102 protein-coding genes, 7 tRNA genes and 3 pseudogenes (1 of these 112 only partly in view) are annotated in these 111893 nt (G+C 71.8%); 36 read left to right on the forward strand and 76 right to left on the reverse strand.

The genetic code is table 11. From position 1 onward, the window contains the following. A protein-coding gene (locus ACWD1U_RS18575; RefSeq protein ID WP_451108725.1) for a phosphatidylinositol mannoside acyltransferase crosses the window boundary here: on the reverse strand, positions 1-716 show its 5' portion. Its footprint begins 193 nt before the window's first position; the window shows 716 of its 909 coding nt (coding positions 1-716); its start codon is at positions 714-716; its stop codon lies off the left edge, out of view. Beyond that, on the reverse strand, positions 713-1471 hold the full coding sequence (pgsA, locus tag ACWD1U_RS18580) for a phosphatidylinositol phosphate synthase (protein ID WP_451108970.1): 759 nt from the start codon (positions 1469-1471) through the stop codon (positions 713-715). Before pgsA ends, ACWD1U_RS18575 begins: the two co-directional genes overlap by 4 nt. 245 nt (positions 1472-1716) lie before the next feature. On the opposite strand from pgsA, the gene ACWD1U_RS18585 reads away from it, so the two are divergent. After that, a complete protein-coding gene (locus ACWD1U_RS18585) occupies positions 1717-3915 on the forward strand; it encodes an elongation factor G-like protein EF-G2 (protein WP_451108727.1) in 2199 nt (732 codons plus the stop codon). 171 nt (positions 3916-4086) lie between these two features. After that, on the forward strand, positions 4087-5754 hold the full coding sequence (locus ACWD1U_RS18590) for a hypothetical protein (protein WP_451108729.1): 1668 nt from the start codon (positions 4087-4089) through the stop codon (positions 5752-5754). 136 nt (positions 5755-5890) lie between these two features. Here the strand turns inward: ACWD1U_RS18590 and ACWD1U_RS18595 are convergent, their stop codons facing one another. The 4 genes from ACWD1U_RS18595 to ACWD1U_RS18610 all read right to left on the reverse strand — a co-directional run bounded on the left by ACWD1U_RS18595 (position 5891) and on the right by ACWD1U_RS18610 (position 10384). Then, positions 5891-6451, reverse strand: a complete 561-nt coding sequence (locus ACWD1U_RS18595; protein WP_451108730.1) for an HIT family protein — start codon at positions 6449-6451, stop codon at positions 5891-5893. 66 nt (positions 6452-6517) lie between these two features. Continuing rightward, on the reverse strand, positions 6518-8494 hold the full coding sequence (gene thrS, locus ACWD1U_RS18600; RefSeq protein ID WP_451108732.1) for a threonine--tRNA ligase: 1977 nt from the start codon (positions 8492-8494) through the stop codon (positions 6518-6520). Positions 8495-8585: 91 nt separating this feature from the next. Continuing rightward, a complete protein-coding gene (locus tag ACWD1U_RS18605; RefSeq protein ID WP_451108734.1) occupies positions 8586-9821 on the reverse strand; it encodes a hypothetical protein in 1236 nt (411 codons plus the stop codon). Then, on the reverse strand, positions 9818-10384 hold the full coding sequence (locus ACWD1U_RS18610) for a DUF4365 domain-containing protein (protein ID WP_451108736.1): 567 nt from the start codon (positions 10382-10384) through the stop codon (positions 9818-9820). The genes ACWD1U_RS18605 and ACWD1U_RS18610 overlap by 4 nt, the downstream gene beginning before the upstream one ends. A gap of 169 nt (positions 10385-10553) precedes the next feature. On the opposite strand from ACWD1U_RS18610, the gene ACWD1U_RS18615 reads away from it, so the two are divergent. Continuing rightward, positions 10554-11282 carry an exonuclease domain-containing protein gene (locus ACWD1U_RS18615; RefSeq protein ID WP_451108972.1) on the forward strand — a complete coding sequence of 243 codons (729 nt, stop codon included), beginning with the start codon at positions 10554-10556 and terminating at the stop codon, positions 11280-11282. Between the two features lie 69 nt (positions 11283-11351). Here the strand turns inward: ACWD1U_RS18615 and ACWD1U_RS18620 are convergent. Both ACWD1U_RS18620 and ACWD1U_RS18625 read right to left on the reverse strand, forming a co-directional pair. Further along, positions 11352-11423, reverse strand: a tRNA-Val gene (locus ACWD1U_RS18620). Positions 11424-11462: 39 nt separating this feature from the next. Then, positions 11463-11909: an SRPBCC family protein gene (locus ACWD1U_RS18625; RefSeq protein WP_451108738.1), complete on the reverse strand. Its 447-nt coding sequence runs from the start codon at positions 11907-11909 to the stop codon at positions 11463-11465. A 62-nt stretch (positions 11910-11971) separates the two neighbouring features. On the opposite strand from ACWD1U_RS18625, the gene ACWD1U_RS18630 reads away from it, so the two are divergent. Beyond that, positions 11972-14398 (forward strand): SCO7613 C-terminal domain-containing membrane protein, encoded by a 2427-nt coding sequence (locus ACWD1U_RS18630; protein WP_451108740.1) that lies wholly within the window; start codon positions 11972-11974, stop codon positions 14396-14398. A 95-nt stretch (positions 14399-14493) separates the two neighbouring features. After that, complete coding sequence (locus tag ACWD1U_RS18635) at positions 14494-14877, forward strand: VOC family protein (RefSeq protein WP_451108974.1); 384 nt, start codon at positions 14494-14496, stop codon at positions 14875-14877. 209 nt (positions 14878-15086) lie between these two features. Here the strand turns inward: ACWD1U_RS18635 and ACWD1U_RS18640 are convergent, their stop codons facing one another. The 7 genes from ACWD1U_RS18640 to ACWD1U_RS18670 form a co-directional block, all read right to left on the reverse strand. After that, complete coding sequence (locus tag ACWD1U_RS18640; protein ID WP_451108742.1) at positions 15087-17822, reverse strand: exo-rhamnogalacturonan lyase family protein; 2736 nt, start codon at positions 17820-17822, stop codon at positions 15087-15089. A 104-nt stretch (positions 17823-17926) separates the two neighbouring features. Continuing rightward, a complete protein-coding gene (locus ACWD1U_RS18645; protein ID WP_451108744.1) occupies positions 17927-18556 on the reverse strand; it encodes a hypothetical protein in 630 nt (209 codons plus the stop codon). Positions 18557-18563: 7 nt separating this feature from the next. Next, positions 18564-19451 carry a carbohydrate ABC transporter permease gene (locus ACWD1U_RS18650; protein WP_451108745.1) on the reverse strand — a complete coding sequence of 296 codons (888 nt, stop codon included), beginning with the start codon at positions 19449-19451 and terminating at the stop codon, positions 18564-18566. Then, positions 19448-20449: a carbohydrate ABC transporter permease gene (locus ACWD1U_RS18655; RefSeq protein WP_451108747.1), complete on the reverse strand. Its 1002-nt coding sequence runs from the start codon at positions 20447-20449 to the stop codon at positions 19448-19450. Before ACWD1U_RS18655 ends, ACWD1U_RS18650 begins: the two co-directional genes overlap by 4 nt. Continuing rightward, on the reverse strand, positions 20449-21738 hold the full coding sequence (locus tag ACWD1U_RS18660) for an ABC transporter substrate-binding protein (protein WP_451108749.1): 1290 nt from the start codon (positions 21736-21738) through the stop codon (positions 20449-20451). The genes ACWD1U_RS18655 and ACWD1U_RS18660 overlap by 1 nt, the downstream gene beginning before the upstream one ends. 1222 nt (positions 21739-22960) lie before the next feature. After that, a tRNA-Val gene (locus ACWD1U_RS18665) sits at positions 22961-23032 on the reverse strand. Positions 23033-23120: 88 nt separating this feature from the next. Further along, on the reverse strand, positions 23121-23579 hold the full coding sequence (locus ACWD1U_RS18670; protein ID WP_451108976.1) for a TIGR02611 family protein: 459 nt from the start codon (positions 23577-23579) through the stop codon (positions 23121-23123). 191 nt (positions 23580-23770) lie between these two features. On the opposite strand from ACWD1U_RS18670, the gene ACWD1U_RS18675 reads away from it, so the two are divergent. Together ACWD1U_RS18675 and ACWD1U_RS18680 are read left to right on the forward strand one after the other, a co-directional pair. Continuing rightward, positions 23771-24184, forward strand: coding sequence for an SsgA family sporulation/cell division regulator (locus ACWD1U_RS18675; RefSeq protein ID WP_004002642.1), 414 nt, complete (start codon positions 23771-23773; stop codon positions 24182-24184). A 293-nt stretch (positions 24185-24477) separates the two neighbouring features. Then, on the forward strand, positions 24478-25038 hold the full coding sequence (locus ACWD1U_RS18680; protein ID WP_451108751.1) for a CGNR zinc finger domain-containing protein: 561 nt from the start codon (positions 24478-24480) through the stop codon (positions 25036-25038). 69 nt (positions 25039-25107) lie between these two features. Here the strand turns inward: ACWD1U_RS18680 and ACWD1U_RS18685 are convergent, their stop codons facing one another. Then, on the reverse strand, positions 25108-25305 hold the full coding sequence (locus tag ACWD1U_RS18685) for a hypothetical protein (protein WP_451108753.1): 198 nt from the start codon (positions 25303-25305) through the stop codon (positions 25108-25110). A gap of 154 nt (positions 25306-25459) precedes the next feature. Beyond that, positions 25460-25900, reverse strand: coding sequence for a hypothetical protein (locus tag ACWD1U_RS18690; protein WP_451108755.1), 441 nt, complete (start codon positions 25898-25900; stop codon positions 25460-25462). A gap of 384 nt (positions 25901-26284) precedes the next feature. Here ACWD1U_RS18690 and ACWD1U_RS18695 point away from each other — a divergent pair, with 384 nt between their 5' ends. After that, the gene (locus ACWD1U_RS18695; protein WP_451108757.1) at positions 26285-26797 is read left to right on the forward strand and encodes a DsbA family protein; all 513 of its coding nucleotides are present in this window, start codon (positions 26285-26287) and stop codon (positions 26795-26797) included. A 24-nt stretch (positions 26798-26821) separates the two neighbouring features. On the opposite strand, the gene ACWD1U_RS18700 is transcribed toward ACWD1U_RS18695, so the two are convergent. From ACWD1U_RS18700 to ACWD1U_RS18710, 3 genes are read right to left on the reverse strand one after another with little or no spacing between them, the layout of a single operon-like run. After that, on the reverse strand, positions 26822-27646 hold the full coding sequence (locus ACWD1U_RS18700; RefSeq protein WP_451108759.1) for a GNAT family N-acetyltransferase: 825 nt from the start codon (positions 27644-27646) through the stop codon (positions 26822-26824). A 54-nt stretch (positions 27647-27700) separates the two neighbouring features. Continuing rightward, positions 27701-28522: an aminotransferase class IV gene (locus ACWD1U_RS18705; protein WP_451108761.1), complete on the reverse strand. Its 822-nt coding sequence runs from the start codon at positions 28520-28522 to the stop codon at positions 27701-27703. Beyond that, the gene (locus ACWD1U_RS18710; protein WP_451108763.1) at positions 28519-29562 is read right to left on the reverse strand and encodes a chorismate-binding protein; all 1044 of its coding nucleotides are present in this window, start codon (positions 29560-29562) and stop codon (positions 28519-28521) included. Before ACWD1U_RS18710 ends, ACWD1U_RS18705 begins: the two co-directional genes overlap by 4 nt. 178 nt (positions 29563-29740) lie before the next feature. Here ACWD1U_RS18710 and ACWD1U_RS18715 point away from each other — a divergent pair. The 5 genes from ACWD1U_RS18715 (at position 29741) to ACWD1U_RS18735 (ending at position 30206) form a co-directional block, all read left to right on the forward strand. After that, a tRNA-Gly gene (locus tag ACWD1U_RS18715) sits at positions 29741-29813 on the forward strand. A 37-nt stretch (positions 29814-29850) separates the two neighbouring features. Then, positions 29851-29924: transfer RNA gene (locus ACWD1U_RS18720), tRNA-Cys, on the forward strand. Between the two features lies 1 nt (position 29925). After that, a tRNA-Val gene (locus ACWD1U_RS18725) sits at positions 29926-29997 on the forward strand. Positions 29998-30019: 22 nt separating this feature from the next. After that, positions 30020-30091 (forward strand) — tRNA-Val (locus ACWD1U_RS18730). 43 nt (positions 30092-30134) lie between these two features. Then, positions 30135-30206: transfer RNA gene (locus ACWD1U_RS18735), tRNA-Val, on the forward strand. A gap of 65 nt (positions 30207-30271) precedes the next feature. Here ACWD1U_RS18735 and ACWD1U_RS18740 read toward each other — a convergent pair. The 4 genes and pseudogenes from ACWD1U_RS18740 to ACWD1U_RS18755 all read right to left on the reverse strand — a co-directional run. Further along, entirely contained in the window at positions 30272-30553 is a 282-nt protein-coding gene (locus ACWD1U_RS18740; RefSeq protein ID WP_451108765.1) for a TFIIB-type zinc ribbon-containing protein, read from the reverse strand. A gap of 80 nt (positions 30554-30633) precedes the next feature. After that, complete coding sequence (locus ACWD1U_RS18745; protein ID WP_451108767.1) at positions 30634-31575, reverse strand: phosphotransferase family protein; 942 nt, start codon at positions 31573-31575, stop codon at positions 30634-30636. Positions 31576-31927: 352 nt separating this feature from the next. Then, complete coding sequence (locus ACWD1U_RS18750; RefSeq protein ID WP_451108768.1) at positions 31928-32137, reverse strand: hypothetical protein; 210 nt, start codon at positions 32135-32137, stop codon at positions 31928-31930. 202 nt (positions 32138-32339) lie between these two features. Beyond that, positions 32340-32589, reverse strand: a pseudogene (locus ACWD1U_RS18755) (hypothetical protein); the annotation flags it as partial. Positions 32590-32805: 216 nt separating this feature from the next. Here ACWD1U_RS18755 and ACWD1U_RS18760 point away from each other — a divergent pair. Beyond that, the gene (locus ACWD1U_RS18760) at positions 32806-34227 is read left to right on the forward strand and encodes a protein kinase domain-containing protein (protein ID WP_451108770.1); all 1422 of its coding nucleotides are present in this window, start codon (positions 32806-32808) and stop codon (positions 34225-34227) included. 73 nt (positions 34228-34300) lie between these two features. Here ACWD1U_RS18760 and ACWD1U_RS18765 read toward each other — a convergent pair whose 3' ends face one another. The 10 genes from ACWD1U_RS18765 to ACWD1U_RS18810 form a co-directional block, all read right to left on the reverse strand. Then, complete coding sequence (locus ACWD1U_RS18765) at positions 34301-34693, reverse strand: NUDIX domain-containing protein (RefSeq protein ID WP_451108772.1); 393 nt, start codon at positions 34691-34693, stop codon at positions 34301-34303. A 2-nt stretch (positions 34694-34695) separates the two neighbouring features. Beyond that, positions 34696-35514, reverse strand: coding sequence for a TrmH family RNA methyltransferase (locus ACWD1U_RS18770; RefSeq protein WP_451108774.1), 819 nt, complete (start codon positions 35512-35514; stop codon positions 34696-34698). A gap of 64 nt (positions 35515-35578) precedes the next feature. Beyond that, the gene (cobA, locus tag ACWD1U_RS18775; protein WP_451108775.1) at positions 35579-36820 is read right to left on the reverse strand and encodes a uroporphyrinogen-III C-methyltransferase; all 1242 of its coding nucleotides are present in this window, start codon (positions 36818-36820) and stop codon (positions 35579-35581) included. 142 nt (positions 36821-36962) lie between these two features. After that, entirely contained in the window at positions 36963-41018 is a 4056-nt protein-coding gene (cobT, locus tag ACWD1U_RS18780; RefSeq protein WP_451108777.1) for a nicotinate-nucleotide--dimethylbenzimidazole phosphoribosyltransferase, read from the reverse strand. A gap of 367 nt (positions 41019-41385) precedes the next feature. Next, positions 41386-42606: a precorrin-6y C5,15-methyltransferase (decarboxylating) subunit CbiE gene (gene cbiE / locus ACWD1U_RS18785; protein WP_451108779.1), complete on the reverse strand. Its 1221-nt coding sequence runs from the start codon at positions 42604-42606 to the stop codon at positions 41386-41388. 144 nt (positions 42607-42750) lie between these two features. Next, complete coding sequence (locus tag ACWD1U_RS18790; RefSeq protein ID WP_451108781.1) at positions 42751-43383, reverse strand: GNAT family N-acetyltransferase; 633 nt, start codon at positions 43381-43383, stop codon at positions 42751-42753. A 139-nt stretch (positions 43384-43522) separates the two neighbouring features. After that, on the reverse strand, positions 43523-44347 hold the full coding sequence (locus ACWD1U_RS18795; RefSeq protein WP_451108783.1) for a MetQ/NlpA family ABC transporter substrate-binding protein: 825 nt from the start codon (positions 44345-44347) through the stop codon (positions 43523-43525). A 117-nt stretch (positions 44348-44464) separates the two neighbouring features. After that, on the reverse strand, positions 44465-45172 hold the full coding sequence (locus tag ACWD1U_RS18800) for a methionine ABC transporter permease (protein WP_451108785.1): 708 nt from the start codon (positions 45170-45172) through the stop codon (positions 44465-44467). Next, complete coding sequence (locus ACWD1U_RS18805) at positions 45169-46203, reverse strand: methionine ABC transporter ATP-binding protein (RefSeq protein ID WP_451108787.1); 1035 nt, start codon at positions 46201-46203, stop codon at positions 45169-45171. The genes ACWD1U_RS18800 and ACWD1U_RS18805 overlap by 4 nt, the downstream gene beginning before the upstream one ends. A 374-nt stretch (positions 46204-46577) precedes the next feature. Then, positions 46578-47228 (reverse strand): HAD family hydrolase, encoded by a 651-nt coding sequence (locus ACWD1U_RS18810; protein ID WP_451108789.1) that lies wholly within the window; start codon positions 47226-47228, stop codon positions 46578-46580. 69 nt (positions 47229-47297) lie between these two features. On the opposite strand from ACWD1U_RS18810, the gene ACWD1U_RS18815 reads away from it, so the two are divergent. Continuing rightward, positions 47298-47657 (forward strand): hypothetical protein, encoded by a 360-nt coding sequence (locus tag ACWD1U_RS18815; protein WP_451108791.1) that lies wholly within the window; start codon positions 47298-47300, stop codon positions 47655-47657. Continuing rightward, the gene (locus ACWD1U_RS18820) at positions 47638-48069 is read left to right on the forward strand and encodes a hypothetical protein (RefSeq protein WP_451108793.1); all 432 of its coding nucleotides are present in this window, start codon (positions 47638-47640) and stop codon (positions 48067-48069) included. Before ACWD1U_RS18815 ends, ACWD1U_RS18820 begins: the two co-directional genes overlap by 20 nt. Positions 48070-48159: 90 nt before the next feature. Here the strand turns inward: ACWD1U_RS18820 and ACWD1U_RS18825 are convergent, their stop codons facing one another. From ACWD1U_RS18825 to ACWD1U_RS18835, 3 genes are all read right to left on the reverse strand, one after another. Continuing rightward, positions 48160-48657: a GNAT family N-acetyltransferase gene (locus tag ACWD1U_RS18825; protein WP_451108978.1), complete on the reverse strand. Its 498-nt coding sequence runs from the start codon at positions 48655-48657 to the stop codon at positions 48160-48162. Positions 48658-48714: 57 nt separating this feature from the next. Then, a complete protein-coding gene (locus ACWD1U_RS18830; protein ID WP_451108795.1) occupies positions 48715-49209 on the reverse strand; it encodes an RNA polymerase sigma factor in 495 nt (164 codons plus the stop codon). A gap of 90 nt (positions 49210-49299) precedes the next feature. Further along, on the reverse strand, positions 49300-50466 hold the full coding sequence (locus ACWD1U_RS18835) for a glycerophosphodiester phosphodiesterase (protein ID WP_451108796.1): 1167 nt from the start codon (positions 50464-50466) through the stop codon (positions 49300-49302). A gap of 385 nt (positions 50467-50851) precedes the next feature. Here ACWD1U_RS18835 and ACWD1U_RS18840 point away from each other — a divergent pair, with 385 nt between their 5' ends. Further along, complete coding sequence (locus ACWD1U_RS18840) at positions 50852-51526, forward strand: lysophospholipid acyltransferase family protein (RefSeq protein ID WP_384157567.1); 675 nt, start codon at positions 50852-50854, stop codon at positions 51524-51526. 104 nt (positions 51527-51630) lie between these two features. Here the strand turns inward: ACWD1U_RS18840 and ACWD1U_RS18845 are convergent, their stop codons facing one another. The 4 genes from ACWD1U_RS18845 to argH all read right to left on the reverse strand — a co-directional run bounded on the left by ACWD1U_RS18845 (position 51631) and on the right by argH (position 56392). Then, on the reverse strand, positions 51631-53139 hold the full coding sequence (locus tag ACWD1U_RS18845; protein WP_451108981.1) for an MFS transporter: 1509 nt from the start codon (positions 53137-53139) through the stop codon (positions 51631-51633). A gap of 62 nt (positions 53140-53201) precedes the next feature. Beyond that, complete coding sequence (locus ACWD1U_RS18850) at positions 53202-53768, reverse strand: TetR/AcrR family transcriptional regulator (protein ID WP_451108798.1); 567 nt, start codon at positions 53766-53768, stop codon at positions 53202-53204. A gap of 86 nt (positions 53769-53854) precedes the next feature. After that, positions 53855-54826 (reverse strand): aldo/keto reductase, encoded by a 972-nt coding sequence (locus ACWD1U_RS18855; protein WP_451108800.1) that lies wholly within the window; start codon positions 54824-54826, stop codon positions 53855-53857. 132 nt (positions 54827-54958) lie between these two features. Next, entirely contained in the window at positions 54959-56392 is a 1434-nt protein-coding gene (gene argH / locus ACWD1U_RS18860; RefSeq protein WP_451108801.1) for an argininosuccinate lyase, read from the reverse strand. 291 nt (positions 56393-56683) lie between these two features. On the opposite strand from argH, the gene ACWD1U_RS18865 reads away from it, so the two are divergent. From ACWD1U_RS18865 to ACWD1U_RS18890, 6 genes are all read left to right on the forward strand, one after another. Next, complete coding sequence (locus ACWD1U_RS18865) at positions 56684-57526, forward strand: hypothetical protein (protein ID WP_451108803.1); 843 nt, start codon at positions 56684-56686, stop codon at positions 57524-57526. Positions 57527-57668: 142 nt separating this feature from the next. Beyond that, a complete protein-coding gene (locus ACWD1U_RS18870; RefSeq protein WP_451108805.1) occupies positions 57669-58256 on the forward strand; it encodes a pyridoxamine 5'-phosphate oxidase family protein in 588 nt (195 codons plus the stop codon). 3 nt (positions 58257-58259) lie between these two features. Further along, positions 58260-58958 (forward strand): L,D-transpeptidase family protein, encoded by a 699-nt coding sequence (locus tag ACWD1U_RS18875; RefSeq protein WP_451108807.1) that lies wholly within the window; start codon positions 58260-58262, stop codon positions 58956-58958. A gap of 135 nt (positions 58959-59093) precedes the next feature. Continuing rightward, positions 59094-60476, forward strand: a complete 1383-nt coding sequence (locus ACWD1U_RS18880) for a ferredoxin reductase family protein (protein WP_451108809.1) — start codon at positions 59094-59096, stop codon at positions 60474-60476. Between the two features lie 38 nt (positions 60477-60514). Further along, on the forward strand, positions 60515-61576 hold the full coding sequence (locus tag ACWD1U_RS18885; protein ID WP_451108811.1) for an FMN-binding protein: 1062 nt from the start codon (positions 60515-60517) through the stop codon (positions 61574-61576). After that, positions 61569-62372, forward strand: coding sequence for an FAD:protein FMN transferase (locus ACWD1U_RS18890; protein ID WP_451108812.1), 804 nt, complete (start codon positions 61569-61571; stop codon positions 62370-62372). The genes ACWD1U_RS18885 and ACWD1U_RS18890 overlap by 8 nt, the downstream gene beginning before the upstream one ends. A gap of 96 nt (positions 62373-62468) precedes the next feature. Here ACWD1U_RS18890 and ACWD1U_RS18895 read toward each other — a convergent pair whose 3' ends face one another. From ACWD1U_RS18895 to ACWD1U_RS18920, 6 genes are all read right to left on the reverse strand, one after another. After that, positions 62469-63014 carry an arginine repressor gene (locus ACWD1U_RS18895; RefSeq protein ID WP_451108814.1) on the reverse strand — a complete coding sequence of 182 codons (546 nt, stop codon included), beginning with the start codon at positions 63012-63014 and terminating at the stop codon, positions 62469-62471. A gap of 7 nt (positions 63015-63021) precedes the next feature. Further along, positions 63022-64221 carry an acetylornithine transaminase gene (locus ACWD1U_RS18900; protein WP_451108816.1) on the reverse strand — a complete coding sequence of 400 codons (1200 nt, stop codon included), beginning with the start codon at positions 64219-64221 and terminating at the stop codon, positions 63022-63024. Then, positions 64218-65126, reverse strand: a complete 909-nt coding sequence (gene argB, locus ACWD1U_RS18905) for an acetylglutamate kinase (protein WP_451108818.1) — start codon at positions 65124-65126, stop codon at positions 64218-64220. Before argB ends, ACWD1U_RS18900 begins: the two co-directional genes overlap by 4 nt. After that, positions 65123-66274 carry a bifunctional glutamate N-acetyltransferase/amino-acid acetyltransferase ArgJ gene (gene argJ / locus ACWD1U_RS18910; RefSeq protein WP_451108820.1) on the reverse strand — a complete coding sequence of 384 codons (1152 nt, stop codon included), beginning with the start codon at positions 66272-66274 and terminating at the stop codon, positions 65123-65125. The genes argB and argJ overlap by 4 nt, the downstream gene beginning before the upstream one ends. Beyond that, the gene (gene argC, locus ACWD1U_RS18915) at positions 66271-67299 is read right to left on the reverse strand and encodes an N-acetyl-gamma-glutamyl-phosphate reductase (RefSeq protein WP_451108822.1); all 1029 of its coding nucleotides are present in this window, start codon (positions 67297-67299) and stop codon (positions 66271-66273) included. Before argC ends, argJ begins: the two co-directional genes overlap by 4 nt. A gap of 103 nt (positions 67300-67402) precedes the next feature. Further along, positions 67403-67930: an AAA family ATPase gene (locus ACWD1U_RS18920; RefSeq protein WP_451108824.1), complete on the reverse strand. Its 528-nt coding sequence runs from the start codon at positions 67928-67930 to the stop codon at positions 67403-67405. Between the two features lie 168 nt (positions 67931-68098). On the opposite strand from ACWD1U_RS18920, the gene ACWD1U_RS18925 reads away from it, so the two are divergent. Further along, on the forward strand, positions 68099-68788 hold the full coding sequence (locus tag ACWD1U_RS18925) for a DUF6215 domain-containing protein (protein ID WP_451108826.1): 690 nt from the start codon (positions 68099-68101) through the stop codon (positions 68786-68788). Positions 68789-68809: 21 nt separating this feature from the next. Here ACWD1U_RS18925 and ACWD1U_RS18930 read toward each other — a convergent pair whose 3' ends face one another. Then, the gene (locus ACWD1U_RS18930; RefSeq protein WP_451108827.1) at positions 68810-71293 is read right to left on the reverse strand and encodes an alpha-L-arabinofuranosidase C-terminal domain-containing protein; all 2484 of its coding nucleotides are present in this window, start codon (positions 71291-71293) and stop codon (positions 68810-68812) included. Positions 71294-71425: 132 nt separating this feature from the next. Here ACWD1U_RS18930 and ACWD1U_RS18935 point away from each other — a divergent pair, with 132 nt between their 5' ends. Then, positions 71426-71866, forward strand: a complete 441-nt coding sequence (locus tag ACWD1U_RS18935; protein WP_451108829.1) for a DUF6314 family protein — start codon at positions 71426-71428, stop codon at positions 71864-71866. Between the two features lie 45 nt (positions 71867-71911). Here the strand turns inward: ACWD1U_RS18935 and ACWD1U_RS18940 are convergent, their stop codons facing one another. Next, positions 71912-72352 carry a GNAT family N-acetyltransferase gene (locus tag ACWD1U_RS18940; RefSeq protein WP_451108831.1) on the reverse strand — a complete coding sequence of 147 codons (441 nt, stop codon included), beginning with the start codon at positions 72350-72352 and terminating at the stop codon, positions 71912-71914. Continuing rightward, positions 72349-73830, reverse strand: a complete 1482-nt coding sequence (locus tag ACWD1U_RS18945) for an aminotransferase-like domain-containing protein (RefSeq protein WP_451108833.1) — start codon at positions 73828-73830, stop codon at positions 72349-72351. The genes ACWD1U_RS18940 and ACWD1U_RS18945 overlap by 4 nt, the downstream gene beginning before the upstream one ends. On the opposite strand from ACWD1U_RS18945, the gene ACWD1U_RS18950 reads away from it, so the two are divergent. Both ACWD1U_RS18950 and ACWD1U_RS18955 read left to right on the forward strand, forming a co-directional pair. Continuing rightward, positions 73829-74749 (forward strand): DMT family transporter, encoded by a 921-nt coding sequence (locus tag ACWD1U_RS18950; protein ID WP_451108835.1) that lies wholly within the window; start codon positions 73829-73831, stop codon positions 74747-74749. The genes ACWD1U_RS18945 and ACWD1U_RS18950 overlap by 2 nt on opposite strands. 90 nt (positions 74750-74839) lie before the next feature. Next, positions 74840-75040, forward strand: a complete 201-nt coding sequence (locus tag ACWD1U_RS18955) for a DUF1918 domain-containing protein (RefSeq protein ID WP_382833508.1) — start codon at positions 74840-74842, stop codon at positions 75038-75040. A 1-nt stretch (position 75041) separates the two neighbouring features. Here the strand turns inward: ACWD1U_RS18955 and ACWD1U_RS18960 are convergent, their stop codons facing one another. Beyond that, on the reverse strand, positions 75042-76271 hold the full coding sequence (locus ACWD1U_RS18960; RefSeq protein WP_451108836.1) for a glycoside hydrolase family 10 protein: 1230 nt from the start codon (positions 76269-76271) through the stop codon (positions 75042-75044). Positions 76272-76451: 180 nt separating this feature from the next. On the opposite strand from ACWD1U_RS18960, the gene ACWD1U_RS18965 reads away from it, so the two are divergent. Then, positions 76452-77327 carry a 3-hydroxybutyryl-CoA dehydrogenase gene (locus tag ACWD1U_RS18965; RefSeq protein ID WP_451108837.1) on the forward strand — a complete coding sequence of 292 codons (876 nt, stop codon included), beginning with the start codon at positions 76452-76454 and terminating at the stop codon, positions 77325-77327. On the opposite strand, the gene ACWD1U_RS18970 is transcribed toward ACWD1U_RS18965, so the two are convergent. Next, positions 77312-77524 carry a hypothetical protein gene (locus ACWD1U_RS18970; protein ID WP_451108839.1) on the reverse strand — a complete coding sequence of 71 codons (213 nt, stop codon included), beginning with the start codon at positions 77522-77524 and terminating at the stop codon, positions 77312-77314. The genes ACWD1U_RS18965 and ACWD1U_RS18970 overlap by 16 nt on opposite strands. A gap of 220 nt (positions 77525-77744) precedes the next feature. Between ACWD1U_RS18970 and ACWD1U_RS18975 the strand changes: the two genes are divergently transcribed. Further along, a complete protein-coding gene (locus ACWD1U_RS18975) occupies positions 77745-78002 on the forward strand; it encodes a hypothetical protein (protein WP_451108841.1) in 258 nt (85 codons plus the stop codon). 1 nt (position 78003) lies between these two features. Here the strand turns inward: ACWD1U_RS18975 and ACWD1U_RS18980 are convergent, their stop codons facing one another. From ACWD1U_RS18980 to infC, 10 genes are all read right to left on the reverse strand, one after another. After that, positions 78004-78549, reverse strand: coding sequence for an NUDIX hydrolase (locus ACWD1U_RS18980; protein WP_451108842.1), 546 nt, complete (start codon positions 78547-78549; stop codon positions 78004-78006). A 107-nt stretch (positions 78550-78656) separates the two neighbouring features. After that, positions 78657-79997: a transcriptional regulator gene (locus tag ACWD1U_RS18985; protein WP_451108844.1), complete on the reverse strand. Its 1341-nt coding sequence runs from the start codon at positions 79995-79997 to the stop codon at positions 78657-78659. A gap of 260 nt (positions 79998-80257) precedes the next feature. Next, positions 80258-81292 carry a PP2C family protein-serine/threonine phosphatase gene (locus tag ACWD1U_RS18990; RefSeq protein ID WP_451108846.1) on the reverse strand — a complete coding sequence of 345 codons (1035 nt, stop codon included), beginning with the start codon at positions 81290-81292 and terminating at the stop codon, positions 80258-80260. A 153-nt stretch (positions 81293-81445) separates the two neighbouring features. After that, complete coding sequence (pheT, locus tag ACWD1U_RS18995) at positions 81446-83959, reverse strand: phenylalanine--tRNA ligase subunit beta (RefSeq protein ID WP_451108848.1); 2514 nt, start codon at positions 83957-83959, stop codon at positions 81446-81448. Beyond that, positions 83959-85086 (reverse strand): phenylalanine--tRNA ligase subunit alpha, encoded by a 1128-nt coding sequence (gene pheS / locus ACWD1U_RS19000; RefSeq protein ID WP_451108850.1) that lies wholly within the window; start codon positions 85084-85086, stop codon positions 83959-83961. Before pheS ends, pheT begins: the two co-directional genes overlap by 1 nt. Positions 85087-85213: 127 nt before the next feature. Next, positions 85214-86365, reverse strand: a complete 1152-nt coding sequence (locus tag ACWD1U_RS19005; RefSeq protein ID WP_451108852.1) for an ATP-binding protein — start codon at positions 86363-86365, stop codon at positions 85214-85216. 54 nt (positions 86366-86419) lie between these two features. Then, on the reverse strand, positions 86420-87280 hold the full coding sequence (locus ACWD1U_RS19010) for a TrmH family RNA methyltransferase (RefSeq protein ID WP_451108853.1): 861 nt from the start codon (positions 87278-87280) through the stop codon (positions 86420-86422). Between the two features lie 88 nt (positions 87281-87368). After that, positions 87369-87752, reverse strand: a complete 384-nt coding sequence (gene rplT, locus ACWD1U_RS19015; RefSeq protein WP_003989074.1) for a 50S ribosomal protein L20 — start codon at positions 87750-87752, stop codon at positions 87369-87371. A 94-nt stretch (positions 87753-87846) separates the two neighbouring features. Beyond that, positions 87847-88041 carry a 50S ribosomal protein L35 gene (rpmI, locus tag ACWD1U_RS19020; protein ID WP_003977225.1) on the reverse strand — a complete coding sequence of 65 codons (195 nt, stop codon included), beginning with the start codon at positions 88039-88041 and terminating at the stop codon, positions 87847-87849. A 109-nt stretch (positions 88042-88150) separates the two neighbouring features. Continuing rightward, entirely contained in the window at positions 88151-88801 is a 651-nt protein-coding gene (gene infC / locus ACWD1U_RS19025; RefSeq protein ID WP_451108983.1) for a translation initiation factor IF-3, read from the reverse strand. A gap of 397 nt (positions 88802-89198) precedes the next feature. Here infC and ACWD1U_RS19030 point away from each other — a divergent pair, with 397 nt between their 5' ends. Continuing rightward, a complete protein-coding gene (locus ACWD1U_RS19030; protein WP_062925865.1) occupies positions 89199-89555 on the forward strand; it encodes a DUF1844 domain-containing protein in 357 nt (118 codons plus the stop codon). An 8-nt stretch (positions 89556-89563) separates the two neighbouring features. On the opposite strand, the gene ACWD1U_RS19035 is transcribed toward ACWD1U_RS19030, so the two are convergent. The 3 genes from ACWD1U_RS19035 to ACWD1U_RS19045 are packed head-to-tail and all read right to left on the reverse strand — an operon-like array spanning position 89564 to position 92522. Continuing rightward, positions 89564-90292 (reverse strand): SseB family protein, encoded by a 729-nt coding sequence (locus tag ACWD1U_RS19035; protein ID WP_451108855.1) that lies wholly within the window; start codon positions 90290-90292, stop codon positions 89564-89566. A 44-nt stretch (positions 90293-90336) separates the two neighbouring features. Further along, positions 90337-91533 carry a type VII secretion-associated serine protease mycosin gene (mycP, locus tag ACWD1U_RS19040; protein ID WP_451108857.1) on the reverse strand — a complete coding sequence of 399 codons (1197 nt, stop codon included), beginning with the start codon at positions 91531-91533 and terminating at the stop codon, positions 90337-90339. Beyond that, positions 91530-92522, reverse strand: coding sequence for a hypothetical protein (locus ACWD1U_RS19045; RefSeq protein ID WP_451108859.1), 993 nt, complete (start codon positions 92520-92522; stop codon positions 91530-91532). The genes mycP and ACWD1U_RS19045 overlap by 4 nt, the downstream gene beginning before the upstream one ends. A 1522-nt stretch (positions 92523-94044) precedes the next feature. Here ACWD1U_RS19045 and ACWD1U_RS19050 point away from each other — a divergent pair. Continuing rightward, on the forward strand, positions 94045-95247 hold the full coding sequence (locus ACWD1U_RS19050; RefSeq protein WP_451108861.1) for an amino acid deaminase/aldolase: 1203 nt from the start codon (positions 94045-94047) through the stop codon (positions 95245-95247). A 12-nt stretch (positions 95248-95259) separates the two neighbouring features. On the opposite strand, the pseudogene ACWD1U_RS19055 reads toward ACWD1U_RS19050, so the two are convergent. From ACWD1U_RS19055 to ACWD1U_RS19070, 4 genes and pseudogenes are all read right to left on the reverse strand, one after another. After that, a pseudogene (locus ACWD1U_RS19055) lies at positions 95260-95571 on the reverse strand (hypothetical protein); the annotation flags it as partial. A 1-nt stretch (position 95572) separates the two neighbouring features. Then, the gene (locus ACWD1U_RS19060; protein ID WP_451108863.1) at positions 95573-96358 is read right to left on the reverse strand and encodes a 3-oxoacyl-ACP reductase; all 786 of its coding nucleotides are present in this window, start codon (positions 96356-96358) and stop codon (positions 95573-95575) included. After that, positions 96355-97728 carry an aldehyde dehydrogenase family protein gene (locus ACWD1U_RS19065; protein WP_451108865.1) on the reverse strand — a complete coding sequence of 458 codons (1374 nt, stop codon included), beginning with the start codon at positions 97726-97728 and terminating at the stop codon, positions 96355-96357. Before ACWD1U_RS19065 ends, ACWD1U_RS19060 begins: the two co-directional genes overlap by 4 nt. Positions 97729-97736: 8 nt before the next feature. Continuing rightward, positions 97737-99101 (reverse strand): glutamine synthetase family protein, encoded by a 1365-nt coding sequence (locus ACWD1U_RS19070; protein ID WP_451108867.1) that lies wholly within the window; start codon positions 99099-99101, stop codon positions 97737-97739. A gap of 84 nt (positions 99102-99185) precedes the next feature. Between ACWD1U_RS19070 and ACWD1U_RS19075 the strand changes: the two genes are divergently transcribed. The 3 genes from ACWD1U_RS19075 (at position 99186) to ACWD1U_RS19085 (ending at position 102254) form a co-directional block, all read left to right on the forward strand. Beyond that, positions 99186-99923: a FadR/GntR family transcriptional regulator gene (locus ACWD1U_RS19075; RefSeq protein ID WP_451108869.1), complete on the forward strand. Its 738-nt coding sequence runs from the start codon at positions 99186-99188 to the stop codon at positions 99921-99923. A gap of 171 nt (positions 99924-100094) precedes the next feature. Next, a complete protein-coding gene (eat, locus tag ACWD1U_RS19080) occupies positions 100095-101537 on the forward strand; it encodes an ethanolamine permease (protein ID WP_451108870.1) in 1443 nt (480 codons plus the stop codon). 42 nt (positions 101538-101579) lie between these two features. Further along, on the forward strand, positions 101580-102254 hold the full coding sequence (locus tag ACWD1U_RS19085) for a gamma-glutamyl-gamma-aminobutyrate hydrolase family protein (protein WP_451108985.1): 675 nt from the start codon (positions 101580-101582) through the stop codon (positions 102252-102254). A gap of 237 nt (positions 102255-102491) precedes the next feature. Here ACWD1U_RS19085 and ACWD1U_RS19090 read toward each other — a convergent pair whose 3' ends face one another. The 6 genes from ACWD1U_RS19090 to ACWD1U_RS19115 form a co-directional block, all read right to left on the reverse strand. After that, positions 102492-103421, reverse strand: coding sequence for a LysR family transcriptional regulator (locus ACWD1U_RS19090; protein WP_451108871.1), 930 nt, complete (start codon positions 103419-103421; stop codon positions 102492-102494). A 75-nt stretch (positions 103422-103496) separates the two neighbouring features. Then, entirely contained in the window at positions 103497-103841 is a 345-nt protein-coding gene (locus ACWD1U_RS19095) for a hypothetical protein (RefSeq protein WP_451108873.1), read from the reverse strand. A 29-nt stretch (positions 103842-103870) separates the two neighbouring features. Further along, positions 103871-104590 (reverse strand): helical backbone metal receptor, encoded by a 720-nt coding sequence (locus ACWD1U_RS19100; protein ID WP_451108875.1) that lies wholly within the window; start codon positions 104588-104590, stop codon positions 103871-103873. Beyond that, positions 104587-105150 (reverse strand): helix-turn-helix domain-containing protein, encoded by a 564-nt coding sequence (locus ACWD1U_RS19105; protein ID WP_451108877.1) that lies wholly within the window; start codon positions 105148-105150, stop codon positions 104587-104589. The genes ACWD1U_RS19100 and ACWD1U_RS19105 overlap by 4 nt, the downstream gene beginning before the upstream one ends. Positions 105151-105479: 329 nt before the next feature. Continuing rightward, positions 105480-108098 (reverse strand): ABC transporter permease/substrate binding protein, encoded by a 2619-nt coding sequence (locus tag ACWD1U_RS19110; RefSeq protein WP_451108879.1) that lies wholly within the window; start codon positions 108096-108098, stop codon positions 105480-105482. Next, a complete protein-coding gene (locus ACWD1U_RS19115) occupies positions 108091-109182 on the reverse strand; it encodes a quaternary amine ABC transporter ATP-binding protein (protein WP_451108881.1) in 1092 nt (363 codons plus the stop codon). Before ACWD1U_RS19115 ends, ACWD1U_RS19110 begins: the two co-directional genes overlap by 8 nt. A 221-nt stretch (positions 109183-109403) precedes the next feature. On the opposite strand from ACWD1U_RS19115, the gene ACWD1U_RS19120 reads away from it, so the two are divergent. Both ACWD1U_RS19120 and ACWD1U_RS19125 read left to right on the forward strand, forming a co-directional pair. Continuing rightward, entirely contained in the window at positions 109404-110309 is a 906-nt protein-coding gene (locus ACWD1U_RS19120; RefSeq protein ID WP_451108987.1) for a 5'-3' exonuclease, read from the forward strand. Between the two features lie 154 nt (positions 110310-110463). After that, on the forward strand, positions 110464-111306 hold the full coding sequence (locus ACWD1U_RS19125; protein ID WP_451108883.1) for a siderophore-interacting protein: 843 nt from the start codon (positions 110464-110466) through the stop codon (positions 111304-111306). A gap of 116 nt (positions 111307-111422) precedes the next feature. Here the strand turns inward: ACWD1U_RS19125 and ACWD1U_RS19130 are convergent. After that, positions 111423-111838: pseudogene (locus ACWD1U_RS19130) on the reverse strand (GNAT family N-acetyltransferase). Positions 111839-111893: the final 55 nt, after the last annotated feature.

Here is a 111893-nt window from a genome sequence, read left to right on the forward strand (position 1 = left end):
GAGTCGTCGTACCAGAGGGTGGCGGGCAGCAGCAGGGCGCCCGTCTGCTGGGCGAGCAGCGCGGGGCCGGCGGGCATCCGGGCCGTGTCGCCGAAGAAGCCGACCTCGACGCCGGAGGCGGACAGGTCGCGGTCGGCGACCAGGCAGACCAGGCCGCCGTCGCGCAGCCGCCGGGCGAGGGTGCCGAAGGCGGTGCCGCCGCTGTGCGGCAGGACCTCCATGCCGAGGCCCTCGCGGTAGGCGACGAACCGGTCGTACAGCGTCTCGGGCTTCAGCCGCTCGGCTACCGTCGTGAAGGGGATGCCGAGCTTGGTGGTGACCCAGGCGCCGGCGAGGTCCCAGTTGGCCAGGTGGGGCAGGGCGAGGATGACGCCCTTGCCCGCGGCCATGCCCTCGGTCAGGTAGTGCAGGTCCTTGACGTCGACGCCCGCCCTGATGCGCTCGGGGCTCCAGGCGGGGAGCCGGAACGACTCCATCCAGTAGCGCAGGTACGACCGCATGCCCGCCCGCGACAGCTCGGCCAGCCGCTCGGGGCTCGCGCCGGGCAGCACGCGCGCGTAGTTGCTCTCCAGCCGCTGTACGCCCTTGCCGCGCTGCTTCCAGGCGAGGTCGGCGATGGTGTCGCCCAGCCGTACGGCGACCGGCTCGGGGAGTTTCTTGACCGTGCTCCAGCCGAGGCCGTACAGCGCGTCCGTCAGCCGGTCCTGTGCGCTCACGTGGCCGCCTCGCTCCCGTGGGAGGCGTTCTGCTGCTTGCCCTCATTGTCGTCCTGCGCGGCCGCCTCGGCCTCGGCCTCGGCGGACTCCCGGCGGACGGTGACGACCCGCTGGATGAGCGTGACGAGGCTGCCCACGGCGACGATCCACAACGCGACGGGCAGCAGGTACTGGATGCCCGGCACACCGAACGCGTGCAGGCCCGCGAGCCCGGCCGCGACCAGGGAGATCACCAGCCGCTCGGCGCGCTCGACGAGCCCGTTGACGGCGACCGGCAGCCCGATCGACTCGCCCCGGGCCTTGGTGTACGACACCACCTGGCCGCTGGCCAGGCAGAAGATCGAGACGGCGCACAGGACGAGGTCGTCGCCCCCGCCGGCGTACCAGAGGATGAAGCCGCCGAAGATCGCGCCGTCGGCGACCCGGTCGAGCGTGGAGTCCAGGAAGGCGCCCCAGCGGCTGGAGCGGCCGAGCTGGCGGGCCATGTTGCCGTCGACGAGGTCGGAGAACACGAACAGCGTGATCACGACCGTGCCCCAGAAGAACTCGCCCCTGGGGTAGAAGACCAGCGCGCCCGCGACCACACCGGCGGTGCCGATGAGTGTGACCGTGTCGGGGCTGACGCCCCGCCGGATCAGAAACGCGGCGAACGGAGTGAGGACACGCGTGAAGAATGCACGCGCGTACTTGTTCAGCATGGCCTTCCCGAGGGTCGGTGTCGCCGTCTGGCCCCTGCTGGCCACCGGCTGGCCCATCGTAGCCAGGCGGGCGTGCGGGTGAGGGGCGGGCACCCGGACCCCTTTTGGGGGAACCCGCGAGGTGCCGGTGGGCGGCGCGATCACGTCGTTCGTATGGACGCACCGTGACGGGAGTGGAAAGCTCGAATAACCGCGGGCGTCGCCGGAGCCGCCATCGCTGGGGGGTACCCCCGGACGGAGTCGGGGGAGGATCCCGCGTGTCCGCGCCCACAGTGACCTCACCGTGCACGGGAGGCAGAATCATGGGCGACAAGGTACAGACACACCCTGGGGCCGCCGGCAGGGCACAGGCGGCCGACCACCCTCAGTCCGTACGGAATGTGGTGCTGGTCGGCCACTCCGGATCGGGCAAGACCACGCTGGTGGAAGCCCTCGCACTCACGGCGGGGGCGGTGAACCGGGCGGGCCGTGTGGAGGACGGCGGCACCGTCTCCGACTACGACGAGATCGAGCACCGGCAGCAGCGCTCGGTGCAGCTCTCCCTGGTGCCCGTCGAGTGGGACGGCATCAAGGTCAATCTTCTCGACACCCCCGGATACGCCGACTTCGTCGGGGAGCTCAGGGCCGGTCTGCGCGCGGCGGACGCGGCCCTTTTCGTGGTGTCGGCCTCGGACGGCGTGGACGGCTCGACCCGCATGGTGTGGGAGGAGTGTGCGGCGGTCGGGATGCCCCGGGCCATCGTCGTCACGCACCTGGAGGCGGCGCGCGCCGACTTCGAGGGGATGACCCGGATCTGCGCGGAGGCCTTCGGCGCGGACGACCCCGACGCGGTCCTGCCGCTCTACCTGCCGCTGCACGGCCCTCAGGCACCGGACGGGCATGCTCCCGTGACCGGGCTGACAGGGCTGCTGTCGCAGAAGCTGTTCGACTACTCGACCGGCGAGCGCAAGGAGTCGGAGCCGGGAGAGGACGAGCTGCCGCGGATCGAGGAGGCCCGCAACCGGCTGATCGAGGGGATCATCTCGGAGAGCGAGGACGAGACCCTCATGGACCGCTACCTCGGCGGGGAACCGGTCGATGTCAAAACCCTGATCGAGGACCTGGAGCGGGCCGTCGCACGCGGGGTCTTCTTCCCCGTCCTGGCCGCCGCCCCCGCGGCCGAGGGCTCCCGGCAGGGACTCGGCACGGTGGAGCTGCTGGAGCTGATCACCCGCGGTTTCCCGACCCCCCTGGAGCACGAGACGGTGCGGGTGACGACGATCGACGGCAAGCCGCGCGAACTCACGCTATGCGACCCGGACGCGCCGCTGGTCGCGGAGGTCGTGAAGACGTCCTCGGACCCGTACGTCGGCCGGCTGTCGCTGATCCGTGTGTTCTCCGGCACCCTGCGTGCCGACCAGACGGTCCACGTCTCCGGGCACGGCCTTGCCGACCGGGGCCATGAGGACCACGACGTCGACGAGCGGATCGGCGCCCTGTCCACGCCGTTCGGCAAACAGCAGCGCCCGGTGTCGCACGTCATCGCGGGCGATCTGGCGTGCGTGGCCAAGCTCAGCCGCGCCGAGACCGGTGACACCTTGTCCGCCAAGGACGACCCGCTGCTCATGGAGCCGTGGCAGATGCCCGACCCGCTGCTGCCGCTGGCCATCCAGGCGCACAGCAAACCGGACGAGGACAAGCTGTCGCAGGGCCTGGCCCGGCTGGTGGCGGAGGACCCGACGATGCGGCTCGAGCAGAACCAGGACACCCACCAGGTGGTTCTGTGGTGCCTGGGCGAGGCGCACGCGGACGTCGCGCTGGAGCGGCTGCGCAGCCGGTACGGCGTCCAGGTCGATGTCGTACCGCACCGGGTGTCCCTGCGGGAGACCTTCGCGAACAAGTCGGCCGGACGCGGCCGGCATGTCAAGCAGTCCGGCGGGCACGGCCAGTTCGCCATCTGCGAGGTCGAGGTCGAGCCGCTGCCGGGCGGTTCCGGCATCGAGTTCGTGGACAAGGTCGTCGGCGGCGCCGTGCCCCGGCAGTTCATCCCCTCGGTGGAGAAGGGCGTACGCGCCCAGGCCGCCAAGGGAGTCGCCGCCGGGCATCCGCTCATCGACGTGCGCGTGACCCTGCTGGACGGCAAGGCGCACTCGGTGGACTCCTCCGACGCCGCGTTCCAGACGGCCGGGGCGCTCGCGCTGCGGGAGGCTGCGGCCGGCGCGAAGATCCATCTGCTGGAGCCGGTGGCCGAGGTGTCGGTGCTGGTCGGCGACGACTTCGTGGGCGCCGTGATGAGCGACCTGTCGGGGCGGCGCGGCCGGGTGCTCGGCACCGAGCAGACACCCGGCGGGCGCACCCTCATCCGGGCCGAGGTGCCCGAGATCGAGATCGGCCGGTACGCGATCGACCTGCGGTCGATGACGCACGGCACGGCCCGCTTCAGCCGCCACTACGTGCGGCACGAACCGATGCCGGCGCAGGTCGCGGAAAGGGTGCGTGAAGAGGCGCGCAAGGCGTCGTAGTCGGCGCCTGGCGCCTCCAAGTGCCCCCGTGAGGGCTTCCCTCCGCGTCGGCGGGCGGCTTGACAGGCCGCCCGCCGACGTTCGCCGGTGCGGACGGATACGCTGATGACCTGATCAACAGGTGTGCGAAGCGCGGAAGTCGGGAAGGCCGCAGATGCGGATGCGGCAGCGATGGGGGCGGCAGTGACGGACGGATTCGACTTCGGTCCCGGGGCCCAGGTGCCTTTGGCGGGTGCGAGCGGCCAGACGGCGGCGACCTACGCGCTGGCCGCGGCGGCGTACCGGGACGACGAGGTCACCAAGATCCTGAACGCCGACAACGAGTGGCATCAGTCGAAGGTGACCCCGCCGCGCTCCTGGGCGAAGATCTTCCGCCCCAAGTTGGGCGAGGCCTTCTCCCGCGCGGTGATCGACCGGATGCTGGGCGCCGGGCGCAAACCGGTCATCCAGTCGTTCGGCATCGAGCCCCAGGTGGTCGTCGAGCACTGCATGGCGGCCCACCGCATCCGCCGCGACCGTGACAACTGGCTCTCCGCGATCACGGTGATCTGCGGGGTCCTCTTCCTGCCCGGCTTCCTGGTGTGGCTGCTGGTGTTCACGCTGCGCACCACCATGGCCAAGCGCGAGGACAAGCGCGCCGGCGCCCTCGCCACGACCCTGCTGGTCGCGGTGGGGGCGCTGGCCGTGCTGTTCCTGATCCGCATGCCGTTCGAGGGATTCTGGGCCCTGTACGGGCGCGCGGCGGTCGTCATGCCGGTGGTCGGCTGGTTCTGGGCCAAACAGATCTGCGAGCGGACGGCCCGTGACCTGCGCGAGCGCTGGTCGAGCCTGCTCGCTGGCGGTGGCGTGGGCGCCAAGATCCCCGAGGCGGTCCCGGGCAACCCGGGCGACGCGGCCGAGCAGGTCCGCAAGGAGCTGGCCCGCCTCGCCGCCGAGCAGCGCTCCAACTCGGTCTTCTACGCGGGCCCCAAGGGCATACTCGGCATGGGCACGCGGTGGGGCAGTTGGCAGCTGGCCGAGGAGTTGGTCTCCGCCGATCCGGGCAAGGAGTTCCACCCGTTCCGCAGCTGGGACGTCATCGTGGCGATCCAGGGCGGTCTGGGCATGCTGGAGCGCACGTCCATCAACACCGGCGGCTTCCCCAAGCCGTCCATCACGCACTGGATCGTCACGCCGATCGGCGAGAAGGCGACGGAGGTGTCCAGGCCGAGCGGCACGGACGTCGACGCGTACACGGTCCGGACGCACGCCATACAGGACATCTGCAACAAACAGCAGTTCGGCAGCGGCGACCGGCACTATCTGGGCGTGCAGTGGACCCTGTGGGACGGCCATCTGGTGATCACGATGCTGATCACGGTGACGGTGCTCCACGACACCCTGCGCATCGAGGTCACCGGGCATGCCCTGGGGCCGGTCAACCCGCTGTTCAACGAGAAGCCCGCGGTCAGGGAGAAGACGGTGCAGAAGGCTCTCCGCTTCTGGGAGACCCGCACCGTGAAACTCCCCCTGATCGACGCCGACGAGGTGGTACGGCTGGCCGCGCGCGCCCCGCTGTCCTGGTACCCGCCGCTGCTGAACTGGCTCGGCGGCAGCCTCACGCTGCCGGAGCCGTTCGGGCTGCGGCACGCGTGGGCGGATCAGCCGTGGCGGCACCGGTTCATGGCGGACGACGCGCTGCGGGCGGCTACGCCGGTGCTGCGGGTGGTGCACTCGGCGGCGCTGAAGGTGCTGCGGGAGAACGGGGTGGACGTGGAGAAGTTCGGGGCGCGTTCGGCGGCGCTCAGCGGGGCGGTGCAGGAGGCTTCGCCGAAGAAGGCCGATGTGTACGACGCGTAGGCCTGCGGCGGTCACGCCGTTCACCTCTGCGGACAGGTGTGGCTGGTCTCCCTGGGGGCTGCGCCCCGGACCCCCGTCGGCCTGAACGGCCTCGTCCTCGAGCGCCGGACGGGCGGGAGAGACCACCCGCGTCAGTTCAGCCGGCCGGCCAGGCGTCCGCCAGCATCTTGCGGGTGTCGGCCAGCAGTTGCGGCAGCACCCGTGTGTGTCCCACCACCGGCATGAAGTTCGTGTCCCCGCCCCACCGCGGCACGATGTGCTGGTGCAGGTGCGCCGCGATGCCCGCGCCGGCGACCGAGCCCTGGTTCATGCCGATGTTGAAGCCGTGCGCGCCGGACGCCGTGCGCAGGGCCGTCATCGCCTGCTTGGTGAGTTCGCCGAGCTCGGCGGTCTCCACGGCCGTGAGGTCGGTGTAGTCGGCGACGTGGCGGTAGGGCACGGTCATCAGGTGCCCGCCGTTGTACGGGTAGAGGTTGAGCACCGCGTAGACCTGCTCGCCGCGGCGGACGACGAGCCCGTCCTCGTCGGACTTGGCCGGGATCGAGCAGAAGGGGCAGCCGTCGCCGGCGCCCGGGCCGGTCGGCTTGTTCTCCCCCTGGATGTAGGCCATCCGGTGGGGCGTCCACAGACGCTGGAACGCGTCCTGCGTCCCGACTCCCAGCTGCTGCTCCGGCTCACTCGTCATGCACCGCAGCATATGGCGTCGTGCTGGGGGGACGGCAAAGGCCCCCGAGGTCTCCCCGGGGGCCGGGACGCCGTGTGATCAGACCTGCGTCCGCTCCTCGACGACCTTGAGGATCTTCGCGATGGCCTCGTCGAAGGGGATGCCGTTCTCCTGCGAGCCGTCGCGGTAGCGGAAGGACACCGACCCGTGGGACATGTCCTCGTCGCCCGCGATGACCATGAAGGGCACCTTCTGCTTCTGGGCGTTGCGGATCTTCTTCTGCATCCGGTCCGAGGAGGAGTCCACCTCGACGCGCAGGCCCTTCTTCTTGGCCGCCGCCGCGAATTTCTCCAGGTACTCGACGTGCGCGTCGCCGATCGGAATGCCGACCGCCTGGACCGGGGCGAGCCACGCCGGGAAGGCGCCCGCGTAGTGCTCCAGCAGCACCGCGAAGAAGCGCTCGATCGAGCCGAACAGGGCGCGGTGGATCATGACCGGGCGGGTCTTGGAACCGTCCGCGGCCGTGTACTCCAGGTCGAAGCGCTCCGGCAGGTTGAAGTCGAGCTGGATGGTCGACATCTGCCAGGTGCGGCCGATGGCGTCCTTGGTCTGGACGGAGATCTTCGGGCCGTAGAAGGCGGCACCGCCCGGGTCCGGGACCAGCGGCAGGCCCTGCTTCTCGGCGACCTGGCGCAGCGTCTCCGTCGCCTCTTCCCAGGCCTCGTCCGAGCCGACGAACTTCTCCGGGTCCTTGGTGGACAGCTCCAGGTAGAAGTCGGTCAGGCCGTAGTCGCGCAACAGGCCGAGGACGAAGGTGAGCGTCTTGTCGAGCTCCTCCGACATCTGCTCGCGGGTGCAGTAGATGTGCGCGTCGTCCTGGGTGAAGCCGCGGGCCCGGGTCAGGCCGTGCACGACACCCGACTTCTCGTACCGGTACACCGTCCCGAACTCGAACATGCGCAGCGGCAGTTCACGGTAGGAACGCCCGCGCGCGTCGAAGATCAGGTTGTGCATCGGGCAGTTCATGGGCTTGAGGTAGTAGTCCACGCCCTCGTCGAGCTGCATGGGCGGGTACATGCCGTCGGCGTACCAGTCCAGGTGGCCCGAGGTCTCGAAGAGCTTCCCCTTGGTGGCGTGCGGGGTGTAGACGAACTCGTAGCCCTCCTCCTCGTGGCGGCGCCGCGAGTAGTCCTCCATGACCCGGCGGATGATGCCGCCCTTGGGGTGGAAGACGGCGAGGCCGGAGCCGATCTCCTCCGGGACGGAGAACAGGTCGAGCTCGCTGCCCAGCTTGCGGTGGTCGCGCTTCTCGGCCTCGGCGAGGAACTCGAGGTGCGCCTTCAGCTCGTCCTTGGTGGGCCAGGCGGTGCCGTAGATCCGCTGGAGCATGGGGTTCTTCTCGCTGCCGCGCCAGTAGGCGGCCGCGTTGCGCATCAGCTTGAAGGCCGGGATGTTCCGGGTGGAGGGCAGGTGGGGGCCGCGGCAGAGGTCCTTCCAGCACAGCTCGCCGGTCTTGGCGTCCAGGTTGTCGTAGATCGTCAGCTCGCCGGAGCCGACCTCGACGTCCGCGCCGTCGTCGCTGGAGGCGGAGCCCTTGAGGCCGATCAGCTCCAGCTTGTACGGCTCGTCGGCCAGCTCCTCGCGGGCGGCATCGTCGCTGACCACGCGGCGGGCGAACTTCTGCCCGCGCTTCTGGATCTCCTGCATCTTCTTCTCGATGGCCTTGAGATCCTCGGGCGTGAACGGCTTCTCGACGTCGAAGTCGTAGTAGAAGCCGTCCTTGACGGGCGGGCCGATGCCCAGCTTGGCCTCGGGGAAGAGCTCCTGCACGGCCTGCGCCATGACGTGGGCGGTGGAGTGGCGCAGGATGTTCAGGCCGTCCTCGGAGGAGATCTCGACGCCCTCGACCTCATCGCCGTCAGACAGGGCGTACGACAGGTCCTTGAGCTCGCCGGCCACGCGCGCGGCGATGACCGAGCGCTCGCCGGCGAAGAGCTCGGCGGCCGTAGTGCCCGTCGTCACCACGCGTTCTTCCCGCTCGGAATCCCGCTGGATGATCACACGGACGTCTGACACCGGTCTCTCCTGACTGAAGGGGGCTGCGGCGCCATACCGGAGCGCGCGCACGGGTAAGGATCGTACCGATTCGGGACCGCCCTCCGCGAAATCAGTCCCGGCGGTCCCCTCCGCAGGCCTCTTCGAAGAAGGCCGAGACGCCGGCGTTCTCCTGGAGCGACTTCATCAGCCGGTCCTGCTCGGCCTCGTCGACCTGCACCGGGACGACGCCGTGGGCACCGGTCAGACGCCGGAACCCACCCCGGCTCTCCAGTCGCCCCTGCACCCGCACCGGCAGTCCGACGAGGTGGGCGTGCCCGGCGATCCGGTACGCCTCCTCGTCCAGGGTGATCCGGACGTGGGGCACGTCGGCCCCGGCCAGCACGCGCAGCCGGACGGTGCCGTCGCCGCGCGGCCCCGATCTGCGCATGCGGGTGATCGCCCCGGTGATCCGCACGGGCACGGCCGGTTCCTCGCGCAGGTAGCGGGCGCCCGCCTCGCGCAGTACGGGGAGGTCGCCCGGTGAGAACTCGACGGGCTCGGCGGAGGGGGCGCAGCCCGCGGGCACGCCGGCCGCCGGAGCCCACGCGACGCTGATCCGGGCGCCTTCGGTGCCCCGGACGAGGGCGACCAGGGCCTCGGTGAGCTCATGACTCACTCCCGCCTCGACAGCCCCGTCGAAGGCGTCCATGCCGCCGGTGGCGCGCTGGTAGTCGATGGCCTCGCGGGCGGCGTACAGGGCCTGGTGGAGGCGTACGGCCAGGGGGCGGCCGCCGTCGACGGGGACGAAGGCGGTGAGCCGGCCGTCGGTCGCGGAGCCGACGAGGACGTGCTCCAGGGAGGCGGCGGCGGAGCGCCGGTGGCGGGCTCCGTGGTAGCCGGCCCGGGCGCGGGTGGCGAGGGCGGCCGCGAGGAGTGTCCGGCGGGCGGCGGTGCGCAGCCGGTCCTCCACGGTCCAGGGCGCCGCGCCGGCGGGCCCGGCGGGGACGTCGTGCCACCAGCGGATCTCGTCACTGGGCACGGCGAGGGAGACGAGGACCTCACGAGCGGAGGGCGAGCCGCTGCGGGAAAGGGCGAGCAGGGCCTCGCCGAGCAGATCGTCGCTGTCGGGGAAGGCGCGGCTCACGGGCACCAGCAGGCTGGTGCCACTGCCGCCGGGGCCGGGCGGGGTCCAGCGGCCGAAGCGCCCCGGGGCACCGCCGCGCCGGTGCCAGCCGTGCCGGCGCAGCAGGGCCCCGAGGACGGCCGGGTCGACCTGCCCGGGCTCGGGCGGAGGGCCGCTCCAGGCGGTGTCGGCGGGGTGGGGCCGCGTGGGCCTCGAGGGTTCCTCGACCGGGCGGTGCGTCACGGTCTTCCTCCCGTCCCGACCCGCGTCATGATCTCGCACAGCGCACGGTCGTCGAAGATGCGTGATGTCGGTATGCGCACGGTGGTGCGGCGGCGGCCGGTGATCGGCTGGCCGGCGAGGTTGGTCCAGTAGCAGCAGTGCCTCAGGTCCAGCCGGTCGTGGCCGGCGCGCAGCCAGTCGTCCTGGGCGCGCGGCACCAGCATCACCACCAGGATCTTGTGCACGGACACGGGGGTGCGGGCGAGCTTCGCCAGGTGGTCGTTGTCGAGGGTGAAGGAGAAGGTGCGCCCCGGCGGGTGGGGCGGCACCTGGTACGTGGCCTTGAGCTGGACCTTGATGGTGACCTCGTCGTCGACCGTGTGGCCGGGGGCGCTGTGGCTGACGTGCCAGTCGATGCCGTTGTCGGGAAAGGGCTGCGACAGCGAGCAGCCTGCAGCCGCCGCGACGGCGTGCAGATAGCCGACCTGCAGCGTCTCCATGCAGGCGGTGGTGGCGAGAGTGCCGCGAGAGGGAGCCGTGCGCTCGGGCAGCAGCCCGCCCCGTTCGGGCTGCGCAATGGCCATGGCCAACAGCCTTCCAGAACAAGTGAGTCCCCGCTGCGGGCCGCTGAACTGCAGCAACCCGTACTCCTGTTGTCTCCTTCCGGCGTACGGCGCAAACAGCCCGGGTATCACCGGATCGGGCAGCGGACGATGCGTCAACTGCCGAAGGTGAACGAGGGGTTGTGTGGCTATGACGACGTGCTGGTACGAAGGGCCGTTGGCCGCCTTCGACACGGAGACGACGGGTGTGGACGTCGAGACCGACCGGATCGTGTCGGCCGCCGTCGTCGTGCAGGACGCCCCGGGCCTACGGCCGCGGGTCAGCCGCTGGCTGGTGAACCCGGGAGTGCCGGTGCCCGCCGGGGCGACGGCGGTGCACGGGCTGACGGAGGAACACCTGCAGCGCAACGGCCGGTGGCCGGCGCCGGTGATGTACGAGATAGCGGAGGCGCTGGCCGAGCAGGCCCACGTCGGCCGCCCGGTCGTGGTGATGAACGCGCCGTTCGATCTGACCCTGCTGGACCGGGAGTTGCGCCGCCATCGGGCCTCGGCCCTGGGCCGCTGGTTCGAGTCGGCGCCGCTGCTGGTACTCGATCCGAGGGTCCTGGACAAACACCTGGACCGCTACCGCAAGGGCCGCCGGACCCTGACCGACCTGTGCGCGCACTACGGCGTCGCCCTGGAGGGCGCGCACGACGCCGCGGCCGACGCCGTGGCGGCGCTGGAGGTCACCCGGGCGGTCGGCCGCCGGTTCGCGTCCCGGCTGGAACGGCTCGCCCCCGGTGAGCTGCACACGCTGCAGGCGGTGTGGCACGCGGCGCAGGCCCGGGGGCTGCAGGCGTGGTTCGCGCGCAGCGGCGTGGACGAGGTGGTGGACCCGGCCTGGCCCCTGCGTCCGGATCTGCCGGCGGCGGCCTGAGAGGCTGGTCCGGCCCTGGTGGAGAGCATGAAAAAACCGGTCCGTCTGTGACGGACCGGCTGTTTCCGGTGGGCGATACTGGGTTCGAACCAGTGACCTCTTCGGTGTGAACGAAGCGCTCTCCCACTGAGCTAATCGCCCGGGAACGCACTGAACAATACAGGCCCCGGCACGCTTCCTTCAAACCGCTTGGAGGTGCCGCAGCAGTCCGCGCCGCCCGGAGCGCATCATCAGCGCGTGGTTGGCGCGGAAGACGGGCCGCCCCGGTACGGCGAACCGCCTCAGCAGCGGCTTGGCCACACTCACGACCTGGTCGTACCGCGCGAGACTGCCCGCGCCGTCGGGCGTGACCGTCCAGCGCGCCCAGCCCTCGATGTCCCCGGACAGGGCGCTCTCCAGCACTCCGGCCGCGGGATCGCGCCGCGTCTCCCGCGCCGTGAAGGTCATGTCGTACGGCAGGACGGAGCGGATGCGGATCACGCCGCTGACGCCGTCGAGCCGGTTCACCTCCCTGACCTGGCGCCACCAGTCGGGGTAGTCCTCGGGGCGCTCCAGCACCTCGTACACGGTGGCGGGTGGTGCGGGCAGGGGCCACAGGCTGCGGAAGCGGTAGTGGTTCCAGTCCATGACCGCAGTCTGCCCCACTCACGACGGGCCCTGTCTGAGTACGCGCGTGAGTATCCGCACTCATGCCGTGCCGGGTGAGGCGGGTCACACTGCGGTGCATGACGCACCTACCGCCCCCGGCCGAGGAATTGCGGCTCCTCGATGCCGAGCTCTGGCAACTGGACGCCCGGCGCGCCCAGTTGCTGGCCCGTCGCGCCTGGCTGGTCGCGGCCCTGCACCAGCCGCAGCAGCAGGCGCGGTCCCAGGCCGCGACGCGGCCACCCACCGCACCGTTCAAACCGGAGACCGCCGCGCCCAGCGTGCAGAACGTGCTCCTGGTGCTCGGCGGGGTCCTGCTCACCCTTGCGGCCGCGGTGTTCACACTGGTCAGCTGGGGACACATGGGCATCACCGGGCGGGCGCTGGTGCTCGGGGCGGTCACGCTGGCCGCGCTCGCCGCGCCCGTGCCGCTGCTGAGGCGGGGACTGCGGTCGACGGCGGAGTCCGTGGCGGGCCTCGGGCTCGCCCTGACCGTCCTCGACGCCTACGCGCTGCACGAGGCCGCCCTCGGCGGAACGGACGGCACGGGGTACGCCGCGGCCGCCTCGGCGGTGCTGTCGGTGAGTTGGGCGGCGTACGGTCTGCTCCCGGCCGCGGCCGCGCTGCGGCTGCCTCTCCCCTGCGCCCTGGCGGCGACACAGTTCCCCCTGCTGCTGTGGGCCGTGGCCGCGGACGCCGGTCCGTACGTGATCACGGCAGCGCTGCTGGTGACGGCCGGGCTCGACGCGGCAGTGACGCCGCGGATGTCGGCCGCTTCCGTACGGATCTGCGCGGTCGTCGGCGCGTACGGCATGGGCGGCTCGGGCGCCCTGGGGGCCGGCTGGCTGTCCTTGACGGCCGACGGCCCGGGCGCTGCCGCCCGTGCCGCAGCGCTGCTGATGCTCGCGGCGGCGATCGCGCTGGGAGCGGCTTGGCGGGTCTCGGGCGCGGGCGTGCGGCACGCCCTCGGCCTCGCGGCCGCCTCGGGGTTGCTGACCGTGGGTGCCCTCGGCGGGGTGACGCGCACCGGTGTGCCCTCGGAGTGGGTGGTTCCGGCTCATCTGGTCTTCGGGGTCGCGCTGCTGGCGGCGCTGCCGGCCGGGCGGCTGCTGCCGGGCGCGGTGCGGCACGGTTTCGCCTGGGCCTCCGCCGCCGTACAGGCACTGGCCCTGCTGTGGGCGCTGCCCGTGCTCGCCCTGGCGGTGCTGGGCCCGGCCGGCTGGATGGGCCGGGTGTGGAGCGGTGCTCCGTCGGACGCCCGGGCCGCGGTCGCCGTCGAGGCGCCCTGGCCGCCGGACGCGGAGACGGCTCCCGTGGTGCTGCTGGCGGTGGCGGCCGTACTCGCCCTGGTGGTCCGCGCGGAGCAGTGGCGCCCGCGAGCCCGGATCGGTGCGCTGGGCCTGCTGTGGGCCACGGCGCTGCTGCTTCCGGCGATCCTCGGGGTTCCCTACCTGGCGGGGATGTCCGTCCTGGGAGTCATGACAGCGGCCGCGCTGTACCTGGGCCGGATCACGAAGCCCGAGGCGCAGCCCATCGCCCTCGTCCTGGCCCTGGTCACGGCCGTCGACCTCACCCTGGTCTCGCTGGCCTCCCAGACGGCGACGCTGGTCGTGCTGTCCGTCCTGACGGCCCTGTTCGCCGCGGCCTCGTGGCGGGCGGGCCTCGCGCCCTTCACGGCTCCGGCCGCGCTCGTGTACGGCGCCGCACTGGCCTCGGCGACGGGCGCCGCCGCGGACTGGCCGCCGGCCCGCACCGCCCTGCTGATCCTGGCCGTCCCCGTGGCCGCCGCCCTGCTCGCGAGCCGTCTCGGCGCGTCCCGGGCGACGGTGCCCGTCGAGCTCACGGGAGCCGCCACCGGTCTGCTCGCCGTGGGCCTCGCCGTCACCGACCCGCCGATGCTCGCACTGGTCCTGGCCCTGTGCGGGGTGATCGCCGCGGGCACCGCGCTGCGCCCCGGCCGCCGTCCCGTCGGCTACCCGGCCACGGCCCTGTTCGTGCTGGCGGCCTGGGTGCGCCTGGCCGCCTGGGACGTCGGTACGCCCGAGGCGTACACGCTCCCGGTGACCGTCCCGGCACTGCTCGTGGGGGCCCTGCGCCGGCGCCGCGACCCTCAGGCCTCGTCCTGGACGGCGTACGGCCCCGGGCTCGCCGCGACCCTGGTGCCGAGCCTGGTCGCGGTCTGGACCGACCCGCACTGGACCCGCCCCCTGCTGCTGGGCACGGCGGCTCTCGTGGTCACCCTGCTGGGTGCCCGGCACCACCTCCAGGCACCGCTGGTGCTCGGCGGTTCGGTGCTGACCCTGGTCACCCTGCACGAACTCGCCCCGTACGTGGTGCAGGTGACCGGTGCACTCCCCCGCTGGGCGCCACCCGCCCTCGCCGGACTCCTGCTGCTCGCACTCGGGGCGACGTACGAGCAGCGGATCAGGGACGTCCGGCGGGTGCGGGCCGTGCTGGGGAGGATGAACTAGCCGTGCGAAAGCGCTGCCGAGACCCTGAGACGTGTGCGTGAGGAACGAGCGGAACTCGGTGGCGTCCGGCGTGGAGTTCGGGAAGGCTCGTGCGCATGGTCTCGGTTGTACAGAACGTGGCGATCGACTGTGCGGATGCCTACGGGCTTGCGCGGTTCTGGAGCAGAGTGACGGGCCGTCCGCTGGATCCGGAGGACGGACCGGGCGCCCAGGAGGCTCAAGTGCTGCTGGCACAGGGCCCGGTGCTGCACTTCAACCAGGTTCCCGAGGGCAAGACGATCAAGAACCGGATCCATCTGTGTCTGCGCCCTGAGACCTCGCGCGATCAGGAGGTGGACCGGCTGCTGGGTCTCGGTGCCACCTTTGTCGCCGATCACCGCAATCCCGATGGTTCAGGGTGGGTGATCCTCGCCGATCCCGAGGGCAACGAATTCTGCGTTCTGCGCAGTGAGTCCGACCGAGCCGCCATGAGTTCCTGAGCTCACGCGCCGTCCTGGCCGGTTTCCCCTGCCCGTCCCCGGGAGGCGGGGGACATGGGCCTTCCGGCCCGGTTCGACGGCGAGAGGCGGCACAGAGGGGGTTGCAGAAGGAGCCGCCCGGCGGTGTCCAGGCGGAGCCGGCTTTCGATGCACGCCTGGACGAGCGGATCCCGATGCGTCGCCACGGGATCCGCTCGTCCAGTCCCCCGCTACGGCATCCTGTCCCCGAGCAGGGCCAGGTTCTCGATGGCGGCGAGTCCGTAGAGCGCGGTGTCATTGGTGGACACCCAGGTTGCCTCACTGCCCGCGACCAGGGCGGCGGGGCCGCTCAGCCGCTCCGTCTTCCAGGGGGCCGACTCCTTGTAGCCGTCGGAGTTGTAGAACTTGTCCCAGGCGCGCTTGGCGAGCTTCTCGTCGCCGGTCCGGACGGCGGCGAAGGCGTCGAGGCGCGAGTGGCCCTGGAAGAGGATCAGCGAGCCGAAGTTGCTGCCGTAGCGTGCCGCCTGCTCGGCCTTGGTGGCGTTGAAGTAGCGGCAGTAGTCGAAGTAGGCCTCGTTGAACTTCGGCATGTCGACGAGGTCGACGAGCTCGGCGCACAGCTCGTTGAGGCCGAAGACGGCCGACAGGTGCGAGACCTCGACCTTGGGCTTGTCGGCGACGGCGAACTTGCCGGTGTCCAGGTTGTACAGGCCGCTGCCCTGCACGAACCCGTTGGGCTGCGCGGCGATCGTCTCCATGGTCGACAGCACGCGGGCCTTGGCCTTCTCCCACTTGGGGCCTTTGCGCTCCCACTCGGTCAGCCAGGCCGAGACCAGGCCGCTCCAGTCGGTGCCGAAGCCGATCGACAGGGCGTGCCGGTCGGGCGTGTACGGCTCGGTGCGGATCTTGCGGAGCGGGTCGAGGGCGAGGAACGTCTCGTCGGAGTCGACGTTGGCGTGCATGAGGTCGCCGACGCGTTCGTCCGCCGTGAGGAAGTAGTAGTAGCGCCGGTAGGTGGTGTTGGCGATGCGCTGCTGCTTGGCGCTGTCGGCGAAGTGCTGCACACCGTGCCGGGTGCCGAGGCCCGCCCATTTGCCCAGGTGGTAGACGTCGACCTCGCCGGTGTGCCGGGTCATGGCCTCGGCGAAGCGGAAGATGTCCGATCGGCCGCTTCTCAGGTACGCGTACCAGAGCCACAGGTCCGGCGACAGCTCGGAGTTGTCCCAGGCGTAGCCGCCGACGTCGTAGCGCCACTGGTGCCGGACGGTGTCGTAGGTGTGCATGATGTCGCCGTAGTCCCAGAAGCCGTACCACCGGCGCATCTCCACCTGGTCCTTGTAGTAGGTGAAGAGGAAGTCGAGGTGGTCCTCGATCTTGGCCTTGGCGGGCGTGGAGCGGTCGGGTTCGGCGTACAGGCCCTTGCCGAAGACGCCCGCCCTGATCAACTGCTGGGGCGGGGCGGCGAGCTGCGGGAGCACCCGGACGGCCTCGACCTGCTCGGCGAGCTGCTCGGCGCTCGGGGTGGACTCGTTGGCCCAGAACAGCAGCTCGGAGGTGCGGGCGATGCCGTAGGGGGTGCCGAACTCGGGCTCGTAGTCCTCGTAGGTGATGTTGAGGCCCTCGATCTGCTTGGGGAAGGTGTCCTGGCCCATGCCGTCGTGGTAGAAGCGCATGTCCATGGGCTGTGCCTCGGGGGACCAGAGCCAGAGGGTCACCTCGGCCTCGTCCGTGTGGGCGTCCCGGATGTCGAGCTGGGCGGGGAACTTCTCCCAGAAGTCCCGCAGGCCGAAGGAGAGTCCGCCGCTCACCCCGCCGACGTACCCGAAGCCGGAGGCGCGCCGGCCTCCGCCCGCGCCGATCCAGCCGTAGCCCTTCTTGGTGCGCTTGCGCAGGGTGAAGCCGTCGGCGGACAGCTGGGAGAGGGTGTAGTCGCCCCACTCGGGGATGTACTGGAGCCGGGTGGTGACCCGCTGGTCCCAGGTGGCCGGGTCGGGCAGCTTCTTGCCTGCGTACTGCGCCGCCTGCACGGCCGCGCCCGGGTCGCGGCGCAGGCCGGTGATGCCCTTGACGGCCTCACGCAGCAGGCCGGTGCCCTCGCCGCCGATGCGGATGTGGCGGTCGTAGGACTCGTCCCGCATCGGCACGGTGAAGCGGACGCCGAGCCCGCGCACGAAGTCGCCGGACGCCTTGCCCGGCTTCTGGGTGCCGTCGTAGGTGATGGTGTGCACCATGCGGAAGGAGTCGGCTCCCGCGAAGAAGTACAGGCGGATGGAGAACGGCAGCCAGCTCCGGTCGCCCTTGCGGTGCTTGCCGTCGATGCGGACCACGGCACGCACCGGGCCCTCCTGCTCGACCTTAACCTGCGAGATGGCGCCGTCGAAGCGCTCGGTCTTCACCGTGCCCTGGTCGCCGTCCTCGAACTCCGGCTGGCGGATCAGCACGAGCCGGCCGTTCTTCGCGATCTCCGTGGAGCCCCGGGTGACCGACTTGACGATCGTGGAACCGGACTTGCCGATCCTCGCGGTGATGACGCCCGTCGAGATGTCGATGGTGCCGCCGCGCTTGTCGACGGTGACCTTCTTCTCCGGTGCGGCGGGCGTCCCGGCCTTGAGGGTGAGCTTGCCGTTGCCCGAGGCGACGGCGTGCGCGGTCCACTTGAGGGAGCCGTCGGGCCAGTAGGCGATCGGCCAGGACTGCACGGGTACGGCCTTGCCGTCCGCGTCCGTGAGCGCGAAGGTCTGGTCCTCCTGGTACGCGCCCTTCGGCCAGGGCACGCCGACGGTGGAGCCGGGTGCCGCGCCGAGGCCGCCGTCCTCCAGCCAGTCCAGGGTCACCGGGTCGGCGTCGGCGGGTCCGGCTCCGGGGGCCGCCTGGGCGTCCTGCGCTCCAAGCGCCCAGCTGAACTGGGCGGCGGCTCCGGCGACGGCGGCCGCCTTGAGGAGGGATCTGCGGGGGATGGGAGACATCAGGGTTACTGCCTTTCCTTGTCCGTGCGGGAAGAATTTCCGTTCATGGTCAGGGGCATGACAGAGAGAGATGCGGCGGCGCCGGCCTGGGAAGGCACCGCCGGTCAGCGGCGCCGGTACCGCTCCTCCACGGCGACGGCCGCCGCCGCGACGGCCCCGAGGACGGGGGCCGCCAGCGGCGCGGCGAACCAGGCGGACAGGGGCACCACGGTCAGTCCGCCGACGATCAGGAAGGACCCGGCCGGGTCGAGCACCGTACGCCGCCCGGCCTGCGCGAGGAGCGTCCGCCAGCGGGCCTCCGGCTCCCACACCGCCGCCGCCCGCAATCCGGTCACGACGAGCCCGATCAGCGCGACGACTCCGACGGCGCCGACCAGCGGCCCGCCGGGAATCCCCGCCCGGGCCGCCTGCACGTCCACCCAGACCGCGGCCACCGCCGCCCACCCGGCGACGCCTGCGATCCACCCACCACGCAGGGCCGCTCGGAAGTCCGCGACGAACTCCCGTCGGCCACCGCCCTCATGGGCGGTGAAGCGCCGCAGGTGCCGCGCCCCGGCGGCGAAGGCCGCGGGATACGTCACGACCCCCAGCGAGGCCACCGCGATCCACACACCGGTCAGCAGACACTCGGCGAACACCGCGAACCTTCCCCGGGCTCCCGACTCCGCTCGGGCAGGGGACGCCCCACGGGCGACCAGCGACTCACCCCGTGCCTTCACCCGGGTCCCGGCCATGCTCACCTCAGCCCTTCAGACCCGACGTGGCCATGCCGTCGATCAGATAGCGCTGGAAGGCGAGGAAGAAGGCGAGGACCGGCAGCAGCGCGACCAGCGACATGGCGATCATGCCGCCGTAGTTGGCCAGCCCTTCCTGGTCGACGAACATCTTCAGGCCGAGCGAGACGGTGTACTTGTCGGGCTCGTTGAGGTAGATCAGCGGGCCCATGAAGTCGTTCCAGGAGTTGATGAAGGTGAAGATCGCACTGGTGATCAGGGCGGGCCGGCTGAGCGGCAGCACGATCGACCAGTAGATCCGCAAGTGCCCGCAGCCGTCGAGGCGGGCCGCCTCGTCCAGCTCCCTGGGCATGTTGCGCATGAACTGCACCATCAGGAAGACGAAGAACGCCTCGGTGGCCAGGTACTTACCCAGCAGCAGCGGCGTGTAGGTGTTGATCATCTCCATGTTGCGGAACAGCACGTACTGCGGGATCAGCAGCACGTGGTACGGCAGCAGGAGTGTGCCGATCATCAGCGTGAAGAGCAGATTGCGGCCCGCGAACCGGATCCTCGCGAAGGCGTAGGCCGTCAGCGAGCAGGACACCAGGATCCCGATCACGGAACCGACCGCGAGGAAGAGCGAGTTGAGGAAGAACGTGGAGATCGAGATGTCGGCGATGCCGTCGGAGAGGCTCGTGTAGTTGCCGATGATCGGGTCGCCCGGGAAGAGGTCCAGGCTGCCGACGATGTCCTCGCTCTTCTTGAACGACCCGCCGACGACCCAGATCACCGGGTAGAGGATCACGGCGAGGATCAGCAGGGATCCGATGTGCCAGGCCAGGGAGCCGGGCAGCCTCTGCCGGAGCGCCCCGGCTCCGGTGGCGGGCTTGATGTCGGTGGCCGGGGCAGTCATCGGGCGCCCTCCTCGTAGTGCACCCAGCGCTTCTGGGACCAGAACAGCACCGCCGTCACCAGGGCGACCGCGACGAGCAGCAGCCAGGCCATCGCGGAGGCCAGGCCCATCCGGCTGTTCTCGAAGCCCTGGACGTAGAGATAACAGGTATAGACCATGGATCCGTCCGCGGGACCGCAGGCGTTGCTTCCGGCGCCGCCGCCGACGATGTACGCCGAGCTGAAGATCTGGAACGAGTGGATCGTCTCCAGCAGGACGTTGAAGAAGAGCACCGGGGAGATCATCGGCAGGGTGATGTTCCAGAACCGGCGGAACGTGCCCGCCCCGTCGACCTCGGCCGCCTCGTACAGCTCGCGCGGGACCTGCTTGAGTCCGGCCAGGAAGATGACCATGGGCGCGCCGAACTGCCAGACGGTGAGCGCCACCAGGCTATAGATGATCATGTCTGGGTCGCCGGTCCAGCCGCCGACGTCGATCCCGAAGATCTTCTGCGTCCGGTCGACGATCGCGTCGTCCGAGAAAATCGCCTTCCACACGATCGCCACGGAGACGCTCGCGCCGATCAGCGACGGCGCGTAGAAGGCGGCCCGGTAGAAGGCCTGCCCGCGCCGGCTCTGGGCGAGGAGCAGCGCCACGCCGAGGGCCGCGAGCAGCTTGAGCGGTGTACCGACGGCGACGTACCAGAGCGTCACCCGCACCGAGTGGCGCCAGCGCGGATCGCCGAACATCTCCGAGAAGTTGTCGAGACCGACCCACTTGGGCGCGTCGAACAGGTTGTAGTCGGTGAACGCGAAGTACAGCGAGGCGATCATCGGTCCCGCTGTCAGCAGCAGGAACCCGGCGATCCAGGGAGACATGAAGAGATAGCCGGCCAGGTTCTCCCGGCGCCGCCGCCGCTTGAGGGCGGCGGGGCGCTCGGGCTTCACCGGACCGTGCCGCGGCTCGGAGTCCTGGGACAGGCCCTCCATCGCAGGGGCGTGTGTCACGGTGGTTCCCATCAGGTGCCGAGAGCCGTCTTCGACTCGGTGAAGAACTGCTTGACGGCCTCGTCCACGGACCTCTTGCCCAGGGCCATCTCCTCGGCGATGCGCAGGAACGCCGACTCGCAGATGTCCGCGCCGTTCGGATGCGGGGTGATGGACTCCAGGACGCCGGCCTTGACGAGGGACTCCTCGTAGGCGGCTATCGCCTGGTTGACCGGGTCGGTCGGCTTGTACGCGTCGAACTGGGCCTGCGTCGCCGGAACACCGCGGTCATAGCCCATGATCTTGGCGACCTCGGGGTCGTGCACCATGAAGTCGATGAACTGGGCGACTTCCTTGGGGTGCCGGGTGCGCTTGGAGGCGCTCAGCATGAGGGAGCCGAGGTACTGGCCGGTCTTCTTGCCGTCCGTCGTCGGGATGGGCGCCAGGCCGTACTCGCTCTTGCCCTCGGAGGTGTAGCGGACGGTGAAGTTGTCCCAGGTGAACTCGCCGCCCGAGAGCTCCCCCGCGAGCGCCGACTTGGGCTTGATCTGGGCGGCCTTCTTGGGGTCGGAGTACAGACCGTCCTCGACGCCCTTCTTGGCCCGCCCCCACCAGTCCGTCAGATCCGCCTCGCTGAAGCCGAGTCCGTCCTCGGTGAAGAACGCCTTGCCGTTCTGACGCAGGTAAAGGTCGTAGAGGTACATGGTGCCGTACATACCGCTGTCGCCGGCGCGCCCGGTCTTGTCCCGGATCTTCTTCATGCCCGCTTCGAAGTCGTCCCACGTCCAGCCCTGCTCCGGCTTCACACCGGCCCGGGTGTAGACGGGCTTGTCGATGACCAGAGCCATCGAGTTCGAACCGACCGGAACGCCGAGGAGCTTGCCGTCGAGCTCACCGAACTTCTCCAGGCCCGCGCGGAATCCCTCCATCCGGAGGTTGCCGGCCTTGACCTGCTCGCTGAGATCGAGCAACACGTTCTTCGCGTCGTATTTGCGGAGGAAGCCGATCGCATTCTGGAACACGTCCGGCGGGTTTCCGCCGGAGGCCTGGGTGTTGAACTTCTTCCAGAAGTCGAGATAAGGCTGGAAGTCCGTTTTCACCTTGATCTTCGGGTACTTCTTCTCGAAGAGCGCGATGGTCTTGTTGATTCTCTGGGCACGGTCCTCCGCACCCCACCACGCGTAACGGATCGTCACCGTCCCGTCCGCGGAGGTGCCTCCGTCCCCGCCGCAACCGGTCGTCGCGGCCAGCCCCAGCGTGGCTGCCGTGGCCCCGGCCGCCTTCAGAACCGTACGCCTCTCAACATTCCTGCCGTTCCCCACGGTTGGACCTCCCCGCACGTCGTCCCGCTCGCATGAATCGTTTCAAGTAAGCGCTTGCTGGCACAAGTTACGGAGAGGGTGAGAGTGCGTCAATGATTCGGACAGAGATTTCTCACCGCGGGGGCGGGCGGTGGGGCCCGGCGGAGAAGCAGGGCCGGGAGCCGGGTCGGGTGACGTCGCTGGTGAGGCGGGTTCGGTCGGGGAGCCGGACAGAACGTGGTCGATCACGAGGATTTCGGCCGCGACCGAAAGACGGCGGTGGGGTGGAGCGGGGGGAAGCGACGGGGTGGGTCCGGTTTCGGCCAGGAGGGTGGCTGGGTGAGGGCGGTCGAGATGGTGGATCTTGGGCGTCGCGGGTGGCAGTGGCGACTCTGGGCGACGGGGGCTGGGGTGGTGGTTCGGGGGAGGCCGACTCCCGGTCCCCGGGCATACGGCCGGGCGCGCCTGCGAGGGAGCTTGGAGCGACGAGGGGTTCGCGTGGCGGGGTTCCACTTCGGATTGGAGTCCGGCGGGCGGTATGAGCCTCGGGCAAGGGGGCGCGGGGTGGTGGTCCGGCGGGCGGGAGGCCAGGCCAGGCACACACGTGATCCGGTCTCGGATCCGGGGAGGGAGGGTCGGCTGCTCGCAGGGGGCCGATGGGTGGATCTCCGGGCCGGGCGGAGACGAGCGGAATCGCCGGCCGCACACGGCGGCACGGGCGGTCCGACGACCCGGGGGCGGCGCGAACACCAGCTGACTGCTCGCTGCAGCGCGAGTGATCCGGCACCCAGGTAGGGCGACGCACCGCTCGCTGCTCACGGTAGAGCGAGCGGCCCTGCACCCGAGGCAGGGCGACGCGCGGCTCGCTGCTCACGGCAGAGCGGGTTGCCGGGCACCCGAGGCAGGGCGACGCACCGCCAGGTGGCAGGGCTCGGCGGCACCGGCGCTCCCCAGCGCGTCACGGCAGCCCGAAGGCGGCGCCGGTGGGGCACCGTGGCAGCCCAGGCGGCTCCCGGTACTGGCTTGCGACCACGCCGCCTGGTCGACCGGGGACGGATGCGGCGAGCGGCACGGAGGCCCGTCGGCGGACTCGGCAGCGTCGGCGGCGTGGCGTCGGCCAGTCCGGCCGAGGGCCTCGGTCGAGCGGCGAGGCCTGCGGGTTTCCGGCCACCCGACCGGTCGGTCAGGGCCGTACAACAGCGACGGCCCACCTGCGCATTCGCAGGCGGGCCGTCGATCCGGGTGGGCGATACTGGGTTCGAACCAGTGACCTCTTCGGTGTGAACGAAGCGCTCTCCCACTGAGCTAATCGCCCGGACGCAGGAAGAACATTACCCCATGTCAGGGGGTGCCCATGACCGGTGCCGACCCACACCGGCAGGCACCGGCACCCCCGGCACGGCTCACTGGTTCTTGATCTTCCAGGGCATGGCGATGCCGAATTTCCACACGTAGATACCGACCAGTACGGCCACGATCACGAGCCCGACGCTCGTCAGGATGATGTTGCGGCGCCGCACCTTGGGATCGAGGGCCCGCTGTGCCGCCTCGGTGACCTTGCGTTTGGTCCAGCGGAGCACCAGCTGCGCCCACACGAATTCCGTCGCCCAGATCGCCATGCCGCCGAAAATCACGACCCACCCCGGCCCGGGCAGGGGCAGCATGATGATGCCGGTCACGACGACGGCAAGCCCGATGATGAAGACGCCGACCTGCCAGCTCACGTGCAGCACACGACGTGCCTTGATGAATTCCGGCGCCCGCGAGCCGAGTCCCCGATCCGGCTCGCTCTGCACCTCGCCCGTACCCGTCTCGTCCGACGCCACGGCCACCTCGCCTGGATCGTCACTCCCCGTATTCATACGGGCAAACACTACCCGAGCGAAACCAGTCACCGGAATGGACGCAGGACGCGAACGATCTCTCGGCCGGAAGAGTTACGTAAAGGCACGCAAAACCCTCAGAGGGGTTTACAACGGCACCGTAGGTGGCATGTCGATTTCGCCGACGTGCGAATCCCCGAGCGCACACTGAGCGAAAGGCCTTGGCGCTTATGAACACCACGGTCAGCTGCGAGCTGCACCTGCGCCTCGTTGTGTCGAGCGAGTCCTCCCTGCCTGTCCCCGCAGGCCTGCGGTACGACACGGCCGACCCCTACGCCGTGCACGCCACCTTCCACACCGGAGCCGAGGAGACCGTCGAGTGGGTGTTCGCCCGTGACCTCCTCGCCGAGGGGCTTCACCGCCCCACGGGCACCGGCGACGTCCGCGTCTGGCCGTCGCGCAGCCACGGTCAGGGCGTCGTGTGCATCGCCCTGAGCTCACCGGAGGGCGAAGCCCTGCTCGAAGCCCCCGCACGGGCCCTGGAATCCTTCCTGAAGCGGACCGACGCCGCCGTGCCTCCCGGCACGGAGCACCGGCATTTCGATCTCGATCAGGAGCTTTCGCACATCCTGGCGGAAAGCTAGGTCGAGGAGGCCCTCACACAAAGCCGCCCGGCGCCGTCCACTCGGGGAGACGGCTCGGGCCAGGACAGCCGCACACGGGATACACCGGCGCCGACTCCGCGGCTCACGCGGAGTCGGCGCCGGTCTGCGTTTGCCCTGGGGGCCCGGGAAGGCGGGGTGGGAACCTCGGTGAGCCCGGCGGCGTTGTATTCGAAGCCATGTGCGGGCATGAGGGCGGTCCGGCGGTGGTGGAGCCGTTACCATCGGCCAGCATCGGCGGGCGCCCGCCCGACCCCCAGGCCAGGGAGCGAATCGTGCTGATCACCCACGACACCCGGTGCGCCCTCGACACCGTGGTCGATCTGGTGAATACCGCACCGGATGACGACACGGCGGCGGACGGGCTGCCGGACGTGGCGACCCTCGCGGACTTCGTACGGAACCACGAGATCAGCGACGTCGGGGTGCTCACGGAGTTCGACCTCTCCGCGGTGCGCAAGATCCGCGGACGGTTCGCCGCCGTCTTCGCCGCTTCGGACCCCCGGACCGCCGCCGGCCTGATCAACGAACTGGTGGCGGCCGCCGGCACCACGCCCCGGCTCACTGACCACGACGGCTACGACTGGCACGTCCACTACTTCGCACCCGGCGCCTCCGTCGCCGACCACCTGGCCGCCGACTGCGGGATGGCCCTGGCGTTCTTCGTGGTCGCCGGGGAGCATGAGCGGCTGCGCCGCTGCGAGGCGCCCGACTGCCGGCGCGCCTTCGTCGATCTGTCCCGGAACCGCTCCCGGCGCTACTGCGACAGCCGCACCTGCGGAAACCGGCTGCACGTGGCCGCGTACCGGGCGCGCCGCAAGGAAGCGGCGGGCTGAGAGCCGCCAGGACGGGTGATCGATGCCGACGCGGCCCCGGCGGGTGGCGCCGGGTACCGCGGGTACGGCTCACAGCAACAGCAGATCGTGCAACGAGGCCATGAGCAGCAGACACCCGATCACCGCAAGAAAGATCATCAGCGGTGGCTGGGAAAGGGCGAAGAGACAACCACGTGGCCCGTCCCGTGGGGAACGCGGCTCGTCCCGCGGGGGACGTGACTCCTCCCGCGGCGGCGCGGGGTCGCTCTGACTCGTCGTGTCCAGCATCTCGCGGCGATGATGACGCAGTCGCCCGGCAGGAAGCGATCAGCGGCCGGGTTCCGTGCGGGAGTGCCCCGATTGCGCGAGGTCCGGTTCGGGTTGTGATCACTTCCGCGCGCCCCCGGACCCACTGTGACGATTCAGCCCGACACGCGGGGCGTCATATGCCGTGCTTCTTGAGGATGGCCTCGATGTCACTGAAGTCGTCATCCCCACGGGGCGCCGCCGCGGGCCGGGCCGCCGGGCGGGAGCCCTGGGCCAGGGAGGGGGCGGAGGCCGCCGGGGCCACCGCCTCGGGCCGGTCCGCCGCACGGGCCGCCGCCCTGCGCTCCTTGCGGGTGCCGCCGCGGCGGCGTTCCACCACCCGGGTGGTCGTGAACAGCACCCACGCGACGCCGAGCACGCCGAGGCCCGCCCAGGCAGTCGGGCTGAACGCCGTGTCGGCCAGCCACTCCACGACACCCGTCATCACCAGGCCGATGGGCACGAGCGAGTAGGCCGCGATACGGGCCGCCGCGAGGAAACGCTTGCGGTACGCCGTGATGGCCGCGATGCCCAGGCCTGCCACGGACACGGCGGAGCAGACGGTCTCGGCAATCATCCGGTCCTCCAGGCGTGCGCGGTCGAGCGGGGGCGGTTCGTCCTTCCATCCTGCACCCGTCGCACCCCGGCGGGCCATGCCCCGGCCGGACATCAGGGGTATCTCCGGGTCGCCTCCTCCGCAGGTGCCGGTGCGGGCGCCGCCCCTCAGGGTCTGTCGTCACATTCCCGTCGTCGCCCGGAAAGGGCCCCGGCGGCGTCAGGTGCGTGCTGTCGGCGTGCCGGGCGGAAGTCCTCGCACGGGGCGCTCGAGCTTTTCGCCCGGTGCGGCGGGTGGTCCCCTGCTCGGAGAGCTCGGGGAGCGTGCACGACGTCTGGGGACGGGCGGGAAGGGGACGACAGGGTCTGGGCCCCGGCAGTACGCGGTGGCTGGGAGACTGTTCCCATGAGTGACTCCTCCCCCGCCCCCGTCCTCGAGGTCTGGTGCGACCTCCAGTGCCCGGACTGCCGCACGGCGCTGGACGATGTCCATGCCCTGCGCGCCCGCTACGGCGACCGTCTCGAGCTGCGGCTGCGGCACTTCCCCCTGGAGAAGAACAAGCACGCCTTCGCCGCCGCCCAGGCCGCGGAGGAGGCGTGGGAGCAGGGCCAGGGATGGCCGTACGTGGAGGCCCTGCTGGGCCGGGTGGAGGAGCTGGGCCGTAAGGGGGAACCCTTCCTGGTCGAGGTGGCCCGCGAACTGGGTCTGGACGACGAGGAGGTCGACACAGCACTGGTCGACGGCCGGCACATCCTGATCGTGGACGCCGACCAGGCCGAGGGCAAGGCGATCGGCGTGACCGGCACCCCGACCTACGTCATCGGCGGTGAGCGGCTCGACGGCGGCAAGAGCCAGCAGGGGCTGCGCGAGCGGATCGAGGAGATCGCGGACCGGCTGCTGGCGGGCCAGGAGCACTGACCCGCCCTCGCCCGGCTCGCCGCGCTACAGCAGCGGTTTGTACATGGCGTACAGCGTCGTCTCGTAGCCGAGTGAGGCGTAGAGCCGTTCGGCCGGAGTGTTGCCGGCGAAGACGTTGAGGCCGAGGGTGCGCCTGCCCTCGGCGATCGTCTGGGCCTCGGCCAGCAGCATGAGAGTGCGGCCGTGCCCCTTCCCCCGGTGGGCGGCGTCGGCCTCGACGTCGAAGACGAAGGCGCTGTCCTCGCGCACCGCCAGCCACAGCGTGCCCACCGGTGTGCCCAGATGTTCGAGGACGCTGATGAGCATGCCTGGAGTGGCGAGCCCGTCGGGCAGAAGGGTGGCGTGGTCACGCTCCGACTTGGCCCGGGCCTCGGCCTCCGGGACGCCCCGCTCGATCCAGCTTCGCGCGTAGTCCTCACGGCCCTTTTCCAGCCACGGGCCGAACTCCGCCTCGGTCATGGGCCGGGCGCGGCTGCCTTCCGGCATGACCGGCGGGGTGTCGCCGAGCGCCTTCTCCATGCCGCGGTTGCGGACGACGTAGCCGAGCGCGGTGGCGAGCCGGAACCCGGCCTCCGACGAGGCCGGCACCGCAGCCTCGATGCGGCGGCACCCCCAGCCGCGCGCCACCTCCTCCGCGGCGAGGGCGGCCACGGTGCCCCGGCCCCGACCGCGGTCCGGCTCCTCGATGCGCAGTTCCGTGATCCGGGCCACCGCGTCACCGAACACGGGATGCGTGCCGAGGTGTATCGCCCCTACGGGACGGCTGTTCACGCACACCTGGTAGCGGCGTGAACGCGTCCCGTCGGCGTTCTGCTGAAGCGGCTCGGTCGGCCGCAGGGTCGTGGTCATCACCGGTGTTCTACCCGCAACCACGGCCCTGGTCAGCCGAATATGCGGCGGCGGTCAGGGGTCGAGGTCGTCCCCTGACCGCTCCTCGAAGATCCGCATGGCCTTGGCGGTCACCGGCCCCGGTGCGCCGGGCAGCTCGCGGTCGTCGACCCGGTGCACGGCCTGCACGTCCCGCAGGGTGGACGTCAGGAAGATCTCGTCGGCCCGCTCCAGGACGTCCAGCGGCAGGTCGGTCTCCGCGGCGCCGGTCCATTCGACCGCCAGAGCGCGCGTGATGCCTGCGAGGCAGCCCGAGGCGAGCGGCGGCGTGTGGATCTCGCCGTCGAGGACGACGAAGACGTTCGATCCGGTGCCCTCGCACAGCCGTCCCACCGTGTTGCCGAACAGGGCCTCGGAGGCGCCCTGTTCGCGGGCGCGGGCGAGGGCCACCACGTTCTCGGCGTAGGAGGTGGTCTTCAGGCCGGTCAGCGCGCCGCGCTCGTTGCGGGTCCAGGGCACCGTGATCACGGCGGTGGAGTCGGGACGGCGGGTCGTCTCGCCGAGTGCGACGACGAGGGTCGGGCCGTGCTCGCCGCGGTCGGAGCCGAGCGGGCCGTGACCGCCGGTGTAGGTGATGCGCAGGCGGCCGAGCGGCACGGGGTCGGCCTCGAGGACGGCGGCACAGGCGCGCCGCACCTCGTCGTGGTCCGGATCGGGCAGGCCGAGGCCGCGCGCGGAGAGGGTCAGGCGGTCGAGGTGCCGGGTGAGCGCGAACGCCCGGCCGTCCACGGCCTTCACCGTCTCGAAGATGCCGTCGCCCACGGTCAGCCCGTGGTCGAAGACGGAGACGCGGGCGGACTCGGTGTCCTGCAGCCCGCCGTCGAGCCAGATCTTCACGTCAGGTCCTCTCCACTCGCCTCGTACCCTCCCGACGCTATCGCGAGCAGCCGGGCCGCCTTCAGCTCGGTCTCCCGCCACTCGGCCTCGGGGTCGGAACCCCAGGTGATGCCGGCGCCGGTGCCGAAGCGCAGCACGCCGTTGCCACGGTCGATCCAGAAGGTGCGGATACCGACGGCCAGCTCGCCCACGCGCCGGTCTGCGTCGACCCAGCCGATCCCCCCGCAGTACGGCCCCCGGGGCGCCGTCTCCAGCGCGTCGATGATCCGCAGCGCACTGGACTTGGGGGCGCCGGTGACCGAGCCGGGCGGAAAGGCGGCGTCGAGCAGCTCGGCCCAGCCGACCCCCTCCCCCAGTTCTCCGCGGACCGTCGACACGAGGTGGACCAGCCCCGGGTGCTTCTCGAGGGCGCACAGGTCGGGCACCGTCACCGTGCCCGTGGCGCACACCCGCCCGATGTCGTTGCGGACCAGGTCCACGATCATCACGTTCTCGGCGTAGTCCTTCTCCAGCAGGTCCGCCTCGGTGCGGCCGGTTCCCTTGATCGGCCCGGACTCCACGATCCGCCCGTCGCGCCGCAGGAACAGCTCGGGGGACGCGGTGGCGATCTCCACACCGTGACCGGGCAGGCGGATCGTTCCTGCGTACGGGGCCGGGTTGCCCCGGGCCAGCAGGGCGGTGAGAGCGTCGACGTCGGCGCCCGGCGCGACGGGCGCCGACAGCACGCGGCACAGGTTCGCCTGGTAGACCTCGCCGGCCGCGATGTGCTCGCGGATCCGCCGCACCGCCGCCGTGTACGCCGCGCGGTCGAGCGAGGACGTCCAGTCACCCGCCGCCGGTCCGCGCCACGCTCCGGGCGCGGGGGCGGGCACGGCCTGTCCCCGCACCTCCGCGAAGCGGGCGCAGGTCAGACGCCCCTCGAAGTCGGCGCAGACCGCCCAGAAGCCGCTGGATTCCAGTGCTTCGGGATCGTCGGTGACGTCGAGGAGCCCGGTGGCGACGCGGTCGCCGAAGCGGGCGAGAGGAGGGAGGTCGAGCACGCAGCCGAGTCTATGGCGACTGACCCGCGGGCGACCCGGGGACGTCCCTTCAGCAGACCCTGCGACCTCCCTGAGCAGGGCAAGCGCAGCACGCTGCGCAAACGCGTTTTTGTACTGGCCCCGGAATCCGCTAGAGTTCAACACGTCGCCGGGCCGCGGGAGCGGACCGAAACGACAGGCGGACGTAGCTCAGTTGGTAGAGCGCAACCTTGCCAAGGTTGAGGTCGCGAGTTCGAACCTCGTCGTCCGCTCGAAGGAAGAGGGGGCTTCCCGGCCCCCTGCACTCCTGGTGGAGTGGCCGAGAGGCGAGGCAACGGCCTGCAAAGCCGTCTACACGGGTTCAAATCCCGTCTCCACCTCCAAGGACGATTAGCTCAGCGGGAGAGCGCTTCCCTGACACGGAAGAGGTCACTGGTTCAATCCCAGTATCGTCCACTGGATCTCGAAGATCCGCCCCGCGCGATTAGCTCAGCGGGAGAGCGCTTCCCTGACACGGAAGAGGTCACTGGTTCAATCCCAGTATCGCGCACGCAGTGCCCATGATCCACAGCAGTCGGTGGTCATGGTCCCGAGGACGATTAGCTCAGCGGGAGAGCGCTTCCCTGACACGGAAGAGGTCACTGGTTCAATCCCAGTATCGTCCACATCACACCGGAGCCCCCGGCCGCACGAAGCGGCCGGGGGTTCCGTCGTGTCCGCATTCGTCAGGTCACGACGAGAACAGCATGTGCCCGAAGCTCTTGTGGCGGTGGTGACCGTGGTGGCCGTGGCCGCCGTACGGAGCACCCCAGGCGGGGGCCGGAGGGGCGGGGTACGCCTGCGGAGCGGGGGGAGGCGGCGGGGCCGGCTGGGACCACTGGGCCTCCAGGCGGGTCAGCGACTCCAGCTCGCCGTAGTCGAGGAAGATTCCGCGGCAGCCGCTGCACTGCTCGATCTGGACACCGTTGCGGTTGTACGTGTGCATCGGCGCACGGCACTTCGGACACTGCATGGTCGTTCAACTCCTCGCCGGTCGGTCCTGCCTTCACGTCTCGCCAGGACAGACTCCGTCCCACTGTGGTCGGTTGCACCCTACTTCGCGTGCACCTGCCTCAACTGCGGCGGGACGGTGGCCATTCGGTCACAGGCGTCCACCACGGACTGCTCCACCTCGTCCAGGTCGCGGCTGGTTTCGACCGCCCTGGCGACGGCCCGGGCGGCGGCCTGCACGGTGAGGGCGCGGGCGGGGACCTCCAGGGCGGGCCAGGGATCGCCGTCGGCGGGTACGGCCGGGCCGCCGGCCTCCCGGTAGGCCCCGAGGAAGCGGGCCCACTCGTCGGGCGGCAGCAGGCCGCAGGCGTACCAGGCGGCGGGGCGGGCGAGGTCCCAGGCCGGGACCCCGACGCCGAGGTCGTCCACGTCGATCAGCAACCACCGGCCATCGGAGGCGGGGTGTCGTACGAGCTGGCCGAGGTGCAGGTCGCCGTGGCACACGCTTCCGGTGTCCGGCATCGGCGCCTCGGCGCGGGCCCAGGGCGGGATGGTGTCCCAGGCCCGGAGAATGGCGGCGATGGCGGGATGCGGGCCCGACTCCCGAAGCCGGGCCACGGCCCGGGCCGCCTTGGCGGGGCCTCGCATGGGGGGCAGGGTGCCGGGGGCCGGGGTGCGGTGGAGGCGGGCGAGGAGCGCGGCGGCGGCTTCCCAGGGGGCGGCGCCGGGGTCGGCCGGGTCCACTGGTGTCCCGTACGGCCAGAAGGTCACGAGGCGGCCGTGCAGGTCGAGCGGGGTCGGGGCGAGTGGGGACAGGAAGATCTCGGGGTGGCGGGCTGCGATGGTGAGGCGGCCGGCCAGTTCGGAGGGGCGGGAGTCCGGGGGGTGGGCCTTTGCGACGGTGTCCGCGTGGCGCACGACGATGCCGTCGGGGCGGTCCGCGAGGGTGGCTGCGCCGCAGGGACAGGTCCGGGAGCGGGCGTGTGCGGTGGCCCGGGCCTTGGCGGTGAGGTCACGTATGAGCAGGTCGGGGGTGCGGTTCACGGGCCGAGGGTACGTGCCGGTGAGGGCCCGGCCGCAGGGAAACCGGGTTCCAGGTGCCCGGCGATGTCGCCGGGGCCGGGTGGGACCGCAGTCCGGCGAAACCGGGCGCCGCTGCGCCCGCCCTCTCCGTCCGTCGCCCTTGGCGAGAAGGCGCAACGCGCGCCACCCCCTCCGAACGGACACGGGCCGCCGGAGAAACACGACAGCGCCACGGCCGCCGGAGGCAAAAGCAATGCCGGCGCAGCTCCCCAGCTGCGCCGGCATCTGTGCCGTCCGCCGCACCCCCGTCCCCACAGGGTTTCATGGGTTGATGTCCCCGCCCGGACCGCTCTTCCGGGCCTGGGGTCGCCGCTCAGCGCCCCAGCATCTCGCCCACGGACGACGCCTGTGTGGCCACTGTCTCCCACCCGTCGAAGACGAGGAGGAGCAGGACCGCCAGAGGAAGGGCCATCAGCGTCGCCACCACGGGGTGGCGACGGCCCTGGCGGCGGGAGCGGAACACGGCGGCGTACGCCTTGCGTCCCTCCTCGCGGATCAGCGTCCGCGGAGCCGTATGGGCCATGGTCCCTCTCCTGACCGTTCTCAGTTGTCGTTGGCAGCGGCGGGCGTCTGACCTCGGGGGACGAGTGCTGCCACCCGCCGCTTGACCTCAAATCTAGGCGCCCGGCCGGCCCCGGGCGTCATGCCCTCGTACCGATTGCCGGGCCTCCCGGAGGATGAGCCGTGACCCGCGATGTACTCCCCTGGGTGGAGACGGGGGCCCGGGTCTCAGGGTCTTCCCCGACGGGACGCCCGGATCATCCCGCTTTTCCAAGCCCTCTCCCGCGGAACCGGCTGTTCCACCAGAGTCGGCACCCGGTTCGCCAGGAACCGCGCCGTACGCACGACCTGCCCGCTACGCGTGACTTCGCTCACTTCCACGGCATCTCGACGTACCGCCGTCTCCACCCTGCGGCCCGCCGTGCTCGCCGCCACCTCGTCCGTGCGTGTCGTGTCCCCCGCGTCCACGACCATCTCCACTCGGTCACCCTTCGCAGCACCAATCCCTCTTCCGCGACGGGTGGTTGGGATCACGCGTGGCCCGAAGTCCGCCTCTTCGCGCCCTCCCTGACCGCTCTTCGCGTCTCCCACCCAGCACTGACAATCCATCACCCTGAGAGGGCGCGGCCTCTGCGCGCGGGCGGCCGTGGAAACGTAAGCTGTGGCTCGTCACAGGACCGGGCAGCGGGGATGAAAATGGCGATGATGCGCCTGAGGCGCGAGGACCCGCGCGTCGTCGGCTCGTTCAGGCTTCACAGACGGCTCGGCGCGGGCGGGATGGGCGTGGTCTACCTGGGCTCCGACAAGAAGGGGCAGCGGGTCGCGCTCAAGGTCATCCGGCCGGACCTGGCGGAGGACCAGGAGTTCCGGTCCCGGTTCGCCCGTGAGGTCTCCGCGGCCCGGCGGATCCGCGGCGGCTGCACGGCCCGGCTCGTGGCCGCCGACCTCGACGCGGACCGCCCCTGGTTCGCCACGCAGTACGTGCCCGGCCCCTCCCTGCACGACAAGGTCGCCGCGGAGGGACCGCTCGGCGCCGCCGACGTCGCTGCCGTCGGTGCCGCCCTGTCGGAGGGCCTGGTCGCGGTGCACGAGGCCGGGGTGGTGCACCGGGACCTGAAGCCGTCCAACATCCTGCTGTCCCCGAAGGGGCCGCGGATCATCGACTTCGGCATCGCCTGGGCCACCGGCGCCTCGACACTCACTCATGTCGGCACGGCGGTCGGCTCGCCGGGCTTCCTCGCGCCGGAGCAGGTGCGCGGTGCGGCTGTCACTCCGGCCACGGACGTGTTCTCGCTCGGCGCCACGCTCGCCTACGCCTCGATGGGCGACTCGCCCTTCGGGCACGGCAGTTCCGAGGTGATGCTGTACCGCGTGGTGCACGAGGAGCCGCAGCTGCACGGCGTGCCCGACGCGTTGGCCCCGCTCGTCCGGGCCTGCCTCTCGAAGGACCCGGAGGAGCGGCCCAGCACGCTCCAACTGTCGCTGCGGCTCAAGGAGATCGCGACCCGCGAGTCCCAGGACCTCGCCGACGGACGGCCACCCGCGCCGCGTGGCGCCGAGACCGAGCGGCTCGCCGACACGTACCCCGAGCGCGGCCGGAGCAGGCAGGGTCAGCAGGGGGCGTCCGGACCGCAGCGAGGCCGGGGCACTCCCCCACCCCGGCGCTCCTCCGGGCCGGGAGACGGTGTGCCGAACCCGGACGGCCCGGCGTCCCAGGGCGGATCCGGTGCGCGAAGCGGTGCCCGGGCGTCGGGCGGGAGCACCCGCGGCCGGACCCCGGCGCGCGGCACCGGCGCCTCGCGCGGCGGCACCCCGTCGAGGTCAGGGTCGCGGCCGACGCCCACCGGACGGAACGGGCCGCGGTCGGGCAGCGGCAGCCGCCCCGCCCCCCACAGCGGTACGGGACGCCCGGCGTCCAGGAACACGGGAACCGGGCTGCGGCCCGCCAATCCGCGGTTGCTGCGGCAGCGGCTGTTCGTGTTCGTCGTGGTCACCCTGCTGGTGGCGGTCGGCATCGCCCTGGTCCAGGGCTGCCAGGGGCCGGCTCGCGGACTCGGCGGCGACGGGGGCGGCGTACGGCAGGAGCAGGTGCAGCGCGACTACGGCCCGTAGGACCCCCGGCGCCTGACCGCCGACCGCCGACAGCCGGAACCTCCGACGAACCCGGTGGCCCGCGGGCCGTCCGTCACAGCCCGGGCAGGATCCGTTCGAAGAATTCGCGGTCGCCCTCGAAGACCGGGTCCAGGGCCAGGAACTCCCGCGGGGTGACCCAGCGGGTGTCGGCGACCTCAGCCGGATCGGGATGGACCTGCCCCGTGTCGGCGCGGGCGGTCCACCAGTGGAGGCGGAAGCGGTGGTCGTCGGTCTCCGACTCCCAGACCTTCGCCTCCGGCACGACGGTGAGCCCGACCTCCTCGCGGACCTCCCGGACGACCGCCTGTTCCTGCGTCTCGCCGGGCTCGACCTTGCCGCTGAGCGGCTGCCAGTAGCCGGGGCGGGCGACGGCGGGACCGCGCCGGATCGCGAGGAGGCGCTCGCCGCGCAGGAGTACGGCGACGATCGCGTCGCGCTGCTCCACGACTAGACCCGGGGACGGCCGGTGGCCACGGCGTAGAAGGCCACGGCCGCCGCGGCGCCCACGTTGAGGGAGTCGACGCCGTGGGACATGGGGATGCGCACCCACTCGTCGGCGGCGACCAGGGCCTGGGTGGACAGGCCGTCGCCCTCGGCGCCGAGCATGAGGGCCACGCGGTCCATGGTGTGCGGGGCGGCCTCGTCCAGGGGCCGGGCCTTGTCGTCGGGGGTGAGGGCGAGGAGGGTGAAGCCCGCTTCCCCGACCGACTCCAGACCCTTGGGCCAGGTGTCCAGCCGGGCGTACGGCACGGAGAAGACCGCGCCCATCGAGACCTTCACACTGCGGCGGTAGAGGGGGTCGGCGCAGTCCGGGGAGAGCAGGACCGCGTCCATGCCGAGGGCGGCCGCCGAACGGAAGATCGCGCCGATGTTGGTGTGGTCGTTGACCGACTCCATGATCACCACGCGGCGGACGGTGCGGAGGATGCCGGCCGCCGTGGGGAGGGGCTTGCGCTGCATGGAGGCGAGCGCGCCGCGGTGCACGTGGTAGCCGGTGACCTGCTCGGCGAGCTCCGGGCTGACCGCGTAGACGGGGGCGGGGAGTTCCTCGATGACGTCGCGCATGACGTCGACCCACTTGGCCGAGAGCAGCATGGACCGCATCTCGTAGCCCGCTTCCTTGGCCCTTCTGATGACCTTCTCGCCCTCGGCGATGAACAGGCCCTCGGCGGGTTCGCGCTTGCGGCGCAGCTCCACGTCGGTCAGGCCGGTGTAGTCGCGCAGGCGCGGGTCGTCGGGATCCTCGACGGTGATGAGATCGGCCACAGGGTGATACTGCCTTGTCCTGGGTGCGGTGCCAACGGATCGGTACGGGTTGCGTTGCCCCTGGTTACTCGCGGGGCGCGACGGCCGTCGGGCCGACCTTCACGACCTCGCCGATGACGATGACGGCCGGGGGCTTCACGTTCTCCGTCCGGACGACCTCCCCGACCGTCGCCAGGGTCGCGTCGACGCGGCGCTGGGCGGACGTGGTGCCTTCCTGGACCAGTGCGACGGGCGCGTCCGGGGACTTGCCGTGGGCGATGAGGGTCTCGGCGACCTTCCCGATCGTGCCGACGCCCATGAGGATCACCAGCGTGCCGGTCAGCTTGGCGAGGGACCGCCAGTCCACCAGGGAGCGCTCGTCGTCGGGGGCGACGTGGCCGCTGACCACCGTGAACTCGTGGGCGACGCCGCGGTGGGTGACCGGGATGCCCGCGGCCCCCGGGACCGAGATCGAGCTGGAGATGCCCGGCACGACCGTGCACGCGATACCCGCCTCGGCCAGTGCCTGGACCTCCTCCATGCCCCGCCCGTAGACGAAGGGGTCGCCGCCCTTCAGCCGCACGACGGCCTTGCCCTGCTTGGTGTATTCGATCAAAGCGTTGTTGATGGCCTCCTGGGCCATGAACCTGCCGTACGGCAGCTTGGCCGCGTCGATCACCTCGACGTTCGGCGGGAGTTCGGCGAGCAGGTCGCGCGGGCCCAGGTGGTCGGTGATGACCACGTCGGCCCCGGCCAGCAGGCGGCGACCGCGCACGGTGATGAGGTCCGGGTCGCCGGGGCCGCCGCCGACGAGGGCGACGCCGGGCGTGCGGGTGCGGTGGTGCGGGGCGACGAGCGTGCCGTCGCGCAGGCCCTCGACGACCGCGTCGCGGATGGCGGCGGTGTGGCGGGGGTCGCGACCGCGTGCGTCGGTGGTGAGGACGGCGACCGTGACGCCCTCGCTGTGGCCACTGGCCGGAGTCCAGGCCGTGGCCTCGTCGGCGTCGTCGGAGCGGACGCACCAGACACGCCGGCGTTCCGCCTCGGCCGAGGCACGGATGTTCGCTTCCGTGTCACCGGTGGCGACGAGGGCGTACCAGGCGTTCTCCAGGTCACCCTCCTCGTAGCGGCGCTGCCGCCAGGTGATCTCACCGGCGTCGGCCATGGCCTGGACGGAGGGGGTGACCTCGGGAGACACCAGGAGGATGTCCGCGCCCGCCGCGATGAGGGCGGGGAGGCGGCGCTGGGCGACCTGGCCGCCGCCGAGGACGACCACGCGGCGGCCGGTGAGGCGGAGGCCTACGGGGTAGGCGGGGTGTTCGGCCATGGTGGTGGGGCTCCTGTTGGGGCGGATGAGGCGGCGGCCCTGACGTGCGGATTTTAAGCTGCGGCGGCTTGGGGGCGGCACGGGTGTCCGGTGGCTGAGCACGGTCGTGGCCGGGCACGGAGCCACCGGAACGACCTGAGCCCTATTTCTCGGTGACTCCCGCGGAGTCGAACGTCGCCACCTCGTGCATCGCTCTGGCCGTGCTCTGGACCAGCGGCAGGGCAAGAAGGGCGCCCGTGCCCTCGCCGAGGCGAAGGTCCAGGTCGACCAGGGGACGCAGGCCGAGCTTGTTGAGGGCCGCCACGTGGCCCGGCTCGGCGCTGCGGTGGCCGGCGATGCAGGCGGCCAGGACCTCCGGGGCGATCGCGCGGGCGACCAGGGCGGCGGCGCCGGCGCTGACGCCGTCCAGGATCACCGGCGTGCGCAGGGACGCGCCGCCGAGGAGGAGACCGACGATGGCGGCGTGCTCGAATCCGCCGATCGCGGCGAGCACCCCGATCGGGTCGGCCGGGTCCGGCTGGTGGAGTTCCAGGGCGCGGCGGACGACCTCCGTCTTGCGGGCGAGGGTCTCGTCGTTGATGCCGGTGCCCCGCCCCGTGACCTCGGCCGGGTCCGCGCCCGTGAAGACGGAGATCAGCGCTGCGGACGCGGTCGTGTTGGCGATGCCCATCTCGCCGGTCAGCAGGGCCTTGTTACCTGCGGCGACCAGGTCGCGGGCCGTCTCGATGCCGATCTCGATGGCCTGCCTGGCCTCCTCGCGGGTCATCGCGGGGCCGGTGGTCAGGTCGGACGTACCGGCACGGACCTTGCGGGGCAGCAGGCCCGGGGTGGCCGGGAGGTCGGCCGCGACGCCCACGTCGACGATGCAGACCTCGGCGCCCACCTGGGTGGCGAAGGCGTTGCAGACGGCGCCGCCGCCGAGGAAGTTGGCCACCATCTGGGCCGTGACCTCCTGCGGCCAGGGGGTGACCCCCTGCGCGTGCACGCCGTGGTCGCCGGCGAAGATCGCCACGGCTGCGGGCTCCGGGATGGGCGGCGGGCACTGGCGGGACAGGCCCGACAGCTGCGCGGAGATGATCTCCAGCATGCCCAGCGCACCGGCCGGCTTGGTCATACGCTTCTGGCGCTCCCAGGCCTCGCCGAGCGCCTTGGCGTCCAGCGGGCGGATCTGCGCCACGGTCTCGGCGAGCAGGTCGTGCGGTTCCTCTCCGGGCAGGGCGCGACGGCCGTACGTCTCCTCGTGCACGACCCAGGACAGCGGGCGGCGCTTGGACCAGCCGGCCTGCAGCAGCTCGGGCTCGTCCGGGAACTCGTCGACGTAACCGACGCACAGGTAGGCGATGACCTCGAGGTGCTCGGGCAGGCCGAGGGCGCGGACCATCTCGCGCTCGTCGAAGAAGCTGACCCAGCCGACGCCGAGGCCTTCGGCGCGGGCGGCGAGCCAGAGGTTCTCCACGGCCAGGGCGGCCGAGTACGGGGCCATCTGGGGTTGGGTGTGACGGCCGAGTGTGTGGCGGCCGCCGCGGGTGGGGTCGGCGGTGACGACGATGTTCACCGGGGTGTCGAGGATGGCCTCGATCTTCAGCTCTTTGAACTGCTTCGCCCGGCCCTTGGGGAGGGACCTCGCGTACGCCTCGCGCTGGCGCATGGCCAGTTCGTGCATCGCGCGCCGGGTGTCGGCGGAGCGGATGACGACGAAGTCCCAGGGCTGCGAGTGGCCGACGGAGGGCGCGTGGTGGGCGGCCTCCAGGACACGGAGCAGCACCTCGTGCGGGATGGGGTCGCTGCGGAAGCCGTTGCGGATGTCGCGGCGTTCGCGCATGACCTTCAGGACGGCCTCGCGCTCGGCGGGGGCGTAGCCCGGGGCGGCGGGGCCGGTGGACTGTCGTGCTTCTGCCACGGCGACCGCGCTCTCTTCTTCCTGGTCTTCCTGATCGGCGGCCCGGGTGTCCAGGTCGTCGGCGCTCTGGGCGAGCGGGGCGTCACCGTCGCGGGGGGCGGGGACGGCGGCGACGGCTTCCGGCGTCTCCTGCGCCTCAGGCGTCCCGGGCTGCGCCGGCTGCGACTGCTGCGGGCCTTGGACGGGCTGCGCGCTCCGCTCGTCCGGCGTCGGGCCCGGGAGTACGACAGTGACGTCCTCGGCGGATGCCGGGGGGTCGGTGGACTCGGGCACGGGCTCGGCCACCGGGTCGGGTGCGGGTGCGGACTCGGGCACGGGCTCGGCCACCGGGTCGGGTGCGGGTGCGGCTTCCTCGGCGACGGCCTCGGGCTCGACTGCTTCGGCGGCAGGGGTGGGTGCCGCCCCGGGGGCGGGGGCGGGTACCGCCTCGGGGGCCTGGGCAGGGGCTTCGGCGGGTTGCTGCGGCTGGGGCGGGGCGGACGCTTCCGGCGCGTCGGCCTGTGTCTCGCCTTCGGGGGCGGCGGCCTCCGGGGCGGCGGCCTCCGGGGCGGCGGCTTCCCGTGCGGGCACTTCAGGCGCGACGGTTTCAGGCGCGGGCGCCTCAGGAGCGGCCACTTCAGGCGCGTCGGCTTCAGGCGCGGGCGTCTCAGGAGCGGCCACTTCAGGAGCGTCGGCTTCAGGCGCGGGCGCCTCAGGCGTGGCCGGCTGTGGGGCCGTCGCCTCCGGTGCCGGTGCGGCTGCTTCGGCGGGGGTTGCCTCAGGAGCCGCGGGAGCCTCCACAACGACTTCGGGGGCTGCCACGTCGGGAGCCACCGCGTCCGTTGCCTGGCTGACAGCCTCGGGCGCACCGGCCGCCTCCTCGACAGCGGCTTCGGGCGGAGCCACGACGGCAGGCTCGGGACCGACCGGAGCCTCCGGGAACGGGACCGCTGCTGGGGCCGGTGCGTCCTCAGGGGCAGGAGCGGACTGCTCGGCGGCGACCGGGGGCTGCTCGCCGGCGTCGGCGGGATCGACCGCGGCATCCGGCTGCGCGCCCTGGGGAGCGGCTGCCTCCGGCTCACCGGTATGGCCGGCGGCGTCCACGACCGGCACCGGAGCCGGAGGGGGCGGAACCGCTCCGGGAGCGGACACGGCCTCGGCGGCAGCCGACTGGGCTCCGTCCGGGTCGGCGCCCGCGACAGCCGCGTCCTGCGCGGGGACGGCCTCGGGCTCGGCCACGGCCACCTGGCTCTCGACAGGGCCGGCCTCTGCGGCGGCGGGGTCGCTCACAACCGCCTGGTCCGCCTCCGGTCCGGCCTCTCCGGCAGCGGGGGCACTCGCAGCCGCCTCGTCCGCTTCGGAGCCGGCGTTCCCGCCGGCGAGGTCACCGGCAACCGCCGCGGTGGGCGCCTGGCCCGCGTCCGGCCCGGTGCCCACGCCAGCGGGATCACCGGCAACCGCGGCGGTGGGCGCCTGGCCCTCCACGAGGCCGACGCCCGCGGTCTCGGCCCCGGCCGCCGCGCTCCGGCCGGCCTCGGCGGCGGAGACCTGGCCCCCGTCCGGCCCCGTGCCCGCACCGGCGGAGTCGACCACCATGCCCTGCGCGGACAACGCGGACCCCTCGGCGGTAAGCACCTGGCCCGCCGGCTCGCCCACCGCCGCAGCCTGCGCCGGCTGCTCCGCGTGAGCGGCCTGCGCGGCCTCGGCCGGCTGCGGCGCCGTGTGGGTCGCGTCCGCCTGGGCCGTGCCCACCGGCACCGTCGCCGGAACAACCGTTTCCGCAGGCGCCGCCCCGGCGCTCACCTGGGCCGGGGCCGGGACCTGTGCGCCCCAGGGTGCGGCCGGAGGCGCCGGCGTCCGGGCGGCGCCCGGGGCGTCGAGGTACTCCGGGCCGGCCGACGGCGCGGCGGGCTGGCGTACCGGCGCGTCCGCGGGGCCGCGGTCGGCGAGGGAGCGAACCGGGCTGGTGGAGCTGCCGGGCAGGGGCGGGCCGAGGTGCAGCGGCCTGCGCGGGGTGATGGGCGGGATCGGCGGCGGATCGGGCAGGCGGACGCCACCGAGGTCGACCGAGCCGCTGTCGCGGCCGGAGATCTCGTGCGGGCCCGGCTGGTGCACGGTCTCGACGACCGGCTCCGGCGCGGGCGGGGGGACCTCGTTGCCCCAGGCGCCCTGGGCGCCCGGCAACAGCAGCAGGTCTTCGTCCTCGGCGGTGGACTCGGAGAGGTAGGTGTACGAACCGTGCGCGGGGGCGCCCGGCTGCTCCACCATGCCTGCGTTCTCCGGCAGTCCCTCGCCCGGGACCTGGCCGGTGTCGGTCATGCGTACCCCTCGCCCATCGGTTAGTGCTCCTACGACCAGCTCGCCCGGAACGGCGCACCGACCGCCCCGCAGTGAAGAACGAGCGTGCGTCCCCAGCGGCACGAACGGCCCGCCCCGAAAAGGCGACAAAGCCATTCACTGGCATTGTTGCGGCCGTACCGCCCTCATGGCAGCTTGATCCGCGACGGTTCCGCTGTGGACTGCGCCACGTTGCGCGTCCTTCGGTTCTGCCGTACCGCCCCCACCTCAAAAAGGGCGGGCTTTCCGGACATTGACCGACGAAGTGCCGGGCGTCCGCGTGCGGTGCAGCGATCGGCCAGCCTACCGCGCGCGGTACGACAACCCGATCACGGGGACGTTCGCGGGATCAGGCGCCGCGCCTCGGCAGCACGCCGCTGAGCAGGAACGCGACGCTCCGTTCCTTCTCCGTCCAGGCCCTGGTGTCGAGTTCGACGGACTGGAGGAGGGCGCATTCGACGCCGTAGCCGTGCTCGCTCAGGTCGCGGCCGACGAGTTCGGCGGCGTCGCGGGTGGCGGCGTGCGTGACGATGCGCTGGGGGCGCCGGTCGGCGACGGCGGAGACGACGGCCGCTCCCCCGCCGCCGACGCGGACGACGTCCGGTTCGGGGAGGTTCTCCAGGACGTGCGGGGCGGTGCCGTGCACGATCTGGAGCGGGACGCCGAGGCGGCGGGCGGCGGCGTCGGTGCGGGCGCAGGCGGCCCGGTCGCTGTCGACGGCGATGACGGCGGCGCCGGCGCGTGCGGCCTCGACGGCGAAGGCGCCGCTGCCGCAGCCGATGTCCCACACGAGGTCACCGACGCGCGGTCCGAGGCGGGCGAGTTGGGAGGCGCGCAGCAGCTGGGTCTCGCCCTCCGCGAGGTCACCGCCGTACGCCTCGGCGGGCAGCGTCCAGCCGCGTGGTCCGGCGGACGGGTCGCGGCCGGCGAGCCAGCCGCCGGTCTCCCCCGCGGCGCCGGGGCCGACCGGGCCGCCGAGGACGATGACGACGTTGGGGTCGCGCCAGGTGTGGTCGGCGGCCTTGTCGGAGGTGACGACGCTGACCCGCTCCTGCGCGGTGCCGAGTTCCTCGCAGATGACGAAGGAGCGGTGGACTCCTTCGAGCAGCAGGCCGAGTTCGGCGGGTCCGGCACCGGGTGAGGTGAGAACCGCCACCTTGGTGTGGGCGCGGCATACGTTCACCGCGCGTCGCAGGGTACGAGGATGTGCGACCACCACCTGTGCGTCGTCCCAGGGCATGCCGGCGCGGGCGAAGGCGGCGGCGACGGACGAGACGGCGGGGACGACTTCCACCTCGAGGCCGAACTCGGGGGCGCGCAGGGTGCGTACGACGCCGAAGAAGCCGGGGTCGCCGTCGGCGAGCACGACGGCCGTGCCGCGGTGGGCGGCGATGCGGCGGGCGGCGAGGGCGACGCTGCCGAGGCGGATGCGCTCGGCGCCGGCGGGTACCTCGGGGAGCGCCAGGTGGTGGGCGGCGCCCGCCACGAGCGTGGCGGCGCCCAGGGCGGCGCGCGCCGCGGCGGTCAGCGGCGAACCGTCCCAGCCGATCACCGTGACCCGGTCGGCCATCGTCGTCAGTCTCCAGGGGTTTTCGCAGGTCGTCTGTGTGTCGTTGCGGGGAACCGCCCGCGGGCGGGCTCCGTGAGGGTACCCGGTGGAGATGTCGGAGGGGGCGCCGGTGTCGTCGTCGCCGTCTTCCTCCCGGTGTTCCGGTCAGTTCCAGTCGCCGAAGGACGTGAAGCCGTCGCGCAGCTGTTCCCCGACGCCTTCCAGGTCCTCGGGGAGCAGGCTCCAGACGATGAAGTCGGTGCGTACCTCGGTCCATGTGCCGTCCGCGGCACGGGCGCGGGCTATACAGGCGTTGCGCAGCACACCCTCGCTGATACAGCCGATCTTCTGGGCGACCTGCTGGGAGGCGGTGTTGTCGGCCGCCGTGCGCAGTTCGATGCGCTCGAACTTCTGGTCCGTGAAGAGCCACTGGGCGGTGGCGAGGGCGGCCTCGGAGGCGTAGCCCTCGCCGCGGGCCCAGGGGGCGATGATGTACGACAGTTCGGTGGAGCGTACGTGCCAGTTGGTCTTGCCGAGCTGGATGAGGCCGACCAGGCGCTGGGTCAGGAACTCGGTGACCGCGAAGTCGAGTCCGCGTCCCGCGGTGCGCGCGGCGGGGGCGTGCTCGGTGATCCAGGTGCGGGCGCCGTCCTCCGTGAAGGGCTGGGGGACGGAGGTCCAGGCCGCCACCTGCTCGTCGTTCATCATCGCGGTCAGGGCGGCGACGTCGTCTTCGTCGAGGGGACGCAGCACCAACCGCTCCGTGCTGATGGAGACGTTGGGAAAGGTGCTCGTCATGCGCCGCTCCGTAACCTTCGGTGAACCTTCAGGGCATGCTGAACTGCCCAGCATGCAGCATGAAAGCACTGATCCGCACACGGGCTCTTCCCCGCCTGGTGAGGGAGGACCCCGTGTGCGGTGGGTGCCGGGCGGGGGCTCAGAAGGAGGCGAGCACGGAGCCGGCGTACTTGTCCTGGATGAACTTCTTCACCTCGGGCGAGGTGAGGAGCTTCGCGAGCTTCTTCACGCGCGGGTCGTCCTCGTTACCCTTCTTCACGGCGAGGAAGTTGCCGTACGGGTTGTTCTTCGGGGACTCCAGGATCAGGGCGTCCTTCGACGGCTTGAGGTCGGACTCGATGGCGTAGTTGCCGTTGACGACGGCGGCGTCCACGTCGTCGAGGGAGCGCGGTGTCTGGGCCGCCTCCAGCTCCTTGAACTTGAGGTTCTTGGGGTTCTCGGTGATGTCCGAGGGGGTCGCCTCGCTGCCGACGCCGTCCTTGAGCGTGATGAGCCCGTGGGCGGCGAGCAGCTTGAGGGCGCGGGCCTCGTTGACCGTGTCGTTGGGGACGGCGACGGTCGCACCGCTCTTCAGGTCGTCGGCCTTCTTGACCTTGTGGGAGTAGAGGCCGAGCGGCTCCAGATGGACCGTGACGACGGGCACGATGTCGGTGCCGTTCTTCTTGTTGTAGTCGTCGAGGTACGGCTTGTTCTGGAAGTAGTTCGCTCCCACGGAGCCGTCCTGCGTCGCGGGGTTCTGCGACGTGTAGTCGGTGAACTCCTTGACCTCCAGGTCGAGGCCCTCCTTCTTCGCCAGGTTGTCCTTGACGTAGTTGAGGATCTCGGCGTGCGGGACGGGGCTCGCGGCGACGATCAGCGGACCGGAGGTGTCGGAGGCGTCCTTGCCCGCGCCGCAGGCGGTGAGGCCGAGGGTGAGGGCTCCGGCGGCGAGGGCGGCGGTGGTGATCTTGGCAGTGTTACGCACGAAAAGTGCCTTTCCTTATGACCTTGCGGGTGGTGCGACCCCTGGAATCAAGGGGTGTCGGCGCGCAGCGCCGTCGGTGAGGGGTGGTGGGGGACGACGGGAGGGCGAACGGGGGTATCAGGAGGCGGCTTTGAGCAGCCGCAGCTTGGGGGCGGGGCCCGAGTGGGCGCCGCGGCGGTGCAGGGAGCGGGCCGCGTAGTCGCCGGCGAACTGGATGAGGGAGATGACCACGGCGAGGATCGCGACGGTGATCCACATCATCTGGGTCTCGAAGCGCTGGTAGCCGTAGCGGATGGCGATGTCGCCGAGGCCGCCGGCGCCGACGGTGCCCGCCATGGCGGAGTAGCCGATGAGGGCGACGACCGTGGTGGTGGCGCTGGCGATCAGCGACGGCAGGGACTCGGGGACGAGGACCTTGCGCACGATGGTCCAGGTGTTGCCGCCCATGGCCTGCACGGCCTCGACGAGCCCGTGGTCCACTTCCCGGACGGCCGTCTCGACCAGACGCGCGAAGAACGGGATGGCGCCGATGGCGAGCGGCACGATGGCGGCCTCGCGGCCGATGGTCGTGCCGGTGACCCAGCGGGTGAAGGTGATCAGCGCGACCATCAGGATGATGAACGGCAGGGAGCGGGCGATGTTCACGATCTGCCCGATGACCTTGTTGGCGACGACGTTCTGGAGGAGCCCGCCGCGGTCGGTGAGGACCAGCAGGATGCCGAGCGGCAGTCCGCCGAGGACGGCGATGAGGGTGGACCAGCCGACCATGTAGAGCGTGTCCCAACACGCCTGTTCCAACAGGGGCTGCATCTCGGACCAGGTCACTTGGCACCTTCCTTCACCAGTACGGACTCATGGCCCGGGACGTCGATCTGGAGGCCCTGTTCGCGCAGGAAACCGATCGGCACGACGTTGTCCTCGTAGCGTCCGGGCAGTTCGATGCGCATCCGGCCGACCTGGAGGCCGCCGACGGTGTCGATGGCGGCGCCGAGGATCGATATGTCGATGTTGTAGGTGCGGGCGAGCTGCGAGATGACGGGCTGGGTCGCGCTCTCGCCCTGGAAGGTGACGTCGACGACGGTGCGGTCCTCGCCGGACGCCTCGCCGTCGAGCGGGAACAGCGCGGCGGCCAGTTCCGAGCCGGGGGTGGCCAGGAGTTCGCTGACGGTGCCCGATTCCACGATGCGTCCGTTCTCCATGAGCGCGGCGGAGTCGCAGACCGACTTCACGACGTCCATCTCGTGGGTGATGAGCAGGACGGTCAGGCCGAGCTGCCGGTTCAGGTCGCGCAGCAGCGCCAGGATCGAGCGGGTCGTCTCCGGGTCGAGGGCGCTGGTGGCCTCGTCGGACAGCAGCACCTTGGGGTCGCCGGCGAGGGCGCGGGCGATGCCGACGCGCTGCTTCTGGCCGCCGGAGAGCTGGGCGGGGTAGGCCCTGGCCTTGTCGGCGAGGCCGACCAGGTCGAGCAGCTCCAGTGCCTTGCGGGAGCGTTCCTGGCCGGACTTGCCGAGGATCTCCAGCGGCAGTTCGACGTTGTCCTGGACGGTCCGGGAGGACAGCAGGTTGAAGTGCTGGAAGACCATGCCGATCCGGCTGCGCGCCTGGCGCAGCTCCTTCCCCGCGCGCGGGCCGCGGCCGGCCAGGGCGGTGAGGTCCTGCCCGGCGACGGTCACGGTGCCGGAGGTGGGGCGTTCCAGTAGGTTGACGCAGCGGATGAGCGAGGACTTGCCGGCGCCGGACTGGCCGATGACGCCGTACACCTCGCCTTCGCGGACATGCAGGTCGACGCCGTCCAAGGCGGTGACCTCGCGGCCGCGTGAACGGTAGACCTTGGTCAGGTCCGTTGTGGTGATCACGTGGGTTTCCGTCACTGTCGAGTGCGCGGGCGTGGGTGTGCCCGGGCACAGGTGCATTCGTTCAGGGACGCGACACGGTTCTCGCTGAGGCGTGGAACCGGGGAGAACATGTGCGCGGGCGGCTTGGTGTCACGCACCGCTCAGGGCGTGCGGACATGCCGCGGTCTCGCTTCGGGGCGCGAGCTCAAGGGGGTGCGGGGGCCCTCTAGAAGGCGCACATTCGACACATACAACGAGCACCGGGCGTCATGGTCGCCTCGGTCGCGGGGATGCGGTCGCTCGTCGTGGTCATGCCGTCAGTAAAACATGCGTACGGTCCTGACAAGCCGCCGCGGTCCGGATGCTGGACAGCGGTGGACAGGGAGTGAGCGTCGTCAGCCGCGCCGGGAGATCTCCACGCCCTGGTCGGTGACCAGGACGGACAAGGCCGACAGGTTTTCGACGACGAGGTCGGCGTGGAGCTCGTGGGCCTGGTGGGTTGTGGTCAACGCCACGGTGGTCATCCCGGCGGCGCGGCCGGCCGTGAGTCCGGCGGGGGCGTCCTCGAAGACGACGCAGTGGGCCGGGTCGACACCGAGTGCCCGGGCGGCGAGCAGATAGGGCTCGGGGTCGGGCTTGCCGCGGGTGATGTCGTCCGCGGCGACGAGCGTCTTGGGCAGGATGCCGACGGCGTCGAGCCGGGCCTCGGCCAGCCGCCGGGTGGCGGAGGTGACGACGGCCCAGCGGTCGGGCGGAACGGAGTCGAGGAAGGCGCGGGTACCCGGCAGCAGGTGCACACCGTCGTTGGGCACGTCGTCGACCTCAAGGTCCTCGATCCGCGTGACGGCCTGCGGCACCAGCTCGGCGGGCAGCAGGTCGGCGGCTATCTCGGCGGCCGGCCGGCCGTGCAGCTCGACCCGGGCGAACTCCTCGGCCGTGATCCCGTACTCCGCGGCCCACCGTGTCCAGCAGCGGTCCACCGAGGCGAGGGAGGAGACGAGGGTTCCGTCGTTGTCGAACAGCAGGGCCTGCGCGTGGATCGTCATGCCCTCGACCCTACGGTGCAGGCCAGGGCCGGAAGCATGGGGCCTTTTCGGCCGTAATAAGGTCGCTGCATGCTGAATGCCCTGACGCTGGTGACCGGCGTCGCCGCGCTGCTGCTCGCCGCCTGGTGCGGCTGGGCGGCCTACCGTGACCAGCCGACGAAGGACTGGCACTTCATCGGGATGGCCGTGGTCACGCTGCTGGCGCTGGTCCAGCTTGTCGTGGGGATCGTGCTGCTGACGCAGGGTGAGAAGCCGGAGCAGGGCACGACGATCTTCGTGGCGTACCTGCTGGGGGCCTTCGCGTGCGTTCCGGCGGCGGGCTTCATGTCGTTGGCCGAGCGGACCCGGTGGGGCTCGGTGACGGTGGCCGCGAGCGGTGTGGTGCTGGCGGTGCTGGAGGTGCGGCTCTATGACATCTGGGGAGGCTGAGGTGAGTCGGCGGCGGCTGACCAGCGGGCCGGGCACGCTGCTGGTGTGGCTGTACGGCGTGATGGTCGTCGGGGCGGTGTCGCGCTCCGCGTTCCAGATCGCGACGGAGTTCGACCGGGCGCCGCTGGCGTACGCGCTCTCGGCGGTGGCCGGTGTCGTGTACGGGTTCATCACGTACTCGCTGGTGCGGGGCGGAGAGACGGCACGGCGGGCGGCGCTCGTCTGCTGTGTCGCGGAGTTGGCGGGTGTGCTGACGGTGGGAACGTGGACCTTGGCCGAGCCGTCGGCGTTTCCTGACGCGACCGTGTGGTCGGACTTCGGGATGGGGTACCTGTTCATCCCGATTCTGTTGCCGTTGTCGGCGATCTACTGGCTGCGGGCTTCGCGTTCGGGGGATGGGGAAGCCGCCTGATGTGATCAGGCGGCCGCGTGCGTGCGGTGCTCGCGCCCACGCGGCGGAGCCGCGCATCGATACAGCCCGCGCCCCCGAGGGGGCCGGCTTTCACGCCGTCGCTGCGTACGTTCCCGCCGGCTTCTCCAGGACGATCATGGGGATACCGTCCGCGCCTTGGGATGTGCCCACCGTTTCGTAGCCGACCTTGCGGTAGAGGCGGAGGTTGCCCTCGCTGCGGTGGCCGGTGTGGAGGCGGAAGCGGGTGGCGCCGTGCTGGTCGGCCAGGGCCGATTCGGCCGCTCGGAGGAGACGGGCGCCGATGCCGTGGCCCTGCAGGCGGGGGTGGACGCACAGCTTGCCGATCGCGGCCGCTCCGTCCTCGGTGACCGAGCCGCGGACCGAGCCGACGACCTCCTCGCCGAGCCGGGCCACGAAGACGCAGTTCCGGGCGACCTCCTCGCGGACCGAGTCGAGGGTTTGGACGAGCGGGTCGATGCGGTAGTTCCCGTACAGCGCCGCCTCCGGCTGGAAGCACAGGTACTGCAGCCTGAAGATCTGCTCCGCGTCCTGCTCGGTCGCCGCAGAGATGGTCACGCTCATGCCCATGTGCGCACGCCTCCCGCTCATCTGATCACCTGTCGTCCCTCACTCCTATCCCCGCCCTCAGCGGGCCGCAACCTCCGGTGCGAGCAATCTGCGCAGACATCCCAGGCATCTGGAACGTTCCGGGCCAAGGCTCCCCTGTGAGATACCCAACTCCCCTGCGATTTCCCGGTATGTCAGGTCCTCCGGAGAGAGCAGGGCCTCCATCAGCCGGGGGCACCGACCCGGAAGGCGGCGCACGGCCTCGCGCAGGGCACGGCCACGAGCCGCGGCGAGGGCGAGCTGCTCGGGGTCGCGCCCGCCGTCGTCGACCGGCTCGACGGCGTACGGACGTTCGAGGCGGCTCGTACGGCGGGTGCGGCGGACCTCCGCGCGGACGGCCCGGCGGAGCCACTGCCCGGGGTCGCGCGGAGGGCCGTCGGCGTCGAGGCGCTCCAGCAGGCGGAGCCAGACCGCCTGCTCAAGGTCGCCCGCCTCGGTTCCGGCGGCATGCGCCTCCGCGGAGGCCTCGGCGGTGAGCAGCGGGCGCAGCGAGGTGACCAGGTCGTGCGTCATATGCGCAGCGACGCGACCGCCCGGGCGGCGGGTTGCCCGGGCGGCCGAAGCTCACCCGACCGGGGTGTGTGAGCTCAGTCGTTGACGGGCTCAGCCGTCGCGGAAGTCTTCGCGGGCCAGCAACCCCGTGTCGGGCTGGTCGGTGAAGACGCCGTCGATGCCGGTCGCGAAGTACGCCTTGTAGGCGCCGAAGACGTCACCGTAGGCGTCCGCGTCGGTGCCCTTGCGGAAGTTCGCGGGCAGGAAGGGGTTCTCGTTGCGCAGCGTCCACGGGTGCAGGATCAGGCCCACCTTGTGGGCGTCCGACACGAGTGTGGTGGGCTGGGTGAGGTTGCCTTCGGCGTCGCGCGGGACGACCAGGTCGAGCGTCGGGCCGATGCCCTGCGCGTAGGAAGCGATCTCCCGGAGGCCGGCCGGCTTGATGAGGTCGGCGACCGTGCGCGGGTCACCCGTCTCCACGAAGTCCCAGGGACGGGTGCCCGCCGAGGACAGCAGGACGACCAGCGGGTTGTCGACGAGCTTGTTCAGGCGCTGGACGCTGGTGGGCTCGAAGGACTGCAGGACGACCGGGGAGGTGCGCCGGTCCTTGCGGTGCTTGTGCAGCAGCTTGGCGACGCGCTCCTCCAGGGGGAGGCCCTGCTTGCGGAAGTAGGTGGGGTGCTTGAGCTCGGGGTAGATCCACACCTGCTTGCCGCGCTTGCGGGTCTGCTCGTCCTGCCACCGCAGGACCTCTTCGAAGGTGGGGATCTCCCAGCGGCCGTTGTAGAGCGTGTTGTGCGGGCGGTTGGCCGGGATGCGCTCGATCGCCCGCAGGGTCTTCAGCTCGGCGAGCGTGAAGTCCTCGGTGAACCAGCCGGTGGTGGAGACGCCGTCGACGAGCTTGGTCCTCTTGCGGCCGGCGAACTCGGGGTGGTCGGCGACGTCCGTGGTGCCGCCGATCTCCGGCTCGTGACGGCAGACCAGGTGCCCGTCCTTCGTCGGGACCAGGTCGCCCGCCTCGACGATGTCGGCACCCATGTCGAGGGCCAGTTGGTAGGAGCCGAAGGTGTGCTCCGGGCGGTAGCCGCTGGCGCCCCGGTGGCCGATGATCGTCGGCTTGGGCAGGCTCCTGAGTCCTCCGCCGCCGTGCCGGGCGCCGTCGGCTCTCGCCGTGCCGGTCGCGCCGAGGACCGCTCCGCCGGCGCCGAGCACCGCCGCGCCGAGCAGCGCCCGCCGTCCGGTGCCGGTCGTTTCTTCGTTCGACTCCTGGGTTCCCATGAGCGCCTCCCTGCCGTCGTGCTCGCCAGTGCGGGCCGATCGTAGGGGCGCGCACATGACGCACGGGAGACCTCGGGCGGAACACGCGGGTGACTCGGGATGTCCGTAGTGGCTGGTGGGGACGGTGAACTGACGGTTCGTCGCGTCGCGGTCGATTCGGCCCGGCCGTTCTGGGAACGCGTGCGGTGTGCCCGGGGCGATGTGTGTCACACATGTCGGCCGCGTTGCACACCGTCACCGGTGCGCCACTGCAGGTAAACGCGCGTCAACGGTGCGTAAGACCTCGGTGAAGTCGCCGTGCCCGATGTGCGCGACCACGCAGGCCCCGAGTATCGTCCTCACCTGCACATACTCATACACAAATCCCTTGACACCGGAGGGTCCGTTGTCCCGCTTCGCGCTCATCAAGGCAGTGCTCGGCCCGATCATGCGCCTGATGTTCCGCCCACAGGTGGAGGGCGCGGAGCACATTCCCGGCGACGGTCCGGTCATCCTGGCCGGCAACCACCTGACGTTCATCGACTCGATGATCCTGCCACTGGTCTGCGACCGGCAGGTCTTCTTCATCGGCAAGGACGAGTACGTGACCGGCAAGGGCCTCAAGGGCCGGCTGATGGCCTGGTTCTTCACCGGCGTCGGCATGATCCCGGTGGACCGTGACGGCGGCCGGGGCGGTGTCGCCGCGCTGATGACCGGGCGCCGGGTGCTGGAGGAAGGCCGCGTGTTCGGCATCTACCCGGAGGGGACGCGGTCGCCCGACGGGCGCCTGTACCGGGGGCGGACGGGTATCGCCCGGCTGACCCTGATGACGGGTGCGCCCGTGGTGCCCTTCGCCATGATCGGCACGGACAAGCTTCAGCCGGGTGGGGCGGGTCTGCCCAGGCCCGGCAAGGTCACGGTGCGGTTCGGCGAGGCGATGGAGTTCTCCCGGTACGAGGGGATGGACCGGGACCGGTATGTGTTGCGGGCCGTGACGGACTCCGTGATGACCGAGGTCATGCGGTTGTCCGGACAGGAGTACGTGGACATGTACGCGAGCAAGGCGAAAGAAGCCGCGTAGTTCGGTGGGTGTGCGTGCGTGGGGGCTCGCCGCGGCGTTCCCCACCCCCCTTCAGGGGTCCTTGCGTCGCTCATGCCGGTGAGGGCCACCGGGCCGCCGCGGGGCTACGGGTGCTCGGTTCCGCCGCTCTCCAGTCGCTGCCCCCGCAGCAGGAACCAGGCCGCCACCGCCGCGGCCAGCAGGACCGCCGCGCCGACGCCCGCCGCGAGGGCCAGGCCGTCGACGAAGGCCGTGCGGGCCGCGTCCAGCATCACGGAGGCGCTGTGCGCCGGCATGCCCGACGCCGCCTCTGCCGCGCCGCCCAGCGACTCGTGGGCCGCGGCGGGCGTCCCCGCGGGGCCGGTGAAGTCGCGGTAGACGCCGGTCACGATCGAGCCGAGCACGGCGATGCCGAGGGCGGCGCCGAGTTCGTACGCCGTCTCGGAGACGGCCGACGCGGCGCCCGCCTGCTCCTTGGGCACGCTGGAGAGGATCACGTCGGCGGTCACCGTGAAGGAGAATCCGGCGCCGACGCCCACCACCAGCAGCGCGGTCCCGAGCAGCGGATAGCCGGTGGACTGGCCGATCACCGTGAGCGCGGCGAGGGCGAGGCCGATCGCCGCGAGACCGCCGGAGACCACGGACCGTACCGAGAAACGGCGGGCCACACGGCCGGCGATCAGACCGGCCACCACCGCGCCGATCGCGGCGGGCAGTTCGGCCAGCCCCGCCTCGAACGGGCGCCTGCCCTGGACGAGTTGCAGGTACTGCGAGAGGAAGAACACCAGTCCGGACAGACCGAGGATGGTCAGCAGGTCGGCCAGCACCGCCCCGCTGAAGCCGCGGTTGCGGAACAACCGCATGTCCAGCAGCGGTGCGGGGAGCGTGAGCTGACGGCGGACGAATCCGTAGAGGGCGGCGGCGCCCAGCAGACCGGCGGCGAGGGTGCCCCACGCGAAGCCGTGCGTGGCGGCCTCCTTGACGGCGTACACGATGCAGATCATGCCGACCAGTGACAGCACGACGCTGGCCAGGTCCCAGGGGCCGGGGTTCGCGGTGCGCGACTCGGGCAGCAGCTTGATCCCGACGAGGACCAGGACGGCCATCACGGGCAGGTTGATCAGGAAGACCGAACCCCACCAGAAGTGCTCCAGCAGGAACCCGCCGACGATCGGGCCGACGGCCGTACCGGCGGAGGCGGCGGCGCCCCAGATACCGACGGCGAGGCTGCGTTCGCGCGGGTCGTGGAAGAGGTTGCGGATGAGGGCGAGCGTGGCGGGCATCAGGGTCGCGCCGGCGACGCCCAGCAGCGCCCGGGCGGCGATCAACATCTCGGGCGTGGTGGCGTAGGCGTTGAACACGGATATCGCGCCGAACGCCGTGGCGCCCACCAGGAGGATGCGCTTGCGGCCGATCCGGTCGCCGAGACTGCCCATGGAGACGAGCAGGCCGGCGATGACGAACGAGTAGACGTCGCCGATCCACAGCAGCTGGGTGCCGGAGGGCTTGAGGTCCTCGCTGATGAAGGGGGTCGCGAGACCGAGGACGGTCGCGTCGACGGCCACCAGCAGCACGGCGAGCACGAGAACGCCGAGCGCGAGCCAGCGGCCCGGGCGCTTCACCGCCTCGATCATGCTCTCCCCCACGGCCTCGGCTTCGCTCGGGCAGGGGGCGCCCCCATGCTGCAGGGTGCCGCTCATGACTTCTCTCTCTGTGGTTCGTCTCGTCGCAGTGCCCCGCCGAGCAGCAGCTCGACGATCATGTGCTGGAAGTCCTTGGGGGCGCCCTTGCCGCTGTGTACCATCCAGGCGCCGGAGGCCAGCAGGCCGTAGAGCGCCTCGGTGAGCCAGGCCGGCGTGAGGTCGAAGCGGAACTCGCCGCTGAGCTGGCCACGCCGGAACAGGGCGGAGATCCGGTCGTCGATCAGGGTCCAGCCCGCGTTCTGCTCCTCGCCCTCGAACAGCTGGTTCTCGGTGTAGAGGAACGCGAGCAGTCCTGCGGCGGGCTCGACGGCCGCGACCAGCCGGCGTACGGCCTCGCTGGCCGTGCCCTCGTCGAGCCGGGCCGCGTCCAGTGCGGCCTCGCACTCCGCGATGCCCAGCGCCTCCAGCGCGCGGACCAGGGCCTCACGCCCGGCGAAGTGGCGGTGCAGCGTGGCGCGGCTGATCCCGGCGGCCTTGGCGACCTCGTCCATGGTCGCGGTGGATTTGCGGGTCAGCAGGGCGGCGGCGGAGCGCAGCACGTGATCGGGATCGACAGGCATGAGACGACAATACCCCACATGAGACATGAACGTCTCACACTGGGCGTGTGTGACTCACGGCTGCCGGTTCACGAGCCCGGGAGTGATCAGTGCCAGGGCAGCTGTCCGCGCCGCTCCCAGTACGCGTGCGGTTCCTCGGCGAGCGTGGCGAGGCGGGTCGACTGGTCGTCGTCGAGGTCGACGACCGCCGCGTGCAGGTTCGACGCGAGCTGGCTGGTGGTGGCGGCGCCGGAGAGGACGACGCCGGCCCAGGGCTGGCGGAGGACGACGGCGAGGGCCACCGCGTCGCAGCCCAGTCCGGTCTGCTCGGCGATCTCCTTGAGCACCTCCGGGGCGTGCGCGCCGGCGAGGCGGCCGTTGGCCATGCCCTCCTTGACGATCACGGTGAGTCCGGCGTCGTGCGCCTCGGCGAGGGCGGGGGCGGCGGAGGTCTCCAGCGCGTTGTACGTGGACTGGACGGTACGGAAGAGGGGTTCGCCGTCGACGGTCACGGCGAGGGCGGCACGGATCGCGTCCGCCTGGGCGGGGCCGCTGGTCGAGAAGCCGATGGTGAGGCCCTGTGCGGCGGCCTCCGCGAGCTTCGCGTGCAGTTCCTTGTCGGTGAGGGCCGGGCTGTCCGGGGTCACCGAGTGGATCTGGTAGAGGTCGAGCCGGGTGCCGAGCAGGGCGTCGCTCTCGGCGCGCTGGCGTTCGAACGTGGCGAGGGTGTGGTCCTTGACCTCGTGCGTCTCGGCGTCGGTGGACCAGCCGGCGGTGTAGGTGTAGCCCCACTTGCTGCCGACGACGATGTCATCGAGGCCGGGCCTGTCCTTGAGCCAGTCGGCGAGGAACTCCTCCGAGCGGCCGTAGGAGCGGGCGGCGTCGAAGTAGCGGACGCCCTGTGCGTAGGCGGCGTCGAGGAGTTCGTGGGTGCGGGTGCGGAGCCTTTCGACGCTGCGGTCTCCTCCGAGGTCCTCGTCCCGTCCGAGGTTGATGTAGCCGGGGCGTCCTACGGCGGCGAGGCCCAGACCGATGTGGCAGGTGGGGGTTGTTGCCGCGGCCAGGCGGGCGAAGGGCATCGCGGGCTCCGTTCGGTCGACTGATGACCAACGTAACCCCCCGCGATGCCCTTCGCCGGTGAGCCCGGGGCTCGCTGTGTGTTGGCGGTACGGGTCACCCGTGGGGTGTCGCGCAGCTCCCCGCGCCCCTTCTCACGGCGTCTGTCGCGCCGTCGCCCAATCGTGCTGGGCCGCCACGTCCGCCTTCACCTCCGCCAGCTGGACGGCGACCGCGCTCGGCGCCGTGCCGCCCCTGCCGTTGCGGGAGGCCAGGGCACCGGGGACGTTGAGGACCGAGCGGACCTCGGGGGTCAGGTGGGACGAGATCTTGGCGAACTGCTCGTCCGTCAGCTCGTCCAGCTCCTTGCCCTCCGCCTCGGCGGCCTTCACGCACTCGCCCGCGACCTCGTGGGCCACGCGGAACGGGACGCCCTGCTTGACCAGCCATTCGGCGATGTCCGTGGCGAGGGAGAAGCCGGCCGGGGCCAGTTCCTCCATGCGCTCGCGGTGGACCGTGAGCGTGGCCATCATGCCGGTGAAGGCCGGGAGCAGGATCTCCAGCTGGTCGATGGAGTCGAAGACCGGCTCCTTGTCCTCCTGCAGGTCGCGGTTGTAGGCGAGCGGGAGGGCCTTGAGCGTGGCCATCAGACCCGTCAGGTTGCCGATCAGCCGGCCGGACTTGCCACGGGCCAGCTCCGCGATGTCCGGGTTCTTCTTCTGCGGCATGATCGACGAGCCCGTGGAGAACGCGTCGTGCAGGGTCACGAAGGAGAACTCCTTCGTGTTCCAGATGATGACCTCCTCGGCGATGCGGGAGAGGTTGACCCCGATCATCGCCGTGATGAACGCGAACTCGGCAACGAAGTCGCGGGACGCCGTCCCGTCGATGGAGTTGCCGGCCGAGCCGTGCTCGAAGCCGAGGTCCCGCGCCACCGCCTCCGGGTCCAGACCCAGGGAGGAGCCGGCCAGCGCGCCGGAGCCGTACGGCGACACGGCCGTGCGGGCGTCCCACTGACGCAGGCGCTCCGCGTCCCGGGAGAGGGACTGGACGTGGGCGAGGACGTGGTGGGCGAAGAGGACCGGCTGGGCGTGCTGGAGGTGCGTACGGCCGGGCATCGCCACGTCCGGGTGGGCCTCGGCGAGACCGATCAGCGCGTCCTGGAGCTCCGCGATCAGGCCGCCGACGATCCGGGCGTGGTCGCGCAGGTACATGCGGAAGAGGGTCGCGACCTGGTCGTTGCGGGAGCGGCCCGCGCGCAGCTTGCCGCCGAGGTCCGGTCCGAGGCGCTCCAGCAGGCCGCGCTCCAGGGCGGTGTGGACGTCCTCGTCGGCGATCGTGCCGACGAACGAGCCGTCGGCGACGTCCGCCTCCAGCTGGTCCAGCCCCGCGATCATCCGGGTCAGCTCGTCCTGCGTGAGCAGCCCCGCCTTGTGCAGCACGCGCGCGTGGGCACGCGAACCGGCGATGTCGTACGGCGCGAGCCGCCAGTCGAAGTGGACGGACGCGGACAACTTCGCCAGGGCCTCGGCGGGTCCGTCGGCGAAACGGCCGCCCCAGAGCCGGACGTCACCGCTGTTGCTGCTCACCTGCTGCGCTCCTCAATGGGTGTGGATGTGCCACCGCTTCCCCACCGGGGTGGAGAGGCGGTCATCACGCTACTGCTTGCGCGAGGTCCCGCCGGGCCGCGATCTCATGCATGAGTATGCAGAGGTCTGCATGATTCGTCAATATGCATGCGGTCGGGGGTCGAATTCCGGACGCCGGTGAGGAATTTGAAGATCCCTTGAACGCGGGAAACCGCTTGCTCGTACCTCTCGCCGAACGCAGGCGCCGCGTTTCGACACCGACGACATCCCGACCCCTAGTGAGGCACCCCCATGTCCAGGGCTCTTCCGAAGTACAACAAGCGTCGCGTCGCGTTCATCGGCGGCGCCGCCGCCGTGGCGCTGTCCGGCACGGTGATCGCCGGCTTCGCCCTCGCCGGGGAGACGTCCAAGAGCAACGGGAGCAACGCCCGGACCCTGGCCGGCGCCGGCACGATCACGTGCCCGGACGTCCGGTCCAAGCTCCCCGCGGTCCCCGCCTCCGCCAAGGCCGAGGTCGACCGCAACCTCACCCTGCTCGACACGCAGATCCGGGAAGCCAACACCCGCCTGGCCAACACGGTCGGTCAGGGCGGCCCCAACTTCGTCCAGAACGCCATCCTCGGCCCGCTCAAGGACAAGCGCGTGGCGACCGTCAACCGCATCGCCACCGCCATCGGACGCACGGCGGCCAAGCCGCAGGGCCTGGACTCCCTGGCCGCCTGCACGCTCAACGGTGCGGGCAGCAACACGGGCGGCGGCGCGGCCGGCAAGCCGCAGGCGGGCGGCAACACCGGCAACGGCAACGCCGGCAGCAACGCCGGGAACGGCGGCAACACCGGCGCCGGCACGATCACGTGCCCGGACGTCCGGTCCAAGCTCCCCGCGGTCCCCGCCTCCGCCAAGGCCGAGGTCGACCGCAACCTCACCCTGCTCGACACGCAGATCCGGGAAGCCAACACCCGCCTGGCCAACACGGTCGGTCAGGGCGGCCCCAACTTCGTCCAGAACGCCATCCTCGGCCCGCTCAAGGACAAGCGCGTGGCGACCGTCAACCGCATCGCCACCGCCATCGGACGCACGGCGGCCAAGCCGCAGGGCCTGGACTCCCTGGCCGCCTGCACGCTCACCAAGTGAGGTGAACGGCGCTGTGGCCGCCCCGCGTGAGCGCCGGCCGGGGCGGCCACGGGCAGGCGCCAGGGCGCGGGGTCCGGCAGAGGTGACCGGATCCCGCGATTTTTTTAGACAGTCGAAAGACCTGCGCCCATAATCGCTGGACATGGGAAAAACTCATGAGCGCATAGAAGGCCGGCTCCGCTCGTTCATCGAGGCGCAGCCGGTCTTCTTCACCGCCACCGCCCCCCTGTCCGCCGACGGCACGGTCAACCTCTCCCCCAAGGGCCTCAGGGGTTCCTTCGCGGTGCTCGACGAGCACACCGTGGCCTACCTCGACTTCGCGGGCTCCAACGCCGAGACCATCGCCCATCTGCGGGAGAACGGGCGGATCACCCTGATGTGGTGCGCCTTCCAGGGCCCGCCGAACATAGTCCGCGTGCACGGCAGGGGCGAACCGGTCTTCCGCGACGACCCCCGCTTCCGGGAACTGCTCGCGCACTTCCCGGACATCGACCCCTCGCAGCACGGCCTGCGCGCGATCATCGTCGTCACGGCCGAACTCGTCCGCGACACCTGCGGCTACGCAGTGCCCTTCATGGCGTACGAGGAGGACCGGGACCTTCACGGCAAGCGGTTCGCCCGTGAGGACGACGCCTCGCTCGACGCGTACTTCACCAAGAAGGAGCACATCGCGACCAGCCTGGACGGACTACCCGGGCTGCCGTTGCCGCTGCCGCCCTCTACGGTCTGAGGCATGCGCCCCGGTGCCGTCGCCCTCGCCGTCTCCTGCCTGATCGTGCTCGGCGCCGGGCCGCCCTCCCCCGCGCCGTTGCCGGCCCGGATGGCGGACACCGGCGGCGGCACCCAGCTGATCACCGCGGTGGCCCCCGGGACGGCCTCGACGACGGGCACGGTCACCTGGTGGGACCGCGCCAGGGACGGGCGCTGGGTGAAGGCGGGTTCCGCCCCCGCGCGCTTCGGAGCGAAGGGCCTCGCCGAGGGCGCCTCCCGCAAGCAGGGCACGAACACCACCCCCACCGGCCTGTACGACCTGCCGTACGCCTTCGGCATCCGGGCGGCGCCGCGCGGGACGGCGTTCCCCTACCGCCGGGTGCACCGGGCCTCCTGGTGGTGCCAGGACAACGACTCCCGTTCCTACAACCGCTGGACCGAGCCCCGTGCGGCCGACTGCGGGGCCGCCGCGTCCGAGCATCTGATCACCTATCGGGAGCAGTACGCGCACGCGCTCGTCATCGGCTTCAACTACGAGCGTCCCGTGCGGGGGCGCGGCGCGGGCATCTTTCTCCACGTCAACGGGCGCGGGGCGACGGCCGGTTGCGTCTCCGTGCCCAAGGACGCGATGCGGCGGATCCTCGCCTGGGCGGACCCCGGCAGGCGGCCCCACATCGCCGTCGGAACGGCCGGCGGGACCACCGCCGTCACCCGCTACTAGAGCCGGGGCACCGCCCGAGCGCGCAGGGCGTTACCCCCGGTCACTGCCGTGCGCACACGACTCGGTACGCGGCTGAACACTCCCGTGTCCCGGCACGTATCTGTGGGCCAAGGGTCAAGTCCCCACGGAGGAACCGTGACCACCACGCTCGCAGGCGGACGTGCCGCCCGCCGCCAGACGATGCGCCGCATCCGCCCGCGCCGCTCCCCGGCCGTCCCGCTGCTGATCGCCCTGTGGGCCGGTGCGGCGGCCGTGCTGTGGCTGTGGTGGGACAACACGCCGTCCCTCGCGGACACCTCGGCCAAGATCCTGGCGGCGGGCCGGATCACCGGCCTGCTCGCCGGCTACCTCATGGCGCTGGTGGTGCTCCAGACGGCCCGGGTCCCCGCGCTGGAGCGCCGGGTGGGCACCGACCGGGTCGCGCGCTGGCACGCCATGACCGGCCGCTACACGCTCTGCCTGGTCCTCGCCCACGTCTTCCTCATCATGTGGGGCTACGCGCTGCAGGCGGGCAAGGGACTCGGCGACATCGTCCAGCAGACCACCGACTCCATCAACCAACTGCCGGACATGGGCAAGGCCGCCATCGGCACCGGCCTGCTGCTCCTCATCGGAATCCTGTCGATCGGCGGGGTGCGCCGCCTGATCGGCTACGACACCTGGTACCACGTGCACCTGCTGACCTACGCGGCGGTGTACCTGACCTTCTGGCACCAGATCACGACCGGCAACGAGTTCGCCGTCGAGCCCACCGCGAAGACCTTCTGGTACGGGCTGTACGGCGCGGTGACCGCGCTGGTGCTCTGGTACCGGGTCCTCACCCCGATCCGGCTGAACCTGCGGCACCGCATGCGGGTCGAGGCGGTCATCGAGGAGACCCCGGGGATCGTGTCCGTCCTGATCGGGGGGCGCAAGCTGCACCGGATGGGCGCGGAGGCCGGGCACTTCTTCCGGTGGCGGTTCATGGCTCCGGGCATGCGCTTCAGCTCGCACCCGTACTCGCTGTCGGCGGCGCCCCGCCCGGACATGCTGCGGATCACCGTCAAGGCGATCGGCGACCACACCTCCCGGCTGCGCGAGCTGACGCCCGGCACCCGGGTGTGGGCGGAGGGCCCGTACGGTGCGATGACCGCGCAGCGGCGCAGCCGCGGCAAGGTCCTGCTGGTCGCGGGCGGTGTGGGCATCACCCCGATGCGGGCCCTGTTCGAGACGCTGCCGGGCGCGTCGGGCGACATCACCCTCCTCTACCGGGCCAACAGCACCCAGGACCTGGCCCTGTGGGGCGAACTCGCCAAGATCGCCGACGAGCGCGGCGCGCGGCTGATGTACGCGGTCAACAGCCCGGACGGGGAACGACCCGACATCTCGGCGGAATCCCTCCAGCGGAAGATCCCGGACATCGACAACCACGACGTCTTCATGTGCGGGCCGCCCGGCTTCGCGCAGTCCGTCTACGAGGCACTGCGCGGCGCGGGAGTCCCCGCCCGCCGTATCCATCACGAGTCGTTCGAGATGTGAGCGACGGCACCCACAGCCCTTCAGGAGCTTGAGAAACGATGAGGAAGTCTCACCCCGTCCGGCGTGCCGTGCTCGCCGGCGCAGCCACCGTCTCCGGGATCGTGCTGCTGCTGTCGTTGAAGCCGGCCTCCGACCCGGGCGGCGCCCAGGCCGCGGGGGGCCAGCTCCCGCCCGCGGCGGCCGGGCAGGCCCCGCAGGGCGGCGTGGACGGCACGGTCACCGGTGACGCGGCGCAGACGCAGTACGGCGCGGTGCAGGTGCGCCTGACCCTGAGCGGCGGGAAGATCACCCAGGCCGAGGCGGTGCAGGCGCCCAAGGGCGGCCGCAGCGACCAGATCACCGCCGGCTCGGTGCCCCGTCTCAACCAGGCGGCGGTGGCGGCACAGAGCGCGGACATCGACGCGGTGTCCGGGGCGACCTACACCAGCGCCGGTTACCAGAAGTCGCTCCAGTCGGCCCTGGACAAGGCCAAGGCCTCGGGCGGCTCATCTCAAGGGTCGGGCGACGGGCAGACCGTCACCGGTGATGTCGCGCAGACGGAATACGGCCCGGTGCAGGTCCGGATCACCGTCGCCGGTGGAAAGATCACCGCGGCCGAGGCGGTCCAGGCCCCCAAGGGCGGACGCAGCGACCAGATCACCGCCACCTCCGTCCCCCGCCTCAACCAGGCGGCCGTCGCGGCCGGCAACGCACAAATCGACGCGGTCTCGGGTGCCACCTACACGAGCGCCGGCTACAAGAAGTCGCTCCAGTCCGCCCTGGACAAGGCTCCGGCAGGGGGCGGCTCCTCGCAGGCGGCCGGCGCGGGAGGCGGCGGTCAGGTTCAGACCCAGACCCTGACGGGCAGCGCGGCGCAGACGCAGTACGGCCCGGTGCAGGTCCGGATCACCGTCGCCGGTGGAAAGATCACCGCGGCCGAGGCGGTCCAGGCCCCCAAGGGCGGACGCAGCGACCAGATCACCGCCACCTCCGTCCCCCGCCTCAACCAGGCGGCCGTCGCGGCCGGCAACGCACAGATCGACGCGGTGTCCGGGGCGACGTACACCAGCGCGGGTTACAAGCAGTCCCTCCAGTCGGCGCTGGACCAGGCCGGTGGCTGACACCGTGGCCGACTCCGCACAGGCTCCCGCCGCGGTGCGTCATGCGGAGGAGACGATGGGGACCGTCTTCTCCTTCGACGTCCGCGGCGGGGAACCGGACGCCGTGCGCGCGGCCCTGGACGAGGCCGTCGCCGGGCTGCACCGGGTCGACGAGGTCTTCAGCACGTACCGCGAGGACAGCCAGATCTCCCGGCTGCAGCGCGGGGAGCTGACCGTCGGGGAGTGCGCTCCCGAGGTAGCCGAGGTCCTGAAGCTGGCGGCCGAGGCGGAGCGGCTGAGCGAGGGCTGGTTCAGCACGTCGTACCAGGGCCGACTCGATCCCACCGGCATCGTCAAGGGCTGGTCGGTCGAGCGGGCCGCGCGGCGGCTGGCGGAGGTGCCCGGCGTGAGCGGGGTGAGCGTCAACGGCGGCGGCGATGTGCAGCTGCTGGGGGCGCCGGGGGCTCGGCGGCCGTGGCGGGTGGGGGTGTCGGATCCGTTGCGGCCGGGTGGTCTGGCGGCGGTGATCTCCGGGGCCGGAGTGGGCGAACTGTCCGTCGCCACGTCCGGTACGGCGGAGCGGGGTGCGCACATCGTCGACCCGCGTACGGGGCGCTCGGCGGTGACGGACCTGGTCGCCGTGACGGTGGTGGGACCTCGGCTGACCTGGGTCGACTGCTGGGCGACCGCGGCGTTCGCGATGGGGTCGCGGGAGGGGCTGGCGTGGCTGGAGTCGCTGCCCGATGTCGAGGCGCTGCTCATTACCGCCGGTGACGAGGTGCGCTGTACCCGGGGGTTGGCGGCGCGGCTGGGCTGAATCGGCCCTCTTCGGGGCGCGGGGCCGTATCGCGATGTGCGGATCCGCCGCGCGGGCGCGACCGGCCACAGCCCACCCGCGCACGGAGGACGGCGCTCAGTGCCCGTTCTGCGCCAGCCTCAGCAGGTGGTCGGCGAGCTCCTGCCCCCCGGTCGGGTTCCGGCTGATCAACAGCAACGTGTCGTCACCGGCGATGGTCCCCAGGATGTCGTGCAGCTCGGCCTGGTCGATCGCCGAGGCGAGGAACTGGGCCGCACCCGGCGGTGTGCGCAGGACCACGAGATTCGCCGAAGCCTCCGCGGAGATCAGCAGCTCCTGGGAGAGCCGCCGCATCCGCTCCTCCTTCGCCGACCCGCCGAGCGGCGCCCGGGGCGTACGGAATCCGCCCTCGCTGGGCACCGCGTAGATCAGGTCGCCTTCGGTGTTGCGGATCTTCACCGCGTTCAGCTCGTCCAGGTCCCGGCTGAGCGTCGCCTGCGTGACGCTCAGCCCGTCGTCGGCGAGCAGCTTCGCCAGCTGGCTCTGGGACCGGACCGGCTGCCGGTTGAGGATGTCCACGATCCGGCGGTGCCGTGCGGTGCGGGTCTGCGGCACGGCGGGCCCGTTCGCCCCCGGCTGCTCGTGGTCCTGCGCCTGGCTCATCGTCGTCTCATTCCCCGGATCGTCCGTCCCCGCTGACTGCCTGGAGGATGCCGGGCAGCGCCCCGAGGAACGCGTCCACCTCGTCGTCGCCCACGTTCAGCGGCGGCATCAGCCGGACGACGTCGGGGGCGGGCACGTTCACCAGGAATCCGGCCTCCTGAGCCGCCTGGCGCGCCTGGGGCGCGAGCGGCTCGGTGAGCACGATACCCAGGAGGAGTCCCGTACCCCGGACGAAATCGATCAACTGATGGCCGAGGCCCTCGATCCCGTCCCGCAACCTCTCGCTCTGACGCTTGACGTTCTCCAGCAACCCCTCGTTCTCGATGGTGTCGAGGACGGCGAGCCCGGCGGCGCAGGCGACGGGGTTGCCGCCGAAGGTCGTGCCGTGCTGGCCGGGCTGGAGCAGCTCCGCGGCCCGGCCGAAAGCGACGGTCGCGCCCAGCGGCAGCCCGCCGCCGAGCTGTTTGGCGAGGGTGACGACGTCGGGCAGGACACCCTCGTGGGCCTGGTACGCGAACCAGTGCCCGGTGCGGCCGAGGCCGGTCTGCACCTCGTCGAGGACGAGGAGCGCCCCGGTGGCGGCGGTGATAGCGCGGGCGGCCTTGAGGTAGCCGGCGGGCGGGACGACGACGCCGAGCTCGCCCTGGATCGGCTCGAGGATGACGAGCGCGGTCTCCTCGGTGACCGCGGCGGCCAGGGCCTGCGCGTCACCGAACGGCACGTGGGTGACCTCGCCGGGCAGCGGCAGGAACGGGTCCCGCTTGCCGGGCTGGCCGGTCATGGCCAGGGCGCCCATGGTGCGCCCGTGGAAGGCGCCCTCGGTGGCGACGATGTGGGTCCGCCCGGTCAGCCGGCCGATCTTGAAGGCGGCCTCGTTGGCCTCGGCGCCGGAGTTGCAGAAGAAGACCTTGCCGTCCCGGCCGAAGAGCCGCAGCAGCCGTTCCGCGAGGGCGACGGTCGGCTCGGCCATGAAGAAGTTGGAGATGTGGCCGAGGGAGCCGATCTGGCGGGTCACGGCCTCGACGATCGCCGGGTGGGCGTGGCCGAGGGCGTTGGTCGCGATGCCGCCGACGAAGTCGAGGTACTCGTTGCCGTCGGCGTCCCACACCTTGGTGCCCTCGCCGCGCGCCAGGGGCAGCAGCGGGGTGCCGTAGTTGTTCATGAGCGCGCCCTGCCACCGCTGGGCGAACTCCTGATGGGCGGTCATACGACTTCCCCCTCTTGCTCGTCGGGCACGACCATCGTGCCGATGCCCTCGTCGGTGAAGATCTCCAGCAGGATCGAGTGCTGGACCCGGCCGTCGATGACCCGGGCGGTGGTGACGCCGCCCCGCACGGCGTGCAGGCAGCCCTCCATCTTCGGCACCATGCCGGAGGACAGGTCCGGCAGCAGCCGCTCCAGCTCGGAGGCGGTGAGCCGGCTGATCACCTCGTCGCTGTTCGGCCAGTCCTCGTAGAGTCCCTCGACGTCCGTGAGGACCATGAGGGTTTCGGCGCCCAGTGCAGCAGCGAGTGCCGCAGCCGCCGTATCAGCATTGACGTTGTAGACATGTCCGTCGTCCTGGGAGCGGGCGATCGAGGAGACGACCGGGATGCGGCCGTCGGCGAGCAGGGCCTCGATCGCGCCCGTGTCGATCGCGGTGATCTCGCCGACCCGCCCGATGTCGACGAGCTCGCCGTCGATCTCGGGCTGGTGCTTGGTGGCGGTGATGGTGTGCGCGTCCTCGCCCGTCAGGCCGACGGCGAGCGGCCCGTGCTGGTTGAGCAGTCCGACCAGTTCGCGCTGCACCTGGCCGGCCAGCACCATGCGCACGACATCCATGGCGTCCTCGGTGGTGACCCTGAGGCCCGCCTTGAACTCGCTGACGATGCCGTGCTGGTCGAGGGCGGCGCTGATCTGCGGGCCGCCGCCGTGCACGACGACGGGCTTGAGACCGGCGTGGTGCAGGAACACCACGTCCTGGGCGAAGGCGGCCTTCAGGTCTTCGTCGATCATGGCGTTGCCGCCGAACTTGATGACGACCGTCTTGCCGTTGTGGCGGACCAGCCACGGCAGCGCCTCGATGAGGATCTGGGCCTTGGGCAGGGCGGTGTGCTTGCGGGTCGTGCTCATGAGGAGTACGCGCTGTTCTCGTGGACGTAGTCCGCGGTGAGGTCGTTGGTCCAGATGGTGGCGGTCTCGGAGCCGGCGGCGAGGTCGGCGACGATGTGCACCTCGCGGTAGCGCATGTCGACCTTGTCGCGGTCCTCGCCGACACCGCCGTTCTTGCACACCCAGACGCCGTTGATGGCGACGTTGAGCCGGTCCGGCTCGAAGGCGGCGCCCGTCGTGCCGATCGCCGACAGCACCCGGCCCCAGTTGGGGTCCTCGCCGTGGATCGCGCACTTGAGGAGGTTGTTGCGGGCGATGGAGCGGCCCACCTCGACGGCGTCGTCCTCGGTCGCGGCGTTGATCACCTCGACCTTGATGTCCTTGCTGGCGCCCTCGGCGTCCCGGATCAGCTGCTGACCGAGGTCGTCGCAGACCTGCCGGACGGCCTCGGCGAACTCCTCGTACTCCGGGGTGACTTCGGCCGAGCCGGAGGCGAGCAGCAGCACGGTGTCGTTGGTGGACATGCAGCCGTCGGAGTCGACCCGGTCGAAGGTCGTCCGGGTGGCCGCCCGCAGCGCCTTGTCCAGGACGTCGCTGTCCAGGGCCGCGTCGGTGGTGAGGACGACGAGCATGGTGGCGAGGCCGGGGGCGAGCATGCCCGCGCCCTTGGCCATGCCGCCGACGGTCCAGCCGTCCTTGGTGACCACGGACGTCTTGTGGACGGTGTCGGTGGTCTTTATGGCGATGGCGGCCTTCTCACCACCGTGCTCGCTCAGGGACGCGGCGGCCTTCTCCACGCCCGGGAGCAGCTTGTCCATCGGCAGGAGCACGCCGATGAGGCCGGTCGAGCAGACCGCGACCTCGATGGCGCCCCGGCCGAGGACCTCGGCGGCCTTCTCGGCCGTGGCGTGGGTGTCCTGGAAGCCCTTGGGTCCCGTACAGGCGTTGGCGCCACCGGAGTTGAGGACGACGGCGGACACCTGACCGCTCTTCAGCACCTGCTCGGACCACAGCACGGGCGCGGCCTTCACCCGGTTGGAGGTGAAGACGCCGGCGGCGGCGCGGCGGGGCCCGTCGTTGACCACGAGGGCCAGGTCCGGGTTGCCGTTCTCCTTGATCCCGGCGGCGATGCCCGCCGCCGTGAATCCCTTGGCTGCCGTCACGCTCACGGTGCGACTCCGATCGTGGAAAGTCCGGTGGTCTCGTCGAGACCCAGGGCGATGTTCATGCTCTGGACGGCACCGCCCGCGGTGCCCTTGGTCAGGTTGTCGATGGCACTGATGACGATGATCCGTCCGGCGGCCTCGTCGTACGCGACCTGCACCTGAACGGCGTTCGAACCGTAGACGGACGCCGTGGCGGGCCACTGTCCCCCGGGGAGCAGGTGCACGAACGGCTCGTCGGCGTAGGCCTTCTCGTAGACGGCGCGCAGGGACTCGGCCGTGACGCCGTCGGCGGCTTTGGCGCTGCACGTGGCGAGGATGCCGCGGGGCATCGGCGCGAGGGTCGGCGTGAAGGACACCGAGACCGGCTCCCCCGCGGCCGCGCTGAGGTTCTGGGTGATCTCGGGGGTGTGCCGGTGCCCGCCGCCGACGCCGTACGGGGACATCGAGCCCATGACCTCGCTGCCGAGCAGGTGCGGCTTGGGTGCCTTGCCCGCGCCGGACGTGCCGGACGCGGCGACGATCACGGCCTCCGGCCCGGCCAGGCCCGCGGCGTACGCCGGGAAGAGGGCCAGGGAGACGGCGGTCGGGTAGCAACCGGGCACCGCGACGCGCTTGGACCCCTCCAGCGCGGCGCGGGCACCCGGCAGTTCGGGGAGGCCGTAGGGCCAGGTTCCGGCATGGGGCGAGCCGTAGAACTTCTCCCAGGCGGCGGCGTCCGTCAGCCGGAAGTCGGCGCCCATATCGACGACCAGCACGTCCGGGGCGAGCCGCTCGGCGACGGCGGCGGACTGCCCGTGCGGCAGCGCGAGGAAGACGACGTCGTGACCGGCGAGGACCTCCGAGGTGGTCTCCTGAAGCACTCGGCCGGCCAGGGGCAGCAGGTGCGGCTGGAGCGCACCGAGCTTCTGCCCCGCGTTGGAGTTGCCGGTCAGCGCGCCGATCTCGACCTCGGGGTGTGCCAGGAGCAGACGCAGCAGTTCCCCGCCCGCGTATCCACTCGCTCCGGCCACTGCCGCTCGTACCGCCATGGAACCTCCTCCTTAGAGGGCATGACTATACGTATAGCCGCAGTTTTATGCAATCCTGCGTCGAGCCTGTGTGCACACTCCGCACCGGAGGGCGTCGCGGACCTCAGTTCTTGACGGCCTCCGCGATCCGCAGAGCGGCCTGGGCGGGCGCGAGGTGCGTGGTGTCGACAACCTCGGCCTCGGCGTGCAGCCACGTGCGGGCCGCCTCCGCGTAGGGCTCGAGGTACTGGAGACGGAACGAGGAGGGGCCGAGGACGGTGTCCCCCTCGATGCGCCGCCGGAGGGTCTCCTGGTCGGCGTGGAGGACGAAGTGCCGTACCGGAACGGCATGGTGGGCAAGACCCGTGCTGATCTCGCGCCAGTACTGCTCGACCAGGACGGTCATGGGCATCACCAGAGTGCCGCCGGTGTAGTCGAGTACGCGGCGGGCGGTCTCGACCACGAGCGGCCGCCACGGCGGCCAGTGCTGGAAGTTGTCCGCCCCGGGCCCGGGCAGCCCCGGCCTGATGCCCATGAGTGCCTCGCCGATTTTCTCGGCGTCGAACACCCGTGCATCGGGGATCAACTGCTGCACAAGCGCGCTGGTCGTCGTCTTGCCTGCGCCGTGGGTGCCGTTGAGCCATACGATCATGGGGCCCCACGCTAGCGCTGGAGCGCGCCGCGGGGAACGGGCAACCGCTCATCCACCACCTCAGGCGCTCACCCATCTCCGCGGGCCCGGGAAATCAGGTTGTCGGGGCCATGACCACATGGCTAGGGTCCCCGGGCACGCATCAGGGGATCATGGCGGGTGGGGGACATGGCCGAAGAATTCGGCGCGGCCGAGAAGGACGCGAGCGCGTGGGGACAGGCGGTCGCGGCCGTGGCGGTGGTGGGGGCGCTCTGCATCGGCTTCTGGGCGCTCGGGGAGACATCCGCGGACAGCGAGCCGAAGCCCGCCTCCTGCTCGGACGGAAAGACCCCGGCGGCGAAGGGCGAGCGGCTCTCCGGAGCGGAACTGTGCGAGGCGCTGAACCGCTCCGACCTCGCCGCACTGCTCGGCACGCCGACGGAGATCGCGAAGACGGCCAGTGGCGGTGACAGCTCGTTCAAGACCGCCGGCGGCAGGGAGATCGCCACGCCCTCGGCGCAGGTCGAGTTCGACACCTGTACCGTGACGCTGTCGGCGACCTACGACGGCCTTCCGGTGGCCGGGTCGAACGCGCTGCTCGGGAACGACGCCGAGCAGCGGAAGGTGCTGAGCCGCCCTGCGGTCCTCTACTCGGACCGCACCATCAGCATCAGCTTCCGCCTCGACGGGAGCGACGCGAACACCGGCCCCGGCGTTCCGGCCCGCGCCCTCACCGTCGCCCGGGACGCGAAGGACAGCGGCGGCTCCCTCGACGTGACCCTGTGGCGCTCGGACGGAGGGGTACCGGACGACGCCGTCCTGCTCCACGTCGCCGAGAAGGTGCTGCCGAGGGTCCCGGGGTGGGCCGCCGGCGGGTGACGGCGGCCCACGCGCGTCCGGCTACCTCTGCTTGATCCGCAGGAAGGTGACGGAGTTCGCCGGGAAGGTGTAGGTGAACTTCGCGGCCACGCCACGGAAGGTGGAGGTCACCGGCGTCACCGGCGTGTCCGTCTCCGTGTTGACGGCGTCCTGGTCGGCGGCCAGCGTGGTCACACGGGCGGTGGAGGCGACCCTGGCGCCACCCAGGTCGACGGCCGTACGGGCCTCGGCCGACTGGGCGTTGACGACCTTGACGATCAGGTCACCGGTCCTGGCGTCCTTGGTGACGACCTGGCGGAACGGCTCGGCCGGCTTGTCGTCCTTGAAGCTGCCCCACTCCTTGCCGTCCAGGAACAGGGTGACCTGGCGGCCGCGCACCTTGATGTCGATGTCGTAGGCACGGCCGGTCTCGATCGACCCGGCCTTCGTCATCAGCGTGCCCTTGCCGCCGTCCACGGCCTGCTCGATCGCGGACTGGGTGTTGTTCCAGCCGCCCAGGTTCCACCAGTAGTAGTTCCCGGTGTCCTTGACGCCGAAGGCGACGAGGAAGCCCTCCTTGCCGGACTTCTTGGTGGCCTTCACATGCAGGTCGTAGTCCTTCCAGGCCGGGTCGCCCGCCGTGACCATGGTGTTCTCGGCGGCGGTGTCGGTCTGGACGTACTGTCCGTCCTGGATGCTCCAGCTGCCCCGACCGCTGGTGGTCCACTTCGAGGCGTCACCGGAGAAGTCGTCGCTGAGCAGGGTCGAGCCGTCCGCGGCGGTGACCTTCACGTCGTCGTACGCGGCGCTGGTCGCCCAGGTGGACAGGCCGACAGCGCCCGCGATCGGGCCGCTGACGTCCGGCGTGGTCGTGGCCTTCGACGGGACGACGCGGTCGCCGACGTTGGTCATGAACAGCTTCTGGACCTCGTAGTTGGCCGAGTTCCAGGAGGCCCGGTTGTTGAACCAGATCATGTCCGGCCGCCACTGCACGTAGTCCTCGTTGGCGAGCAGCGGGGCGTAGGAGGCGAGCTTGACGACGTCCGCGTTGCGCTCCAGGCCCGTCATGAAGGCGGCTTCGGACAGGCCGTTCTTCCAGGCGTTGCCCTGGGAGGCGTACTCGCCGAGGAAGACCTTGGGGCCCTTGCGGTCGTAGGAGTCGTAGCGGTCGTTGTTCTGCAGGAACCAGTTCGGGCTGTTGTAGTAGTGCTCGTCGACCATGTCGACCTTGCCCTCGCGGTTGAGCTGCCAGGCGGTGTCGAAGGTCGCGCCGGCGTCGTCCGGACCGGAGTTGGAGATGACGGTGATGTCCGGGTACTTGGCCTTGATGGCGGCCCGGAACTGCTCGAAGCGGGCGAAGAACTCCTTCGGGAGGTTCTCCTCGTTGCCGACTCCGATGTGGGTGAGGTGGAAGGGCTTGGGGTGGCCCATCCCGGCGCGGACCTTGCCCCACTTGGAGGTCGCCGGGCCGTTGGCGAACTCGATGAGGTCCAGGGTGTCCTGGATGTGGCGCTTGAGGAGGGCGTCGTCGTCGGTGGCCTTGTTCTGGCCGCAGCCGGTCACCAGGGCGGGGACGACGGGCAGCGGCATGGCGCCGATGTCCTCGGAGAAGCGGAAGTACTCGTAGTAGCCGAGGCCGTAGCTCTGGTTGTAGCCCCAGAAGTTGGCGTTGGTTGCCCGCTCCTCCACGGGTCCGATGGTGTCCTTCCACTGGTAGCTGCGCTTGCGCTGCCAGTTCGAGGCCTCGCTGTAGTCCTCCATGGAGCCGGTGTTGACCAGGCAGCCGCCGGGGAAGCGCACGAAGCCCGGCTTCAGGGCGGCGATCTTCTCGGCGAGGTCCTTGCGCAGGCCGTTCGGCTGGTTCTTGTAGGTGTCGCGCGGGAACAGCGACACCTCGTCGAGCACGGCGGCGTTCGTCGAGGCGACGGCGAGCCGGCCGCGGTTGCTGGTGCGGGTCGCGGTGAAGGTGGCCTTGTACTTGGCCCAGCCGCCCTTCACGGCGACCTGGCGGGCGGCGGCCAGGCTGCCGGAGGCGTCCTTGAGGGCGACGGTGAGTGTGCTGCCGCTCTCGGCGCGCGCCCACACCGAGAAGTCGTACCGCTTGCCCTGCTCGACCCGGATGCCGGTGTTGTAGCCCGCGTTGGTGACGGACGAACCGGCGCCCAGCAAGAGGTAGTTGCGGTTGCGCTCGTTGAGGCGGCCCGAGTCGTTCACGACCTCGGCCGCGCCGCCGACCGCCCACGAGGTCAGGGGCGTGTAGGAGCCGTTGTCGGCGGTGGAGTACTCGAAGGAGCGGTTCTGCACGAGTTCTGCGTACAGACCGCCGTCGGCGGCCCGGTTGATGTCCTCGAAGAAGACGCCGTACATGGTGTCGTCGATCTTCGCGCCCTGGGCGGACGGGTCGACGGTGATCGCGTAGTCGGTGACGTCCTCGGCGTGCGCGGGGGCCGGTACGAGGGCTGCTGCCGTCAGGAGGGCGGTGGTCGTGAGACCGATTCTCCATCGGGTGCGGGCGGTGCGTGGCATGGATACTCCGCGGCTCTCTGTAGAGTGTTCGAAATATCAGACATTGATCAGCACTTCGAACGGCAAGATAGGGAGGGGACTGAGGCGCGTCAATGGGTCGCGCGGCAACGGTTGAGACGGAGAGCGGGACAGATGGGCGAGTTCTGGCCAGTGCCGGACGTACTGGCGTATCTGGCCGGGCGGTGGCGCGTCACGCGATCGGTGCGGGATCTCTCGACCGGTGCACAGGGGGAGTTCACCGGAGGCACCACGTTCGGCGCACTCGAGACCGGCGGGCTGCTGCACCACGAGTCCGGCGCCTTCGTCTGGCAGGGGGTGGCCCGGCCCGCCGAGCGGACGCTGCGGTTCCTGCCGGGGCCGGGCGGCACGGCCGACGTGCGGTTCGCGGACGGCCGCCCCTTCCACGACCTGGACCTGACGTCCGGGCGGCACGTCGCCGACCACCTCTGCGCGGCGGACCTCTACCGGGGCGGGTTCACCGCCCGCGACGCGGACCACTGGCGGACGGTGTGGCGCGTGCGCGGCCCCGCCAAGGACCTCGTGCTGCGCACCGACTACGCGCGCGAGGGCTGAGCGGACGCCCCCGTCGAAGCGCGGGTTCCCAGGGTGCACCGGCCCCTACCGGCCGAAGACGAGCGCCATCCAGTCCTCGGGGCGTTCCAGTGCCGCGAACCCGTGCTGCGCGTACACCCCGTGCGCGTCGTGCGTGGCGAGCAGCACCCGCCGGACCCCGTACTCGCGCAGCTCGTCCCGTACGGCCGCGACGAGCGCGCCGCCGACCCCCTTGCCGCGCACGGACGGATCGACGTACACGTCGCACAGCCACCCGAAGGTCGCCCGGTCGGTGATCACCCGGGCATACGCGACCTGCTCCCGCGACGCCGTCTGGTACACCCCGAAGTTGAGCGACCCCTCGATCGCCCGGTCCTGCGTCTCCCGCGGGCGCCCCAGCGCCCAGTACGCGTCGGTGGACAGCCAGTGGTGGACGCGCTCGCGGTCGATGCGGCCGGGGTCGGTGGAGATCTCGTAGCCCTCGGGCAGGGGCGGGGTGCCGGTCATGGCGTGATGCTCGCAGGCGGTCCGGCGGGGCGTCGAGCGGTTATCCCCAGCACCTCGTCGCAGGCCGCCCGCAGTCGCCGTACGCCCTCCGCGATCTCCCCGGTCCCGGCCACGGCCGCGAAACTCAGGCGGACGTGCGCGGCCGTCGGCTCCGCGCTGAAGTAGGGGCGCCCGGGGGTGATCGCGACGCCGGCGCGGAGGGCGGCCGCCACCAGGCCCGGCTCGTCCATGCCGTCGGGCAGACGCGGCCACAGGTGGTAGCCGCCGGACGGGACGTGCGGCAGGGCGATCTCCGGCAGGTGCAGGGCGAGCGCGGAGGTCATCGCGTCCCGGCGGGCCTTCAACTCGGCGGAGACGGCCCGCAGGTGGCGCGGCCAGGCGGGCGAGCCGACGAGTTCGAGGGCGGCCTCCTGCAAGGGCCGCGGTACGAAGAAGGTGTCGACGACCTGGATGGCGCGCAGCCGTTCCAGGACCGGCCCGCGTGCGGCCAGGGCGCTCACCCGGAAGCTCGGCGAGGTCGCCTTGGTCAGCGAGGAGACGTGGACGACGACGCCGTCGGGGTCGTCGGCGGCCAGCGGGCGCGGCAGCGGCCCCGCGTCCTCGTGGACGAGCCGTCGCACGAAGTCGTCCTCGACGACGAAGGCGCCGGCCTCGCGGGCGATGCGCAGCACCTCGGCGCGCCGCTCGGGCGCGAGCACGGCCCCTGTGGGGTTCTGGAAGAGCGGCTGGCAGACGAAGACCGGGGCGCCGGTGGCCCGGAACGCGTCGTCGAGCAGCGCCGGTTTCACCCCGTCGGCGTCCACCGGGACGGGTACCGGTCGCAGACCCGCGGCGCGGGCGATGGCGAGCATGCCGGGGTAGGTCGGCGACTCGACCAGGACGGGGGCGCCCGGCGGGGCGAGGGCGCGCAGGGCGGTGGTGAGCGCGGACTGCCCGCCCGCGGTGACCAGTACCTCGGCGGCCGTGACGGAGCCGCCGATGCTTCGCGCGAACCACTCGCGCAGCTCGGGCAGCCCCTCCATGGGCGGACGCCCCCAGGCACCGGGCCGGCGCCCGGCACGCGACAGAGCCGCGGCCATCGCCCGCTCCGGCTGCAACGACGGGTGCAGATAGCCGCCGTTGAACTCGATCACGCCGGGCGGCGGCGCGGCCAGCGACACCAGCACCCCGGAGGCGTCCACCGAGCGGGGCACGAGGTCGGCGGCACCCTCCGCGCTGAGCGCGACCTCCTGCCAGGAGGTGTCCCCGGCGGGAGCCGGTGCCGTCCGGACCTGCGCGCGGAAGGCTCCCGCGCCGGGCCGGGTGACCACCAGCCCCTCGGCGGCCAACCGGGCCAGGGCCCGCGACACGGTCACCGGGCTCACCCGGAACCGCTCGACGAGCGCCCGGCTCGACGGGAGCTTTCCACCTGGTGAGTAGCGGTCGAGCTCCCGCCGCAGCTGTTCCGCCAGTTCACCGACACTGCTACGCTCTTGCATGAGAGTACAGAGTAGCGCTACTACCGCACCCTCGATAGCAGTCGCCACCACGGAGCCGGACCGCCCCGGCTTCGGCACCCTCCAGGCGGCCCTCGGCGTCATCGCCTTCTCCCTCACGTTCCCCGCCACCGCCTGGGGTCTCGAGGGCTTCGGGCCCTGGTCTCTGGTCGCCGCGCGCAGCGTCCTGGCCGCGGTGATCGCGGGCGGTGCCCTGCTGGTCATGCGTGTGCCGCTGCCCGCCCGCCGCCACTGGCTCGGCCTCGCGGTCGTGGCCGCCGGTGTCGTGCTCGGCTTCCCGCTGCTGACCACGCTGGCGCTGCAGACCTCGACCACCGCGCACGCCGCCGTCGTGGTGGGCCTCCTCCCGCTGACCACGGCGCTCTTCTCCGCACTGCGGGTCGGCACCCGGCCCTCGCGGACCTTCTGGTGCGCGGCCCTCGCGGGCGCGGCGGCGGTACTCGCGTTCACCGTGCAGCAGAGCGGCGGCGCCCTGACCACCGCCGACCTGTATCTCTTCGCGGCGCTGCTGGTCTGCGCGGCCGGCTACACCGAGGGCGGCCGACTGGCCCGGGTCATGCCGGGCTGGCAGGTGATCGGCTGGGCGCTGGTGCTGTGCCTGCCGCTGTCCGTGCCCGTAGCCGCGCTCGCTCTGGCGCAGGAACCCGTGCAGCTCACCGTGCACAGCGTGACCGGACTGCTGTGGGTCGCGGCGGGCTCGCAGTTCCTCGGACTGGTCGTCTGGTACCGCGGCATGGCGGCCATCGGCATCCCGAAGGCCAGCCAGTTGCAGCTGGCCCAGCCCCTGCTCACACTGGTGTGGTCGGTACTGCTGCTGGGCGAGCACCTGACGGTGGCCGCCCCGCTGACGGCCGCGGCGGTGCTGGTCTGCATCGCCGTCACACAGCGGGCCCGCGGCTGAACGGGACGGCGCACGGCCCTGCCGGCAGGCGTCCCCCGCCGTAGACTCAAGGCCACGGACCGCTGCTCCGCACCCCGTAGGAGGCCCCAGATGCGCGCAACCGTGGGCGACCAGCTTGTCCAGCACGGCAGGGTGGTCGGTCAGCACGACAAGGTCGGCGAGATCGTCGAAGTGCTGGGCCAGGAGGGAACTCCCCCGTACCGCGTCCGGTTCGAGGACGGGCACGAGGGCGTGTGCTCCCCGGGCCCCGACACCGAGATCCGGCACCGGGAGACCACCACCGGACCGTGACTCAGCTCGGGGGGTCGGCCGGTTGGCCGTAGTGGTCGGCGACCACCCTCGCCATCGCCCCGATCCGATCGGCCGCCACGTCCCTGGCGGCGAAGAAGACGTGCCCGCGCACCTGCGGGTGCTCCCCGGCCATCGTCAGGTGCCGGGACAGCTCGGCCGGGTCCTGCCACGCCGCGGGCTGCGCCGGGTCACCGGCCTTGTACAGCGCCTCCCCCACGTAGAGCTGCGTCGGGCTGTCGCGCGCGACATCCGCCCACCAGGGCACCAGCTTCGCGTAGTCGGCGGCGGCGAAGCCGATGTTCCAGTACAGCTGCGGGACGATGTAGTCGATCCAGCCCTCCCTGACCCACTTGCGCGTGTCGGCGTGCAGATCGTCGTACGTCTCGACACCCGCCCGGGTGTCCGAACCCGCCGGGTCGGTCGCGGCGTTGCGCCACACGCCGAACGGGCTGATGCCGAACCGGGCGCTCGGCCGGGCCTCCCAGACGCGGTCCGCCGTCTCCCGCACCAGACGGTCGATGTTGTCCCGCCGCCACGCGGCCCGGTCCGGGAAGCCCCCGCCGTGCTCGTCGTAGGCGGCGTCGTCGTCGAAGCTCCGGCCCGCCACCGGGTACGGGTAGAAGTAGTCGTCGAAGTGGACACCGTCCACCGGGTACTTCGTCACCGCGTCGAGCATCGCGTCCTCGACGAAGGCGCGGACCTCGGGCAGCCCCGGGTTGTAGAAGAGCTTCCCCCCGTACGTCACCACCCAGTCCGGGTTCCTGCGGGCGGGGTGGGAGGCGGCGAGCCGGGTCGGGTCGGCGTGGACGGCGACCCGGTACGGGTTGAACCAGGCGTGCAGCTTCAGGCCCCGGGCGTGCGCCTCCTCGACGGCCGTGCCCAGCGGGTCCCAGCCCGGGTCCTTGCCCTGGGTGCCGGTGAGGTACTGCGACCACGGCTCGTACGGCGAGGGCCACAGGGCGTCCGCCGTCGGCCGGACCTGGAAGAACACGGTGTTGAGCCGGTTGCGGACCGCCGTGTCGAGATGGGTGAGCAGCTCGGAGCGCTGCTGCGCCGCGGTGAGCCCCGGCATCGACGGCCAGTCGCGGTTGGCCACGGTCGCGAGCCACACCCCCCGCATCTCGCAGACCGGGGCCCCGCCCTTCCGCCCGGCCGCGGCCGACGCCGTAGGCATCATCGTGAAGGCCGACAGCGCCGCCACCGCGAACGCCCTGCGTGACACTCGTCCCATCCGCACGCCCCAAAAAGCCGCGGATCCGCCCGGTCGCGGATCGCTCCCGGCCCAGCATGCCCGAACCGAGGGCGACCCCCGCGATCGATCATCGATACTTGGGAGTAACGTGCTCGAACGGAGCAGGCGCCGGGACCCGGCCGGCCTGCCCGGTCGTGGATCAGCAGCGAAAGGGACGATGTGACGGACACCCCAGCGGGAGACATTGCACGCGTCGGAGTCGTGGGCTGCGGTCAGATGGGCGCCGGAATCGCCGAGGTGTGCGCCCGGGCCGGCCTTGACGTCATGGTCGCCGAGACCACCGGCGAAGCCCTGGAGATCGGCCGCACCCGGCTGTTCACCTCCCTGGCCAAGGCGACCGAGCGCGGCAAGATCACCGAGGAGGAGCAGGAGGCCACGCTGGCCCGCCTGAGCTTCACCACGGACCTCGGCGAGTTCGCCGACCGTGACCTGGTGATCGAGGCCGTCGTCGAGAACGAGCAGGTCAAGACCGAGATCTTCCAGGTGCTCGACCAGGTCGTGACCCGGCCGGACGCCATCCTGGCCTCCAACACCTCCTCCATCCCGCTGGTGAAGCTGGCGGTGGCGACCTCGCGGCCCGACCAGGTCATCGGCATCCACTTCTTCAATCCGGCCCCGGTGCAGAACCTCGTCGAGCTGATCCCGGCGCTCACCACGTCCGAAGGCACGATCAGCCGCGCCCAGCTCTTCACCGAGAAGCTGCTCGGCAAGCACGCGATCCGCGCCCAGGACCGCTCCGGCTTCGTGGTCAACGCGCTGCTGATCCCGTACCTGCTCTCCGCGATCCGCATGTTCGAGACGGGCATCGCCAGCCGCGAGGACATCGACAACGGCATGGAGATGGGCTGCGCCCACCCGATGGGCCCGCTCAAGCTCTCCGACCTCATCGGCCTGGACACCGTGGCCTCGGTCGCGCAGTCGATGTACGAGGAGTACAAGGAGCCGCTGTACGCCGCTCCCCCGCTGCTCCAGCGGATGGTCGACGCGGGACGGCTCGGCCGCAAGACGGGGTCGGGGTTCTACACGTACGGCTGATAGCGCCGGTACGCCCGACAACTCGACAACGCCGCCGCTCCTGCGGCCACGGCCGGAACCGGCGGCGTCCCCATTCCGCCGGCTGCTCGTCGAGGCGGCTTGCGCAGCCGGCCCATCCAGAGGGCGAGCGGAGTGGCCACCAGCGCGATCAGCAGCGCCACGCCCCACTCCTCCCCGGAGGAACAGCGGAACAGCACGACCGACAGCGGGTTCCCCCGAGTCCGATTACGTACGGTCAGATTTCGGCCAAGCTGCCGGCCCGGCACCTGAGTTGGTGCCGGGCCCGCGGCATTCACACACCGTGTGCGCCCCGGGCTCGCATATGCCCTACGCACACTCTCCCCAGGCGCCCACCAGGCGAGTTGACTCCTCATCGCATGCAAGGGATGTAAAACGACTACGGAAAGGAGCGGACTCGTGACCGCCGATCCCGAGCATCCCGTCGTCCATGGGGAACTCGCAGAGTTACGACGCCGCCTCGATGTGGCCTACGCCCGCGTCGAGGGCGGGCTGGCTCTGCTCAGCCACCGCACCGAGGAGACCGCCAAGGAACTGGACGAGCTCAACACCCGGATCCACACGCTCGAACACGCGCGCTGGCCGCTGCCCGCGGTCGCCGCCCTCACCGCCGTGGGTGCCCTCGTCGTGACGATCTGGCAGGCACTGGGGCATTAGCTCAGGGCAGCGTGTCCTGACCGAGCCTGAGATGGTGCAGCAGAAGTAACGCGGCCGCCATGTTGGCGGCCGGGACCTCGCCGCGGGCGACCATGTCGGGGACGAGTTTGAGGGGCACCCATTCCCGGCGGTCCGACTCGAAGTCGTCCACGGGGTGCCCGACGTACTCGCCCTCGCCGGCCCAGTACACATGGTGCCGGGCGTCGGTGAGCCCGTTGGACGGCTCCACGCTCATGAGGTGGTGCAAGGGTCCCGGCCGCCAGCCGGTCTCCTCCTCCAGTTCCCTGGCGGCCGCGCGGGCGATGTCCTCGCCGTCCTCGACCACCCCCGCGGCGAGTTCCCATCCCCAGCTGTCGGTGATGAATCGGTGCCGCCAGAGCAGCAGCACCTCGTTGGCCTCGTTCACCACCGTGGCCACCGCAACAGGCCGCAGCCGTATGAGGAAGTGGTCCAGGTGCCGGCCGTCCGGCAGTTCGACATCCGCGAGATTGACGCTGAACCAGCGGTTTGAGTACACAGTCTGTTCGTTGCGTTTCGTCCACTGCACAGTTCTGCCACCTTCCGTCGAGTAAGTGGCAATATCGCAGCAGGGACGGACTGACAGCAGGCGCACGGGAAGCGGCTCGGTGCGACCCGGGCGGCCGCTGCCCGGATCTACAACGGTACGCGCAGCGCCCCGTCGATGAGTTCGGCGGCCTCGGACGTACCCGCGCACCCGCTGCGCACCAGGTGCTCCCGCACCGCGCGCAGCCGGTCCCGCAGCCGCTGGGACTCCATGCCGCGGGCCTGCTCGGCCATCTGCACGGCGATGGCCACCGCCTTGTCGGCGTTGCCCTGCCGCAGCTCGATGGTGCTGAGCATGGCGAGCCGGTGCACCCGGCCGCGGTCGTGCGCGGGGTTGTCGACGGCCGCCGCGGCATGCTCCCCGGCGGCCGCGATCTCCCCGAGGCTCAGCAGCGCCTCCGCCACCTGGACGTTGACCAGCCCCGGCTGCACATAACCGGTCTCGTCGGGCTCGTACCCACGCCGGATGCGCTCGGCGGCCCGCTCGGCCCGTCGGATGCGGGACAGGGCGCTGCTGCCGTCGCCGAGATGCGCGTACGCCTTGGCCTGCATCGCGTACAGGTCCGAGACGAGCGCCGGGGTGATGTGCCTGCCGGCGGCCCGCAGCGCGGCCTCCGCGAAGGCGACCGCCTGCCGGTACTCCCGCATGAACAGGGACTGGTTGACCAGCAGGGCGATCACATACGCCCCCAGCCCCCGGTCCCCGCTGGCCTTCGCGAGCCGCAGCGCCTGGTGGAAGTAGCGCTGGGCGAGTCCGTGCGCGTCGGAGTCGTAGGCGCAGATTCCGGCGACCGCCACCAACCCGCCCGTGGCCCGGTGCAGTTGGCGGCCGGTCTCGTCGGTGTAGCTGCCGCGCAGCAGCGGCGCGGCCTCGGCGTTGAGGAAGCCGACGATCCGGGCCCGCGTCGCGATGCCTCCGGCCTTGCGGTACATCTGCTCGTAGTGCGCACGGGCCGCCCGCAGCATCTCCAGGTCGCCCGGGGTGACCCGGTGTCTGCCGCCACGTGAGACGTCCACGTCCTCGGGCGGGTTCTCCCACTCCCACACCGGCATCACGGCGGGCGTGCCGGTGAGCGCGGGCGCGCCCAGGAGGTGCGGGCGCTGCTGCTGGTCGGAGCGCCACAGCGCGGTGGCCCGCTCGACGAACCCGGACAGCGAGCCGGTGTGCGGGGCGGACGGCTCGCCGGGCACCCCGAGGCCGATGTCGTCGAGGGTGACCTGCCGCCGCAGCCGGGCGGCGAGCACCTCGCAGATCAGGTCGGGCACCTGGCCCCGGGGGCGCTGCCCCTTCAACCACCGGGCGACCGCGGTGTGTTCGTAGCGGAGGGACAGACCGCGCGCCCGTCCCGCCTGGTTGACGTGTGCGGCCAGCCCCGCGTGCGAGATCCCCGCCTCGTCCAGCATCGCGTCGAGCAGAGTGTTGGGCTGCATGTGGGCCCCCCGGATGGCTTGGTGCGGCCAGATTAGTGGTTCCGGCTTCACACGGGGTGTGAACGGAGTGCCCGGATCCGCCTTGTGTGCGCGCTGTCGCTGAGAGTCGCCCGCCGGTTGACTGAAATGCCTCGAAAGAGGCCGGCCGGGCCGCCGGCTCCCCCTCGTACCAGTACGGCGGCCCGCTTCCGCCGTCCGCCCAGCCGCCTGCCCGACACTCCGTGGCGGGGCGGACGGCACCGCCGGCCGCATCGGGGCGTTCATCGGCGTGGGGTGAGGGGTGGGTCGCCGGTTGCGGACGGGCTGTTGCCGTCCGCGCAGTTCGCCGCGCCGCTCAGGGACGTGGACCGGCTGCTCGTGAGGATCATCAGGGCGATGTCGTCCGCGGGGGCGCCGCGGGTGTGGTGCAGGAGGGCCGTGGAAACCCTGCTGAGGAACGCCTGCGGGGTACACGGCCCTTCCCGTACCGCGCTCGTCAGCGCACTCGGCAACGGAAAGAACCGGCCACGGGAGTCCCTCGCGTCCTGGGCGCCGTCCGTGAAGAGGAACAGTGCGGCACCGGACTCGAGACACCCCAGGTCCACGGCGGACAGGCCTGCGGCCGGCAGGGGGAACAGCCCCAGAGGCGGATACGGATCGCCGGGGGCGAGCTGCTCCACCTGGCTACCGCGCATCCGGTACGGCCACGGATGGCCGCAGTTCAGGGCGAGCAGTTCGCCGTCGGCCCGGATCTCCACGAGCAGCAGGGTCACGAACTCCTCGGCCACGCTCGCGGAATGCTCCTGACGCAGATGCCGGTCCAGGGCGCGTTCCAGCCGGCGCAGCACCCCGCCGAGGTCGTTCTCGTCGTGCGCGGCCTCGCGGAAACAGCCGAGCACGGCTGCGACGGTCCCGAGGGCGCCGATCCCGTGCCCGCGTACGTCGCCCATCACGGCCCGTACGCCGTGCTCGGTGGCGACGACCTCGTACAGGTCACCGCCGACTGTCGCGCCACGCTCGGCCGGCAGCTGGACGGCGGCCACGTCCAGCCCGTCGACCCGCGGGGGCGGCGGCCGCAGCAGCGCGTTCTGCGCGGCCCCGGCGACGCGGCGGAGCTGACGCAGTTCACGCGTCAGCTCCTGCCGCACATGGAGGATCAGCCCGGTACCGACGGCGAAGAACACGGCGCTGGTGACGATCCGCGCGGGAAGACCGGGCTGCTGGGCGAGCGGACAGGCCAACTTGTACGCGACGGCCGCCGCTCCCCACACCGCGGGCAGACCGAGGGCGCGCACCCGACTCCTGATGCGGATCATGCCGTTGGCCCCCCACTAGGCCTGACACACAGAACCGGACCGGCCCACAAAGGCCGGTCCGATTCTGTCGACAGCGCACCCGAGAGGGCAGGGTCCCCTTCCTTTACCACTCAAACGAGTGAGGCGACCCGACCTTCTTCTCCGGGGCGGCGCTCAACTCCGCAGCTCAGCCCCGACCCGTTCACCCGCGAGGGCGACCGCCGCATCCCGAGCCGCAGACGCCTCGTCCACGGTCAGCGTCCGGTCAGCCGCCCGGAACCGCAACGCGTAGGCGAGGGACTTCCGCCCCTCCCCCAACTGCTCGACGTTCTCGTACACGTCGAACAGCCGGATGGACTCCAGCAGCTCCCCCGCCCCGTCCCGCAGGGCCGCCTCGACATCCGCGGCCGGCACGAACGCGTCGACGACCAGGGCGACATCCTGCGTGGCGACGGGGAACGTCGAGATCCGCGGCGCCTCGGCCGTGGCGTCACCGGCGGCCTCCACCGCGTCCAGGTCGACCTCCATCGCACAGGTACGCGCAGGCAGCCCCAGCGCCTTGACGACCCGCGGATGCAGCTCACCCGCGTGCCCCACGACCCGCTCGGAACCGTCCACGGTGACCGCCAGCTCGGCGCACCGCCCCGGGTGCCACGGCCCGTACTGCCCCTTGCTGATGATCAGTTCGGCGCCGGCCTCACGCGCGACGGCCCGGGCCGCCTCCACCGCGTCGGCCCAGTCCGCCGGACGGCCCTTGCCCCACCAGCCGGCCTGCTCCCGCGCACCGGCGAGGACGACGGCGACGTGGCGCGGCTGCTCGGGGAGCGCGGCGTCCAGCTCGGCGAGTTCCTCGCCGGTCGGGCGCCGGTCGACGGGCAGGACGGCGGCGATCCGCTGCTCCTCACGCGGCTGGAAGACCAGACCGGTCTCGAACAGCGCGAGGTCGTGCGAGCCCCGTCCGTCGTTGCGCCGCAGGGCGGCGAGCAGACCCGGCAGCAGCGACGTGCGCAGCGCGGGCTCCTCGTCGCTCAGCGGGTTGCTGAGCTTCACGACGCGGCGGGCCGGGTCGTCCGCCTCGAGGCCGAGCTGGTCGAAGACCTGCTCGCCGATGAACGGGTAGTTCAGTGCCTCGACGTACCCGGCACCGGCCAGGGCGCGGCCGACGCGGCGGTGCAGCCGCTGCCGGTTCGTCAGGCCGAGACCGGCCGGCGGCTTGGGCAGCGTGGCGGGCAGGTTCTCGTAGCCCTCCAGCCGGATGACCTCTTCGGCCAGGTCGTTCGGGTCGGTGAGGTCGGGCCGCCAGGACGGCACGGTGACGATCAGCTCGTCCTGCCCGTACACGTCGCAGCCGATCTCCTGGAGCCGCCGCACGACGGTCTCGCGGCCGTAGGCGACGCCCGCGACCTTGTCCGGGTGGTCGGCGGGGATGGTGATGGTGCGCGGCGCCGACGGGGCGAGGACCTCGGTGACACCCGCCTCGGCGGTGCCGCCGGCGAGCAGGACCAGCAGGTCCACCGTGCGCTGCGCGGCGGCAGCGGCGGCCTGCGGGTCGACGCCGCGCTCGAAGCGCCGGGACGCCTCGGAGGACAGCTTGTGCCGGCGGGCCGTACGCGCGATCGACACCGCGTCGAAGTGCGCCGCCTCGATGACGATGTCCGCCGTGGCGTTCTCCACGTCGTCGTGGTCGGCGATCTCCGTGTTGGCGCCGCCCATGACACCGGCGAGCCCGATCGGGCCGCGGTCATCCGTGATCACCAGGTCCTCGGCGTCCAGCGTGCGCTCGACGCCGTCGAGGGTGGTGAGCTTCTCGCCCGGCTCGGCCCGGCGCACGCCGATGGTGCCCTGGACCAGGCCGCGGTCGTAGGCGTGCAGCGGCTGGCCGAGCTCCATCATCACGTAGTTGGTGACGTCGACGGCGAGCGAGATCGGGCGCATGCCGACCTTCTGCAGCCGGCGCTGCAGCCAGATCGGGGAACGGGCCTCGGCGCTCAGACCGGTCACCGTGCGGGCGGTGAAGCGGTCGCAGCCGGTGGGGTCGGAGATCCGCACCGGGTAGCCGTACGCGTTCGGGCCGGGCACGTCGATCAGGGCCGGGTCGCGCAGCGGCAGGCCGTAGGCGATGGCGGTCTCGCGGGCCACACCGCGCAGCGACAGACAGTAGCCGCGGTCGGGGGTGACGGCGATGTCGAGGACCTCGTCGACCAGTTCGAGCAGCTCGACGGCATCCCTGCCGACCTCGGTCTCCGGCGGCAGCACGATGATGCCCTTGGTGCCGTCGTCGCCCATGTTCAGCTCGTCGCTGGAGCAGATCATGCCGCGGGACATCTTGCCGTAGGTCTTGCGCTCGGCGATCTGGAAGTCACCGGGCAGGACGGCGCCGGGCAGGGCCACGACGACCTTGTCGCCGACGGCGAAGTTGCGGGCGCCGCAGACGATCTCCTGCGGCTCGCCGGTGCCGTTGGCCTGGCCGACGTCGACGGTGCAGAAGCGGATCGGCTTCTTGAACTCCGTCAGCTCCTCGATGGTCGCCACCTGGCCCACGACCAGGGGGCCCTTGAGGTCGGCGCCGAGCTGCTCGACGGTCTCGACCTCCAGACCGGCCGAAATGAGCTTGGCCTGGACGTCCCGGCCGGTCTCCGTCACCGGCAGGTCGACGTACTCCCGCAGCCAAGAAAGCGGGACCCGCATCAGATCTCCATCCCGAACGGCCGGGTGAACCGGACGTCACCCTCGACCATGTCTCGCATGTCCTCGACGTTGTGGCGGAACATCAGCATCCGCTCGATGCCGAACCCGAAGGCGAACCCGCTGTACTTCTCGGGGTCGACGCCGCAGGCGGTGAGCACCCGCGGGTTGACCATGCCGCAGCCGCCGAGCTCGATCCAGCCCTCGGAGGAGCAGGTGCGGCAGGGGCGGTCGGGGTTGCCGATGGACTCGCCCTTGCAGACGTAGCAGAGCATGTCCATCTCGGCGCTCGGCTCGGTGAAGGGGAAGTAGTTCGGCCGCAGCCGGGTCTTCATGTCCTCACCGAACAGGGACTGGACCATGTGGTCCAGGGTGCCCTTGAGGTCCGCCATGGTCAGGCCCTCGTCGATCGCGAGCAGCTCGATCTGGTGGAAGACGGGCGTGTGCGTGGCGTCCAGCTCGTCGGTGCGGAACACCCGGCCGGGGCAGACGATGTAGACCGGCAGCTCACGGTCGAGCAGTGCCCTGGCCTGCACCGGCGAGGTGTGCGTGCGCAGGACGACGCCGGAGCCGGACTCCTCGGTGCCCTGGGGGCCCTGCACGAAGAAGGTGTCCTGCATCTGCCGGGCCGGGTGGTCGGGCAGGAAGTTCAGCGCGTCGAAGTTGAACCACTCCGCTTCGGCCTCGGGCCCCTCGGCGATCTCGTAGCCCATGGCCACGAAGACGTCCGCGACCCGCTCCATCATCGTGGTGAGCGGGTGCCGGGCGCCGGACGGTACGCGGTCGTAGGGCAGCGTGACGTCCACGGCCTCCTCGACCAGCACGCGCGCGTCCCGCTCGGCCTCGAGTTCGACCTGGCGGGCGGCGAGGCCCTTGTTCACCGCGCCGCGGGCCTGGCCGACGCGCTTGCCGGCCTCGGCCTTGGCGTGCGGGGGCAGGGCGCCGATCTCGCGGTTGGCGAGGGCCAGCGGGGAGGCGGGGCCGGTGTGGGCGACCTTCGCCTCGTGGAGCGCGTCGAGGGAGTCCGCGGCGGCGAAGGCGGCGAGCGCCTCGTCCCGCATGCGCTCGATCTCTTCCGGTTTCAACGTCTCGACCTCGACAGGGTCGTACGACTTATTCGGTGCCGACATCTCTTCCCGTGCTTCCGGTTGGCTGGCTGAAGGTCCCCGTCACCGACTCCGATGGCCGTCTGCGGGACACAAAGGTGCCAAGGGCCGAGTCTAACGGGGTGGAGGTATACGAATGCGCCCGTGGTCCTCAGGCGAGATACGCCGGGGCCGCCACGGGCAACGTAAATCGGAACTCGGCGCCTGCGCCGGGGGCGCGGCCGACCGTGATGGTGCCGCCGTGGGCCTCGACGATGCCCTTGACGATGTAGAGCCCGAGGCCCGTGCCACCGCGCTTGCTGCCCCGCCAGAAGCGGGTGAAGACGCGGTTCATGGACTCCTCCGGGATGCCGGGCCCCTCGTCGCTCACCGTGACCGACGTGGCTGCGTTCTCGGCGGACTCCCCCTCGCGGGGGGACGCCGTGGCCGTGATGTCGATCGTGACAGTTCCCTCACCGTGCCGCACGGCGTTTTCCAGCAGGTTGCTGAGCACCTGGTCGATCTTGTCGGGGTCGGCCCACAGGTCGGGCAGCGGCTGCTGGACCCGCAGCAGGAACCGGTCGGCGGGCTGCCCGGCGGCGACGTAGGCCTGGATGTGCCGTCCTACGGCGGCGGCGATGTCGACGGGCTGGCGCCGCAGCTCGAGGCGGCCGGAGTCGATCCGGGAGATGTCGAGCAGCTCGGCGATGAGCCGGGTGACGCGGTCGGCGTCGGCGTCGACGGTCTCCAGCATCAGCCGCTTCTGGTCGTCGGTGAAGCGCTCCCATTTGGCGAGCAGGGTGGCGGTGAAGCCCTTCACGGAGGTGAGCGGGGAACGCAGCTCGTGGGCGACGGTGGCGATCAGTTCGGCGTGGCTGCGCTCGGTGCGACGACGGGCCTCGGTGTCGCGCAGGGTCACGACCAGGCGCCGGACGGGCCCGGTGGGCCGGGTGCGGACGTAGCGCGCGGAGACCAGGACCTCCCGTCCGCCGGGCAGGAGGAGGTTGCGCTCGGGCTGTCCGACGCGGATGGCGAGGCCGCCGTACGGGTCGGTCAGCTGCCACCAGCGCCGGCCTTCCAGGTCCTCTAATGGCAGGGCCTTCTCCAGTGGCTGCCCCAGGGCGTCCCGGGCGCGGACGGCGGTGATGCGTTCGGCGGCGGCGTTGAAGCAGATGACGCGGCCCTGCTCGTCGGCGACGACGAGCCCGTCGGGCAACTGGTCGGGGTCGATGCCGAGGCCGGCCAGATCCCCGGGGGCCCGGGACGCGGCGGGCGGCTCCCCGGCGTCCTGGCTTCCCGGTGCGCTGCTCGTGCCGACACTCATCCCCGTACCCCACCTCCAAGGCTCCGCAGAGGGGTCCCTGAGCTGGTCACCCTACTAGTTCCCGGTGACGGAGCGGCACCCTCCGAAGGCGCGCTGTGCTCGCGCCGACGCATAGAGACATACGGCGGCGGCGGTGGCGAGGTTCAGGCTCTCGGCCTTCCCGTGGATCGGGACGCGGACGACGGCGTCGGTGAGGGCGCGGGTCTCCTCCGGCAGGCCCCAGGCCTCGTTGCCGAAGAGCCAGGCGGTCGGCCCGCCCATGGTGCCCTTGTCGAGCTCGTCGTCGAGGTCACGGTCACCGGCACCGTCGGCGGCGAGGACCCGGACACCGGCCGCGCGCAACCCTTCGACGGCGTGCTCCACGGGGATGCCGACGGCGACGGGCAGGTGGAAGAGGGAGCCGACGGAGGCGCGGACGGCCTTGGGGTTGTACACGTCGACGGAGGCGTCGGTCAGCACGACGGCCTCGGCGCCGGCGGCGTCGGCGCACCGCAGCACGGTCCCGGCGTTGCCGGGGTCGCGGACGTTCGCGAGGAGTGCGACGAGCCGGGGGCGTGCCGCGAGGACCTCCTCGAAGGGCGTGTCCAGGAACCGGCAGACACCGACGAGTCCCTGCGGGGTGACGGTGGTGGAGATGTCGGCGATGACCTGCTCGGAGGCGAGGTGCACCCGGGCACCGGCGTCCCGGGCGGCCGCGATGATGTCGGCGTACCGCTCGGCGGCCTCCAGCGTCGCGAACAGCTCGACGAGCGTGGCCGCGTCCCCGGCCCGATGCCCGGCGGCCTCCCGCACGGCCTGAGGCCCCTCCGCGAGGAACAGCCGCTCCTTCCCCCGGAAGTTCCGCCTGGCCAGCCGCCGGGCGGCCGAGACGCGGGGCGAGCGTGCGGAGATGAGCTCGGGGGTGGCAGGGGACATCCTGTTCGCTTTCTCACTGGCTGCACAGCAGAACCCGCAGGCCGTCCAGGCCTGCGGGTCCTTCAGTCACATCGGCTCGGAGCCGGCGTCAGGCCGCCTTGGGGGCGTTGACGTCGCTCGGCAGCGCCTTCTGGGCGACCTCAACGAGCGCGGCGAACGCACCGGCGTCGTTGACGGCCAGCTCGGCCAGGATCTTGCGGTCGACCTCGACGTTCGCGGCCTTCAGACCCTGGATGAAGCGGTTGTAGGTCATGCCGTTGGCGCGGGCAGCGGCGTTGATGCGCTGGATCCACAGCTGGCGGAAGTCACCCTTGCGCTTCTTGCGGTCGTTGTAGTTGTAGACCAGCGAGTGGGTGACCTGCTCCTTGGCCTTGCGGTACAGACGCGAACGCTGACCGCGGTAGCCGGAGGCCTGCTCGAGGATCGCCCGGCGCTTCTTGTGGGCGTTGACTGCCCGCTTGACGCGTGCCACTTCTTAACTCCTTGTAGCGGGGCCGCGGTGATACTCACACGGCCCGGAATCGATTGGGTCCCGGTTTTGACGTGCGGCGCTCACGCGCCGGGCGTCACTTGCCGAGAAGCTTCTTGATCTTCGCGGCGTCGCCCGGGGCCATCTCGGCGTTGCCGGTGAGGCGACGCGTCACACGGGACGACTTGTGCTCGAGCAGGTGGCGCTTGCCGGCGCGCTCGCGGAGCACCTTGCCGGAGCCGGTGATCTTGAAGCGCTTGCTGGCACCGCTGTGCGACTTGTTCTTCGGCATAGCGCCGTTCTCTCCTCGTCGGTGGCGCTCCGGTGCCCGGTCGTGGAAACCGGGCACGGTGGAGCGTCGTCTTGTTTCGGTTGCTTCCTGGGACTCGCGTCCCCAGGGGTCACGCCTCGGCGGGCTCCTCGGCCGGCGCCTCGGCGTCCGCGTCGGATTCCGCGGCGTTCTGCGAGCGGCCGGGGTGGGCCTTCGCGTCCGCCTTGCGGGCTTCCTGCGCCTGACGAGCCTCGGCCATCGCCTCGGTCTTCTTCTTGTGCGGACCGAGAACCATGATCATGTTTCGGCCGTCCTGCTTCGGGTTCGACTCCACGAAACCGAGGTCCTGGACGTCCTCCGCGAGACGCTGCAGCAGTCGGTAGCCCAGCTCGGGCCGGGACTGCTCGCGACCACGGAACATGATCGTGATCTTGACCTTGTCGCCCTGCTTGAGGAACCGGACGACGTGACCCTTCTTGGTGTCATAGTCGTGCGGGTCGATCTTCGGCCGGAGCTTCATCTCCTTGATGACCGTGTGCGCCTGGTTCTTGCGCGCCTCACGGGCCTTCATGGCCGACTCGTACTTGAACTTCCCGTAGTCCATGAGCTTGCACACGGGCGGACGGGCGTTCGCCGCGACCTCGACCAGGTCCAGGTCGTACTCCTGCGCAAGCTCCAGTGCCTTGGCCAGGGGGACGATGCCCACCTGCTCGCCACTGGGACCGACAAGTCGCACCTCGGGAACGCGAATCCGGTCGTTGATGCGGGGCTCGGCGCTGATGGATCCTCCTCGGTAGCACCACGCGACGGTCTGGCGGACGGCCGCGTAACGTCTCTTTTCGATAGACCTAACCGCGCCGAAGCACAAAAAATGCCCCGGACGATTCCCAGGCGGGGCTCCTCGAACTACCGGAGCACCGCCGCGGGGATTCCGCGGGGCGCGATTTCGGACGGGTCGCCGCCGCTGGGACGGGACCGTCTGACCGGTGACCCGCCGCCCTGGGGGTGGTCGGGTGGGAGTTCGAAAGCCTCCACTTGTGGGCCGGGCTCGCGGGCTGTGAGGCATACGTGTCCGACCGGTCGTTACACGAGATTACCAGCAATGGCCAGGAAGGGCTAATTCCGGCGCCCCGGGCCCTGGTGCGGTGCGCGCCCGTCCTGCGCCTATCGTGTGGGACATGAGTGAGACCCCTCCTGAGTCCCCCGACTTCGACGCCATGGCCCGTGACATCGCCGAGGTCCCGGCTGTCGAGGTGATCGTGACGGTCGCCGTCAACCTGATGAGCGCCGCCGCCGTGAAGCTCGGCCTGACCGAGGAGGGCGAGAAGCACAAGGACCTCGACGAGGCCCGCAAGCTGGTGCACGCGCTGGCCGGGCTGCTGGACGCGACCGCGACAGAGATCAGCTCGTTCCACGCGGCGCCCCTGCGCGACGGCCTGAAGTCGCTGCAGCTGGCGTTCCGCGAGGCCTCGCTCGTCCCGGACGAGCCGGGCCAGGGCCCGGGAGAGAAGTACACGGGCCCGGTCTACGGCTAGACCGGATCTCAGCGCACGTACAGGGGCTCGCCCGGGGGCGTCGCCTCGGCCGGCAGCAGTGCCAGGTCGAGGCCGCGCACCAGGCGGGCCCTCAGTGTTTCGTCGGCGGCGAGCCGCCGGGCGACGGCCCGGGCGGCTTCAGCCGGGGCCGCGGACGGGTCGAGGACCAGGGCGAGGGTGCCGTCGGCCTGTCCCGGACCGAGGTGGGCGCGCAGCACGGCGGGCTCGGCGGCCACGGCCTCGCGTACGGCGCCGACGACTGCCGGGTCGGCGAGCGGGTCGGTCGTGGCACGGCCCTCCGCGAGGGCGAGCAGGGCGGGGCCGGTCAGTTCGAACGGCACGGGTCCGGCCATGTCCAGCACGACCGTGTCCGCCTTCTCGTGCGCGGCGGCCTGGAGGGCCTGGTGCAGCGGTACGGCGACGGGACGGGCCTGCGGGTCCCAGCGGGCGAGGGAGTCGGTGGAGGTGAAGGCCGGGAGGGCGGTGCGGTTCCCGGCCTTCAGGGTCGGTACGGCCATGTCGCTGGTCTTCTCGCGGCGCAGTCCCCGCTCGTCCTCCTCGGCCTCACCGAGCACGGCCACGACGGGGACGAGCAGCCGGGCGCCCTTGAGCGCCTCCAGCACGGGTCCCACCGCACTGTGGTCCTCGGCCCAGGCGGCGAGGGCCGCGCTCAGCCGGAGGTCGGCGGAGCCGTCGTCGTCGGAGAAGCCAGGGTCGGGGATGTTCTTGTTCGCCACGGTCGTCGAGCCTATCGGCCGGCGGTCGGGCCACCGGCGGCGGCTCAGAAGTCCTGGCGGCTCGTACGGCCGCGCCACAGGACGACCGCCGCGACCAGGAGGACCCCGCCGGCGCCGCCCGCGAGAGGGGCGGCCCAGTCGGCGGTGTCGCCGGAGGCGGCGGCGTCCGGGCCGCTGCCGAAGTACTCCTCGCCGTACGACGCCGACCGCAGGCCCTCGGGTTTCAGCCGGTCGGCGGCCTTGATGGCGGCGGCCGGGTCGACGAAGCCGAAGCCGCGGGAGTCGTCGCGGCCCCCGGTGGGGGCGTTGCGGGCGGTCTCCTCCAGGAGCGACTTGATCTGGGCCGGGGTCAGGCCGGGGTGCGCGGCCTTGACCAGGGCCGCGGCGCCGGAGACGAACGCGGCGGCGGCGCTGGTGCCCCAGCCCTCGTAGTACTTGTGGTCCGGGTCGGCGATGACGACGTCGACGCCGGGGGCGCTGACGGTGGCGTACCAGCGGCGGGTGGAGAAGGAGGCGCGGGTTCCGGCGCGGTCGACGGCGGTGGCGGCGATGACGCCCGGGTAGGCGGCCGGGTAGGAGATGTGGTCGCCCTTCTCGCCGCCGTTGCCGGCGGAGGCGACGACGACCACGCCCTTCTTCAGGGCGTACTGGATCGCCTGGTCCTCGGTGGGTTCCGGGTGCGCGGAGGCGGAGTCGTCGCCGAGGGAGAGGTTGATGACGTCGGCGCCGTGGTCGGCGGCCCAGCGGATGCCCTCCGCGAGGGCGTTGCCGCGGGTGCTGCGGGCCTTGGCGCGGGCGGGGTCGCCGTCCTCCAGGATCACGCGTACGGGGAGGATCTTCGCCTCGGGTGCGATGCCGAGGACGCCGTCGGCGTTGCCCGGGCCGTGTCCGTGGCCGGCGATGATGCCGGCCATGGCGGTGCCGTGCCGGGCCCAGGCACGGTCGCCGGGTTCGGCCCCGAAGCCGACCAGGTCCTTGCCGGGGAGGACGTTGCCGACCAGGTCGGGGTGATCCTCCTCGACACCGGTGTCCAGGACGGCGACCGTGACGCCCCGGCCCTTCGTGATCTGCCACGCCTCCTCGGTGTGCATGGCCTCGAGGGCCCACTGCTGGGCGCGGATGCCGTCGGCGTGGGCCGTGGTGGCGGGGAGGAGGACGAGGGCGGCGGTCAGCAGGGCGCCGAGGGCTGCGGCGGCTCGGCGGGCCCGGGCGGTGCCGGCCGTCTTCCTGGTGGCTCTCACGACGGCTGCTCCGTGGCCGAGCGGACGTTCTTGCGGAGGTCGCGTTCGACGCGGTCGGCGAGGCCCTGCGCCTCGTAGCCGAGGCCGGCCTGGGCCGGGTCGGTGGTGGCGTTCGGCGCCATGGCGTCCTCGGCGGGCTGCGGGTCGTCGACGGTGCGGCCGTCGGCCCAGCCGGAGACGGCGTAGACGACGACCGGGGCCTCGGTGAGCACGGAGACCGTCCAGGAGGCGCGCTGCTCGGCTCCGAACTCCGCGGCGGGAGTGCCCTGCGCGGCGTACGGCAGGGGCATCAGGTCGCTGCGGCGGTCGAGGCGCTCCTTGCGGAAACGGTTCGCGAGGGAGGTCATGCCGGGGGCGTCGGCCGTGGTGAAGAGCAGGCCGACGGTGGTCACGTAGCTCTCGGTGGCGTCGGTGTAGGTGGCGCGCAGGAGGCGTTCGCAGCCGGCGGGGGCGAGGGCCTTGCGCAGCAGCGGGTCGAAGGCGTCCTCGCAGCCGCTGTCCGGGGCGACGGCGATCCGGGTCCAGGCGCGGTCGGCTCCGCCGGGGCCGGCGCCCCTGCCCTGCACGGTGGGCGGGAACAGCCGGTCGACCGGGACGTTGTGCCACATGCTTCCGGCCGCGCTGAAGGTGCCGCGCGAACCCGCTCCCCCGGAGCCCCCGACGAGCCAGCTGCCGGTGACCGCGCCCGAGATGAGGCCCAGTCCGAGCACGAGACACACGGCGGCCGCGGCGGCCTGAGACGCCCCGCGCCGCCCGAGCGGCCGGGGCCGCGCGTCACCACCGTCGTACCCCTCGGGCGCACCGAACGACACGAGGGGGCGCGTGGCGCCGGGCCCGCCGCCGGGGGCGAGAGGGGCACTCCAGGAGAGGGCGGGGTCGGGAGAAACGGGGGCGGAGTCCGGGCGCGGTGGGGCGGAGGGGGCGGTGCGGGCTCGCTCCGGGGGAGCGGCGGGCGCGGGCCGCTCGGCGTGCGGGGAGGGGATGCGCACGCCTCGCCCGGCGGTGGTGCGGGGATCCGGACCCGGGCCGGCGTGAGGATCGCGTGTGGGGCGCGGCGGGGTGCCGGGCCGCTCGGAACCGGGGCGGCCCGCCGTCGTACCCGACCTGGTCTGCGACCCCGGCGTACCGGGGCGAGCGGAGGATCCGGCAGATCCGGCAGGTGACGGGTCCGCGGGAATCGGGCGCAGGCGAGCGGTCGTCTCCGAGGAGTTCTCGTCCGGGGCTCCGGTACGACGAGGCGGGGGGAGGCGGAACGGGCGCCCGGCGCCGGTCGTCTCCGACGAGACCCCGGCCGAAACGTCCGAACGGCCCGGCGCGTGGACGCGCTGCGGCCGGCCGGTCGTCTCCGACCTGCCCGAAGCGTCCGAACGGCCGGACGTGGGAAGGCGGAACGGCCGGGCGGTCGTCTCCGGGGAGCCCGAGAAGCCGGAACCGGCCGAGGCGGCCGGGTCGTTCGAACGGCCTGACCGGTCGGACGAGCCCGGCGAGGCCTGGGCGTCGCCGGAGCGGTCCGCTGTGGGGAGGTGGCTCGGCCGCGGAGGGTCGGAGTCGTGCCGGGGCTCACGGCCGACGCCGGGCGGCGTGTCCGGGAAGCGTGCGGAGGCGGGGGGCGGGGGCGGCGACGAGGGCTCGCCGCGCCGAGGTGCGATGACACCGAAGCTCGGGAGGCGTGGACGGTTCGAGCCGCCGCCGGCACCGGAGGACACCGCACCGGGCGCGCCGGCCATGCCGGCGCCCCTGCCCGTTCCGCCGGAGCCGGAGGACGCCGCGCCGGCCGTACCGGCAACCCTGCCGGCTCCGCCCGAACCGGAAGAGGTGGCACCAGAAGTGCCGGCGGCCGTTCCGGATGCCGCGCTCCCGGGCGTCGACGCGTGGCCCCCGCGGAAACGCCCGCGCCCGTCCGCCTCCGTCGCGGCCCTAGGAGCGCCTCCCGACCGCGCACTCCCGTCGGACCCGCCACGGGTCCCGCCCGGGGCGGACCCGGCCGGGTCCGCGTCCGCCGCCCACGACGGCCGCCGCGCTCCCGGCGTCGGGCGCCCGGGCGCCTCCGCACGGGACGCGCCGGTGCCGAACGGGCCGCGGGCGTCCGGGACCGGCGGTGTGCTGCCCGTCGCCGGAGAACGCTTCACCGGGGTGTCCGTCTCATCCGCCGCGGGGGCCTCCGGAGGGACCGGGGGGTGGGCGGGGCGCGGTGGGGTGGTGGGGCGAGGGGGGAAGGAGGCACGCTGCGCTTCCGTGCTCATGCACCCCCCGTTTCCTCATGCCCGGGCCGCTCGTCTCGCGCGGGCCGGTGTCGTCCTGCCCGAGGCCCGGCACACTTCGTCCCGGGCACACATACCCGTACCGACGGAGCGTCATCCCGGCGCGGATCCCCGGCCGGCGACGTTCCGCCGTACGTGCGCGTCACTCTACGGCTTGTCCCCGGGCGAACGGGAACCAGTCCACGAGCCCGGGGCATCTGCCCGGAACGTCCCCCTACCCTGCGGTAATCCGGTCTGGCAGGCTGCGTTCATGACTGCCCGCGCCGCCGACCGGGCCCGTTACGAACGGGCCACCGCCCATCTCGACGCCCCTCTCGCGATCGTGGATCTGGACGCCTTCGACGCCAACGCCGCCGACCTGGTCCGCCGCGCCGGGGGCAAGCCCGTCCGGGTCGCCAGCAAGTCCGTGCGGTGCCGGGCGCTGCTGGAACGCGTCCTGGCCCGGGAGGGCTTTGCGGGGATCATGTCGTTCACCCTGGCCGAGTCGCTGTGGCTGGCCCGGTCCGGGTTCGACGACGTGCTGCTCGCCTACCCGTCCGCCGACCGTGCCGCGTACGCCGCACTCGCCGGTGACCCCAAGCTGGCCGCGGCGGTGACCGTGATGGTCGACGACGTCGCGCAGCTGGATCTGATCGACGCCTCCCGGGGCGATGGGCGTGAAGTCGTGCGGGTGTGCCTGGAGTTGGACACCTCGCTGAGGCTGCTCGGGGGGCGGGTGCGCGTCGGGGCCCGGCGTTCGCCGCTGCACTCCCCCGCCCAGGTCGCCGACGTGGCCCGGGCGGTGACCCGGCGGCCGGGCTTCGAGGTCGTGGGCATCATGGCCTACGAGGGGCATGTCGCCGGTGTCGGGGACGCGGTGGCCGGGCGGCCGCTGCGGTCCCGTGCGATACGGCTGATGCAGGCCGCCGCCAAGCGCGAACTCGCCGAGCGGCGTGCGGAGGTGGTGCGCGCGGTGCGGGCCGTCGTGCCGGGGCTGGAGTTCGTCAACGGCGGCGGCACCGGCTCGGTGCAGCACACGGCGGCCGAGGACGCGGTGACGGAGATCGCCGCCGGGTCGGGGCTGTATGTGCCGCGGCTGTTCGACAACTACACGTCGTTCCGCGGCCGTCCGGCGGCCCTCTTCGCCCAGCCCGTCGTACGGCGGCCGGGGGTCGGGGTCGTGACGGTCCTGGGGGGTGGGTACCCCGCGTCCGGCGCGGCCGGGGCCGACCGGCTGCCCGTGCCGTATCTGCCCGAGGGGTTGCGCTACGACCCTCAGGAGCAGGCCGGTGAGGTGCAGACGCCGCTGCTCGGCTCGGCCGCCGACGATCTGCTGATCGGCGACAAGGTGTGGTTCCGGCACGCGAAGGCCGGCGAGCTGTGCGAGCGGTTCGAGGCACTGCACCTGGTCGAGGGCGACGCGGTGACGGCGACCGTGCCGACCTACCGCGGCGAGGGCCACACGTTCCTGTAGCGGCTCAGCTCGTCAGTCCGGCGGGCCGATGCCGCTGCCCACGCCGCCGCCCGTGTCCGCGTCGCCGACCGGGCGGACGGCTTCGGTGATGCGGTTCATGTCGGTGAGCGGCGGCCCGTCCTCCCCCGCGTCGAAGACGTACCGGACGAGGACCGGTGACTCGGTGCCGACGCTGGAGGGGAAGACGAGCGACTGGACGCAGCCGCCCGGCCCCTTGGCGGTGTGCACGCGCCGGCGCACCAAGTACCCGGCGCGGCCCGCCACCGCGACCGGCCCGGACTCGAGGACCTCGTGGACCTCCCTGCCGCCGTAGGGTAAGGACCCCTTACAGGGGCGTGACGTACGCCCCCGAGATGCCGCCGTCGACCAGGAAGTCGGTGGCGTTCACGAAGGCGGAGTCGTCGCTGGCCAGGAAGGCCACGGCGGCGGCGATCTCCTCGGCCTCGGCGAACCGGCCCAGCGGGATGTGCACCAGGCGGCGTGCGGCGCGCTCCGGGTCCTTGGCGAACAGCTCCTGCAGGAGGGGGGTGTTGACCGGGCCGGGGCACAGGGCGTTCACGCGGATGCCCTCCCGGGCGAACTGCACGCCCAGCTCGCGGGACATGGCGAGGACGCCGCCCTTGGAGGCCGTGTACGAGATCTGCGAGGTGGCCGCGCCCATCCTCGCCACGAAGGACGCGGTGTTGATGATCGAGCCCTTGCCCTGGCGCCGCATGTAGGGGATGGCGGCCTTGCAGCACAGGTAGACGGAGGTGAGGTTGACCTCCTGGACGCGCTTCCAGGCCTCCAGGCCGGTCTCCAGGATGGAGTCGTCGTCGGGCGGGGAGATGCCGGCGTTGTTGAAGGCGATGTCGACGCTGCCGTAGGTGTCGTAGGCCGTCTCGAAGAGGGCCTCGACCTCCTCGGGGTCGGTCACGTCGACCTTCACGAAGGTGCCGCCGACGTCCTCGGCGGCCGCCTTGCCGCGGGCCTCGTCGACGTCGCCGCAGACGACGTGCGCGCCCTCGGAGGCGAGGCGGCGGACGGCAGCGAGACCGATGCCGCTGCCGGCTCCGGTGACGACGGCGGTACGGCCGACCAGACGGCGGCAGATGCTTTCCTGGGCAGTCACTGTGCGGGGCCCTCCGTGCTGATGAAGACGTTCTTGGTTTCGGTGAAGGCGGCCAGGGCGTCGGGGCCGAGCTCGCGGCCGACGCCGGACTGTTTGTAGCCGCCGAACGGGGTCCAGTAGCGGACGCTGGCGTGGGAGTTGACGGACAGGTTGCCGGCGCGGACGGCCTGGGAGACGCGCAGGGCGCGGCCGACGTCGCGGGTCCAGATGGAGCCGGACAGGCCGTAGGGGGTGTCGTTGGCCAGGCGGATGGCGTCCTGCTCGTCGGTGAAGGGCAGGAGCACGGCGACCGGGCCGAAGATCTCCTCGCGGGCAGCCGGGGAGTCGGGCCGCTCTCCGGTGAGCACGGTCGGCGGGAACCAGAAGCCGGGTCCCTCGGGCGCGCTGCCGCGCAGGGCCGGGGCGTCGTCGGGCACGAGCTCCGTGACGCGGTCGAGTTGCAGCCGGGAGATCAGCGGGCCCATCTGGGTCTTCTCGTCGGCCGGGTCGCCCACGACCACGGCGGCCAGGGCTTCGGCGAGCAGTTCGCGGACCTCGTCGTAGACCGCCTCCTGGACGAGCACGCGGGTGCGGGCGCAGCAGTCCTGGCCGGAGTTGTCGAGGAAGGAGAAGGGATCGACGGCGGCCTTCAGGTCGGCGTCGGCGAAGACGATGTTGGGGCTCTTGCCGCCGAGTTCGAGGGTGACCGGCTTGATCTGCTCGGCACCGAGGGCCGCGACCCGCTTCCCGACGCGTGTGGAGCCCGTGAAGGCGATCTTGGCGACACCGGGGTGGCGTACCAGCGCGTCGCCCGCGATGTCGCCGCGTCCCGGCAGAACCTGGAAGAGGTGCTCGGGGAGCCCGGCTTCCAGGGCGAGTTCGGCGAGGCGCAGCGCGGTGAGCGGTGTGGTCTCGGCGGGCTTGAGGAGGACCGCGTTCCCGGCCGCGAGGGCGGGTGCGGTTCCCCAGGCGGCGATGGGCATGGGGAAGTTCCAGGGGGCGATCACGCCGACGACGCCGAGCGGTTCGAGGATCGTGACGTCCAGGCCGCCGGGCACCGGGATCTGCCGGCCGGTGAGCCGCTCCACTCCCCCGGCCGCGTAGTCCAGCAGGTCGCGGACGTTGCCGGCCTCCCAGCGGGCGTTGCCGAGGAGGTGGCCCGCCTCGCGGACCTCCAGCCGGGCCAGTTCCTCCAGGTGCTCGTCGACGGTGGCCGCGAAGCGGCGCAGCAGCCGGGCGCGGTCGCCGGGCGGGAGGGCGGCCCATTTCTGCTGCGCCCGGCCGGCGCGGGCGACGGCCGCGTCCACGTCGGCGGCGGTGGCGCCCGGGACGGTGGCGACGACCTCCTCGGTCGCGGGGTTCAGGACGTCCAGCTGGTACTCGGAAGACAAAGAGGGCCTCACAGACGTTCGAAGGAGCGGCGCAGCTCCCAGTCGGTCACCGCGGCGTCGAACGCGTCCAGTTCGACCCGCGCCATGTTGCGGTAGTGCGCGACGACCTCGTCCCCGAAGGCGGCCTGGGCGATGGGGCTGTTCGCCCAGAGCTCGGCGGCCTCGCGCAAGGTGGTGGGAACGTGGGCGAGGTCGGCGGCGTAGGCGTTGCCGGGACAGGGCTCGGGCAGTTCCAGCTTCTGCTCGATGCCGTGCAGTCCGGCCGCGACCAGCCCGGCGACGGCGAGGTAGGGGTTGACGTCGCCGCCGGGCAGGCGGTTCTCGAAGCGCAGGGAGCGGCCGTGGCCGACGACGCGCAGCGCGCAGGTGCGGTTGTCGTGGCCCCAGGCGACGGCGGTCGGGGCGAAGGAGCCGGGCTGGAACCGCTTGTAGGAGTTGATGTTCGGGGCGTAGAGCAGGGAGAAGTCGCGGAGGGCGGCGAGCTGGCCGGCGAGGAAGTGGCGCATGACCTCGGACATGCCGCCTTCGAGGTCGCCGGCCATGGCGTTGTTGCCGTCGGCGTCGGCGAGCGAGAGGTGGATGTGGCAGGAGTTGCCCTCGCGCTCGTTGTACTTGGCCATGAAGGTGATCGACATGCCCTCCTGGGCGGCGATCTCCTTGGCGCCGGTCTTGTAGACGGCGTGCTGGTCGCAGGTGACCAGGGCCTCGTCGTAGCGGAAGGCGATCTCGTGCTGGCCGGGGTTGCACTCGCCCTTGGCGGACTCGACGGTGAGCCCGGCGCCTGCCATCTCGTTGCGGATGCGGCGCAGCAGGGGCTCGATGCGGCCGGTGCCGAGGACCGAGTAGTCGATGTTGTACTGGTTGGCCGGGGTGAGGCCCTTGTAGCCCGCGTCCCAGGCCTGTTCGTAGGTGTCCTTGAAGACGATGAACTCCAGCTCGGTGCCGACCTGGGCGGTGTAGCCGAGCTCGGCCAGGCGTTCCAGCTGGCGGCGCAGGATCTGGCGGGGGGCGGCGACGACCGGGGAGCCGTCGTTCCATGCGAGGTCGGCGTGGAGCATGGCCGTGCCCTCGTTCCAGGGGACGCGACGCAGGGTGGTCAGGTCCGGGTGCATGGCGAAGTCGCCGTAGCCGCGGTCCCAGGAGGACATCGCGTAGCCGTCGACGGTGTTCATCTCGGTGTCGACGGCGAGCAGGTAGTTGCAGCCCTCCGTGCCGTGCTTGAGGACCTCGTCGAGGAAGAAGCGGGCGGCGAACCGCTTGCCCTGGAGCCGCCCTTGCATGTCGGGGAAGGCAAGGACGACAGTGTCGATCTCACCGCCCGCGACGAGGGCGTGCAGTTCCTCGACGCTCAGCGGGGGTGTGCGGTGTGCCACGGGAGGGCCTCCTTGGCTCCTTGGGTCCGCCGGGAGCCATAAGGTATTCCTGAGAACCATTGCTTGGGAAGGGGGCACGGCCACATGCCGGAGGACGACGGCGGGGGCGAGCTGCGGGACGGGCTGACGCCGGTGCTGCGGCCGGTGCGCGCGGGCAACGGCTTCGAGGAGGCCCTGGAGCAGATCCTCCAGGTCGTGCGGCTGGGTCTGGTGCCGGGAGGCGAGCGGCTGCCGGCCGAGCGGGAGCTGGCGGAGCGGCTGGGGATCAGCCGGGTGACGCTGCGCGAGGTGCTGAAAGTACTCCAGGACCAGGGGCTGGTGGAGTCGCGGCGCGGCCGGTACGGCGGCACGTTCGTGCTGCCGCGTCACGACGCCGGCGGCGAGGACGAGCTGCGGCGCCGGATCGCCGAGGTCGACATAGAGGACGTGCTGCGGTTCCGGGAGGTGCTGGAGGTGGGCGCGGCGGGGCTGTGCGCGGCGCACGGGCTGGACGACAAGCAGGCGGAGCGACTGAGGGAAGCACTGGCGCGCACGCACGACGCCCCGCTCACCGACTACCGCCGCCTGGACACGCTGCTGCACCTCACGCTCGCCGAGCTGTCCGGCTCCCCCACGCTCACCGCCCAGTACGCGGCCGTGCGCGCGAGCGTCAACGACCTGCTGGACTGCATCCCGCTCCTCGTGCGCAACCTGGAGCACTCCCAGCGGCAGCACACGGCCCTGGTGGAGGCCGTGATCGAGGGCGACGCCGACCAGGCGCGGGAGATCATGCGCGAGCACTGCGGGGGCACGGCGGCACTGCTGCGGGGCTTCCTCGGCTGAGCCGGTCCGGGACCCGGCGGGGTTCAGCGCAGGCACCCGGCGGGCCGAGGATTTACGGGCGATTAACGCACGGGTCTTGCCATCCCGTGGTGGACACGGCAAAGGTATGGATCCATTCCATTGAGCCGGAGCCCGCTCGACCCTTGTCCGCCTCCCGTGGGGAGTCTGCCCATGTCCCAGGAATCCACCAGCACACCCGCCGCGGAGGCGGACGATTATCTGGAGCGCAGAGCGCTCCGCCGCGGCAGCGCCGGCTGGGTGCTGCTGACCGGTCTCGGCGTCGCCTACGTCGTCTCCGGTGACTACTCGGGCTGGAACTTCGGCCTGGCCGAGGGCGGCTTCGGGGGCCTCGCCATCGCCATGGTGCTCATGGGCACGATGTACGCCTGTATGGTCTTCGCCCTCGCCGAACTGTCCTCGATTCTGCCCACGGCGGGCGGCGGCTACGGCTTCGCCCGCCGGGCGCTCGGCCCGTGGGGCGGTTTCCTCACCGGTACGGCGATCCTCATCGAGTACGTCCTCGCACCCGCCGCCATCGTCATCTTCATCGGCGACTACGTCGAGTCGCTGGGCCTGTTCGGCCTGGAGTCCGGCTGGCCGATGTACCTGGTCTGTTTCGCGATCTTCCTCGGCATCCATCTGTGGGGCGTGGGCGAGGCGCTGCGCTTCAGCTTCGTCGTCACCGGCATCGCGGTGGCGGCCCTGATCGTGTTCGCGGTGGCGGCGCTGCCCGACTTCTCCTTCGGCTCGCTGGACGACATCCCGGCCGACCCCTCCGCCGCCGGTTCGAGCTCGTGGCTTCCCTTCGGTCTGCTCGGCATCTGGGCGGCGTTCCCCTTCGGCATGTGGTTCTTCCTCGGCGTCGAGGGCGTGCCGCTGGCGGCCGAGGAGACCAGGGAACCGGCCCGTACGCTGCCGAAGGCCATCCGCTGGTCGATGGGCATCCTGGTGGTGCTGGCGGTGGTCACGTTCTTCGCGGCGGCCGGCGCCCGCGGCTCCGCGGCCGTCCAGGAGGCGGGCAACCCGCTGGTGGAGGCGCTCCAGCCGGGCGGCGAGGCGACGCCCCTGAGCCGGATCGTGAACTACGCGGGCCTGGCCGGTCTGGTCGCGTCGTTCTTCTCCCTGATCTACGCGGGCTCGCGCCAGCTGTTCGCCCTGTCCCGCGCGGGTTATCTGCCGCGCTTCCTGTCCCTCACCAGCCGCCGGAAGGCCCCGTACCTGGGCCTGCTGGTGCCCGGCACGATCGGCTTCCTGCTGGCGGCGGTGTCGGGCGACGGTGCCCGGATGCTGAACGTCGCCGTCTTCGGCGCGACCATCTCCTACGCGCTGATGTCCCTGTCCCACATCGTCCTGCGCCGCCGCGAGCCTGAGCTGGCGCGGCCGTACCGTACGCCGGGTGGCGTGCTGACCTCCTCGGTCGCCCTGGTGCTGGCCTGTGCCGCGCTGGTGGCCACGTTCCTGGTGGACGTCACGGCGGCGTTCATCGCGCTGGTGGTGTACGCCGTGGCCGTCGCGTACTTCGGCCTGTACAGCCGCAAGCGGCTGGTGGCGAGGGCGCCGGAGGAGGAGTTCGCGGCACTGGCGGCGGCCGAGGCAGAGTTGGCACGAGACTGAGGCGTCGAGCAGAGCGGTGAGGGAGTTTCCGTGAGCAGGCCGTTGATCGGGGTCAGCACCTACCTGGAGGCCGGTGCGCGCTGGGGCGTGTGGGAGCTGGAGGCCGCGCTGCTGCCGGTCGGCTACCCCCGGCTGGTGCAGCGGTCGGGCGGCCTGGCCGTGATGCTGCCGCCCGACGCCCCCGAGCACGCGGCCGCGGCCGTGGCCCGGCTGGACGGGCTGGTCATCGCGGGCGGGCCGGACGTCGAACCGGTCCGGTACGGGGCGGAACGGGAGTCGCGGACGGGGCCGCCGGCCCCGGAGCGGGACGCGTGGGAGCTGGCCCTGATCGACGCGGCGCTCGCTGCGGGTGTGCCGCTGCTGGGGATCTGCCGGGGCATGCAGCTGCTGAACGTCGCGCTGGGCGGCACGCTCGTGCAGCACATCGACGGGCATGCGGAGGTCGTGGGCGTGTTCGGCGGCCATGCCGTCAAGCCGGTGCCGGGCAGTCTGTACGCCGGTGTCGTCCCGGAGGAGACGTTCGTGCCGACGTACCACCATCAGGCCGTGGACCGCCTGGGCGAGGGCCTGGTCCCGTCGGCGTACGCGGCGGACGGAACGGTGGAGGCGGTGGAACTGCCGTCCGCCCGGTGGGTGCTGGGGGTGCAGTGGCATCCGGAGATGGGCGAGGACACCCGGGTGATGAGGGCGCTGGTGGAGGCGGCCGCCAAGGCCTGACGGGCCCCGTAGCGGGGAGGAAACAGGGCCTGTCGTTGGGATCGGGTCGCAGGGAATCGGCCGCGGCCTGCCATCGCCGCGAGCGGGGTCTGGTGCGGGCGGCGGCAAGGGGGCGGAGGGAGTCGATGCGGAGCGGTGGGGCCCTCCCGCTCGCGCGAGGCCGAGAGGGAAGAGTGACGACAGCGCGGCAGACGCGCGTGCCGGCCCCCCGTCTGCGGCGTGATCCGAACGACCGGCCTAGCCCCGCGTCAGCGACAGCAGGTCCCGCGCCGGCCCGGTGGGGCGATGCCCCGTGGGCCACACCGCCCTCAGATCCCGCGCCAGGGCCACGCCCTCCACCGGCACCCGCACCAGCCGCCGCATCGCCAGTTCCTCGCCCACCGCCAGTTCACTCAGCACCGCCGGCCCCGCACCGCTCACGGCCGCCGCCTTCACCGCCGTCGTCGAGGACAACTCGATCAGCGGCCGGGCCAGCCCTCCCAGCGCCGCGTCCAGGACCTGACGCGTACCCGACCCCTTCTCGCGGAGGATCAACGGCGTCGACGCCAGTTCCTCCGCGGCCAGCGACCGCCGCCGGCGGGCCCATGCGTGGCCCGGCGCGGTCACCACTATCAGCCGATCGTGCGCGATCACCGCCGAGTCGAGCCCGGGCGGCACCGACAGCCCCTCCACGAACCCCAGATCCGCCTCGTCAGACAGCAGCCGTTCCGCCACCACCGTCGAGTTGCCCGCGTGCAGCGACACCGCCGTGTCGGGCCGCTGCGCCCGCAGCGCGAGCAGCCAGCCAGGCAGCAGGTACTCGGCGATCGTCATGCTCGCGGCCACCCGCAACCGCGAGTCCCGGCGGTCGCGCAGCGCCTGCGCCCCGGCGTCGAAGGCCTCCGCCGCCTCCACGATCCGCCGCGCCCAGTCCGTCACCAGCGCGCCGGCGTCCGTGAGCCGGGAGCCACGGGGCGAGCGGTCGACCAGCGCCACACCGAGCTGCCGCTCCATCGACCGGACCCGGCTGCTGGCCGCGGGCTGGGTGATGCCGAGTTCCCGCGCCGCCCCGCCGAGGCTGCCGAGCCGCGCCACCGCCAGCAGCAGTTCCAGGGCGCCGAGGTCCGGCACCCGGTGCGCCAGGGATCCGGCGACCGCGGGACCGGCCTGCTCATCCGCGTTGCTCATAAACCCAGCTTATGCCGCCCTGGAAGCGTACTCCCCGGCGCGGCTGCTCCCCCGGCCCCACCGCGGGGTTCACGGTTACCGCGGCCCGGCCCCCTCGCGTCCTCCCTGTCCGTCCGTCACCTCGGGCCCGACCGGTACGCCACCGTCATGGGCACCCCCGCCGTCGCCACCGCCGCAGCCCCGCCGGCGCTGCATGTCCCCGGGCTGCGCGGCGCGCTCGCTGCGGTCCGGGCCCTCACCCTCGTCCCGCTCCTGACCCTGCTCGCCGCCCGGGCCGTGCACCGCCGCCACCGGGACCAGGCCCGCGGCCACCTCCTCGCCCCGGCCACGGCACCCGGCACTGGGCCGGCACACCGGGCTCATGACGTACGCGGGAGCGGCGTTCGCGCTGTACGCGGTGCTGGTCGTGGCGTGGGGCAACGCCGCCGTGGGCACCGTACGCGGACTGCTCAGGGGCGAGCCGCTCGCAGCGCCCGGCCCAACACCCGAGGGGCCTCGGCCAGCGACGGTCCGTACCACGTCAGGTGCCGTCCGCTGACGAGCGCGCAGGGCAGGCCGGGAAAGGCCTCAGGACCGTCGTCGGCGGTGAAGCGGTACGGCTCGTCCGGGAGGACGACCAGGTCCGGGGCGCAGGCGCGGAGCTCCCGCAGGGGCACGCGAGGGTAGCGGTCGGAACACGTCGCGTGCACGTGGTCGACGCCGAGGCGGGCCAGGACGTCGCCCGCGAAGGTGTCACGGCCCAGGACCATCCACGGGCGGCGCCAGATCGGCACGACCGCCGTCCGCCGGGTCGCCGGCGGTGGCAGGGACGACCAGGCCTCCTCCGCCTCGTCCAGCCAGCGCGGCCGAGCCGCCACCCCGCAGGCGTCCAGCACCCGGGCCAGCTCCCGGAATGCCTGCGGCACATCACGGATCTCCGTCACCAGGACGTCGAGACCCCCCGCGCGCAGGGCCGCCAGGTCGGGTTCGCGGTTCTCCTCCTCGTTGGCGATCACCAGGTCGGGTGCGAGGGAGAGGATCCGGTCGGTCCGGGGGTTCTTGGTGCCGCCGACCCGTACGGCGTCCAGGCCCGGCGGGTGCGTGCACCAGTCGGTGACGCCGATCAGGGTGCCGGGCGCCGAAAGGGCCACGGCCTCGGTCAGCGACGGGACGAGTGAAACCGCCCTCACCGGCGCGGCCGGTCCCGGACCGCCTCGATGTGCTCCGCCACGGCGACGACGATCACGCGGGTGTCCGACTCCGCCGCCCGCCAGCGGTGCCGTACACCGCCGGTGAGGTAGAGCGTGTCGCCGCGGCCCAGGCGGTAGGCGCGGCCCTCCGCCTCGATCTCCACCGCACCGTCGGCGACGTACATCAACTGGTCGTTGCGGTATCGGAATTCACGGCCCGCGTCATGGTCGCCGGTGAACTCGGAGGCGTGCATCTGGTGGTGCCCGCGCACCAGGGACCGGGTCCGGGGCAGCGGCTCGGTGCCGTCGGCGCGGACCACGTCCACGCTGCACGCGGGGTCGGCCGCGGCGAGGAGCTCCACCGCGGTGGTGCGCAGGGCGTCGGCGACCTTCTCCAGGGAGCTGCGGCTCGGGCGCGCGCGGTCGTTCTCGATCTGGCTCAGGAACGGGACCGACAGGCCGCTGCGCTCGGCCACGACGGCGAGGGTGAGCTCCAGCGCGCGGCGCCGCCGGCGCACGGCCGCGCCCACCCGCAGGGGCTGCTCTTTGTGGTCGCCCATCGCTCCGGCTCCCTCCTTCGCCCGTCGATCCGCTCCCCGTACCCCGGTGTCCCGGCGCACTCCGCCTGTTGAGTTGTCTGCACCCTACGCATGTTCGGCAAACCGTTTCATGCGCCCGTCGCATCGCCGTCGTACCAGGCGGTGCGCGCCTCACAGTTCGCGCCAGGGGATCCGCCGTGCGGGGCGGGGGGGCGGGCGTTCTCCTGTGGGAAGGAACAGGGAAGGGAAGGGGTTCGGGGGGTGGCATAGCGCTGTGTGGTTGTCCGGATCCCGCTCGTGGGATCGGGGCGGGGCGGGACGCGGCGTGTCGCGCGTCCCACCCCGGCACCCTACTGCGGTGTCATGCGGTTCACCATGTCCGGGTGCTGCTTCAGCCAGGCGGCGACGGCCTCTTCCTCGTGGCCCTGGCCCCGGTCCTTGATCGCGCTCTCCAGGCTGCCGAGCTCGTCCTCGGTCATCTTGAAGTTCTTGATCCACTTGGTGAGCCGCGGGTACCGCTCGGGGAACTTCTCGCTGGAGATGGTCCGGATCGTGTTGCCCTCGCCGAACGCCTTCTCGGGGTCCTTCAGCTTGGTGAGCTTGTAGTCGCTGTACGCCCAGTGCGGCGACCAGAGCGTGACCGCGATCGGCTTCTTCTCGGCGTACGCCCGCTTCAGCTCGGCCAGCATGGCCGGCGTGGAGCCGTCGACGACCTCGTACTCCTTGTCGAGGCCGTAGCCGGGCAGGACCTTGGTCTTCAGCAGGTTCATCTCGCCGGTGCCGGGCTCGATGCCGATGATCTTCCCGCCGAAGGTGCCGGACTTGCCCTTGAGGTCCTCCAGGGAGTCGACGCCCTTGACGTAGGACGGTACGGCGATCTCCAGTGAGGTCGGTTCGTACCAGGTGCCGAGGTCCTTGAGGCGGTCCTTGTTCCTGTCCCAGTAGTTCTTCTGGGCGTAGGGCAGCCAGGCGTCGAAATTGAGGTCGAGATCGCCCGAGGCGAGGCCGGTGTACACCGGGCCGACGTCCATCTGCTTGAGGTTCAGCCGGTAGCCGCGCCGTTCCAGGACGTTCTTCCACAGGTACGTGACGGCGATGTCCTCGTCCCAGGGGAACCACGCCACGTCCAGCGGCCGCTCGGCCTCGGCGGGGGTGCCGCCGGCGGTGTCCTTGACCGGGGCGAGCTTGTCGACGTATCCGGGGTGCTGCTTCAGCCAGGCGCGGACGGCCGCCTGCTGGTTGCCCTTGCCCGCCTTGTTGATCTCGGCTTCGAGGCTGGTGAGCTCCTTCTCGCTCATCGTGAACTTCTTCAGCCAGCCGGCGACCGTCGGGTCGTCGTCCGCGAAGCCCTTGCGGGCCAGCGTGTGCACACCGTCGCCCTCGCCCCAGGCGCCCTTCGGGTCCTTGAGCTTCTTCAGCGCGTAGTCGTTGTACGCCCAGTGCGGCGACCAGAGCGTGACGACGATCGGCTTCTTCTGGGCGTACGCGCGCTTCAGCTCGGCGAGCATCGCGGGCGTGGAGCTGTCGACGACCTTGTACTCCGTGTCCAGGCCGTACTCCTTGAGGACCTTGCTCTTCAGCAGGGCCATCTCGCCGGCGCTGGACTCGATGCCGGTGATCTTGCCGCCGAACTCGGAGGCCTTGCCTTTGAGGTCGGCCAGGGAGTCGATGCCCTTCATGTAGGCGGGCACGCTCAGCTCCAGGGACGTCTTGTCGTACCAGGCACCGAGGTCGTCGAGCTGCTTGCCGTACTTCTTCCAGTACTGGGCGTGGGTGGTGGGCAGCCAGGCGTCCGTCTGGAAGTCGACGTCACCCTGGGCGAGCGAGGTGTAGAGCGGGCCCGCGTCGAACTGCTCGGCCTCGACCTCGTAGCCGCGCTGCTCCAGGGCCTCCTTCCACAGGAAGGTGGAGGCGACGCCCTCGTCCCAGGGGATGTAGCCGATGCTGATCTTCTTGCCCTGGCCGACGTCCTTGCTGTCGGCCGCGGCCGTGGCACCGGTGCTGCCGCCGCCGAGGACGCCCATGCCGCCCGCGGCGAGGGCGAGGACGACGACGCCGACCACGGCGACGACCGGGCGGGGCCGGTACGACCAGATCTTCAGGCCCTGGGCTGCGCGCAGTCTGGCGGCGGCGCGGCGGCCGAGCGGGGAGACCTGGGTGCCCAGGGCACTGGTCATGCGGTCCAGGTAGATCGCGAGGATCACGATGGCGACACCGGCCTCGGAGCCGAGGCCCACGTCGAGCTGGCCGATGGCCTCGTTGACGTCGCCGCCCAGGCCGCCGGTGCCGACCATGCCGGCGATCGCGGCCATGGACAGGCCGAGCATGATGACCTGGTTGACGCCCGCCATGACGGTGGGCAGCGCGAGCGGGAGCTGGACGCGCAGCAGCGTGTTGCGGGGCGTGGTGCCGAACGCCTCGGCCGCCTCGACCAGTTCCTTGTCGACCTGCCGGATGCCCAGCTCGGTCATGCGCACGCCCGGGGCGAGCGCGAAGATCAGGGTGGCGACGATGCCGGCCGGGGCGCCGGTGCCGAAGAACAGGATCGCCGGGATGAGGTAGATCATCGCGGGCAGCGTCTGCATGAAGTCCAGGACGGGCCGGACCAGTCCGCTGACGCGGTCGGAGCGGGCCGCCCAGATGCCCACGGGCAGGGAGATCACCAGGGCGATGACGGTCGCCACGAGGACGAGCGCCAGGGTGATCATCGCGTTCTCCCACAGTTCGAGGGAGTCGATGAACGCGAATCCCACGAAGGTGAGGACACCGGCGAGCGTGCCGCGCAGCCAGAAGGCGATCACGGCGAAGATGCCCGCGAGGAGCAGCGGTTCGGGGGCTTGGAGGACGGCGTTGATGCCGTCGTACAGGCCGAGGAAGACGGTCTTGCAGAAGTCGAACAGCCATCCCATGTGGGTGGTGAGCCAGTCGACCGCGTCGTTCACCCAGCTGCCGAGCTGAATCCTAGGCACGGGCGATCACCTTCTCTCCGCCCGTGTCGCGCGGGGAGTCGCAGGACTGCGGGGCGGCGTCCCGCTCGTCGCCGAGGAAGCCGACCAGCCGCTGCAGGGGCACCACGCCGACCAGCTTGTCGTTCTCGTCCACCACTGAGACGGGGTGGGAGAGCCGGGCGCTGATCGCGCACAGCTCGGTGAACGGGGTGTCGGTCGTGGCGGTCCGGCAGTGGCAGCCCGGGGCGTCGCCGGTGACCGCGCTGTCCATCAGCTCGCCCGCGGTCAGGACGCGGGAGCGGTCGACGTCCTGAGTGAAGGAGGCGACGTAGTCGTCCTCCGGGCGCAGCAGGATGTCCTGCGCGGTGCCGTTCTGGACGATGCGGCCGTCGCGCATGACGGCGATGCGGTCGCCCAGGCGCATGGCCTCGTTCAGGTCGTGGGTGATGAAGACGATCGTCTTCTTGAGCTTCTGCTGGAGTTCCAGGAGCTGGTCCTGCATGTCGCGGCGGATCAGCGGGTCCAGGGCGCTGAAGGACTCGTCCATGAGCAGCAGGTCGGCGTCGGTGGCCAGCGCGCGGGCGAGACCGACGCGCTGCTGCATGCCGCCGGAGAGCTCGTCGGGCCAGGACTTCTCCCAGCCGGCCAGGCCGCACAGGGCGAGCGCCTCGTCGGCGCGGCGTGCGCGCTCGGCGCGGGGCACGCCCTGCACTTCCAGACCGTAGGCGGCGTTCTCGCGCACACTGCGGTGCGGGAAGAGCGCGAAGTGCTGGAACACCATGCTGATCTTCCTGGAGCGGACCTCACGCAGCTCGCGGTCGCTCAGCGCGGTCAGGTCCTGGCCGCCGAAGCGCACGTGTCCGGCGGTCGGTTCGAGCAGGCCGTTCAGCATGCGCAGCAAGGTGGACTTGCCCGAGCCGGACAGGCCCATGACGACGAAGATCTGGCCGGGTTCCACGGTGAAGGACGCGTCGATCACGGCGGCGGTCGCGCCCTCGGCGCGCAGCTCGTCCCGGCCGGCTCCGCCACGCAGCCGCTCGACCGCCCGGTCCGGTCTCCTGCCGAACACTTTGTAAAGGCTCTCTGCCTCAAGCGTCGCGGACACGTGCACCTCTGTTTCCTTGGCGACAGAACAGAGCGAGGACAGGGCGCAAACAGTTGAAATGCGCAACCAGTCTCACTCCGAGGCCGCGCCTCCCCCCGATGCTCGAAGCCAAACGCAGGAGTGGGGAGCTTCACACGGGACGAGCGGAGCACAACGCGTCGCGCAGCGCCGAGTGGCTGTCGGTGGCGTACGGCATGATGCGTGGCGTGACCGGACGACTGATGCTCCTCGACACCGCTTCCCTGTACTTCCGCGCCTACTTCGGCGTCCCGGACTCGGTCAGGGCCCCGGACGGCACGCCGGTGAACGCCGTGCGCGGACTGCTCGACTTCATCGACCGCCTGGTCAAGGACCACCGGCCCGACCAGCTCGTGGCCTGCATGGACGCCGACTGGCGGCCGCACTGGCGGGTGGAGCTGATCCCCTCCTACAAGGCGCACCGCGTCGCCGAGGAGCACGCGGCCGGGCCGGACGAGGAGGAGGTGCCCGACACGCTGTCGCCGCAGGTGCCGGTCATCGAGGCGGTGCTGGACGCGGTGGGCATCGCTCGCGTGGGCGTCGCGGGGTACGAGGCGGACGACGTGATCGGCACGTTCACCGCTCGGGCGAAAGGCCCGGTCGACATCGTCACGGGTGACCGCGACCTGTACCAGCTGGTGGACGACGCGCGCGGGGTGCGCGTGCTGTACCCGCTGAAGGGCGTGGGCACGCTGCAGCACACCGATGAGGCGGTGCTGCGTGCGAAGTATGGGGTCGACGGGGGCGGGTACGCGGATCTGGCCCTGCTGCGCGGTGACCCCAGCGACGGCCTGCCGGGCGTGCCGGGCATCGGTGAGAAGACGGCCGCCAAGCTGCTGGCCGAGTTCGGTGACCTGGCCGGGATCATGGCGGCGGTCGAGGACCGGCGGTCGAAGCTGACGCCGACGCAGCGCAGGCGGCTGGACGAGGCGCGCCCGTACCTCGCGGTCGCGCCGAAGGTGGTCCGGGTCGCGGACGACGTGCCGCTGCCCGAGGTCTCCACGGCGCTGCCGAGGTCCCCGCGCGACCCGGCGGCCCTTGCGGAGCTGGCCGCCCGGTGGGGTCTGGGCGGGTCGCTGGAGCGGCTGCTGGCGACGCTTGCGGCGTGACGGAGGCGGGCCGTCTGCCAGACCACGCGACCCGGGCGGGCACAGTGCAAGGGCCCCTGAGGCCGACGGCCAGGAACCTCACGTCCGAGAGGTGTGAAGTGGGGCCGAGGTGCTAACTTAGGTTACCCTAACTATGCGAGACAGGGAGGTCCTCATGGCAGAGCGACCGGGACGCCAGCCGCGCAAGCTCCACTCCGCGCAGGTCGTCCGCACCGAGCGGCTGACCCCGAACATGCAGCGCGTGGTGCTCGGCGGCGAGGGCCTCGCCGACTTCGCGGCGGACACGTGCACCGACCACTATGTGAAGCTGCTGTTCGCGCCGCAGGCCGTGACCTATCCGGAACCCTTCGACCTGCAGCGCGTCCGCGACGAGCTGCCCCGCGAACAGTGGCCGGTGACCCGGACGTACACGGTGCGCCATTGGGACCCCGAACACCGTGAGCTGACACTGGACTTCGTCATCCACGGCGACGAGGGCCTGGCCGGCCCGTGGGCGGTGCGCGTCCAGCCGGGCGAGACGGTGCGGTTCATGGGACCCGGTGGGGCGTACGCGCCCGACCCGGGCGCCGACTGGCATCTGCTCGTCGGTGATGAGAGTGCGCTGCCCGCGATCGGCTGCGCGCTGGAGTCCCTGCCGCGCGGAGCCCGGGCGTACGCCTTCGTGGAGATCTCCGGCCCCGAGGAGGAGCAGAAGATCGACTCGGACGTGGAGGTCGTCTGGCTGCACCGCGGCGCCCGGCCCCGCGGCCGGGCGCTGGTCGAGGCCGTGCGGAACCTGGAGTTCCCCGAGGGCCGCGTCCACGCCTTCGTCCACGGCGAGGCGCACTTCGTGAAAGAACTCCGCCGGCTGCTCCGCGTCGAGCGCGGCATCCCGCGCGAGGCCCTCTCGATCTCCGGCTACTGGCGCAGCGGCCACAACGAGGACGGCTGGCAGGCGTCCAAGAGGGAGTGGAACGCCCGCATCGAGGCGGAGCAGGAGAGCGCATCGGCGGCCTAGGCACGCCGCCCCGCGAGACGCTCGACCGGGGAGGGCGCCCGTCCGGGCACCTCGCCGCGAGGCGCCGACCGGGGCGGCTCACAACGCGCCCAGCCCGCGCACCCCGCGCAGACTCCTCAGTCCCCCCGCACCCGCGCATGCAGATGCGTGTCGTGCCAGCCGTCCGGCTGCAGAATCGCGCTGCGCTTGGTGCCCTCCAGGGCGAAGCCGGTCCTCGTGGCGACCCGGCAGGACGCCTCGTTGCGTACGGCGTGCAGCAGCTCCAGCCGATGGAGGCCGACCTCGTCCAGGGCCCAGCGGGCTAGGGCGGTCGTGGCGCGGGCCGCGACGCCCCGGCCCCGTGCCTCCGGGACGGTCCAGTACGCCACCTCAGCCGTCCCGTCGTCGAGCCGTATCTCGCGCAGCGCCACCCGGCGGGCGCGTCCCCGGCGCCCCAGGGGCGCAGGAGGAGTCCGCCGTCGGCCGGGAGGGTGGGCTGCGGGCGGCCGGCGAGGGCCCCGGCTGTCAGGACCGGGCTGATGAGGAACGGCATACCCCGCATCCTGGCAAGGACCCGGTGGCCGGTCCCAGCGGTTTTCCACCGCCGT

Source organism: Streptomyces sp. NPDC002788 (assembly GCF_053592115.1).

Coding starts and splice junctions, on each gene's coding strand:
- ACWD1U_RS18695 (WP_451108757.1), top strand. CDS start 26,285: ATGAGTGACTCCTCCCCCGCCCCCGTCCTCGAGGTCTGGTGCGACCTC.
- ACWD1U_RS18900 (WP_451108816.1), bottom strand. CDS start 64,221: ATGACCGCCCATCAGGAGTTCGCCCAGCGGTGGCAGGGCGCGCTCATG.
- ACWD1U_RS19120 (WP_451108987.1), top strand. CDS start 109,404: ATGCTCCTCGACACCGCTTCCCTGTACTTCCGCGCCTACTTCGGCGTC.
- ACWD1U_RS18595 (WP_451108730.1), bottom strand. CDS start 6,451: ATGCTGCGGTGCATGACGAGTGAGCCGGAGCAGCAGCTGGGAGTCGGG.
- ACWD1U_RS19075 (WP_451108869.1), top strand. CDS start 99,186: ATGCCGGAGGACGACGGCGGGGGCGAGCTGCGGGACGGGCTGACGCCG.
- ACWD1U_RS19090 (WP_451108871.1), bottom strand. CDS start 103,421: ATGAGCAACGCGGATGAGCAGGCCGGTCCCGCGGTCGCCGGATCCCTG.
- ACWD1U_RS18925 (WP_451108826.1), top strand. CDS start 68,099: ATGGCCGAAGAATTCGGCGCGGCCGAGAAGGACGCGAGCGCGTGGGGA.
- ACWD1U_RS18645 (WP_451108744.1), bottom strand. CDS start 18,556: ATGGCCGGGACCCGGGTGAAGGCACGGGGTGAGTCGCTGGTCGCCCGT.
- cobT (WP_451108777.1), bottom strand. CDS start 41,018: ATGACCGACACCGGCCAGGTCCCGGGCGAGGGACTGCCGGAGAACGCA.
- ACWD1U_RS18950 (WP_451108835.1), top strand. CDS start 73,829: ATGAGAGTACAGAGTAGCGCTACTACCGCACCCTCGATAGCAGTCGCC.
- ACWD1U_RS18810 (WP_451108789.1), bottom strand. CDS start 47,228: ATGACGATCCACGCGCAGGCCCTGCTGTTCGACAACGACGGAACCCTC.
- ACWD1U_RS18945 (WP_451108833.1), bottom strand. CDS start 73,830: ATGCAAGAGCGTAGCAGTGTCGGTGAACTGGCGGAACAGCTGCGGCGG.
- ACWD1U_RS18940 (WP_451108831.1), bottom strand. CDS start 72,352: ATGACCGGCACCCCGCCCCTGCCCGAGGGCTACGAGATCTCCACCGAC.
- ACWD1U_RS18740 (WP_451108765.1), bottom strand. CDS start 30,553: ATGCAGTGTCCGAAGTGCCGTGCGCCGATGCACACGTACAACCGCAAC.
- ACWD1U_RS18850 (WP_451108798.1), bottom strand. CDS start 53,768: ATGCCTGTCGATCCCGATCACGTGCTGCGCTCCGCCGCCGCCCTGCTG.
- argB (WP_451108818.1), bottom strand. CDS start 65,126: ATGAGCACGACCCGCAAGCACACCGCCCTGCCCAAGGCCCAGATCCTC.
- ACWD1U_RS18690 (WP_451108755.1), bottom strand. CDS start 25,900: ATGATTGCCGAGACCGTCTGCTCCGCCGTGTCCGTGGCAGGCCTGGGC.
- pgsA (WP_451108970.1), bottom strand. CDS start 1,471: ATGGGCCAGCCGGTGGCCAGCAGGGGCCAGACGGCGACACCGACCCTC.
- ACWD1U_RS18865 (WP_451108803.1), top strand. CDS start 56,684: ATGTCCAGGGCTCTTCCGAAGTACAACAAGCGTCGCGTCGCGTTCATC.
- ACWD1U_RS18985 (WP_451108844.1), bottom strand. CDS start 79,997: ATGCAGCCCAACACTCTGCTCGACGCGATGCTGGACGAGGCGGGGATC.
- ACWD1U_RS18815 (WP_451108791.1), top strand. CDS start 47,298: ATGCTGAATGCCCTGACGCTGGTGACCGGCGTCGCCGCGCTGCTGCTC.
- cobA (WP_451108775.1), bottom strand. CDS start 36,820: ATGGCCGAACACCCCGCCTACCCCGTAGGCCTCCGCCTCACCGGCCGC.
- ACWD1U_RS18845 (WP_451108981.1), bottom strand. CDS start 53,139: ATGATCGAGGCGGTGAAGCGCCCGGGCCGCTGGCTCGCGCTCGGCGTT.
- ACWD1U_RS18630 (WP_451108740.1), top strand. CDS start 11,972: ATGCCGTGCCGGGTGAGGCGGGTCACACTGCGGTGCATGACGCACCTA.
- ACWD1U_RS18955 (WP_382833508.1), top strand. CDS start 74,840: ATGCGCGCAACCGTGGGCGACCAGCTTGTCCAGCACGGCAGGGTGGTC.
- ACWD1U_RS18895 (WP_451108814.1), bottom strand. CDS start 63,014: ATGAGCCAGGCGCAGGACCACGAGCAGCCGGGGGCGAACGGGCCCGCC.
- ACWD1U_RS18935 (WP_451108829.1), top strand. CDS start 71,426: ATGGGCGAGTTCTGGCCAGTGCCGGACGTACTGGCGTATCTGGCCGGG.
- ACWD1U_RS18760 (WP_451108770.1), top strand. CDS start 32,806: ATGAAAATGGCGATGATGCGCCTGAGGCGCGAGGACCCGCGCGTCGTC.
- ACWD1U_RS18625 (WP_451108738.1), bottom strand. CDS start 11,909: ATGGACTGGAACCACTACCGCTTCCGCAGCCTGTGGCCCCTGCCCGCA.
- ACWD1U_RS18960 (WP_451108836.1), bottom strand. CDS start 76,271: ATGGGACGAGTGTCACGCAGGGCGTTCGCGGTGGCGGCGCTGTCGGCC.
- ACWD1U_RS18820 (WP_451108793.1), top strand. CDS start 47,638: ATGACATCTGGGGAGGCTGAGGTGAGTCGGCGGCGGCTGACCAGCGGG.
- ACWD1U_RS19105 (WP_451108877.1), bottom strand. CDS start 105,150: ATGGGCGACCACAAAGAGCAGCCCCTGCGGGTGGGCGCGGCCGTGCGC.
- ACWD1U_RS18655 (WP_451108747.1), bottom strand. CDS start 20,449: ATGGGAACCACCGTGACACACGCCCCTGCGATGGAGGGCCTGTCCCAG.
- ACWD1U_RS18615 (WP_451108972.1), top strand. CDS start 10,554: ATGACGACGTGCTGGTACGAAGGGCCGTTGGCCGCCTTCGACACGGAG.
- ACWD1U_RS18610 (WP_451108736.1), bottom strand. CDS start 10,384: ATGGCCATTGCGCAGCCCGAACGGGGCGGGCTGCTGCCCGAGCGCACG.
- pheT (WP_451108848.1), bottom strand. CDS start 83,959: ATGCGGGTCCCGCTTTCTTGGCTGCGGGAGTACGTCGACCTGCCGGTG.
- ACWD1U_RS18670 (WP_451108976.1), bottom strand. CDS start 23,579: ATGAATACGGGGAGTGACGATCCAGGCGAGGTGGCCGTGGCGTCGGAC.
- ACWD1U_RS18990 (WP_451108846.1), bottom strand. CDS start 81,292: ATGATCCGCATCAGGAGTCGGGTGCGCGCCCTCGGTCTGCCCGCGGTG.
- ACWD1U_RS18835 (WP_451108796.1), bottom strand. CDS start 50,466: ATGGGAACCCAGGAGTCGAACGAAGAAACGACCGGCACCGGACGGCGG.
- ACWD1U_RS18675 (WP_004002642.1), top strand. CDS start 23,771: ATGAACACCACGGTCAGCTGCGAGCTGCACCTGCGCCTCGTTGTGTCG.
- ACWD1U_RS18825 (WP_451108978.1), bottom strand. CDS start 48,657: ATGGGCATGAGCGTGACCATCTCTGCGGCGACCGAGCAGGACGCGGAG.
- cbiE (WP_451108779.1), bottom strand. CDS start 42,606: ATGGCCGACCGGGTCACGGTGATCGGCTGGGACGGTTCGCCGCTGACC.
- ACWD1U_RS19030 (WP_062925865.1), top strand. CDS start 89,199: ATGAGTGAGACCCCTCCTGAGTCCCCCGACTTCGACGCCATGGCCCGT.
- ACWD1U_RS18830 (WP_451108795.1), bottom strand. CDS start 49,209: ATGACGCACGACCTGGTCACCTCGCTGCGCCCGCTGCTCACCGCCGAG.
- rpmI (WP_003977225.1), bottom strand. CDS start 88,041: ATGCCGAAGAACAAGTCGCACAGCGGTGCCAGCAAGCGCTTCAAGATC.
- ACWD1U_RS18750 (WP_451108768.1), bottom strand. CDS start 32,137: ATGGCCCATACGGCTCCGCGGACGCTGATCCGCGAGGAGGGACGCAAG.
- ACWD1U_RS19125 (WP_451108883.1), top strand. CDS start 110,464: ATGGCAGAGCGACCGGGACGCCAGCCGCGCAAGCTCCACTCCGCGCAG.
- eat (WP_451108870.1), top strand. CDS start 100,095: ATGTCCCAGGAATCCACCAGCACACCCGCCGCGGAGGCGGACGATTAT.
- ACWD1U_RS18790 (WP_451108781.1), bottom strand. CDS start 43,383: ATGACGAGCACCTTTCCCAACGTCTCCATCAGCACGGAGCGGTTGGTG.
- ACWD1U_RS18590 (WP_451108729.1), top strand. CDS start 4,087: ATGGGGGCGGCAGTGACGGACGGATTCGACTTCGGTCCCGGGGCCCAG.
- ACWD1U_RS18855 (WP_451108800.1), bottom strand. CDS start 54,826: ATGCCCTTCGCCCGCCTGGCCGCGGCAACAACCCCCACCTGCCACATC.
- argC (WP_451108822.1), bottom strand. CDS start 67,299: ATGGCGGTACGAGCGGCAGTGGCCGGAGCGAGTGGATACGCGGGCGGG.
- ACWD1U_RS18635 (WP_451108974.1), top strand. CDS start 14,494: ATGGTCTCGGTTGTACAGAACGTGGCGATCGACTGTGCGGATGCCTAC.
- ACWD1U_RS18875 (WP_451108807.1), top strand. CDS start 58,260: ATGCGCCCCGGTGCCGTCGCCCTCGCCGTCTCCTGCCTGATCGTGCTC.
- ACWD1U_RS19005 (WP_451108852.1), bottom strand. CDS start 86,365: ATGAGTGTCGGCACGAGCAGCGCACCGGGAAGCCAGGACGCCGGGGAG.
- ACWD1U_RS18920 (WP_451108824.1), bottom strand. CDS start 67,930: ATGATCGTATGGCTCAACGGCACCCACGGCGCAGGCAAGACGACGACC.
- pheS (WP_451108850.1), bottom strand. CDS start 85,086: ATGTCGGCACCGAATAAGTCGTACGACCCTGTCGAGGTCGAGACGTTG.
- ACWD1U_RS18585 (WP_451108727.1), top strand. CDS start 1,717: ATGGGCGACAAGGTACAGACACACCCTGGGGCCGCCGGCAGGGCACAG.
- ACWD1U_RS18640 (WP_451108742.1), bottom strand. CDS start 17,822: ATGTCTCCCATCCCCCGCAGATCCCTCCTCAAGGCGGCCGCCGTCGCC.
- ACWD1U_RS19010 (WP_451108853.1), bottom strand. CDS start 87,280: ATGTCCCCTGCCACCCCCGAGCTCATCTCCGCACGCTCGCCCCGCGTC.
- ACWD1U_RS18885 (WP_451108811.1), top strand. CDS start 60,515: ATGAGGAAGTCTCACCCCGTCCGGCGTGCCGTGCTCGCCGGCGCAGCC.
- ACWD1U_RS18870 (WP_451108805.1), top strand. CDS start 57,669: ATGGGAAAAACTCATGAGCGCATAGAAGGCCGGCTCCGCTCGTTCATC.
- ACWD1U_RS18930 (WP_451108827.1), bottom strand. CDS start 71,293: ATGCCACGCACCGCCCGCACCCGATGGAGAATCGGTCTCACGACCACC.
- ACWD1U_RS18650 (WP_451108745.1), bottom strand. CDS start 19,451: ATGACTGCCCCGGCCACCGACATCAAGCCCGCCACCGGAGCCGGGGCG.
- ACWD1U_RS18700 (WP_451108759.1), bottom strand. CDS start 27,646: ATGACCACGACCCTGCGGCCGACCGAGCCGCTTCAGCAGAACGCCGAC.
- ACWD1U_RS19050 (WP_451108861.1), top strand. CDS start 94,045: ATGACTGCCCGCGCCGCCGACCGGGCCCGTTACGAACGGGCCACCGCC.
- ACWD1U_RS18685 (WP_451108753.1), bottom strand. CDS start 25,305: ATGCTGGACACGACGAGTCAGAGCGACCCCGCGCCGCCGCGGGAGGAG.